General features: G+C 72.0%; 99 protein-coding genes and 1 pseudogene (1 of these 100 running past the window's edge). 61 read left to right on the forward strand and 39 right to left on the reverse strand.

Annotated elements, in window-relative coordinates; all coding sequences use genetic code 11:
• Positions 1-2: 2 nt before the first annotated feature.
• Together ADL15_RS11150 and ADL15_RS11155 are read right to left on the reverse strand one after the other, a co-directional pair.
• Positions 3-473, reverse strand: a complete 471-nt coding sequence (locus tag ADL15_RS11150) for a hypothetical protein (RefSeq protein WP_067688001.1) — start codon at positions 471-473, stop codon at positions 3-5.
• Positions 474-592: 119 nt separating this feature from the next.
• Positions 593-2,110 carry a M28 family metallopeptidase gene (locus ADL15_RS11155; protein ID WP_067688005.1) on the reverse strand — a complete coding sequence of 506 codons (1,518 nt, stop codon included), beginning with the start codon at positions 2,108-2,110 and terminating at the stop codon, positions 593-595.
• A 203-nt stretch (positions 2,111-2,313) separates the two neighbouring features.
• On the opposite strand from ADL15_RS11155, the gene ADL15_RS11160 reads away from it, so the two are divergent.
• Positions 2,314-3,786, forward strand: coding sequence for an ATP-binding protein (locus ADL15_RS11160; protein ID WP_067688008.1), 1,473 nt, complete (start codon positions 2,314-2,316; stop codon positions 3,784-3,786).
• A 6-nt stretch (positions 3,787-3,792) separates the two neighbouring features.
• On the opposite strand, the gene ADL15_RS11165 is transcribed toward ADL15_RS11160, so the two are convergent.
• Entirely contained in the window at positions 3,793-6,021 is a 2,229-nt protein-coding gene (locus tag ADL15_RS11165) for a putative bifunctional diguanylate cyclase/phosphodiesterase (protein WP_232344024.1), read from the reverse strand.
• Positions 6,022-6,069: 48 nt separating this feature from the next.
• Positions 6,070-7,686 carry an acyl-CoA dehydrogenase family protein gene (locus ADL15_RS11170; protein ID WP_067688011.1) on the reverse strand — a complete coding sequence of 539 codons (1,617 nt, stop codon included), beginning with the start codon at positions 7,684-7,686 and terminating at the stop codon, positions 6,070-6,072.
• A gap of 62 nt (positions 7,687-7,748) precedes the next feature.
• Here ADL15_RS11170 and ADL15_RS11175 point away from each other — a divergent pair, with 62 nt between their 5' ends.
• A complete protein-coding gene (locus ADL15_RS11175; RefSeq protein ID WP_067688014.1) occupies positions 7,749-9,473 on the forward strand; it encodes a methyl-accepting chemotaxis protein in 1,725 nt (574 codons plus the stop codon).
• Here ADL15_RS11175 and ADL15_RS11180 read toward each other — a convergent pair.
• Complete coding sequence (locus ADL15_RS11180) at positions 9,461-9,958, reverse strand: MarR family winged helix-turn-helix transcriptional regulator (RefSeq protein ID WP_067688018.1); 498 nt, start codon at positions 9,956-9,958, stop codon at positions 9,461-9,463. The genes ADL15_RS11175 and ADL15_RS11180 overlap by 13 nt on opposite strands.
• Before the next feature lie 142 nt (positions 9,959-10,100).
• Between ADL15_RS11180 and ADL15_RS11185 the strand changes: the two genes are divergently transcribed.
• From ADL15_RS11185 to ADL15_RS11200, 4 genes are all read left to right on the forward strand, one after another.
• On the forward strand, positions 10,101-10,733 hold the full coding sequence (locus ADL15_RS11185) for an FMN-dependent NADH-azoreductase (RefSeq protein ID WP_067688021.1): 633 nt from the start codon (positions 10,101-10,103) through the stop codon (positions 10,731-10,733).
• Positions 10,734-10,798: 65 nt separating this feature from the next.
• Positions 10,799-11,476: a phosphatase PAP2 family protein gene (locus ADL15_RS11190; protein ID WP_083971139.1), complete on the forward strand. Its 678-nt coding sequence runs from the start codon at positions 10,799-10,801 to the stop codon at positions 11,474-11,476.
• Positions 11,477-11,485: 9 nt separating this feature from the next.
• Positions 11,486-12,214, forward strand: a complete 729-nt coding sequence (locus tag ADL15_RS11195) for a phosphatase PAP2 family protein (protein WP_067688024.1) — start codon at positions 11,486-11,488, stop codon at positions 12,212-12,214.
• Entirely contained in the window at positions 12,211-12,537 is a 327-nt protein-coding gene (locus ADL15_RS11200; protein ID WP_232344025.1) for a RidA family protein, read from the forward strand. The genes ADL15_RS11195 and ADL15_RS11200 overlap by 4 nt, the downstream gene beginning before the upstream one ends.
• A gap of 1,042 nt (positions 12,538-13,579) precedes the next feature.
• On the opposite strand, the gene ADL15_RS11205 is transcribed toward ADL15_RS11200, so the two are convergent.
• A complete protein-coding gene (locus tag ADL15_RS11205) occupies positions 13,580-14,467 on the reverse strand; it encodes a hypothetical protein (protein ID WP_157441303.1) in 888 nt (295 codons plus the stop codon).
• Positions 14,468-14,511: 44 nt separating this feature from the next.
• A complete protein-coding gene (locus ADL15_RS52860) occupies positions 14,512-14,820 on the reverse strand; it encodes a hypothetical protein (protein ID WP_157441304.1) in 309 nt (102 codons plus the stop codon).
• 94 nt (positions 14,821-14,914) lie between these two features.
• On the opposite strand from ADL15_RS52860, the gene ADL15_RS11215 reads away from it, so the two are divergent.
• Positions 14,915-15,565 (forward strand): VOC family protein, encoded by a 651-nt coding sequence (locus ADL15_RS11215; RefSeq protein WP_067688036.1) that lies wholly within the window; start codon positions 14,915-14,917, stop codon positions 15,563-15,565.
• A gap of 85 nt (positions 15,566-15,650) precedes the next feature.
• Here ADL15_RS11215 and aceB read toward each other — a convergent pair whose 3' ends face one another.
• Both aceB and aceA read right to left on the reverse strand, forming a co-directional pair.
• Positions 15,651-17,276, reverse strand: coding sequence for a malate synthase A (gene aceB, locus ADL15_RS11220; RefSeq protein WP_067688039.1), 1,626 nt, complete (start codon positions 17,274-17,276; stop codon positions 15,651-15,653).
• 29 nt (positions 17,277-17,305) lie between these two features.
• On the reverse strand, positions 17,306-18,586 hold the full coding sequence (aceA, locus tag ADL15_RS11225; RefSeq protein ID WP_067688042.1) for an isocitrate lyase: 1,281 nt from the start codon (positions 18,584-18,586) through the stop codon (positions 17,306-17,308).
• A 128-nt stretch (positions 18,587-18,714) separates the two neighbouring features.
• Between aceA and ADL15_RS11230 the strand changes: the two genes are divergently transcribed.
• The 4 genes from ADL15_RS11230 to ADL15_RS11245 all read left to right on the forward strand — a co-directional run bounded on the left by ADL15_RS11230 (position 18,715) and on the right by ADL15_RS11245 (position 22,368).
• Positions 18,715-20,166 carry an XRE family transcriptional regulator gene (locus tag ADL15_RS11230; RefSeq protein WP_083971141.1) on the forward strand — a complete coding sequence of 484 codons (1,452 nt, stop codon included), beginning with the start codon at positions 18,715-18,717 and terminating at the stop codon, positions 20,164-20,166.
• Positions 20,167-20,442: 276 nt separating this feature from the next.
• Positions 20,443-21,207, forward strand: coding sequence for a lytic polysaccharide monooxygenase (locus ADL15_RS11235; protein ID WP_067688048.1), 765 nt, complete (start codon positions 20,443-20,445; stop codon positions 21,205-21,207).
• 3 nt (positions 21,208-21,210) lie between these two features.
• Positions 21,211-21,789 carry a DUF305 domain-containing protein gene (locus ADL15_RS11240; protein ID WP_067688051.1) on the forward strand — a complete coding sequence of 193 codons (579 nt, stop codon included), beginning with the start codon at positions 21,211-21,213 and terminating at the stop codon, positions 21,787-21,789.
• A gap of 21 nt (positions 21,790-21,810) precedes the next feature.
• Entirely contained in the window at positions 21,811-22,368 is a 558-nt protein-coding gene (locus tag ADL15_RS11245; protein WP_067688054.1) for a GNAT family N-acetyltransferase, read from the forward strand.
• On the opposite strand, the gene ADL15_RS11250 is transcribed toward ADL15_RS11245, so the two are convergent.
• Complete coding sequence (locus tag ADL15_RS11250; RefSeq protein ID WP_067688057.1) at positions 22,317-23,246, reverse strand: LysR family transcriptional regulator; 930 nt, start codon at positions 23,244-23,246, stop codon at positions 22,317-22,319. The two genes, ADL15_RS11245 and ADL15_RS11250, sit on opposite strands and share 52 nt — an antisense overlap.
• Before the next feature lie 87 nt (positions 23,247-23,333).
• On the opposite strand from ADL15_RS11250, the gene ADL15_RS11255 reads away from it, so the two are divergent.
• Positions 23,334-24,221: a DMT family transporter gene (locus ADL15_RS11255; RefSeq protein ID WP_067688060.1), complete on the forward strand. Its 888-nt coding sequence runs from the start codon at positions 23,334-23,336 to the stop codon at positions 24,219-24,221.
• Between the two features lie 199 nt (positions 24,222-24,420).
• Positions 24,421-25,437 (forward strand): sulfotransferase family protein, encoded by a 1,017-nt coding sequence (locus ADL15_RS11260; RefSeq protein WP_067688300.1) that lies wholly within the window; start codon positions 24,421-24,423, stop codon positions 25,435-25,437.
• Positions 25,438-25,800: 363 nt separating this feature from the next.
• On the opposite strand, the gene ADL15_RS11265 is transcribed toward ADL15_RS11260, so the two are convergent.
• Together ADL15_RS11265 and ADL15_RS11270 are read right to left on the reverse strand one after the other, a co-directional pair.
• Positions 25,801-26,439, reverse strand: coding sequence for a response regulator (locus ADL15_RS11265; protein WP_067688063.1), 639 nt, complete (start codon positions 26,437-26,439; stop codon positions 25,801-25,803).
• Positions 26,440-26,461: 22 nt separating this feature from the next.
• The gene (locus ADL15_RS11270; protein ID WP_083971155.1) at positions 26,462-27,595 is read right to left on the reverse strand and encodes a sensor histidine kinase; all 1,134 of its coding nucleotides are present in this window, start codon (positions 27,593-27,595) and stop codon (positions 26,462-26,464) included.
• Between the two features lie 148 nt (positions 27,596-27,743).
• Here ADL15_RS11270 and ADL15_RS11275 point away from each other — a divergent pair, with 148 nt between their 5' ends.
• The 3 genes from ADL15_RS11275 (at position 27,744) to ADL15_RS11285 (ending at position 33,407) form a co-directional block, all read left to right on the forward strand.
• Positions 27,744-28,511: an ABC transporter ATP-binding protein gene (locus tag ADL15_RS11275; RefSeq protein ID WP_067688065.1), complete on the forward strand. Its 768-nt coding sequence runs from the start codon at positions 27,744-27,746 to the stop codon at positions 28,509-28,511.
• Positions 28,508-31,027: an FtsX-like permease family protein gene (locus tag ADL15_RS11280; protein WP_067688068.1), complete on the forward strand. Its 2,520-nt coding sequence runs from the start codon at positions 28,508-28,510 to the stop codon at positions 31,025-31,027. Before ADL15_RS11275 ends, ADL15_RS11280 begins: the two co-directional genes overlap by 4 nt.
• A 76-nt stretch (positions 31,028-31,103) precedes the next feature.
• Complete coding sequence (locus ADL15_RS11285) at positions 31,104-33,407, forward strand: N-acetylmuramoyl-L-alanine amidase (RefSeq protein ID WP_067688071.1); 2,304 nt, start codon at positions 31,104-31,106, stop codon at positions 33,405-33,407.
• A 4-nt stretch (positions 33,408-33,411) separates the two neighbouring features.
• On the opposite strand, the gene ADL15_RS11290 is transcribed toward ADL15_RS11285, so the two are convergent.
• The 8 genes from ADL15_RS11290 to ADL15_RS11325 all read right to left on the reverse strand — a co-directional run bounded on the left by ADL15_RS11290 (position 33,412) and on the right by ADL15_RS11325 (position 44,064).
• Positions 33,412-35,406, reverse strand: a complete 1,995-nt coding sequence (locus tag ADL15_RS11290; RefSeq protein WP_067688074.1) for a response regulator — start codon at positions 35,404-35,406, stop codon at positions 33,412-33,414.
• Positions 35,403-36,479, reverse strand: a complete 1,077-nt coding sequence (gene cheB, locus ADL15_RS11295) for a chemotaxis-specific protein-glutamate methyltransferase CheB (protein WP_067688077.1) — start codon at positions 36,477-36,479, stop codon at positions 35,403-35,405. The genes ADL15_RS11290 and cheB overlap by 4 nt, the downstream gene beginning before the upstream one ends.
• Positions 36,476-38,548, reverse strand: a complete 2,073-nt coding sequence (locus tag ADL15_RS11300) for a hybrid sensor histidine kinase/response regulator (protein WP_067688080.1) — start codon at positions 38,546-38,548, stop codon at positions 36,476-36,478. Before ADL15_RS11300 ends, cheB begins: the two co-directional genes overlap by 4 nt.
• A gap of 1 nt (position 38,549) precedes the next feature.
• A complete protein-coding gene (locus ADL15_RS11305; protein WP_067688083.1) occupies positions 38,550-40,013 on the reverse strand; it encodes a methyl-accepting chemotaxis protein in 1,464 nt (487 codons plus the stop codon).
• A complete protein-coding gene (locus tag ADL15_RS11310) occupies positions 40,013-40,549 on the reverse strand; it encodes a chemotaxis protein CheW (protein ID WP_067688086.1) in 537 nt (178 codons plus the stop codon). Before ADL15_RS11310 ends, ADL15_RS11305 begins: the two co-directional genes overlap by 1 nt.
• Positions 40,546-41,943: a CheR family methyltransferase gene (locus ADL15_RS11315; protein WP_067688089.1), complete on the reverse strand. Its 1,398-nt coding sequence runs from the start codon at positions 41,941-41,943 to the stop codon at positions 40,546-40,548. The genes ADL15_RS11310 and ADL15_RS11315 overlap by 4 nt, the downstream gene beginning before the upstream one ends.
• On the reverse strand, positions 41,940-42,437 hold the full coding sequence (locus tag ADL15_RS11320) for a chemotaxis protein CheW (protein ID WP_067688092.1): 498 nt from the start codon (positions 42,435-42,437) through the stop codon (positions 41,940-41,942). Before ADL15_RS11320 ends, ADL15_RS11315 begins: the two co-directional genes overlap by 4 nt.
• Before the next feature lie 241 nt (positions 42,438-42,678).
• Complete coding sequence (locus ADL15_RS11325) at positions 42,679-44,064, reverse strand: acyltransferase family protein (RefSeq protein WP_083971143.1); 1,386 nt, start codon at positions 44,062-44,064, stop codon at positions 42,679-42,681.
• Between the two features lie 375 nt (positions 44,065-44,439).
• Between ADL15_RS11325 and ADL15_RS51320 the strand changes: the two genes are divergently transcribed.
• The 7 genes from ADL15_RS51320 to ADL15_RS11360 all read left to right on the forward strand — a co-directional run bounded on the left by ADL15_RS51320 (position 44,440) and on the right by ADL15_RS11360 (position 51,372).
• On the forward strand, positions 44,440-45,165 hold the full coding sequence (locus tag ADL15_RS51320; RefSeq protein WP_198170721.1) for a CAP domain-containing protein: 726 nt from the start codon (positions 44,440-44,442) through the stop codon (positions 45,163-45,165).
• Between the two features lie 160 nt (positions 45,166-45,325).
• Positions 45,326-46,084: a L,D-transpeptidase family protein gene (locus ADL15_RS11335; protein ID WP_067688101.1), complete on the forward strand. Its 759-nt coding sequence runs from the start codon at positions 45,326-45,328 to the stop codon at positions 46,082-46,084.
• 87 nt (positions 46,085-46,171) lie between these two features.
• Complete coding sequence (locus ADL15_RS11340; protein WP_067688104.1) at positions 46,172-47,485, forward strand: efflux RND transporter periplasmic adaptor subunit; 1,314 nt, start codon at positions 46,172-46,174, stop codon at positions 47,483-47,485.
• Entirely contained in the window at positions 47,482-48,168 is a 687-nt protein-coding gene (locus ADL15_RS11345) for an ABC transporter ATP-binding protein (RefSeq protein ID WP_067688107.1), read from the forward strand. Before ADL15_RS11340 ends, ADL15_RS11345 begins: the two co-directional genes overlap by 4 nt.
• Before the next feature lie 25 nt (positions 48,169-48,193).
• Positions 48,194-49,378 carry an ABC transporter permease gene (locus tag ADL15_RS11350; RefSeq protein WP_067688110.1) on the forward strand — a complete coding sequence of 395 codons (1,185 nt, stop codon included), beginning with the start codon at positions 48,194-48,196 and terminating at the stop codon, positions 49,376-49,378.
• Between the two features lie 7 nt (positions 49,379-49,385).
• Complete coding sequence (locus ADL15_RS11355; RefSeq protein ID WP_067688114.1) at positions 49,386-50,258, forward strand: EamA family transporter; 873 nt, start codon at positions 49,386-49,388, stop codon at positions 50,256-50,258.
• A 58-nt stretch (positions 50,259-50,316) separates the two neighbouring features.
• Complete coding sequence (locus ADL15_RS11360; protein ID WP_157441305.1) at positions 50,317-51,372, forward strand: GGDEF domain-containing protein; 1,056 nt, start codon at positions 50,317-50,319, stop codon at positions 51,370-51,372.
• On the opposite strand, the gene ADL15_RS11365 is transcribed toward ADL15_RS11360, so the two are convergent.
• Together ADL15_RS11365 and ADL15_RS11370 are read right to left on the reverse strand one after the other, a co-directional pair.
• Positions 51,359-56,983, reverse strand: a complete 5,625-nt coding sequence (locus tag ADL15_RS11365; RefSeq protein WP_067688117.1) for a hypothetical protein — start codon at positions 56,981-56,983, stop codon at positions 51,359-51,361. The genes ADL15_RS11360 and ADL15_RS11365 overlap by 14 nt on opposite strands.
• A 793-nt stretch (positions 56,984-57,776) precedes the next feature.
• Entirely contained in the window at positions 57,777-58,214 is a 438-nt protein-coding gene (locus tag ADL15_RS11370) for a hypothetical protein (protein WP_067688120.1), read from the reverse strand.
• A gap of 117 nt (positions 58,215-58,331) precedes the next feature.
• On the opposite strand from ADL15_RS11370, the gene ADL15_RS56430 reads away from it, so the two are divergent.
• On the forward strand, positions 58,332-58,907 hold the full coding sequence (locus ADL15_RS56430; RefSeq protein WP_067688123.1) for an ArsR/SmtB family transcription factor: 576 nt from the start codon (positions 58,332-58,334) through the stop codon (positions 58,905-58,907).
• Between the two features lie 2 nt (positions 58,908-58,909).
• The gene (locus ADL15_RS11380; RefSeq protein WP_067688126.1) at positions 58,910-60,460 is read left to right on the forward strand and encodes an MFS transporter; all 1,551 of its coding nucleotides are present in this window, start codon (positions 58,910-58,912) and stop codon (positions 60,458-60,460) included.
• Between the two features lie 348 nt (positions 60,461-60,808).
• Here the strand turns inward: ADL15_RS11380 and ADL15_RS11385 are convergent, their stop codons facing one another.
• Together ADL15_RS11385 and ADL15_RS11390 are read right to left on the reverse strand one after the other, a co-directional pair.
• The gene (locus ADL15_RS11385; protein WP_157441306.1) at positions 60,809-61,219 is read right to left on the reverse strand and encodes a DUF6292 family protein; all 411 of its coding nucleotides are present in this window, start codon (positions 61,217-61,219) and stop codon (positions 60,809-60,811) included.
• Between the two features lie 247 nt (positions 61,220-61,466).
• Entirely contained in the window at positions 61,467-61,997 is a 531-nt protein-coding gene (locus tag ADL15_RS11390) for a hypothetical protein (RefSeq protein ID WP_067688131.1), read from the reverse strand.
• A 621-nt stretch (positions 61,998-62,618) separates the two neighbouring features.
• Here ADL15_RS11390 and ADL15_RS11395 point away from each other — a divergent pair.
• Together ADL15_RS11395 and mptB are read left to right on the forward strand one after the other, a co-directional pair.
• Positions 62,619-63,773 (forward strand): glycosyltransferase family 4 protein, encoded by a 1,155-nt coding sequence (locus ADL15_RS11395; protein ID WP_067688134.1) that lies wholly within the window; start codon positions 62,619-62,621, stop codon positions 63,771-63,773.
• A 283-nt stretch (positions 63,774-64,056) separates the two neighbouring features.
• Complete coding sequence (mptB, locus tag ADL15_RS11400; RefSeq protein WP_338025529.1) at positions 64,057-65,700, forward strand: polyprenol phosphomannose-dependent alpha 1,6 mannosyltransferase MptB; 1,644 nt, start codon at positions 64,057-64,059, stop codon at positions 65,698-65,700.
• Here mptB and ADL15_RS55260 read toward each other — a convergent pair.
• Together ADL15_RS55260 and ADL15_RS11405 are read right to left on the reverse strand one after the other, a co-directional pair.
• A pseudogene (locus ADL15_RS55260) lies at positions 65,625-65,999 on the reverse strand (TIGR03618 family F420-dependent PPOX class oxidoreductase); the annotation flags it as partial. The gene mptB and the pseudogene ADL15_RS55260 sit on opposite strands and share 76 nt — an antisense overlap.
• Positions 66,000-66,051: 52 nt before the next feature.
• Positions 66,052-67,473, reverse strand: coding sequence for a DUF2252 domain-containing protein (locus tag ADL15_RS11405; protein ID WP_157441307.1), 1,422 nt, complete (start codon positions 67,471-67,473; stop codon positions 66,052-66,054).
• Between the two features lie 171 nt (positions 67,474-67,644).
• Between ADL15_RS11405 and ADL15_RS11410 the strand changes: the two genes are divergently transcribed.
• The 5 genes from ADL15_RS11410 (at position 67,645) to mmsB (ending at position 74,461) form a co-directional block, all read left to right on the forward strand.
• Positions 67,645-68,628: a LacI family DNA-binding transcriptional regulator gene (locus ADL15_RS11410; RefSeq protein WP_067688140.1), complete on the forward strand. Its 984-nt coding sequence runs from the start codon at positions 67,645-67,647 to the stop codon at positions 68,626-68,628.
• A gap of 338 nt (positions 68,629-68,966) precedes the next feature.
• Entirely contained in the window at positions 68,967-70,454 is a 1,488-nt protein-coding gene (gene araA / locus ADL15_RS11415) for an L-arabinose isomerase (protein WP_067688143.1), read from the forward strand.
• 27 nt (positions 70,455-70,481) lie between these two features.
• Positions 70,482-71,609: a multiple monosaccharide ABC transporter substrate-binding protein gene (chvE, locus tag ADL15_RS11420; RefSeq protein ID WP_067688145.1), complete on the forward strand. Its 1,128-nt coding sequence runs from the start codon at positions 70,482-70,484 to the stop codon at positions 71,607-71,609.
• 72 nt (positions 71,610-71,681) lie between these two features.
• On the forward strand, positions 71,682-73,217 hold the full coding sequence (gene mmsA / locus ADL15_RS11425; protein ID WP_067688148.1) for a multiple monosaccharide ABC transporter ATP-binding protein: 1,536 nt from the start codon (positions 71,682-71,684) through the stop codon (positions 73,215-73,217).
• Positions 73,214-74,461 (forward strand): multiple monosaccharide ABC transporter permease, encoded by a 1,248-nt coding sequence (gene mmsB / locus ADL15_RS11430; RefSeq protein ID WP_198170723.1) that lies wholly within the window; start codon positions 73,214-73,216, stop codon positions 74,459-74,461. The genes mmsA and mmsB overlap by 4 nt, the downstream gene beginning before the upstream one ends.
• A 56-nt stretch (positions 74,462-74,517) precedes the next feature.
• Here the strand turns inward: mmsB and ADL15_RS11435 are convergent, their stop codons facing one another.
• Together ADL15_RS11435 and ADL15_RS11440 are read right to left on the reverse strand one after the other, a co-directional pair.
• Positions 74,518-75,768, reverse strand: coding sequence for a DUF1501 domain-containing protein (locus ADL15_RS11435; protein WP_067688151.1), 1,251 nt, complete (start codon positions 75,766-75,768; stop codon positions 74,518-74,520).
• A gap of 2 nt (positions 75,769-75,770) precedes the next feature.
• The gene (locus ADL15_RS11440; protein ID WP_232344027.1) at positions 75,771-77,324 is read right to left on the reverse strand and encodes a DUF1800 domain-containing protein; all 1,554 of its coding nucleotides are present in this window, start codon (positions 77,322-77,324) and stop codon (positions 75,771-75,773) included.
• Positions 77,325-77,403: 79 nt separating this feature from the next.
• On the opposite strand from ADL15_RS11440, the gene ADL15_RS11445 reads away from it, so the two are divergent.
• Entirely contained in the window at positions 77,404-78,453 is a 1,050-nt protein-coding gene (locus tag ADL15_RS11445) for an ROK family protein (protein ID WP_067688153.1), read from the forward strand.
• Positions 78,454-78,667: 214 nt separating this feature from the next.
• Here the strand turns inward: ADL15_RS11445 and ADL15_RS11450 are convergent, their stop codons facing one another.
• Positions 78,668-79,003: an STAS domain-containing protein gene (locus tag ADL15_RS11450; protein ID WP_067688156.1), complete on the reverse strand. Its 336-nt coding sequence runs from the start codon at positions 79,001-79,003 to the stop codon at positions 78,668-78,670.
• A 107-nt stretch (positions 79,004-79,110) separates the two neighbouring features.
• On the reverse strand, positions 79,111-80,604 hold the full coding sequence (gene zwf, locus ADL15_RS11455; protein WP_083971149.1) for a glucose-6-phosphate dehydrogenase: 1,494 nt from the start codon (positions 80,602-80,604) through the stop codon (positions 79,111-79,113).
• A gap of 238 nt (positions 80,605-80,842) precedes the next feature.
• Between zwf and ADL15_RS11460 the strand changes: the two genes are divergently transcribed.
• Positions 80,843-81,781 (forward strand): exopolyphosphatase, encoded by a 939-nt coding sequence (locus ADL15_RS11460; RefSeq protein WP_067688161.1) that lies wholly within the window; start codon positions 80,843-80,845, stop codon positions 81,779-81,781.
• Positions 81,782-81,963: 182 nt separating this feature from the next.
• On the opposite strand, the gene ADL15_RS11465 is transcribed toward ADL15_RS11460, so the two are convergent.
• Positions 81,964-82,776 carry a DUF1775 domain-containing protein gene (locus ADL15_RS11465; RefSeq protein WP_198170725.1) on the reverse strand — a complete coding sequence of 271 codons (813 nt, stop codon included), beginning with the start codon at positions 82,774-82,776 and terminating at the stop codon, positions 81,964-81,966.
• Positions 82,777-82,908: 132 nt separating this feature from the next.
• Between ADL15_RS11465 and ADL15_RS11470 the strand changes: the two genes are divergently transcribed.
• From ADL15_RS11470 to ADL15_RS11480, 4 genes are all read left to right on the forward strand, one after another.
• A complete protein-coding gene (locus ADL15_RS11470) occupies positions 82,909-83,118 on the forward strand; it encodes an RNA-binding S4 domain-containing protein (protein ID WP_067688168.1) in 210 nt (69 codons plus the stop codon).
• Between the two features lie 85 nt (positions 83,119-83,203).
• Positions 83,204-84,106: a hypothetical protein gene (locus tag ADL15_RS11475; protein WP_067688171.1), complete on the forward strand. Its 903-nt coding sequence runs from the start codon at positions 83,204-83,206 to the stop codon at positions 84,104-84,106.
• Positions 84,103-84,240 (forward strand): hypothetical protein, encoded by a 138-nt coding sequence (locus ADL15_RS55265; RefSeq protein ID WP_157441308.1) that lies wholly within the window; start codon positions 84,103-84,105, stop codon positions 84,238-84,240. The genes ADL15_RS11475 and ADL15_RS55265 overlap by 4 nt, the downstream gene beginning before the upstream one ends.
• 54 nt (positions 84,241-84,294) lie before the next feature.
• Positions 84,295-84,960 (forward strand): hypothetical protein, encoded by a 666-nt coding sequence (locus tag ADL15_RS11480; protein WP_067688174.1) that lies wholly within the window; start codon positions 84,295-84,297, stop codon positions 84,958-84,960.
• A gap of 4 nt (positions 84,961-84,964) precedes the next feature.
• Here the strand turns inward: ADL15_RS11480 and ADL15_RS11485 are convergent, their stop codons facing one another.
• Positions 84,965-85,333, reverse strand: a complete 369-nt coding sequence (locus ADL15_RS11485; protein WP_067688177.1) for an FKBP-type peptidyl-prolyl cis-trans isomerase — start codon at positions 85,331-85,333, stop codon at positions 84,965-84,967.
• A 111-nt stretch (positions 85,334-85,444) separates the two neighbouring features.
• Here ADL15_RS11485 and ADL15_RS11490 point away from each other — a divergent pair, with 111 nt between their 5' ends.
• The 5 genes from ADL15_RS11490 to ADL15_RS11510 all read left to right on the forward strand — a co-directional run bounded on the left by ADL15_RS11490 (position 85,445) and on the right by ADL15_RS11510 (position 89,613).
• Positions 85,445-86,371 (forward strand): lytic polysaccharide monooxygenase, encoded by a 927-nt coding sequence (locus tag ADL15_RS11490; protein ID WP_232344028.1) that lies wholly within the window; start codon positions 85,445-85,447, stop codon positions 86,369-86,371.
• Between the two features lie 191 nt (positions 86,372-86,562).
• A complete protein-coding gene (locus ADL15_RS11495; protein WP_232344029.1) occupies positions 86,563-86,787 on the forward strand; it encodes a hypothetical protein in 225 nt (74 codons plus the stop codon).
• A 20-nt stretch (positions 86,788-86,807) separates the two neighbouring features.
• The gene (locus ADL15_RS11500; RefSeq protein WP_067688183.1) at positions 86,808-88,202 is read left to right on the forward strand and encodes a DUF4331 domain-containing protein; all 1,395 of its coding nucleotides are present in this window, start codon (positions 86,808-86,810) and stop codon (positions 88,200-88,202) included.
• Complete coding sequence (locus ADL15_RS11505; RefSeq protein ID WP_067688187.1) at positions 88,199-88,582, forward strand: phospholipase; 384 nt, start codon at positions 88,199-88,201, stop codon at positions 88,580-88,582. Before ADL15_RS11500 ends, ADL15_RS11505 begins: the two co-directional genes overlap by 4 nt.
• A 17-nt stretch (positions 88,583-88,599) precedes the next feature.
• A complete protein-coding gene (locus ADL15_RS11510; RefSeq protein ID WP_067688190.1) occupies positions 88,600-89,613 on the forward strand; it encodes an AraC family transcriptional regulator in 1,014 nt (337 codons plus the stop codon).
• Between the two features lie 96 nt (positions 89,614-89,709).
• Here ADL15_RS11510 and glgC read toward each other — a convergent pair whose 3' ends face one another.
• Entirely contained in the window at positions 89,710-90,942 is a 1,233-nt protein-coding gene (glgC, locus tag ADL15_RS11515) for a glucose-1-phosphate adenylyltransferase (RefSeq protein ID WP_067688193.1), read from the reverse strand.
• Positions 90,943-91,000: 58 nt separating this feature from the next.
• Positions 91,001-93,289, reverse strand: coding sequence for a putative bifunctional diguanylate cyclase/phosphodiesterase (locus tag ADL15_RS11520; protein ID WP_067688196.1), 2,289 nt, complete (start codon positions 93,287-93,289; stop codon positions 91,001-91,003).
• 77 nt (positions 93,290-93,366) lie between these two features.
• Between ADL15_RS11520 and glgA the strand changes: the two genes are divergently transcribed.
• Positions 93,367-94,572 carry a glycogen synthase gene (glgA, locus tag ADL15_RS11525; RefSeq protein WP_067688199.1) on the forward strand — a complete coding sequence of 402 codons (1,206 nt, stop codon included), beginning with the start codon at positions 93,367-93,369 and terminating at the stop codon, positions 94,570-94,572.
• Positions 94,569-96,194 carry a glycoside hydrolase family 10 protein gene (locus tag ADL15_RS11530; RefSeq protein WP_067688203.1) on the forward strand — a complete coding sequence of 542 codons (1,626 nt, stop codon included), beginning with the start codon at positions 94,569-94,571 and terminating at the stop codon, positions 96,192-96,194. Before glgA ends, ADL15_RS11530 begins: the two co-directional genes overlap by 4 nt.
• Before the next feature lie 221 nt (positions 96,195-96,415).
• Here the strand turns inward: ADL15_RS11530 and ADL15_RS51330 are convergent, their stop codons facing one another.
• Positions 96,416-96,613 (reverse strand): hypothetical protein, encoded by a 198-nt coding sequence (locus ADL15_RS51330; RefSeq protein ID WP_083971152.1) that lies wholly within the window; start codon positions 96,611-96,613, stop codon positions 96,416-96,418.
• A gap of 442 nt (positions 96,614-97,055) precedes the next feature.
• Positions 97,056-98,690 carry an ABC-F family ATP-binding cassette domain-containing protein gene (locus ADL15_RS11540; protein WP_067688207.1) on the reverse strand — a complete coding sequence of 545 codons (1,635 nt, stop codon included), beginning with the start codon at positions 98,688-98,690 and terminating at the stop codon, positions 97,056-97,058.
• 141 nt (positions 98,691-98,831) lie between these two features.
• On the opposite strand from ADL15_RS11540, the gene ADL15_RS11545 reads away from it, so the two are divergent.
• A complete protein-coding gene (locus ADL15_RS11545) occupies positions 98,832-100,310 on the forward strand; it encodes a GGDEF domain-containing protein (protein ID WP_067688210.1) in 1,479 nt (492 codons plus the stop codon).
• On the opposite strand, the gene ADL15_RS11550 is transcribed toward ADL15_RS11545, so the two are convergent.
• Entirely contained in the window at positions 100,307-101,116 is an 810-nt protein-coding gene (locus ADL15_RS11550; protein WP_067688214.1) for a PhzF family phenazine biosynthesis protein, read from the reverse strand. The two genes, ADL15_RS11545 and ADL15_RS11550, sit on opposite strands and share 4 nt — an antisense overlap.
• Positions 101,117-101,228: 112 nt before the next feature.
• On the opposite strand from ADL15_RS11550, the gene ADL15_RS11555 reads away from it, so the two are divergent.
• The 5 genes from ADL15_RS11555 (at position 101,229) to ADL15_RS11575 (ending at position 106,015) form a co-directional block, all read left to right on the forward strand.
• The gene (locus ADL15_RS11555; RefSeq protein WP_067688217.1) at positions 101,229-102,653 is read left to right on the forward strand and encodes a sigma 54-interacting transcriptional regulator; all 1,425 of its coding nucleotides are present in this window, start codon (positions 101,229-101,231) and stop codon (positions 102,651-102,653) included.
• Positions 102,654-102,655: 2 nt separating this feature from the next.
• On the forward strand, positions 102,656-104,608 hold the full coding sequence (locus tag ADL15_RS11560) for a vWA domain-containing protein (protein ID WP_067688220.1): 1,953 nt from the start codon (positions 102,656-102,658) through the stop codon (positions 104,606-104,608).
• A 113-nt stretch (positions 104,609-104,721) separates the two neighbouring features.
• Positions 104,722-105,156, forward strand: a complete 435-nt coding sequence (locus ADL15_RS11565; RefSeq protein ID WP_067688222.1) for an SRPBCC family protein — start codon at positions 104,722-104,724, stop codon at positions 105,154-105,156.
• On the forward strand, positions 105,153-105,572 hold the full coding sequence (locus tag ADL15_RS11570) for an EVE domain-containing protein (protein ID WP_067688226.1): 420 nt from the start codon (positions 105,153-105,155) through the stop codon (positions 105,570-105,572). Before ADL15_RS11565 ends, ADL15_RS11570 begins: the two co-directional genes overlap by 4 nt.
• The gene (locus tag ADL15_RS11575) at positions 105,569-106,015 is read left to right on the forward strand and encodes a MarR family winged helix-turn-helix transcriptional regulator (protein ID WP_067688229.1); all 447 of its coding nucleotides are present in this window, start codon (positions 105,569-105,571) and stop codon (positions 106,013-106,015) included. Before ADL15_RS11570 ends, ADL15_RS11575 begins: the two co-directional genes overlap by 4 nt.
• A gap of 46 nt (positions 106,016-106,061) precedes the next feature.
• Here the strand turns inward: ADL15_RS11575 and ADL15_RS11580 are convergent, their stop codons facing one another.
• Positions 106,062-107,027, reverse strand: a complete 966-nt coding sequence (locus tag ADL15_RS11580) for an AraC family transcriptional regulator (RefSeq protein WP_067688232.1) — start codon at positions 107,025-107,027, stop codon at positions 106,062-106,064.
• 134 nt (positions 107,028-107,161) lie between these two features.
• Entirely contained in the window at positions 107,162-107,788 is a 627-nt protein-coding gene (locus ADL15_RS11585; protein ID WP_067688235.1) for a maleylpyruvate isomerase family mycothiol-dependent enzyme, read from the reverse strand.
• A 409-nt stretch (positions 107,789-108,197) separates the two neighbouring features.
• Between ADL15_RS11585 and ADL15_RS11590 the strand changes: the two genes are divergently transcribed.
• The 10 genes from ADL15_RS11590 to ADL15_RS11635 all read left to right on the forward strand — a co-directional run.
• Complete coding sequence (locus tag ADL15_RS11590; RefSeq protein ID WP_067688238.1) at positions 108,198-109,157, forward strand: RNA polymerase subunit sigma-70; 960 nt, start codon at positions 108,198-108,200, stop codon at positions 109,155-109,157.
• 181 nt (positions 109,158-109,338) lie between these two features.
• Positions 109,339-109,962, forward strand: a complete 624-nt coding sequence (locus ADL15_RS11595; protein WP_067688241.1) for a CDP-alcohol phosphatidyltransferase family protein — start codon at positions 109,339-109,341, stop codon at positions 109,960-109,962.
• A complete protein-coding gene (locus ADL15_RS11600) occupies positions 109,959-110,888 on the forward strand; it encodes a DUF881 domain-containing protein (protein WP_232344030.1) in 930 nt (309 codons plus the stop codon). The genes ADL15_RS11595 and ADL15_RS11600 overlap by 4 nt, the downstream gene beginning before the upstream one ends.
• Entirely contained in the window at positions 110,888-111,220 is a 333-nt protein-coding gene (locus ADL15_RS11605) for a small basic family protein (protein ID WP_067688244.1), read from the forward strand. Before ADL15_RS11600 ends, ADL15_RS11605 begins: the two co-directional genes overlap by 1 nt.
• 42 nt (positions 111,221-111,262) lie before the next feature.
• Positions 111,263-112,357, forward strand: coding sequence for a DUF881 domain-containing protein (locus ADL15_RS55270; RefSeq protein WP_232344031.1), 1,095 nt, complete (start codon positions 111,263-111,265; stop codon positions 112,355-112,357).
• Positions 112,358-112,371: 14 nt separating this feature from the next.
• On the forward strand, positions 112,372-112,752 hold the full coding sequence (gene gcvH, locus ADL15_RS11615) for a glycine cleavage system protein GcvH (RefSeq protein WP_067688326.1): 381 nt from the start codon (positions 112,372-112,374) through the stop codon (positions 112,750-112,752).
• A 212-nt stretch (positions 112,753-112,964) separates the two neighbouring features.
• Positions 112,965-113,417 (forward strand): oxoglutarate dehydrogenase inhibitor Odhl, encoded by a 453-nt coding sequence (gene odhI, locus ADL15_RS11620; protein WP_067688247.1) that lies wholly within the window; start codon positions 112,965-112,967, stop codon positions 113,415-113,417.
• Between the two features lie 68 nt (positions 113,418-113,485).
• On the forward strand, positions 113,486-114,163 hold the full coding sequence (gene ftsR / locus ADL15_RS11625; RefSeq protein WP_067688250.1) for a transcriptional regulator FtsR: 678 nt from the start codon (positions 113,486-113,488) through the stop codon (positions 114,161-114,163).
• Between the two features lie 128 nt (positions 114,164-114,291).
• Positions 114,292-114,756, forward strand: coding sequence for a bifunctional nuclease family protein (locus ADL15_RS11630; RefSeq protein ID WP_067688253.1), 465 nt, complete (start codon positions 114,292-114,294; stop codon positions 114,754-114,756).
• A gap of 168 nt (positions 114,757-114,924) precedes the next feature.
• Positions 114,925-115,343 carry the 5' portion of a MerR family transcriptional regulator gene (locus ADL15_RS11635; protein WP_067688256.1) on the forward strand. 130 nt of this gene lie beyond the right edge of the window, so 419 of the gene's 549 nt are visible here — the first part of the coding sequence; its start codon is at positions 114,925-114,927; the stop codon falls past the right edge of the window.

Consider the following 115,343-nt stretch of genomic DNA (forward strand, 5'->3'; position numbering starts at 1 on the left):
GGTCAGGCGGGTTGGTGGTGGTTCAGGCGGGCTTCCAGGTCGGCTTCGGCGGCTAGGAGGGTTCGGGGTGGGGTTGCGCCGAACGCGCCTCCGGGGCGGCGGTAGACCGGGCAGGGGATGACTTCGAAGGTTTTCTCGCCGGCGTGGATGCGGAGGAACCAGCGGTGGGCGGCGGCGTCCCGTTCCAGGCCGGTGATCTCGGCGAGCGGGATCCGGTAGGTGCGGGTGATCCAGTGCTGGGTGACCGCCTCGTCGTCGATCACCGTGCGCCAGCGGAAGCTCAGCAGCGGGAACGCGACCACGACCACGTAGAACAGCAGCGCGACCGCGGCCTTGCAGACCGTCGCGACGCTCAGCTCGTGGAGCAGGGTCACCAGGCCTGCGCCGACGGCGCCGGTCAAGGCCGCCACGATCAGCCCGGCGGCGAACAGCCACGGCACGTGCCGGTAGACCCGGGCTTCATTCATCGACATGCGCACATCCTGCCGCAGCCCCGCCGTCGCGGAGCCCCCGCCCGCGCTCGCTGAGGAAAGCCACGCAGGGAAGGGCCCCCGCCCGCTAGGTGAGCGGGCGGGGGCCGGGGAGGAAGGGGTCAGCGGACCAGGTGGTCGCCTCGGTAGGGGAGGGCGGGCCGGGCCGGGGCGCGGAGGCTGCCGTCCGGGTAGAAGCCGGTCTTGGTGCGGGCCAGGGTCAGGACCGCGTGGGCCGCGCCGTCGCCCAACTCGGACAACGCCTTGGCGTTCAGGTTGTTGATGTCGTCGCAGGCCTGGTGGTAGCAGGCGTCGTACGGTGCGCCCGCCGTCCCGCCGTACACCGCGGCCTGCTCCGGGGTCTTGATTCCCTCGGCGCCGCTGAACAGGCCACCGGCCGGGATGCCGGCGTCGATGAACGGGCCGTAGTCGCTGCGGCCGTCGAACGCGGTCGGGTCGGTGGCCAGGCCCTGCGCGGTGAAGTAGGTCGTGAACAGCGACTCGATCTGGTCGGAACCGGTCGGGCCGGACGTCCCGGTGGCCGAGCCGTCGCCGTCGTAGACGAAGCGGACGTAGTTCGGCGAGCCGACCATGTCGAAGTTCAGGTTGGCGAAGATGTGGGTCAGGTCGGTGTCGCTGAGGTTGGCCACGTAGTGGGTGGAACCGAGCAGCCCGCCCTCCTCGGCACCCCAGAACGCGAAGCGCACCTGCTGCCGCGGCGTGATCTTCAGCTTGGCCAGCTGGACGGCGATCTCCAGGATGGTGGCCGAGCCGCTGCCGTTGTCGTTGATGCCCGGTCCGGGCACCACCGAGTCGAGGTGGGCGCCGACCACGAGGACGCGGTCCGGGTTGCCCGCGGGGCTGTCCGCGATGATGTTGCTGGTGGTGGCGTTCGGGTTGACCTCGGTGCTGGTCACCACCCGGAGCGTGACGTCGCCGGCCGACGCGGCGGCGTCGAGCGCGCTGCCGTCGGCGAACGACAGCCCGACCACCGGGATGGCGGCCGGCCCGCCGAGTGTGCCGTGGAACAGCTCGGTCCGGCCCTCCTGGCCCTCGTTGAAGATGATCGCCGCGTCGTACCCGGCGGCCGCCGCGTTCGCGGCCTTCACCGCGAAGTCGCAGCCACCACGCTGGATCAGCGCGATCTCCGGCGCGGTCGCCGACGCCGGGGTGAAGTCGGTCGCCGAGCAGCCGGCGGTGGAGCTGGGCGTGGCGGTCGGCGGCAGCACGTTGTCCAGCGCCGGCACCACCCGGCCGGTGATGTCACCGCTGGCCGAGTAGTCGTACGTGGTCGTCGCGTAGGCGGGTCCGGCCGGCGACACGCGGAGCAGCTGGGCGGGCGCGAGTTCCCGGTAGAACGCGAAGGTGAACTTCTGCTCCTTGACCTTGTACCCGGCGCTCTTCAGCACCCCGGTGACGTACGCGGCGCTGGCCGCGAAGCCCGGCGTGCCGGAGGCCCGGGTCCCGCCGTTCTGGGTGGCGATCCGCTGGAGCACGCGTTCGTGTCCGAGGATGCCGGCGACGGTGACCGCGTCCCGCAACTTCTTGGTGCTGATCTCGTCCACCGCTGACGCCGGCTGCGGAGCCAGCGCCACGATCAGAGCGGCGACAAGGGGAACGGCGAGTGTGCGTGTACGCAACGAACTTCCTCCTCCGTGAGACCGGCGGGCCGGCCAGGACGAGGCGGCGCGCCGGGTGCGACGGCCGTGCGCCGCAGCCGGGGCACCGGCCGCCTGCCCACGACATCGAGGGTGATCAGCGTCCGCAGATTAACCGAGATGAATACGCTCGGGGAAGCATGGTCGTGTCACTCTGGGGAAAGTCGGATAGCGGAGGAAACACCATGTCTGAGGCGAACACCCCGCGTCCGCGCGGCGAGATCTTCGAGTACGCGGGAGCCACCGTCGAGCTCGTCGACGCGAACACCGTCCTGGCCGCGGCCCGGGTCAACCCGGTCGAGCTGACCCGCCGAGGTGACTGGCCGGCCCCGGTGCAGCGCGTCGACGTGACAGTGTCGAGCGTGGACGGAAAAGACGGATCAGCGCACGTGTTCGTCGCGCGGATCCGGGCCGGCGCCGAGGAGATGACCACCGAGCGGATGCGCCGGATGGTGCTCGGCAACGACCCGATCGGCCTGCTGCTGTCCAAGCGGATCGCCGACGGGGACCCGATGGCCACCCGTTTCGTGGATGGCGTGGGGACGGCCGCTGCCGCGGCGTACAAGAAACTGGGTTTTGACCGGACCGCGAACCCGGCGGCGAACCGCGGATCGGGAGTCTTCGCGGACGCCGGGGTGGGTCTGGTGGCCGAGGTGGCCTACGAGGCGGACGGCGACGTGGTCCGGCTGCGGGCCGAGGTGCCGCGCGACGAGGTGACCGCGACCCACCTGCGGGCCTTCGTGACGCTGACCCTGCAGGCGGTGACCGAGCTGGCCGGTCCGGACGCGCTGCGCGGCAGACGGTACGTGTTCAGCCGGGAGGCCACCCCGGCGCCGGCCCCGGTCACCACCCAGCAGGTCACCCTGGACATGGTCGGCGGGCTCGCGGACGTGGTCGGCGAGCTGCGGCAGATCGCGGTGTCGTTCCGGCACCCGGAGGCGATGGCCCGCTGGGGCGCGCGCCGTCCGCAGGGCCTGCTGATGTACGGACCGCCCGGCACCGGCAAGACCATGCTCTCGCGCGCCCTGGCCAACGAGATCGGCGCCGACTTCCGGGAGATCCGCACCCCGGAGATCCTGGACAAGTGGCTCGGCGGCTCGGAGCGCAACATCAAGCAGATCTTCCGGGACGCCCGGCGCTACCGGGTGCCGACGCTGATGCTGTTCGACGAGTTCGACTCGATCGTGAGCTACGCCGGTGGCGGCGGGGACGCGGCCAGCCAGGCACTCAACGCGGTCGCCGGGATCTTCAAGCAGGAGATGAACGACCTGATCGAGGCGAACCCGAACGTGATCGTGGTGGCCACCACGAACTTCCCGGAGCGGGTCGACGAATCACTGATCCGTTCCGGTCGCTTCGACATCAAGATCAGCGTGCCGAGGCCGGACGAGGTGAGCCGCACCGAGATCTTCCGGAAGATGATCCAGGGCCTGGTCGCGGCGCACGAGACCGAGGGGTTCCGGATGTTCGCCGACGATCTCGACCTGCCCGCGCTCGGCGTGGCCAGCACCGGGATGACCGGCGCGGACATCAAGGAGGTGCTGCGCCGGGTGCAGATGACCAAGGCGATGCAGGACGCCCGCACCGGCGGCCAGGCCGACCCGATCACCCAGGCCGAGCTGCTCGGCGCGGTCCGGGCGCTACGCGGCCGAGGATAAATGGCACTACGCGGCAGATGACAGAGCGGCGGGCGCGAACGGGTCGACCACGGGGCGGCCGAAGTGGTAGCCCTGCGCCCGCCGATACCCGAGCCGGTACAGCTCCGCGGCCTGCTCGGGAGTCTCCACCCCTTCGGCCACCGCGATCAGCCCGAGGCCGTCGGTCAGCTGGATCAGCGACGCGGCGATCACCGCGTGCCGGTCCGAAACGGTCACGTTCTCCACGAACGACTTGTCCACCTTGAGGATCTTCACGGGTACGGCCTGCAGGATGCCGAGCGACGAGTGCCCGGTCCCGAAGTCGTCGAGCGCGATCGCGATCCCGAGCGCGTTCAGCTCGTGCACCGCTCGCACCGCGACCCCGCCGCCGAACACCGCGGTCTCGGTGATCTCGACGACCAGGTGGTGCGGGTCCATCCCGGTCTCGGCGAGCACCGCCGCGACCGCGTCGACGAAGCCCGGCTCGGCCAGCTGCCGGGCCGACACGTTCACCCCGATGTGCCCGGGTGCGACGCCCCGGGCCTGCCAGGTGCGGTACTGCTCGCAGGCGGTGCGCAGGATCCACATGCCGAGCTCGATGATCAGGCCGTTGCGTTCGGCGACCGGGATGAACTCGACCGGGCTGACGAACCCGCGTTCCGGGTGCTGCCAGCGGATCAGGCTCTCCACCGCCTGCGGGGCGCCGCCGGGCAACTCGACGATCGGCTGGTAGACCAGGTGGAGCTGGCCGGCATCCATCCCGACCCGCAGGTCGGCGCCGAGCCGGGCCTCCTCGCCGGCCTGGGTGTCCAGCTCGAGGACGTACCAGCGGTGGTGCCGGCCACCGGCCGCCTTGGCGGCGTACATGGCCAGGTCGGCGCGGCGCAGCACCTCGACCGGGTCGATCAGGAAGTCCGCGTCGGCGATCCCGATGCTCGCGCCGACCAGCAGGTCCTGGCCGCCGACGTGGATCGGCAGGCGGATCACCGTGTGCAGGCGTTCGGCCAGTTCGTCGCAGGACTGCGTGGCGCAGCCCGGCAGCAGGACGGCGAACTCGTCGCCGCCCATCCGCGCCACCATGGCGCCGTCCGGCATCGCGTCGGACAGCCGGTGGGCGATCACCATGAGCAGGTCGTCGCCGACCGCGTGCCCGAACCGGTCGTTCACCGACTTGAACCCGTTCAGGTCGAGCAGCAGCACGTGCGGTGAGCCGGCCGCGAGCGCGGTGCTCAGGCTCCGCTCGAACCCGCGCCGGTTGGACAGCCCGGTCAGCTCGTCGTGCATGGCCAGGTCCTCGAGCTTGCCGGCCTGCCGCTGCACCTGCTTCACGAAACCCCAGTTGCGCGCGATCACCAGCAGGAACAGGGTGACCGCGCCGACGCCGATGCCGCCCCAGGCGATGTTGCCCGGGTCCTTGACGCCCTGCAGGAAGAGCAGGCCGGGCGCGAGCAGCGAGCACGCGGCCAGCACGGCGAGCCGGCGGCCGCCGATGCCGTACGGGTCGATCCCGGCGGCGGTCGGGCGCCGGCGCATGCTCGGGTGCAGCGCGGCCGCGCCCCAGCACGCGTACGCGAGAAGAAACCCGGAGTCCACGAACCCGCCGGTGTACTCGGCGGTCGTCGACATCGTGGTGTAGAACAGGTCCCCGGTCAGCATCAGGATCGAGCCGATGCCCAGCAGCCGCAGGCTCGGGGTGCGGTTCTCCGGCCGGGTGAACATCCGGGCCACCGCGGCGGTGAGCATCACGTCGCACATCGGGTACCCGATGGTGACCATCCGCTCCAGGGCCGGGGTGCTGCTCTCGGCGAGGGTCGGCCCGACCACGAAGACCCAGTAGATCAGCCCGATCCCGGTGGAGATGACGGCCGCGTCGATCAGCCCGCCGCGGTCCCGGTCGCCGTTGCCGCGGCTGAGCCGGATCATGCCCGGGACCAGCAGGAACGGGTACGCGCACAGGTAGAGCAGGTCGGCCCAGGACGGGTACGGGTACTCGCCGAGGCGCAGCTCGGTCACGTCGTACGTGACGTCGCCGGAGACCAGCATCGCCATCCCGGCGGCGAACATCAGCCACGGGCCGCGGTGCTCCGGCCGGTTCCGCAGGACCCCGACGACCATCATCAGCACCGACGTGGTGCCGACCGTGTTGACGTAGATCTTGGTCGGCAGGGTGTCGTCGGGCAGCAGCGGGAAACACAGAGCGGCGACGGCCGCCAGCATCAGCCACCCCGCCCAGAGCTGCACCCGTCCGTTACGCACATCCTCCGATCGGCCCGCGCGCCGCCGGGTTGAGGCCGGGCCCGGTTGTCAGGCGGGAGCGGCCCGGTCGACGATCGCCGCGGTGTCCGTTCCGGCGGGCAGGGTGCCGAACGTGTGACCCCAGTCCCCGCCCAGGCGGCTGGCGCAGAACGCGTCCGCGACCGGGGCCGGTGCGTGCCGGACCAGCAGGGAGCCCTGCAGGACCAGGGCCATCCGCTCGACGAGCCGTCTCGCCCGTACCTCCAGATCTTGGTGATCCGCGAGGTGACCGCGCAGCTCGCGCACCGCATGGTCGAGGCGCCGATCGGCGCCCGCCGCGGCGTCGGTCTCGGCGAAGAACGCCGCCAGGCTCTCCGGCGACCGGGCCATCCCGCGCAGCACGTCGAGGGCCTGCACGTTCCCGGAGCCCTCCCAGATCGAGTTGAGCGGGGCGTCGCGGTAGAGCCGGGGCAGGCCGGAGTCCTCGACGTAGCCGTTGCCGCCCAGGCACTCGAGGGCCTCACCGACCACGGCCGGCTGCCGCTTGCACACCCAGAACTTGCCGACCGGGATGGCCAGCCGGCGGAACGCCTGCTCACCCCGGTCGCCGCGGACTGCCCGGTCGAGCGACCCGGCCAGCCGCACGGCCAGCGCGGTCGCCGCCTCCGACTCGATCGCCAGGTCGGCGAGCACGTTGCGCATGGCCGGCTTGCCGATCAGCGGGCCGCCGAACGCGGACCGGTGCTTCGCGTGGTGGATCGCCTGGGACACCGCGGCGCGCATGCCGGACGCCGAACCGATCACGCAGTCCAGCCGGGTCGTCGACACCATCTCGAGGATCGTGCGGACGCCCTGGCCCTCGTCGCCGACCAGCCAGGCGACGGTGCCGTCGAACTCCGGCTCACTGGAGGCGTTGCTGCGGTTGCCGAGCTTGTCCTTGAGCCGCTGGATGCGGAACACGTTGCGGGTGCCGTCCGGGAGGACCCGGGGGACCAGGAAGCAGGACAGGCCGCCCGGGGCCTGGGCGAGGACCAGGAACAGGTCGCACATCGGCGCGCTGGTGAACCACTTGTGGCCGGTGAGGCGCCATTGATTTTCTGTGAAAACCGCGGTCGTGGTGTTCGCCCGGACGTCCGAGCCGCCCTGCTTCTCCGTCATGCCCATGCCCGCGAGCAGGCCGCGCTTCCCCGCCGGGGTGCGAAGACCGGGGTCATAAGCGCGGCTGGTGAGGAGCGGTTCGTAAAATGCCAGATCAGGTGCGTTCCGCAGGGCCGGGATCACCGCGTACGTCATCGAGATCGGGCAGCCGTGCCCGGCCTCCGGCTGGGTCCAGACGTAGAACCCGGCCGCGCGGGCCACGTGCGCGCCCGGCCGCGGGTCGGCCCACGCGGCGCCGGCCAGCCCCTCGGCCACCGCGACGTCCATCAGCCGGTGCCAGGACGGGTGGAACTCGACCTCGTCGACGCGGTGGCCGTACCGGTCGTGGGTGAGCAGGCGGGGCTCGTGCCGGTTCGCCTCGTCACCCCAGCGCCGGGTTTCCTCGCTGCCCGCGCGCAGGCCGAGTTTGTGCAGGTCCGCGGCGTACCAGTCGGCACCCTCGCGGGCCAGCGCCTCGGTGAGGGCGGCGTCGGCGGCGACGTCGTGGCCGACGAGCGGCGGCGGCTGATTGAACACCTCGTGGGTCACGTCCGCACCCTACTACTCGGTAACCGCAAACCTCGGGGGCCGGAATTGCCTACCGTGGTCTCGTGGCACCCTTCCAGCAGTTCGTCGGCTGGTGGCGCGTACCCGGGCGGCTGCCGATGTTCGGGCTGGTGGTGCTGATCCTGGTGTGCACGTACCCGCCGCTCTGGATCATCACGCTGCGGGCGTTCGACAACCTGGAACAGCGGGAGAACATCAGCGAGGCCGAGGAGCTGCGGGTCTCGCTCGGCGCGCAGCTGCAGCGGCTCAGCGACTTCGGGATGACCAACGCGATCTGGACCGGTTCCCGCGACGACATCCGCGCCGGGGACCAGGCGAGCTTCCGGGCGCACCTGCCGGCCGAGGTGCTCGGCCGGAACTACGGGATCACCGCGGTCGCCGGGGTCGATGCCGCGGGCCGGGTCCGGGTGGGTGGCAGCATTTCCGGTACGACCTACCAGCCGCTCCCGGCCGCCCTGTGGGAGCCGGCGACGATGCTCGGGCTGTTCACTGCCGGCGCCGGCCCGGGTGACGCCAAGTGCGGCCTGACCAGCGCCACCGGCACCCCCACCGAATTCTGCGGCTTCGTCTCCTACCCCGACCAGGGCGCCGGCGGCACGTCGGCCGGCGCGCTGCTGCTGTTCCGGGAGCTGGACGCGGCCGGGCTGGCCGAGCTCTCCGCGCAGACCGCCGACGACCTGCGCCTGCGCGCCACGCCGCGCGAGGGCCGGGACCACCCGTCGCTGCCCGGCCGGTGGGGCGAGATCGCGGTGCGCACCGCGGTGGCCGGCGACAAGGTGGCGGTGGACTGCACCATCGTCGGCGTGGACGGCGTGCCGATCACCCTCGAGGTGCTCGTCGACCGGCCGATCCGCGCCCTCGCCGAGCAGACCCTGCTGCTGATCGGGCTGATCCTGGTGTCCGCCATGGTGATCCTCAAACTGGCCGCCGAGTTCACCGTCCGCAACGGGATCGGCGTGCACGTCCGCCCGCTGCAGCGCGCCGTCGAGCGGATCATGAAGTCCCGGGACCTGGAGGTCCGGGTGCCGCCGTCGGAGAACCGGGACATCGGGGCACTCAGCGACTCGATCAACGACATGCTCGCGGCGCTGGAACGCGGGGAGCGTGAGCTGGCCGAGTCACAGGCGCGCCAGGGGCGGGAGCGGGCCGAGCAGCGCGCCGCCCAGGAGCAGGAGCGCGAGGAGACGCTGCGGCAGGCGCAATCCGATGCGGACCAGGTGATCGGGAGTGTGGCGGAGCAGCTCACCACCGCGGTGCGGGAGGTGGCCGCGGTGCGGGCCTCGGTGCACGACATCAACGCCGGGGCGGCGACCGCGTACACCGCCACCGAGCAGATGGCCGAGCACGCCACCCACGCCGACACGGCGGCCGAGGCGCTCAGCGTCAGCCTGCCGGCGACCAGCGAGATGGTGAAGCTGATCGCGTCGATCGCCGGGGAGACCCGGATGCTGGCGCTGAACGCCACGATCGAGGCGGCCCGGGCCGGCGAGGCGGGTCAGGGGTTCGCGGTGGTCGCCGAGGAGGTGCGCAAGCTCGCCGACACCACCGCGGAGAGCACCGAGCGGATCACCGCCACGCTGGGCGCGCTCACCGCGTCGGCCACCGAGGTGTCCCTGGCCGTCGCCACCATGACCGACACGATCGAGAGCGTGCGGTCGGCGATCGGGCAGGTCCGTACGGTCGCCGACGGCCAGCAGCACACCATCAGCGGCCTGGTCGACCAGGTGCAGCACGCGATCGGCCAGATCGAGAACCTTCAGCAGGGCTGATTGTTGTTCACGCCCAGGCACGGGCTGTGCCCGATGGCGTCGTTGACCCGCTCGCTGATCTGCCTCAGTTGCTTGTACTGCGCCTGGGTGAGCGGGTCGATCAGCACCCGGCGGACGTCGGCGACGTGCCCGGGCGCGGTGGCCACCACCTTGTCCCAGCCGGCGTCGGTGAGCACGGCCAGGGTGTAGCGGCCGTCGGTCGGGTCGGGGATGCGGTAGAGCCAGCCCTTGGACTCCAGCCGGCGGGCGGTGTGCGAGAGCCGGGACAGCGAGCACGCGCTGAACTCGGCCAGGTCGCTCATCCTGGTCCGCCGGTCCGGCCGCATCGAGAGGCCGGCGAGCACCTGGTATTCGAAGAAGGAGACGCCGGCCTTGTGCTGCAGGTCGGCGTCGAGCGACGCCTGGAGCCGGGTGATCATCTTGATCATGGCGAGCCAGGTGGCCTGTTCGTCGGCCTCCAGCCAGCGCGGCTCCTCGGTGTTCATGAGGGAAACCTTAGCCTGCGCACCCCACCGGGCCAGTGATCTGAACGACTTGAATCGTCAACCCATCCGACTTGACGCTTCAAGTCATGACGGCCTACCTTGAGTTGACGGTTCAAGTCCGACAGCTACGGGAGCAGTACCGATGAGCATTCTTCGTATCGACGCCAGCATCCTCGGCCCGAACTCCGCGAGCAGCGCGCTCGCCGACATCGCCGAGGCCGCCTGGCTCGAGACCGCGCCGGACGCCAAGTTCGTGCGCCGCCACATCGGCAACGAGCCGGTCCCGGCGACCGCGTGGCAGCTCGCCGTGTCGTCCGGCTACGTCGCCGAGGCCGACCGCCCCGACGCCATGAACGAGGCCGTGGCCCTGGCCCAGTCCCTCGCCGCCGAGCTGCGTGACGCCGACGGCGCCATCCTGGCCCTGCCGTTCTACAACTTCGGTGTCTCCCAGCACGTCAAGGCGTGGTTCGACCTGGCCATCGCCGGTGGCGAGCAGGGCGAGAAGCTGCTCGACGGCAAGCCGGTCATCGTGATCACCACCCGCGGCGGCGCGTACGGCCCGGGCACCCCGCGTGAGGGCTGGGACCACAACACCGACTTCCTGAAGCGCATCGTCGGCGACATCTGGGGCGCCGACCTCGTCGTGATCGAGCGCGAGTTCACCCTGGTCGGGGTCAACCCGGCGCTGGACGCGTTCACCGAGACCGCGACCGCCATGAAGGAGGCCGCGCACACCGCCGCCGCCGAGGCCGGCCGCACGCTCGCCGCTCGCTGACCTTCCTCACGGGTCGCCGGCTCGTACCCACGCATCACGGCGCGATTCGTGGGTATAAGCCGCCGATGCCACGTGAACGCGAGATCGCCCTCGGAGTACGGACGACAGCGGCGGCCGGTGCGGCGGTGGCGCTGCTCGTCCCGTTCGGCGGGCTCGCGGCGCTGGTCGCGGGCCGGGCCGACGAACTGCACGGCCTCGACGCCCGGGTCACCGACCGGCTGCACGACCTGGCGCTGGGTCACCCGGACTGGGTCGACCCGATGGTCTGGTGGAGCCTGATCTTCCACCCGAACACCTGGCGGATCGCGGCCGTGGTGCTCGCCGTCTGGCTGTTCCGCCGCCGGGAGACCGCGCTCGCCTGGTGGGTGGCGGCGAGTGTGGCCGCCGGGGGAGTGCTCGGCGGCGTCCTCAAGCTGCTCTTCGGACGGCACCGGCCCGACCTGCTCGAGCCGGTCGCCCGGGCCGCCGGGTACTCCTTCCCGTCCGGGCACGCGCTCACCAACGCGCTCGGCGCCGCGGTGTTGCTGCTGGTCCTGCTGCCCCGGGTGCGCGGGCGCGGGAAGCGGGCCGCGCTGTGCGTGGCGGCGGCCGGGATCCCGGTGGTCACGGCGTACACCCGGGTGGCGCTCGGGGTGCACTGGACCAGTGACGTGCTGGCCGGGCTGCTGCTCGGGGTGGCGGTGCCGGCGATCACCGTGGCCGTGTTCCAGGGCAGGCGTGTCCCGGAGCGCTCGACGGGGTAGAAAGCGGCCGTGTCCACATTCGTCGTGCAAGCGTTCAAGCGGATCGTGCTGCCGGTCGCGGCGATCCTGGTCCTGATGATCGGGCTGGGACTGCTGCTCACCCACGTACTCCCGCACACCTGGCCGTTCACGGTCGAGGACGGTGTCAACCGGTCGTTCGAGGCCGGCCGGACCCACGTCCGTACCCAGATCTCCGCGGTCTTCAGCGGTGTCGGCAACACCTCGTCGGTGATCGCGATGACCGCGCTGATGGCGCTGGTGTTCCGCCTGACCCTGCACCGCTGGCGGGAATCGATCTTCCTCTGTCTCGCGGTGACCGCGCAGGCGCTGGTCTTCTTCTTCACCACCCTGGCGATCGACCGTCCGCGCCCGGACGTCGAGCGCCTCGACCCGTCCCCGCCGACCTCGAGCTTCCCGTCCGGGCACACCTCGGCGTCGTTCGCGCTCTACGTCGGACTCGCGATCGTGCTGGCCTCCCTCGGCCGCCCGAGCTGGCTGAAAGCCCTGTGCTGGCTGCTCGTGCTGATGCCGGTCGCGGTCGCGACGGCCCGGATGTACCGCGGCATGCACCACCCCAGTGACGTGATCTCCGCGTTCCTGAACGCGTCCCTGTGCCTGCTCGTGATGAGCCGCGCGGTGCTGTCCCCCCGCGAACCCTGGAAGATCTCTAAAGTGTCCTCATGGTCCCCTTCGACTTCCCGGGCGAACCGTCACCCAACGGGTACAGCAACGTCGTGACCATCGGCGCGGGCAGCCGCCTGGTCTGGACGTCAGGCCAGGTGGCAGCGGGCCCGGACGGCACGATCCCGACCGGCTGGGCCGAACAGACCCGCCAGGTGTTCCGCAACCTCGGCACCGCCCTGGAGTCCGCCGGCGCCACCTGGCCGGACGTGGTCAAACTGACCTTCTACGTGGTCGGCACGGACGAGCTCCCCACCGTCCGCGCCGTCCGCGACGAATTCGTCACCGTCACGTCCCCGCCCACCAGCACGCTGATCCGCGTCGCCGGCCTGGCCCGCCCCGAGTTCCTGATCGAGGTCGAGGCGGTCGCCGCTCTCTAACCCCCATTTTGTACGAATACCGAGCGCCCCGCCGCAGGCTACAAGCCACGCCCCGGGCTGATCTCGCGCCACGCCCGCCGCACTCCCGGCCGCCCCGCGCCCCAGCTCGCTGGCTGGTTTCGCGATGCCCGCCGCACTCCCGGCCGTGGCGCGCCCCAGGCTTCGGCTGGTGCTGAGGGGTGCCTCCGCGCCGCGGAGACACCCCTCAGCACCAGCCGGTCTCGCTCGTTCGTTCGCTTCCGGCCGGCGGGCGGCCGGGGTTGGCCGCCCGGCAGGGCGGGCGGCGGGTTGCGGTCCGCCCCGCCGCCAGATGCCGCTGCGGCGCACGACCGTCCCTCAGTCGTCCCGGTGCATTGTCGACCTCCCGCTCGGCGGGTGGATAAGGGCGCTGAGGGCCAGCCGGGTTGGTTCGGCTGGTGCTGGCGGCCCTTATGGCGGGTGGATAGGGGCGGTGGGGGCCAGCCGGGTTGGTTCGGCTGGTGCTGGTGGTCCTTAAGGCGGGTGCATAAGGGCGCTGAGGGCCAGCCGGGTTGGCGACGCGTGCTGCTGCCGGCCCGGGAACGCCGGACATCGCGTGGTCGGCGACCTGCCGCGGATCAGCGGGTCCGGGTGGTTCGTGGCCGGCCAGCTGCCGGGACCTGCCGTCCACCTTGCGAGACGGCTGCGCCCGGCCACGGATCGGGACAGGCGTAACGGGCCGCCGGCCGCAGGGGCCGCCGCCTGGCGAGCACCCCGGCCGTCCGCCGACCGCGACCGGGCACCCCGGCCATCCGGTGACCGCGACCGGCACCCCGGGCCGTCCGGCGACCGCGACCGGGCACCGACCCTGATCCGGCGCGGTGCGGCTGGTGCTGGCGGCTGCCTCCGGGTGGGCGAGGCAGCCGCCAGCGCCAGCCGGGGCCTGGAGTCGCGGACGGTCGGTGGGGGAGGGAGCTGGGGGCGATCTCTTCCCGGCGGGCGCGGGTCGGCGGGCTGTTCGTGGGGTCGGTGGGCCCACGGTTTGCCGCATCGTCTCCTGATGGTGCTTCGGCGCGCGCCGACGCTATCTGTCGGATCGCGGGGAGCGGAGGGCTGTCCCGCGGGCTGGCGGGAAGAGAGCGGTGACCAGGACCGCCAGGGCGAGGAGCAGCAGCGCCGCGGTGAAGGCGGCGGTCTGCCGCTCGGTGTCGACCTTGAGGGTGGAGGGATCCCAGGGCGGTTCCCAGGCTCGGCTCCAGTCCGGCCCCCGGAACGGATCCCAGGACGGCCAGCCGCGGAGCGCAGGCTGATCCGCGGTGCTGGTCGCGGACAGCTCGACCACCAGTTCGTCGCCGGCGGTCTGCGCGGAGAAGGTGCTGGTGGTCTGCGCGGAGACGGCGCTGGTGGTCCGTGTGTAGAGGTCGCCGGGGAACTGTGCGGAGAGGTCGCCGGGGGTCTGCGTGGAGAAGATGACGTAGGCGCGCTCGGCCGCGTCGCTGTAGTAGAGGTCCGAGGAGAGGGCCCGGACCTCCGCCGGTCGGCTGACTGCGGTCATGAACCAGGTGCTCCCCGTGACGACGACGGCGAGCACGGCCGCGCCGGCCAGCAGCCGGCGGGCCGCGCGGGTCGCGCTGAACAGCAGCGCGACGGCCAGCGCGAAACCACCCGCGGTGAGCAGCCAATCCCGTAGTGGGGCGAGCGGCCCGTAGCCGCCCAGGATGTCCGCGGGCCAGCCTCGGCCGCCGCTGTCCGCGTCGACCAGCGAGGCGTCCAGGGTGAGAAGGGCGAGACCGCTGATCGCCCACTGTTGCGGCCGGGTCCAGGTCGTCTGACCGATGGCGTACGCCAGGAGCACCGCCATCGCGAGCGTCCCGCAGTACCGGAACGGCGCCCGCCCGAGCAGCAGCAGCCCGGCGACCAGCACCCCGGTGAGGGCCACCAGCCAGCGCGCCGCCCAGTTCTGTGTCCGCATCCCGGGCATTCTGCCTAAATCGGGCCGGGTGCGGCACCAGCCGATCAGCCGGAAGCGACGGCGAAACTGGCCGTCAGGCTCGGCACACTCGTGGAGGCGGCCGGGCTGACCGACGCCGACGCCGACGCCGAGGGCGAGGGCGACGGGGAGGGCGAGGGGGACGTGGTGAACTGGATCGGGGACATCCCCGGCACCCCGCCCGGAACAGTCGTCGGGCCGGTCGAGACGGCCGCGGGCTCGGTGGTCTCCGGGTCGGGGTCCGGGCCGGTGGCGCGGTGGGCGGTGACCCCGCACCCGGCCGTGGCCAGCACGGCGCCGGCGACGGCGGCCAGGACGATCCGGCGATGTCTCATGCGGTGAGCCTTCCAGCGGGGGACGGCCTGTCAGGTCGGCCGGTGCGCGCCGGGGCTGAGACAACACCCGGGTGCGGTGCGGGAGCATGGACGGATGACGAAGCTGAGTGGGCGGGAGATCGCCGAGCGGGCCCCGGACGGCTGGGTCTTCCTACTGGGCGGGTTGCAGACGCGGCTGCGGACCGGTGACTTCGCGACCGGGCTGGCGCTGGTCACCGCGATCGGCGCGGCCGCCGAGGCGATGGATCACCACCCCGACCTCGACCTGCGGTACGGCCACGTCGACGTCCGCACCTGGAGTCACGACGTGGGGGCGGTGACCGTACGGGATCTGCGCCTCGCCCGTACCATCTCGGATCTGGCGAAAGAAGCCGGAGTGGCAGCGGACCGCACCGGGATCGCCCGCCTGGAGATGGGTCTGGACACACCGGCGGCCGCCGGGATCATCGGGTTCTGGGCGGCCGTGCTCGGTACGGCGCACCGGGACCACGACCGGGCCGACGAGGTGCGCGACCCGGCCGGGCTGGTGCCGGCGATCTGGTTCCAGCAGTCCGGGAGCGAGGAGCCGCGGCAGCGCTGGCACCCGGACCTGTGGGTCGACCCGGCCGAGGTGCAGCCGCGGATCGACGCGGCGCTCGCAGCCGGCGGAACCCTGGTCAGTGACGCGGAGGCGCCGAGTTTCTGGGTGCTCGCCGACCCGGAGGGCAACCGGGTCTGCCTGTGCACCTGGCAGGGACGCGAGTGAGCCGGCGCCCCTGAGGAGGACGCCGGCTCGGTGTGTTGCGGTGAAGCGGGGCAGGTCGGAGGGCTGCCCCGCTTCACCTCACCGCTCAGGCCGCGACAGTGGCCTGAGCGACGACCGGGGTGACCGATCCCGCCGACAGGTGCCGTAGGTATGCCGGCAGGGTCAGGAACTCCGGGCACGTTCTCTCGGTGAGCAGCACCGTGAGCAGCGTCCGGGCCTGGCCGAAGAGCCGGGCGGCGTCCTCGTCCAGGGCGCCGGTCTCGCTGAGCACGGTCAGCTCCTCCCGCAACATCCGGGTGACCAGGGCGGCCGTGACCGGCACGCCGTAGTCGGTGGGGGTGCCCGTCGAGATCCACTGCCAGAGCTGCGCGCGGCAGATCTCGGCGGTGGCGGCGTCCTCCATCAGGCCGCCGAGCGCGACCGCGCCGCGCCCGTCCAGCCAGGAGGCGATGTAGCGGAGCGCGACGCTGACGTTGGTCCGCAGCGCCACCTCGCTCACCGTCACGCCGATCGACTTGATGTCGAGCAGCTCGGCCGCGCCGACCTTCACGTCGTCGCGCTTGCGCACGATCTGGTGCGGCTCGGCGCCGAGCCACTGGTCGAACACCTCACGGCACGTCTCGACCAGGCCCGGGTGCGCCACCCAGGAACCGTCGAAGCCGTCGCCGACCTCACGACGCTTGTCCTGGCGCACCTGGTTGAGGGCCCGCTTCGCGGCGACCGGGTCCCGGCTGGGCACGACCGCGGCCATCCCGCCGATCGCGTGGGCGCCGCGCCGGTGGCACGTCTTGACCAGCAGCTCGGTGTAGGCCCGCATGAACGGCGCGGTCATGGTGACCTGGGACCGCTCGGGCAGGACCACGTCCGGCCGGTTCTTGATCATGCTGAACAGGTAGTCCCAGCGGCCGGCGTTGAGACCCGCCGAGTGCTCGCGCAGCTCGTACAGGATCTCGTCCATCTCGAACGCCGCGTTGATCGTCTCGATCAGGACGGTGGCCCGGATCGTGCCGCGCGGAATGCCGAGCAGGTCCTGGGCGAAGACGAAGACGTCGTTCCAGAGGCGGGCCTCCAGGTGCGACTCCAGCTTCGGCAGGTAGAAGTACGGCCCGCTGCCCCGGTCGATCTGCTTCTGCCCGCAGTGGAACAGGTACAGGCCGAAGTCGAACAGCGACGCGGAGACCGCGCGGCCGCCGATCCGCAGGTGACACTCCGGCAGGTGCCAGCCGCGCGGCCGGACCATGATCGTCGGCAGGTGCGCGCCGACCTGGTAGAGCCGGCCGTCCGGCGCGGTGTAGCTGAGCTGGGAGTCCAGCGCGTCCTTCAGGTTGACCTGGCCGAGGATGACGTTCTCCCAGGTGGGGGACGTCGAGTCCTCGAAGTCGGCCATCCAGACCTTGGCGCCGGAGTTGAGCGCGTTGATGGTCATCTTGCGCTCGGGCGGCCCGGTGATCTCGACGCGCCGGTCGCGCAGGTCGGCGGCCGGCGCCGCGACCTGCCAGGACGTGTCGTCCCGGATGTGCTGAGTCGAGGGCAGGAAGTCCAGGTCGGTGGTGCGGGTGGCCCGGCGGCGCCGGCGGCGCTCCAGCAGCTGCACCCGGCGTGCGCCGAACTCGCGGTCCAGCGCCACCACGAACGCGATCGCCTCGGGGGTCAGAATCTCGGAGTATCGGTCTGCGGTGGTTCCGGTGATGGTGATTTCTTCGGCACCCATGATCAGATCTCCCTGCCCTACTCGTTAGATCAGAACTGTTCGGCCTCGGTGGAACCGGACAGGGCGGTGGTGGACGACTCGGGGTTCAGGGCGGTGGAGACGGCGTCGAAGTAGCCGGTGCCGACCTCGGCCTGGTGCTTGGTCGCGGTGTAGCCGTCGGACTCGGCCGCGAACTCGGCCTCCTGCAGCTTCACGTACGCGGTCATGCCGGTCTGGGCGTAACCGCGGGCCAGCTCGTACATCGAGTGGTTCAGCGCGTGGAAGCCGGCCAGCGTGACGAACTGGAACTTGTAGCCCATCGCGCCGAGCTCCTTCTGGAAGCGCGCGATGGTGTCGTCGTCCAGGTTCTTCTTCCAGTTGAACGACGGCGAGCAGTTGTACGAGAGCAGCTTGCCCGGGTGCTTGGCGTGCACGGCCTCGGCGAACTTGCGGGCGAAGTCGAGGTCCGGCTTCCCGGTCTCGACCCACAGCATGTCGGCGTAGTCGGCGTAGGCCACCCCGCGGGCGATCGCGGCGTCGTCGCCCGGGTTGACCCGGAAGAAGCCCTCGGCGGTGCGCTCACCGGTCAGGAACGGCTGGTCGCGCTCGTCCACGTCGGTGGTGAGCAGGTCCGCCGCGAGGGCGTCGGTGCGGGCGATGACCAGCGTCGGCACGCCGGCCACGTCGGCCGCGAGCCGGGCCGCGTTGAGCGTGCGGATGTGCTGCTGGGTCGGGATGAGCACCTTGCCGCCCAGGTGGCCGCACTTCTTCTCGCTGGCCAGCTGGTCCTCCCAGTGCACACCCGCGGCGCCGGCCGCGATCATGCCCTTCATCAGCTCGAACGCGTTGAGCGGCCCTCCGAAGCCGGCCTCCGCGTCGGCGACGATCGGGGCGAACCAGTCACGCTCGTACTTGCCGTTCGAGGTGTCGATCTGGTCGGCGCGGATCAGCGCGTTGTTGATCCGGCGGACCACCGCGGGCACCGAGTTCGCCGGGTAGAGCGACTGGTCCGGGTAGGTGTGGCCGGACAGGTTCGCGTCCGCCGCGACCTGCCAGCCGGACAGGTAGATCGCCTTCAGGCCGGCGCGCACCATCTGGGTCGCCTGGCCGCCGCTCAGTGCGCCGAGCGCGTTGATGTAGTCCTCGGTGTTGAGCAGCTCCCAGAGCTTCTCGGCGCCCCGCTCGGCGAGCGTGTGCCGCTCCTGGAGGGTTCCCCGCAGCTTCACGACGTCCTGCGCGGTGTAGTCGCGCTTCACGCCGGCCCATCGGGGGTCGCTGGCCCATGCCTGTGTGAGGTCCGCTGCGGTACCGCCGCCGGCAAAGTCAGTCATTGGAAAATCCCTTTCGTGCCCTGTCGCGTTCTTCCTCGTGGAAGAACTTCACTCTCAGGGATCGCACCAGCCCCTCAGAAGGGTTTTGTGAGAAGAAGAAACGCGGAAATTCCGTTAAGGTGAAACACGTGACCGCTTCACCTTCACCTGACTCCTCCGTCGACCTGGTGACCCTGGGCCAGCGTCTCCGGCACCTGCGACGCACCCGGGGCATGACCCTCGACCAGCTCAGTGAGGCGGTGGGCCGCGCGCCGTCGCAGCTCTCGCTGATCGAGAACGGGAAACGGGAGCCGAAACTCTCCGTCCTGCAGGCGATCGCCGCGGCACTGGGCGTACCCATGCAGGATCTTCTGCGACCGGAGGCGCCGAGCCGGCGCGCGGGCCTGGAGATCGAATTGACCCACCTGCAGAAGAACGCCGCTTATGCCGCGCTCGGCCTGCCGGTGGTGAAGGGCGGCCGGCGGCTGCCGCCGGACGCCCTGGAGTCGCTGATCGGCCTGCACCGCGAGCTCAACCGGGTGCTCACCGAGCAGAGCGCCACCCCGGAGGTCGCCCGCCGCGCCAACGCGCAGCTGCGGGTGGAGATGCGGCAGCGCAACAACTACTTCGCCGAGATCGAGAAAGCCGCCAACAAGATCCTTCTTTCGGTACGGCACACCACCGGGCCGCTCTCCCAGCGCGGGATCCTGGACGTCGCCGCGCAGGTCGGGTTCTCCCTGCACTACGTGAACGACCTGCCCAGCTCGACCCGGTCGGTGACCGACCTGAAGAACCGCCGCATCTATCTGCCGCAGGTGGCGAGCGGGAAGGGCCACGACCCGCGGGGGGTGGTGCTGCAGACGCTCGGGCACTTCGTGCTGGGGCACAACGACCCGGCCGACTACGGCGACTTCCTGCGCCAGCGGGTCGAGGTCAACTACTTCGCGGCGGCGCTGCTGATGCCGGAGAAGTTCGCGGTCGACTTCCTCACCGAGGCGAAGGCCGACCGGGCCCTGGCGATCGACGACTTCCGCGACGCGTTCGGGGTGTCCTACGAGACCGCGGCCCACCGGTTCACCAACCTGGCCACCCAGCACTTCGGGATCCCGGTGCACTTCGCGCGGGTGCACGAGAGCGGGATCGTCTACAAGGCGTACGAGAACGACAACGTGCGCTTCCCGTCCGACGTGACCGGGGCGATCGAGGGCCAGCCGGTGTGCCGCAAGTGGGCGTCCCGGACGGTGTTCGAGGCCGAGGACCCGTATTCGTCGTTCTACCAGTTCACCGACACCACGGCCGGGACGTACTGGTGCACGGTGCACGTGGAGTCGACCCGGTCCGGCGAGTTCTCGGTGACGGTGGGGACGCCGTACGAGCACGCGCGGTGGTTCCGGGGTGGGGACACGGCCTCGCGTACCGTCTCGAACTGCCCGGACCCGGACTGCTGCCGGCGCCCGCCGAGCGACCTGGTGAGCCGGTGGTCCGGCAACGCGTGGCCCAGCGCCCGGGTGCACTCGCACCTGCTGGCCGCGCTGCCCCCGGGCACGTTCCCGGGTGTCGACAACCGCGACGTCTACGACTTCCTCGAGCGCCGCGCCTGACCGCCGGCGGGCTTGCGGGAGGCGCGTTGCGGCCGTGCCGATGGGCGGTGTCGCGCTCGCCTCACGGGCGGGACTCGGCTCGTGGCCTACGGACGCGCGCCCGGTATGCGTACCGGAAAATGACGGTCCGAAGTGGTGTCGGCCGGGACCTGGAAGGCGGTTGAGGGATCGGCGTGTGCGGATACCCTAAAGAATCCTTAACACTGTTTACTGTTAAGCGGACTTAATTTACGTTGGTGAACACGTCGTCCCTCACTCTCACCCGAGGAGTACCTGATGAGACGCCGATTCACCCTGCCAGTCCTGACCGTCGGCGCGGTCGCCGGTTCGCTGTTCGTGGCCGCTACCCCGGCGTTCGCGCACGGCTACATCTCCTCCCCGCCCAGCCGTCAGGCCAACTGCGCCAGCGGCGCGGTCTCCGGCTGCGGCGACATCGTCTACGAGCCGCAGAGCGTCGAGGCGCCGAAGGGTTCGACGCAGTGCAACGGCGGCGGCAGCCGTTTCACCGTGCTGAACGACAACGGCAAGAGCTGGCCGGCCGCGACGGTCGGTCAGTCGGTCACCTTCAACTGGGTGCTCACCGCCCGGCACTCGACCTCGACCTGGGAATACTTCATCGGCAACACCCAGCTGGCGTCGTTCAACGACGGCGGCGCGCAGCCCGGGGCGACCAAGTCGCACACGGTCAGCATGAAGGGCTTCACCGGCCGGCAGACCGTGCTGGCCCGGTGGAACATCGCCGACACGGTGAACGCGTTCTACTCCTGTGTGGACGTGAACATCGGCGGCGGCGGGTCGACCCCGACACCCACCCCGACGGTGAGCCCCACGGTGAGCCCCACCCCGACGCCGACCCCGACGGTGACGGCGAGCCCCACGCCGACGCCGACCTCGGGCACCACCACCTGGGCGGCGGGGGTCGCCTACAAGGTGGGCGACAAGGTCACCTACGCCGGTAAGTCGTACCAGTGCCGGCAGCAGCACACCGCGCTCAACGGCTGGGAGCCGCCGAACGTCCCGGCCCTGTGGACCGCGCTGTAAGCGATGTCCGCGACGAAGAGGAAACCGAGCGGCCCGGTTCGCCGGGCCGCCTCGGCCGTGATCATCCTGTTGATGACCGGATGCGGCAGCCCGGAGAGCCCGCCGGCGACGCCGATCAACGACGTCGACGTGATGTTCCTCCAGATGGGTCTGGCGCAGATCGCCGAGGGCGACAAGATCCTCACCCTGGCGGAGCGGCGCGCCGCGAACCCCGCACTCCGCACGATCGCCACCGAGCTGCGCGGCCAGTGGCACAGCGAGAGCGGCACCATGGAACGCTGGCTGCTGGGCTGGTCGAAACCGGTCACTGTCGATCCGTCGGCCGAGACCCACGCCGGTCACGGCGACCTGCACGCGCTGCGGGACGCGGACTTCGATGAGCTGGCCGCGGCGCAGGGCGCCGGCTTCGACCGGACGGCGGTGAGCCTGCTGCTCGGCACCCTGCACAACGGCATGGAGACCCTGCTGATGGAGTCGTCGGGCGGCGCCTACCCACCGGCGAAGGACCTGGCCACCCGGATGACCGTCACCCGGCAGGCCCAGATCCAGCGGCTGCTGAAAATCGCTGCCGCCGGAGGCTGACCGGGCGGTACGGTCCCCGGCATGCCTGAGTTGATCGTGCCCACCGCCCGGCTGCGGGACAGCTGGCTGGAGTCCCGCGACGAGTTCGGAAGGGACACCCACCAGGACGGCACCGGCCTGCGCCTCGGCCCCGACCCGGACACCCCGGCCGGGTTCGCCGCGTGGGTGGACGGCCTGCTCGCCCTGGCGGATCCGGCCCGGCCGGTGCCGGAGGGGTGGGTGCACTGCACGTTCCGCTGGATCGTCGAGGGGGACCGCTACCTCGGGGCGATCGCGCTGCGGCACGAGCTGAACGACTTCCTGCTGGACGCGGGCGGGCACATCGGTTACAGCGTCCGTCCGTCGGCCCGCCGCCGGGGCCTGGCCTCGTGGGCGCTGGGCGAGATGCTCGTCGAGGCGCGGAACCGGGGCCTGGACCGCGTGCTGATCACCTGCAACGTGGCGAACGTGGCGTCGGCGCGGACCATCGAGGGCGGCGGCGGGGTCCTCGAGGACATCCGGGAGACCGAGATCGGCACGATCAAGCGTTACTGGGTACGGGTCAGCGCGTTCTCCGGCAGCGAGCCCAGCGCCTCCTGAAGCGCGCGCACCAGGGCGACCGCGAGCGGGGCCGGACGCCGTCGGGGCAGCGCCACCCCGACGTACCGGCACGGGCCGGGCCCGGCCAGGGGCACCGCGACCAGGCCGGCCGGGTCGGTGGTCAGCGCGACCTCCGGGATCATGCTGACGCCCACCCCGGCCCGCACCAGCGACTGCGCGAACTGGTAGTCCGTGCCCCGGCAGGCGACCCGCACCTCGAAACCGCCGAGGGCCGCGTAGTGGTCGAGCAGGTCGCTCTGCCCGACGCAGCCCTGCACCCAGCGCTCGGCGGCCAGGTCGGCGAGGGCCAGCTCGGACCGCCCGGCGAGCGGGTGACCGGCCGGCAGCACGATCCACATCGGGTCCTCGAGCACCGGGGTCCAGGACAGCCCGGACCGGTCCCCGTCGGCGATCGGCGGCGGGCCGTTGAAGTGGTACGCCAGCGCCAGATCGGCGGCACCCGAGCGGAGCAGCGGCAGACTGTCCTCCGGCTCGCTCTCGATCACGGTCAGCTCGACGGCCGGGTGCGCCGCGGTGAACCGGGTCAGCGCGGCCGGCAACAACCGCTGCCCGCCGCTGGTGAACGTGGCCACGGTGAGCCGCTCGACGCGCACGCTGGCCAGCCGGTCGATCTCGCGCTGCGCGGTGAGCAGCTCGGCGGTGATCGCCTCGGCGGCGTCGATCAGGACCAGGCCGGCCTGGGTCAGCTCGACCCCGCGGGTGCTGCGCCGCACCACCGGGGTGCCGAGGGTGCGTTCCAGCGCGCTGATCTGCTGGGACACCGCGGACGGGGTGAGCCGCAGCTCGGCGGCGGCGCGGTTGAAGCTGCCCTGCCGGGCGACCTCGGCGAGGACCTGGAGCCGCCGGGAATCGATCATCAGCTTGATCCTCTATTAAGAAACGCTTACGACGGCATCAGCAGGTCAGCACTACCGCTTACTACCGTACGCGGGAAGTCTGAGGGGGTGAATCGACGTGCCTGGCTCCTCTTCGTTCTTGTCTCGGTGTTGTGGGGCATCCCGTACTTCCTGATCAAGGTGGCCCTCGTCGACCTGTCGCCGATGGTCGTCGTCGCCGGGCGCTGTGCCATCGCCGCCGCGGTGCTGCTGCCGATCGCCGCGCTGCGCGGTTCCCTGGACACGCTCCGGGGCCGGCTGCGGACGGTGCTGGCGCTCGCCGCGGTGCACGTGATCGGGCCGTTCCTGCTGATCGCGTACGGCGAGACGCACATCAGCTCATCGCTGACCGGCATCCTGATCGCGATCGAGCCGGTGGTCATCGCGCTGCTGATGTCGCGCTCCGAGCCGATCACCGGGCTGCGGACGGTAGGCCTGGTCACCGGGTTCGCCGGGGTGGTGGTGCTGGTCGGGCTGGACGTGTCCGGCGACCGCTGGGGGCTGCTCGGCGCGGCCATGGTGCTGCTCGCGGCGCTCAGTTACGCGTTCGCCACCAAGCTGGTCCAGCAGCATCTCGCGGACGTCCCGCCGGACGCGCTGACCGCCGGCACCACCACGATCAGCACCCTGGTGCTGGTCCCGTTCGCGCTGTTCCGGCTGCCGCCCGTGCCCGGCGACGTCGGCGTGAACGCCTGGCTGGCGCTGGCCGGGCTCGGCCTGCTCTGCACGGCCCTGGCGATGCTGGCGTTCTACCAGCTGATCGCGCTGGCCGGCTCGAACCGGGCCGGTCTGGTCACCTACGCGAACCCGGTGGTCGCGGCGCTGCTCGGGGTGGCGCTGCTGCACGAGTCGATCGGCGCCGGCACGGTCGCCGGCTTCCTGTTGATCGTGGCCGGCTGCTGGCTGTCCACCCGGCCAGTCCGGACAAATGCTGACATTATGGTGAGTACGGGTTAGTATTTCCGCCCTGATCCGACGATGCCCGGTTCCCCGCACAGTGGGGGAGCCGGGCATCGATGCCGTGCCAGGGGTCTTTCACAGGTTCCGCACAGCACGGGTCGACTGTCGTCACAGGATCATTGCGGAATCTTTGCGAAGTCTTCAAGATCACGGGGTGGGGAGAGGAGCGACATGTTGTTGATGTGCGGTGGCCGGCGTGTCCAGTGACCGGCCGATCTTCGTGGTCGGATGTCCGCGCTCCGGCACCACGATGCTGCAGCTCATGCTGCACGCGCATCCACGGATCGCGCTGCCGCCGGAGACCCGGTTCCTGCTCGAGGCGTACACCGAGCGCAGGACGTTCGGCGACCTGAACGACGCCGCGAACCGCCGGGCGCTCGGCGCGTTCATCAGCGAGTCCCACCAGTTCGAGGACCTGGGCCTAGACCGCGAGCAGGCGGTCGAGGCGGTGGTCGCCGCGCCGCCCACGCTGGGCTCGGCGATCGGCACGGTGTTCAAGATGTACTCGGAACGGTTCGGCAAGCCCCGCTGGGGCGACAAGCGCCCGCTCTACCTGCGGCACCTGCCCGCCGTCCTGCGGCTCTTCCCGGACGCGCAGATCATCAACATCATGCGCGACGGCCGGGACTGCGTGGCCTCCCTCAAGGAGACCCCGTGGAGCGGCAACGAGTTCGACAAGCTGATCGGGTACTGGACCCAGTCCGCCGACGCCTCGCTGCTCGCCACCCGCCGCTACCCGAAGGACGTCTATCACCAGGTCCGCTACGAGGACCTGGTCGCCGACCCGGAACCGCACCTGCGCGGCATCTGCGACTTCCTCGAGGAGGACTTCGACCCGGCGATGACCAAGCCGTCCCAGCTGGCCTCGGTCGCCGTCCCGGAGTACAAGACCTGGCACAAGCTGACCCACCAGGACGTCACCACCGAGCGGGTGCAGAGCTGGCGTTCCCGGCTCACCGAGGACGAGGTGCGCCAGTGCGAGGCCGAGTTCGGCGACCGGCTGACCTACTTCGGCTACCAGCCGTCGACGCCGGTTCCGCGCAGCGCCCGGATGCGGATCGGCGCGCGGCTGATCCGGCACCGGCTGCATCCGGCCCGGGCGGCGGCCCGCCAGATCGTCTCGCAGATGCGCCCGGCCGACCCGGAGCCGTCGGTGGCGGCGCTGCTGACCAGCCGCCAGCGGATCGCCTCAAGATCAAATTCAAGAGCTTGATGTCGTGCGTCCGCTGGGGTGCGGACCGTCGCTCCCGCCGGGACCCCTGCGGGCTCCGCTGGCCGCCGGCGCGTCCATAACGCGAAGCCCTCCGGGGCGACGTCCGTGGGTGGTCCCGGAAACCCCCTGCGTGTGAACTTTCGGTGCGCAGCGCACCGAAAGTCCCCACGCAGCGGCCTCAGCGGCCGTGCGTGTGAAGGTGGGGTGCGGAGCGCACCGAAAGTCCCCACGCAGCGGCCTCGGCGGTCGTGTGTGTGAAGGTGGGGTGCGGAGCGCACCGAAAGTCCCCACGCAGCGGCCTCAGCGGTCGTGCGTGTGAAGGTGGGGTGCGGAGCGCGCCGAAAGTTCACACACGACCGGGGGTCAGCTGACCAGGCGGCGTTCCCAGACCCAGGCGGCGATCTCGACCCGGTTCCGGGTGCCGAGCTTGGCGTGCACGCTGCCCAGGTGGGTCTTCACGGTGCCGACCGAGATGAACAGCTCGGCGGCGATCTCCGCGTTGGTCCGTCCCCGCGCGATCAGCCGCACCACGTCCAGCTCGCGCGGGGAGAGCCCGCCGTCGTCGCCCTGCGGCACCGGGTGCGACAGGTGCTCCAGCAGCCGCACGGTGATCGACGGGCTGATCAGCGCGTCACCGGACATCGCCGCCCGCACCGCCTCGACCAGCAGCGCCGGCCCGGAGTCCTTGAGCAGGAACCCGGCCGCGCCGTTGCGCAGCGCCTGGTGCACGTACTCGTCCAGGTCGAAGGTGGTGACCATGACGACCTTGATCGGGTCGGCCACGCCCGGCCCGGCGAGCAGCCGCAGCGCCTGCAGGCCGTCCATCCGCGGCATCCGGATGTCGAAGAGCGCCACGTCCGGCCGCAGCCGCCGGGCCATCTCGACCGCCTCGACGCCGTCGGCCGCCTCGCCGACCACCTCCATGTCCGGCTGCGCGCCGATGATCATGCCGAATCCGGTCCGGACCAGCGCTTGATCATCAGCGACGAGTACGCGTATCAACGATCACTCCAGGAAGTGGGGCTCACAGGGGGAACACCGCGTCGACGACCCAGCCGCCGTCGACGCCCGGCCCGGACACGATCTGCCCGCCCGCCGCGCGGACCCGCTCGGTCAGGCCGACCAGACCGTACCCCGGCCGGTCGAGGGAGGGGCGTGGCGCCGGGCCGTCGTTCGCCACCCGGATCAGCAGCTGGTCGGTGGCCCGCCGCACCCAGACGTCCACCGCGTTCGCCTGCGGCGCGTGCTGCCGCACGTTGGTCAGCGCCTCCATCACCACCCGGTACGCCGACGTGGACACCTCGACCGGCAGCCCGTACGGGTCGCCCTCCAGGTGCAGCCGGGCCGGCGGGCCACCGGCCGCGGTGAACTGCTCGGCGAGCGGGGCCAGCTCGGGCACCCCGGCGACCGGGGCGAGCGGCGCGTCCGGTTTCGACTCCGGGTCGCGCAGCACACCCACCATCCGGCGCATCGAGGCCATCGTCTCGGTGCCGGCCTGTTCGATCTGTTCGAGGGCGAGCATCACCCGCTGCGGGTCCTGCTCGGCGATGAACCGGGCGCCCTGTGCCTGCACCACGATGCCGGTGACGTGGTGGGCGATGAAGTCGTGCAGGTCGCGGGCGAACTCGGCGCGCTGCTCCGACCGTACCGAATCCAGGGCCCGCTGCCGGTTGCCGGCCATCGTCCGCAAGGCGACGCCGACCCCGATGGCGCAGGCCGCGCCGAGCGCCTGGATCAGGCAGAACGTGGCGTAGATGGCGCTGTCACCGGCCCGCAGCGGCATCACGCTGACCGCCGCACCGGTGATCACCAGCGCGAGCACGGCCGGGCCGGTCCGGACGTGGCGGGTCACCACGGCGAGCACCACCAGCAGCGCGGCCGACTCGGCCAGCCCCCACAGCCCCTCGTACGGGTCGGCGACCCAGATCAGCGCGGTGACGAGCAGCGAGGCGGTGGAGACCACGATCGCGGCGGCCGGCAGCAACCGCGACCCGGGCCGGTAGTGCGGCAGCCAGACCGCGGCGGCCGCCATCGCGAGCAGCACCTGGACGCCGAGGAGCGGGCTCTGTGCCATGCCGGCGCTGACGTCGATCAGGCCGAGCAACGCCATCGCGCCCAGCCCGGCGACCTGCAGAGCGCCTACGAGAATGCGGTTCATCGTCACCCAGAGTAGGTGGCCGGGAGGGGTGGACCATCGGCCGAAAGGCAGATCCGCGGCCGCCGGGACCCTGCCCGCGAGCCGATGTGCGCCCGGACGGGATCGATCAGGATCGTCCCGTCCGGTTCACAGCTTTCTTGGAGCATTCATGCAGACGCATTCCGCACCCCCGACCGGCCGGGACGCCCTGGCGGCGGTCGCGGCCGTCGACCTGGTGAAGGTGTACGGCGCCGGCGACACCGCGGTCCGCGCCCTGGACGGGGTGACGGTCGGCTTCGAGCGCGCCCGGTTCACCGCCATCATGGGCCCGTCCGGGTCCGGCAAGTCCACCCTGATGCACTGCCTGGCCGGGCTGGACACCGCGACCTCCGGTCAGGTGCTGCTCGGCGGCAGCGACCTGACCAAGCAGTCCGACAAGGTGCTCACCAAGGTGCGCCGGGAGCGGATCGGCTTCGTCTTCCAGTCGTTCAACCTGCTCCCGCAGCTCACCGCGGAACGCAACATCACCCTGCCGCTCGACCTCGGCGGCCGCAAGCCGGACGCCGAGCTGCTGGACCGGCTGGTCACCACGCTCGGGCTGGGCGGCCGGCTCGGCCACCTGCCCAGCGAGCTCTCCGGCGGCCAGCAGCAGCGGGTCGCGCTGGCCCGGGCCCTGGTGTCGCGGCCCGAGGTGCTCTTCGCCGACGAGCCGACCGGCAACCTGGACTCCCGGTCCGGCGCCGAGGTGCTCGGCCTGCTGCGCACCTCGGCCCGGGAGCTGGGCCAGACCGTGGTGATGGTGACCCACGACGCCGGCGCGGCCGCGTACGCCGACCGGGTCGTGCTGCTCGCCGACGGGCAGCTGGCCGGCGAGATCCACCAGCCGACCATCGCCTCGGTGACCGACGCCCTGCAGTCGCTGGCGGCCGCCCGGTGAACACGGTCCTGCGTACCCAGCTCGCCGGCGTCTCCCGGCGCCCGGCCCGGATGCTGCTGACCGGCCTGGCCGTCCTGGTCGCCTCGTTCGTCGTCTACGCCACCGTGCTGGCCCAGCAGATCACCGAGCGCAGTGTGCTCGACGGGCTCAGCGGCACCCCGGAGGCCGTCGACCTGGTGGTCCGCGAGGGGACCATCACCACCAAGGACCTCGCCGCGGTCACCGCGGTGCCGGGCGTCTCCCGCACCTCGGCCCTGGCCCAGATCGGCGTCCAGTACGGCGGGCAGTACCTGAACGTCACCGCGGATCCGGGCAGCGGGCCACTCTCGCTGGTCACGGTCACGTCGGGGCGGTACCCGAGCGCGGCCGACGAGATCGCGGTGACCCCGCGGACCGTGCAGCTGCTCGGCCTGAACGTCGGCTCCACCGCCGCGGTCGACCCGGGGAGCGAGACCGGGAAGCCCGGGAAGAAGGTCACCCTCAAGGTGGTCGGTGTGGTCGCGCCGCCGCAGGACTTCGGCTACGACACGTACGCGCCGAGCGCCACCGTCTTCGCGCTCAGCGGTCAGCCGTACATCCAGCAGATCGACATCGACCTGGACGCCGGCGCGGACGGTGACCAGGCACGGACCCGGATCGACCAGATCTTCGCGCCGGTGAAGGCCGACGAGCGCCCGCACGTGGCCACGGGGGCCGACGTACGGCTCGAGGAGGCGCGGTCCTCCGCCGACCAGATCGACCAGGTGTTCGCCGTGGTCGCGATGTTCGTCGCGATCGCCGTCGCGGCGGCCGGCCTGATCGCCGCCAGCACGTTCCGGATCGTCTTCGCCCAGCGGATGCGCCAACTGGCCCTGCTCCGCGCGGTCGGCGCCGGCCGGGGTGCGATGTTCCGCGCGCTGGCCACCGAGGGCGCGCTGACCGGTCTGGTCACCGGCACGGTCGGGGTGCTCGCCGCCCTCGCCGCCGGGCAGCTAGTCCCGCTGGCGCTGCGCGGGCTCGGCTGGAAGGTGCTGTCGCCGGGCGTGCCGGTGCTCCCGGCGCTCGGCACCGTCCTGCTGGCCGTGGTGATGACCGTGCTGTCGGTGCTCGCCCCGGCGGTCTCCGCGTCCCGGGTCGCACCCCTGGAGGCGTTGCGGGCCGCGGCCGGCACCGGCGCGCGGACCGGGATCGGCGCGCTGCGCTGGGTCGCCGGGCTGCTGCCGCTGGCCGCCGCGCTGCTGCTGGCCGGGTACGTCTACACCAACCTGCCCGGCCCGGACGAGCAGAACTACGACGCGCAGACGATGCTGCTGGCCGTGGTCGCCTCCGGCGCGCTGGCGTTCGTCGCCCTGATCGCGCTCGGCCCGGTGCTGGTCCGGCCGGTCCTGGCGGTCTTCGGCTGGCCGCTGCGCCGGCTCGGCCCGGTCGGCCGGCTGGCGATCGGCGGGGTGGGCGGCAGTGCCCGCCGGGCCGCGGCGGTGTCGGTGGTGGTCGCGCTGGGTGTGACGCTGGTGGCCGGTGTGCTGGTCGGCGGCGCCTCGATCCGGGTGCTCGGCGACCGGGAGCTGGCCGCGTCCGCCCCGGCCGACTTCGAGCTGACCGGCGGCCAGGGCAGCACCCTGCCGGCCGGCTTCCTGGACCGGGCGAAGGCCGCGAAGGAGCTGACCCGGGTCACGCCGTACCGGCGGATCGAGGCGAAGATCCCGGACTTCGACGGGGTGCCGGTGACCGATCTGGACATGGCCGCCCTGCCCCGGCTGGTCGATCTGGACTTCCGGACCGGCTCGCTGGCCGACCTCGGCCCGGGCAAGGTGGTGGTCGCCGGCTGGATCTCGGAGACGGCCGGCCTCGGCGTCGGTGACACCGTCCAGGTGGACAACAAGGGCAAGAAGGTCACGCTCACCGTGGCCGCGGTGCTCGGCGACGACGGGCCGCTGCACAGCGGGTTGCTGGTCACCCCGGCCGACCTGACCGCGCTGGGGGCCGGCACCACGTACTCCGGTCTGCTCGCCGACGCGGCGACCGACGGGGACACCGGGCGTACCGAGGGGCTGCGGGCGATGCGCGCGGTCGGTGGCGGGCAGTCCGACTACACCGTGGACGTGCTGGCCGACCAGCGTGACCAGGTCGCCTCGGCGCTGACCGCGCTGCTCGGCATCGCGCTCGGGCTGATCGGCCTGACCGTGCTGATCGCCGTGGTCGGGGTGGGCGCCACCACCGCCCTGTCGGTGGTCGAGCGGGTCCGCGAGTCGGGGCTGCTCCGGGCGATCGGGATGTCCCGCGGCGGCCTGCGCGCCATGCTCACCGCCGAGTCCGCCCTGTACGGCGTGATCGGCGCGGTGCTCGGCCTGCTGCTCGGCGTCCCGTACGCCTGGTTGGCCCTGCAGGCGATCGGCGTGAACGCGCCGCTCGCGGTGCCGGTGTGGCAGCTGGCCGCGGCGTTCCTGATCCTGGTCGGACTGACCGCCCTGGCCGGTGTGCTGCCGGCCCGGCGGGCGGCCCGGGTCAGCCCGGTGACGGCACTGGGCACCGAGTGACAAACCCGGACCCCGCCGCGCGGCGGGGTCCGGTACATTCACCGCCGCAAGATTCTTTGAACATGCGGGGGCGTGGATGAAACGGCGTGCAACGATCGGGATCGGCGCGGCGGTGGCCGTCCTCGCCGCCGGTGGTGGGGTCGCGGTGCTCACCTGGCCGTCCGGGCCCGGTTCCGGTGGCAGCACGGTGGCCGCGGGGGTCACCGTGCTGCCACCCGAACCGAATGCCGAACCGCCACGGATCACGACCGCGCTGCACACCCTCGACGTGGCCTCGCCGGCCGGCGTGCCGCAGCGGGACACCGACCGGTTCAGCCTGCTCGGCGTCACCTGGGCCGACCCGGCCGACAAACCGTCCGGCACCGTCCAGGTCCGCACCCGCGGCGTGGCCACCGGCAGGTGGTCCGGCTGGCAGTCGCTGTCGATCGGCGACACCGCCCCGGACGGCGCGGAGGCCGCCGCACCCGGGCGGCGCGGCGCCACCGATCCGCTCTGGGTGGGCGACTCGGACGGCGTGGCCACCCGGATCCAGGGGCAGGCCGGCGGGCTGCCCGCGGGCCTGCGCCTCGACCTGATCGACCCGGGCCGCGAGCCGGGTGGCAGTGGTGGCGGCATGGTCCTCGAGGAGGACCCGACCGGCGCACCGTCGGCGTCCACGTCGGTCAGCCCGTCCGCGTCGCCGTCGAGCGAGGGAACGCCGAGCGAGAGCCCCTCCACCGGTGTCCCGTCCAGCAGCGCCCCGTCCAGCCTGCCGCCGGCCACCCTGCCCTCGTCGAGTGTGCCGTCGCCCAGCCGGACCACCGCCGCCGCGACCACCGCCACGACCACGCCGCCGGCCACCGCCAGCACCCCGGCACCGGTTCCCACCTCGACCGTCCCGGTCAAGGCGCAGTTCCCGGCGTACGTCTCCCGCAAGCAGTGGAGCGCTGACGAGACGATCGTCGGGCCGGTCAGCGTGGCCCCCGAGGTCAAGGCGCTCTGGGTGCACCACACCGTGCACACCGCGAACAGCAACGACTACAGCTGTGCCGACTCGGCCGCGATCGTGCGCAGCATCCAGATCTACGACGTGAAGAGCAACGGCTGGTCCGATCTGGGCTACAACTACATGCTCGACAAGTGCGGCACCCTCTTCGAGGGCCGCCGGGGCGGCGTGGAGACCCCGGTGGTCGGCGCCCACACGGTGGGCTTCAACACCGGCTACGCGGCGGTCGCGGTGCTCGGCGACTACCGCAGCGCGCCCTCCAACGACGCGATCGAGACGACGATCGCGCAGCTCGCCGCGGCCCGCCTGGGCAAGTACGGCTACAACCCGACGAGCAGCGTCACGGTCGTGGCCGGCGTGACCAACGGCAAGTGGAAGCAGGGTGACAAGGTCACCGTGCCGCGCCTGGCCGGGCACAGCGACATGGACGCCACCCTCTGCCCCGGCGCCAACCTGTACACCCGGCTGCCCGCCATCCGGGCCAAGTCGCAGCTGATGGTGACCGGTTTGACGCTCAAGTCGGTGACCGGCGGCTACGCCGGCGGCGCCTGGTACGTCCGCAACACCGCCACCCTCACCTGGACGATGGCGACCGCCGCGGCCGAGGTGGCCCGCATCGAGGTGCAGGTGGACGGCCGGAAGGTCAGCACGCTGGCCGGCACGGCCCGCAGCGCGAGTCCGGCGATCACGCCCGGCCGGCACACCGTGACCGTGCTGGCCGTGCACACCTCCGGCAGCACCGCCCGGGTCGGTGCCACGGTCTACGGCGACCCGACGGCGCCGACCCTGACCACGCCGGCGGTGAACCTGCGCACCGGCGCCTACAGCACCGCGTCGGTGCCGGTCGCCGTCGGGTTCACCGCGCGCGACAACCTCACGGTCGCCTCGATCACGGTCAGCAAACCGCGGGCGGCCGTGCTGGCCGGCACGGTGAGCGGCTGGGCCACCACCGTCAAGCCGGGCGGCCGGCTGACCTACACGGTCACCGCGCGCGACGTGGCCGGCAACACCCGGACCGCGTCGGCGAACCGGGCCGTGGTCCTGCTCGCCGAGACCAAGGCCAAGAAGACCGGCACCTGGACGAACCGGTCGGCCGCTTCCTACGTGGGTGGCAGAGCGCTGACGGCGAACAAGAAGAACGCCAAGCTGACCTACACCTTCACCGGCCGGTCGGCGGCGCTGCTGTTCGCGCGCGGGCCGAGGACCGGTAAGGCGTACGTCTACCTGGACGGCAAGAAGGTGGCCACCCTCGACACGAAGTCCGGCTCGACGACGTACCGGCAGGCGCTGTGGGTGAAGGCGCTGACCGCCAAGAAGCACACGGTCATGATCGTGGTGGCCGGCACCGGCGGGCGCCCGGCCGTGGTCTCCGACGGCCTGGCGTACGTGAGCTGAGCGCTCACCCGGAGCGGCGCGCGGCGTCGCGTCGCTCCGGTCCCTTGTGCGTCTCGGCCGGTGGCAGGCTGAACCAGAACGTGGCGCCCTGACCCTCCTCGCCCTCGGCCCGGATCTCGCCGCCGTGCCGTTCCACCGCCCGGTGCACGGTGGTCAGCCCGATCCCGGTGCCCGGGAAGTCCCGGGCGTCGTGCAGCCGGGCGAACGGCCGGAACAGCTCGCCGGCCTTGCCCGCCGGGAATCCGGCGCCGTTGTCGCGCACGAAGAAGCCGCCGTTCTCCCGGCCCACCCGGATCACCGGCTTCTCGACCTTGCGGGTGAACTTCACCGCGTTGTTGATCAGGTTCTCCAGGATCACCCGGACCAGGCCCTCGTCGGCGTCCGCGAACAGGCCGTCCTGCACCACGAACTCGACCCGGTGCGCCGGGTCCCGGGCGGCCACCTCGGCACACACCTGGTGGATCGTCTCGGTCAGGTCGAAGGTGCTGCGGCGCAGCTCACCACGGCTGGCCTGGGCCAGGATCAGCAGTGACTCGACCAGGTCGGCCATCCGCAGCGCGGCCGCGTGGATCCGGGTCAGCCGGTGCCGGGTCTGGCCGCCGAGCGGCTCGTCGTCGGACTCCTCCAGCATGTGCTCGGCGAAACTGCTGATCACCTGCAGCGGGCCGCGCAGGTCGTGCGAGACCGAGCCGGAGAACGCCTCCAGCTCCCGGTTGCGCCACTCCAGCTCCTCGACCATCGCGGCCCGGGTCTCGGCCAGCTGGCGGGCCGCCCGTTCCCCGGCGGCGTCCAGCTCACGGCGCATCAGCTCCTCGCGGATCCGGCGCGCCTCGTCGTGCGACTGCTTGCGGCGGATCTGGGCGCGTACGTGCACCCGCAGGCCGTCGGTGATGTCGGCCTGGCGCACGTAGTCGTCCGCGCCGGCCGCCAGGCAGGCGACCATGGCGTCCTCGCCACCGGCCATGATCAGGGGGAGGTCGCCGATCACCGGCACCTCCCGGATCCGCTGGCAGGCGTCCTTGGCCCGGTCCAGGTCGCTGTCGACACCCAGCACGATGCAGTCGGCGGTCTGCTCGGCGAGCAGGTCCAGGGCGTCCTCGACGCCGGTGCAGGCGATCACGTCGTACCCCTCGGCGCGCAGCGCCTCGGCCCAGTCGTCCAGGTCGTCGCGGTCCGGGCTGACGGTCAGCACCTTGCCGGGCCCGTGCAGGCTGCCGATCGCCTCGATCGGGAGCTGCTCGGCGGCCTGCCGCAGCACCGCGGCCAGCTTCGCCAGCACCACCGCCAGGTCCTGCTGCTTGCGGACGAACGCGTCGGCGCCGGCGTCCAGCATCTGCATCTCGGTGGCGTAGTCGTCGGCGGCGGTCATCAGCAGGCACGGGGTGTCGCGCAGGGCCGGGTCGAGCCGGATCCGGCGGATCACGGTGGCGCCGTCGATGCCCGGCATCACCCCGTCGACGATCACCGCGTTCGGGCGGCGGTCGGCGGCCATCCGCAGGCCCTCCTCGCCGCTGTTCGCGGTCAGCACCGCGTACCCCTCCGGTTCGAGCAGCTCGCGCAGCTTCTCCCGGAACGTCATGCTGTCGTCGATGACCAGCACGATCGGTATCCCGTCGGCGGTGCGCACCGGCGCCTCGCCGAGCAGCTGCCGGGTGCGGGCGACCACGTAGCCGACGTCGTACGGCTTGCCGACGTACTCGTCCGCCCCGATCCGCAGCCCGGCCAGCCGGTCGGTGACCTCGCTCTCCACCGAGAGCAGCATCGTCACCACCTCGGCGTGCGCCGGGGAGCCGCGCAGCTCGGTGAGCAGCTCCAGGCCGTCCGCGTCGGGCAGCAGCACGTCCAGCACCGCGGCGTCGAACTGCGCACCGGCGAACGCGTCCCGGGCCTCGGCCCCGGTGGCACACAGGATGGTGACGAAGCCGTCGTCGGAGAACGCGTCGTGCAGGTCCATCCGTACGGTCAGGCTGTCGTCGACGATCAGCACGGTCGGTGTCATCGGCGGTTCGCCGCCGGGTGCAGCTCGGCCAGCCGAGCCGAGATCCGGGCCGGGGGCAGGATGTGCACGGCCGCGCCGAGCAGGGCGGCTTCCCGGGGCATGCCGTAGACCGTGCAGCTCATCTCGTCCTGGGCGAACGTGATCGCGCCCCGGTTGCGCATCGCCAGCAGCCCGGCCGCGCCGTCCCGGCCCATCCCGGTCAGCAGGCAGCCGGCCGCCGCCTGGCCGTACTCGGTGGCCACCGACTCGAAGAGCACGTCGACCGACGGCCGGCAGGAGTGCCGCGGCGGGCCGTCGGAGAGGTGCAGCACATGGTCACGGACGTAGAGGTGCCGGTCCGGCGGGGCGAGCAGGATCTGGTTGGTGAGCGCGCGCACCGGTTCGCCGTCCTGGGCGTACCGGACCCGGCGGCCGGTCTGCCCGGCCAGCCAGTCGGAGAACGCCACCGCGAACTGCTCGCTGGCCGCGATGTGCTGCACGCACAGCACCGGGGTACGGAAGTCGGCCGGCAGCCCCCGGATCAGCTCGGTGAGCGCACCCGGCCCGCCGGTCGACGCGCCGACCGCGACCAGCGACAGCGAGCCCGCCAGGGGACGGGTGGCGGCGGCCACCGCGGGGACGGGCGGCGGCACCGGCGCCGCGTCGACCCGGCCGTCCAGCCGGGCCCGCGGATGGGTGATCACCCGGATCCGGGACACCACCCGCAGGGTACGGCGCAGCCGCGGCGACCAGTCCCCGTCCGACTCGTCGCCGCGCGGCTTCTCCAGCACGTCCACCGCGCCCGCGGCGAGCGCGTTGTACGTGCTGAACAGCTCCCGCCGATCGGCCGAGGACACCACCAGGATCGGGGTGGGGTGCTCGGCCATGATGTGCTCGGTCGCCTGCAGCCCGCTGATCCCGGGCAGCATCATGTCCATCGTGATCACGTCGGGGCGCAGCCGGCCGGTCATCTCGACGGCCTGCTCGCCGGTCGACGCCTCGCCGACCACCTGGATCTCCGGGTCCTCGGCCAGGGCTTCGCGCAGGTGATGGCGCATGGTCAGGGAATCCTCGACGACCAGCACCCGGATCACGCGCGCACCACCAGGCGGCGGATGTGTGCGAGCAGCTCCTCCTGGTCGAACTCGCCCTTGACCACGTAGGCGCTGGCACCGGCCCGCATGCCGCGGTCCCGGTCCTCGGCGCTGGCCCGGGAACTCACCAGGATGGCCGGTACCCCGGCCAGCTCCGGATCGGCGCGGGTGCGTTCGACGAAGGTGAACCCGTCGATGCCGGGCATGTCGATGTCGGTGAGGAACAGGCCGTACTGCCGGGAGCGGGCCTGGTCCAGGCCCTCCTCGCCGGAGGCGGCCAGGTCGACCTGGTACCCGGCCGACTCGAGGATGCTGCGTTCCAGCATCCGGGTGGTCAGCGAGTCGTCGACCACCAGGATCGGCAGCGGGGGAGCGGAGGTCACGGTCGCCGTGCGGTGGCCGCCGCCGTCGCCGCGCAGCATCTCGGCGGCCAGCCCCAGCGGGTCGAGGACCAGCCGGGGGTTACCGTCGGCGTCGACCGAGACGCTGCCGACCACCGCGGTGGACGGGGCCAGGTCCGGCAGCGGGCGGGCGACCAGCGCGTGGGTGCCGCAGAGCCGGTCCACGCCGATCGCCGCGGTGCCCTCGCCGGCGTGCACCAGGACGGCGACGCCCGGCCCGGCCGCGTCCGGCACCGCCCGCCCGGTGTAGAGCGCCTCGACCAGCGGCCGGAACGGCGCCGCGGTGCCCTGGTAGACCAGTTTGCCGGTGGCCGCGGCGGTGGCCGCCTCCATCGCCGACAGCCGTACGCAGGCGCGGACCGCGTCCAGCGGCAGCGACGCCATCGTGCCGCCGGCCTCGACCAGCAGCCCGGTCATGCTCAGCAGCGCGAGCGGCACGACCAGCTCGACGGTGGCGCCGACACCGGGCTTGCTGCGGATCTTCACGTCGCCGTGCAGCTGCGCCGCGGTGTCGCGCAGCACGTCCATCCCGATCGCCCGCCCGGACACCTCGGTCACCGCCGCGGAGGTGCTGATCCCGCCGTGCATCACCAGCTCGAGCACCTCGCTCTCGCCGGCGCCGCCGCCGGTGAGAAGGCCCCGGGCCTGTGCCTTCTGCCGCAACGCGGTCACGTCGAACCCCCGCCCGTCGTCGACGCAGCGGAACGCCGCGAACCGGCCCCGCCGCTCCACCTCGAAGGTCACCGTCCCGTCGGCGGGTTTGCCGGCCGCCACCCGCTCGGCCGGCGGTTCCAGGCCGTGCACCACGGCGTTGCGCACCACGTGCAGGAACGCCGCGTTGATCGGGCCGAGCAGGTGCGAGCCCATCTTCACCTCGGCGCCGTGCGCGACGAACCGCACCCGCTTGTCCTCGCCGTCGGCCGCGTCCCGGACCGCCCGGCGCAGCGCGGTGAAGATGCTGCCGGCCGGCACCAGCCGCAGCGCCTCGGCTTTGGCCCGGACGTCGTCGAGTTCCCGTTCCACCTGGTCGACCGCGTCGATCAGCCGGCGCCCGGCGCTGCCCAGCTCGGCGGCCAGCCGCTGTGCCGAGGTCCGGGTCAGGCTGGTCGAGGCCCGGCCACCGCGCAGCTGATCGAGCAGCGTCTCGGCGGTCCGGTGCAGTGTGTCCAGGGTGTGGCAGCCGGCCCGCAGCGGCGCCATCCGCGAGTTGGTCTCCCCGATCGCGTCCAGCAGCTCGTCCAGGTCCTCGGTGGAGGCCCGGGACGCGACGAACTCCTCCTCGGCGACGTCGGCGGTGCCCTCCGCCACCTCCAGCGGTGTCGCCGTGGCCGGTGCATCCACCGGAGCGGCGGGGTGGGAGAGCGCCGCCACCTGCGCGCTGATCTCGTCGTTGAGCCGCAGCAGCTCGCGCATGTCGGCCACCGCCAGCCCGGCCGGGTCGTCCCGGTACGGGACCAGGATCTCCTCGAACTCGTGCGTCCGGTCGGCGATCTCCTTCTGTTTCACCACCCGGGCGGCGCCCTTGAGGGTGTGCGCCACCCGCAGCAGCTTGGCCACCGGTTCCGGACCGGGCCGCTGGTCCAGGTCGAGCACGCCGGAGCTGATCTGCTCGACCAGTTCCTGCGCCTCGATCCGGAAATAGCGCAGCGGATCCCGGTTCTCCGGCATCTCAGTGGCCCCGGTTCCCGACCAGTTCCAGCAGGTCGCCGGAGAGCGTGCTCAGGTGCGCGGCGGTCTGCTTGGTCTGCACCGCGCTGGACTCGGTCTCCCGCGACACCCGGGCGGTGTCCGAGGCGGCCACGTTCACCTGCTCGACGGCGGTGGTCTGCTGCTTGGTGGAGAGCTCGATCTCCCGGGTGGCGTCGTTGGTGGTGGACACGAGCTGGGCGATGTCCCGGAACGCGTTCGTGGCGTCGTCGAACTGCCGGGAGCCGGCGTCGACCGCCTTGGCGCCGATCTCGGTGGCCATCACCGTGGTGTTCACCGCGCCGCGGACGTCCTCGATCATCGTCCGGATCTCCTTGGCCGAGGCCGCGGTCCGGTCGGCGAGCTTGCGGATCTCCTCGGCCACCACGGCGAACCGGCGGCCCCACTCGCCGGCCCCGCTCGCCTCGATGGTGGCGTTGATCGCCAGGATGTTGGTCTGCTCGGCCAGCTCCGAGACCAGGTCGACGACGCCGCCGATCTGCTGCGACTTCTCGCCGAGCGCCAGCATGTGCTGGACGATCTGGTCGACCTGGGTACGGATCGCGGTGATCGAGGCGCGGGTCTGCGCGATGGTCTGGTCGCCGGTGCGGGCTGCGGTCTCGGTGTCCTCGGCGATCTTGGAGACCCGCTGGGCGCTGTCGGCGATCTGCCGGGACGTGATCAGCAGTTCGTTGATCGTGGTGGTGATCTCGTTCATCGCGCTGGCCTGGTCCCGGCCGCCGTTGGCCTGTTGCGCGGCCGCCGCCTCCAGCTGCGCCGAGGAGCTCTGGATGTGCCCGACCGCGGCGCCCACCTCGCGGCGCAGGTCCCGGCTCAGCCGCCAGGCCACCACGATCGAGCACGCCGCGGTGATCGCCCCCAGCGACAGGATCACCACGATCGCGATGGTGGCCTGCCGTGACGAGCGGGTGCGGTCGTCGGTGACGTCCGCCCGGACCCGGGTGATCATCTCGCCCAGGGCGGCCAGCACCTCCTTGCGCAGCGGCACCGCGGTGTTGGTGTTGAGCGTGGAGGCGACCAGCGGGCTGTCCGACTTGGCCCGCAGGGCGATCACGACGTCGATCGCCGCGGCGTGCTTCTCCTCGGCGTCGGAGATCCGGTCGAGCAGCGCCTTGACCGTCGGGTCGGCACTGCTCGCCAGCGCGGTGAGCTGACTCCGGAAGTCGATGCGGTCCTGCGCCGCGGCGTTCAGGAACTCGTCGGTCTTGTAGAGCAGGTAGGCCCGGTAGTCGCCGAGCCGTTTCTCCATCAGCCGGCCGAGGTTCTCCGCGCCGGCCAGCTCGTTGGTGGCCGCGGTGATCACCTTGTCCTTGGCCTGTGTCACGAAGAGCAGGCAGCCCGCGGCCAGCATCACCGAGAAGAGGGTCAGCACGCCGGTGATCCCGACTCCGACGGCCAGCTTGCGGCCGAATGTGCGTCCGGACATCACGAAGAAGCCTCCGAGTGCTCATGCCCGGCCATCCGATGGACCAGGTCGCGGGTGGCCGCCATGTCGATGATCGGCCGGTTGCCGTCCGGCAGCTGGACCATGCCGCGCAGGCAGCCCCGGGCGGCCGCGGCCGCCCCGGACCCGTCGACGACGGCGGTGGCCGGCACCCGGACGTGGTGATCGAGCTGCTGGAAGGCGAGTGCGAGGGGCGGGCCGCCGGCGGCCAGCACCAGCCAGCGCGGGTCCTCCGGGATCGGGTGGCCGAGCAGGGCGGCCAGGTCGTAGACCGGGATCACCACGCCGGCGAAACCGGCCAGCCCGCGCAGCGCCGGCACCGAGCTGGGCAGCGGCACGACCGGGCGGTCCGGGTGCAGACCGGAGGTCTGCGAGAGGCGCAACGCGTACGGCCGTCCGCCCACCCCCACCGCCAGCAGCTCCACCGCCTCGTCGTCGAGGGTGCGGGCCGGCACCGCGAACGAATGGTCGAAGTCGGCGCGCAGCCGCTCCACCCGGCCGTGGATCTGCTGGGTCACCGCCGGTTCGCCCCTCGGGTGGTGGCCGCGTCCAGCTCGGTACGGCACAGCGCGCTCAGCGTCAGCCGTCCGAACCCGCCGCCGAACAGGGTGATCCGCTCCTCGGTCTCCCGGGGCAGCAGCTCCAGCGCGGCGGACAGGTCGACGCTCGCGGTCGGCCCGTCGTTGCGCCGCCGGGCCAGCAGTCCGAGCCGCAGCCGGGGCATGGCGAAGCCCGGGTCGAGGAACGCCGCGAGCCGGTACTGCCCGGCCGCCTGGTCCGGCTCGTCCACCTCGTGGCAGAAGCCGAGCAGCTGGTGCGCGTCCGGATGGGTGCCGCCCGAGTCGATCAGGTGCCGCGCGGCGTCCCGGGCCTCGGCGAGCCGCCCGCGCTGTGCCAGCAGCACGCCGTGCAGCAGCAGCTCGCGCGGCCGCCGCCGGGGCAGCACCGTGGTGATCACGTCGAATGCCTCGACGAACCGCTCGTCCCGGAGCAGTTCCAGGGCCTTGGCGTACGCGTCGATCTCGACCGGCGCGGCGGTGGGCGGGGCTTCCACCGGAGCTCGGGGGCGGGTGGGTTCGGCGGCCCGGGGCGAGTCGCGCCGGTAGAACACCGTGTCGCCGAAGTGCTCCACGGTGAAGCCGTGCGGATCGCTGCCGAGCGAGTCGGTGTGCCCGAGGAAGAGCGCGCCGCCGGGCGCGAGCGAGTCGGTCATCCGCCCGATCAGCCCGGTCACGGTGGCCTTGGTCAGATACATCAGCAGGTTGCGGCAGAAGATCACGTCGTACCGGCCGGTCTGCCAGATCCGGGGCTCGGCCGGTTCGGCGACGTTGTGCTCGACGAACTGCACCGACCGGACGACCTCGGGGTCGACCGCGAACCCGCCCTCGGTCTGCTGGAACCACCGGCCCCGGACGTCGCGCGGGGTCTCCCGCAGCGCCCACTCCGAGTACACCGCCCGCCCGGCCCGCCGCAGCATCTCCGGGTTCGCGTCGGCGCCGACCACCGACACGATCCAGTCCCGGCCGGGCCGCGCGCCGAGCGCCGCGATCGCCAGCGAGTAAGGCTCCTCGCCGGACGAGCACCCCACCGACAGCAGGCGCAGCACCCGCTGCCCGGCCCGGGTCCGGAGCCGTTCCGGCAGCACCCGTTCGGTGAGCGCGCGGAACTGGTCGCCGTGCCGGAAGAAGTAGGTCTCGGTGATGCTGAGCCGCTCGGCGAGCAGCGCGGTCTCCTCCGGCCAGAGCTGCGCTACCAGCCGGTCCAGATAGGCACTCTCGGACAGGCGGTGGGCGGCGGCCCGTTCGGCCAGGACCGGCAGGATCGGCACCGCCTCGGTGTCGGCGGTGGTCCAGCCGAGCCGTCGCTCGAGGATGCCCCGGAAGCGGATCAGGGGCGCGTCGGTGGTCGTCACGCCGGGACTCCGGTGGTGTGCTCGCGGGCGGCGGCTTCCCAGACCTCGTCCGGGACGGTACGGATGCTGCGCAGCACGAGCAGCGGCTCGGTGCCGAGGGTGCCGACCGCCGCGACCAGGGAGCGGGACGCGCCGGTGAACAGGGTGCTCGGTCCCTCCGGCGGGCTGGCCCGGACGGTGCGCACGCCGAGCACCGGCCCGGTCGCGCAGGCCACCGGCCCGCGTCCGGCGCGGACCGCCACGTACCGATCGATTTCGGACGTCACGCCGGTCAGCAGCCGGGTCACGTCGATCACCGGGGACGGCTCGCCGCGCAGGATCGTCAGACCTCTGACGTACGGCGGGGTGCCGGCCAGCGGCCGGGTCGGCAGTGGCCGCATCGTCTCGATCACCTCGTCGAGCGGCAACGCGCAGAAAAACGGGCCGGCCTGGAAGACCAGGGCGACCAATCCGGCGTCCAGCGCCGGAGCCAGCGCCTCACCTAGCTGCCCCACGGCCCCAGGCTAGCGAGGATTTGGTGCGATTTACGAGCTTCGCTCGCATTGCCGCGAGCCCGCGAGCGACCCCCGGTCCAAGCCGCGAGCGACCCCCGTCCCAAGCCGCGAGCGGTCCCGGTCCAGGCCGGCAGCGGCCCCGGCCCAGGCCGCGAGCGACCCCCGGCCCGCAGCGGAACCCGGGCCGGGGCCGGCTCCGGGAGCGCGGCCCACCCGCCGCACCTCCCGGAGCCGGTCCGGATCACTCCTTCGGCGCCCACCACGTGGGGATCAGGTTGTTCTCGTCGCGCTTGCGCTCCTGCCGGGTCTTCTGCCGGCCGGTCAGCGGCGTGGCCGGCTTCGACTCGTCAAGGGTCGCGGCCGCCGCGCCGGTCGGCGGCCGGCCGGCGTACGGCTGCTCGTCCCGTCCCACCTCGGCCCAGCCGGCGTGCGGCGTGCCGTCCGGATCCGTCTCGGGCCACCCGGCCGGTGTCGGCCCGGGCGACGGCATCGGCCCGGCCGCCGCCGGCACGAGCGCGGCAGCGGGCGACTCCGGCGACGACGAGGCCGGGGAAGGAGCGGCAGCCCGCACCGGTGGCGGGGTGTCGATGTCCGGCCACAGCCGCGGCTTGCGCTGCGCGGCCACGTCCTCCACCCAGCCGAAGGCCAGCACCGCCACCGCGGTCAGCGCGAACGTCATGCCCAGCGTGACCGGCTTCTCGAAGTGCCCCAGCTCGTCGAAGGTGATGAACGTGAGCACCGGCCAGATCGCCGCGATGGCCAGGTTGTGCCACAGGTAGACGGTGACCGCCCGGGTGTTGAGCAGCGTGACCGCCCGGTCCAGCGGCCGGACCTTGGCGAGCCAGTCCATGTTCGGCTGCCAGCGCAGGGCCAGCAGCACGAACGCCAGGGAGTAGAGCGACTGGCTCTCCGAGACGTCGTTCAGGTCCCAGGCGTCCTCGCCCTGGTGGCCGTTCTGGTAGTACAGCGCGGCGCCGCCGAGCACGAAGACCAGCATCACCACGGTGGCCGGGCTCAGCCTGCGCAGCCGCCCGTCCCGATGCGCGAAGCCCATGATCCAGCACGCGGCGTAGGTGACGAAGTCCCACATCACCACGTCGGCGGTCTCCGGCAGCCCGAAGCCGGTCTTGTCCAGCGCCACGATCGCCACGATCGGCGCGAACACCAGCAGCCAGCAGGCCGGTCCGAGCTTCTTCCAGACGAACCAGAGCACCGGCGAGAGCAGGATGAACCAGACGTACGCGCGGATGTACCAGAGCGGCTCCCACGAGTCGATGCCCAGTTCGCTGCCGGGCGGGTCACCCAGCGGCAGAATCCAGAAGGCGAGTTTCCACGGCTTGAAGGGGTGTTCGCCGTCCTCCTCCTGCGCCCAGCCCAGGTAGATCATCACCGGTACGGCGATGACACCGAGCAACCACAGCGGCGGGAGCAGCCGGCGCAGCCGGGACGTCACGACCTGACCGGCCGGGCGTCTCTCCAGTGACGCCGCGGTCAGCGATCCCGCCAGCGCGAACATGACACCCATGGCGGGCATCACGATCGACAGCCAGGACCAGCCGAAGAGGTGGTAGACGATCACCCGGACGATTGCTGCGGCACGAAGCAGATCCAGATATCGGTTACGCACCGGGGAACCGTAGCCACGCCACCCCACGTTCCGCGCCAGCCGGGCGGTTGGCAGAACTGCCGTACCGGATTACCCCGATAGCGGGAACTCTGTCGGAATCCAGTGCGATTGTGCGACGCGTGTGCATTGGGGTGATCTTCCTTCGCCCTGCTCAGGTCGTACACATCAATGGTTGTCTAAACAGCGGTGACCCACCGCGGGTCCGGCGGCGAAGTGACCGCCCCGCGTCTGTGACGTTGGTCAACTCTGTGAGCGCTCCGGAGAAGGCCGGGGCGCACCGAGGTGGGGATCGACGACGTTATGCGTAAGCCTCTGGTTGTGCTCGGTGTGGCTGTCACCGCCTTGATCGCGGGTGGGGTCGTCACCACACGCGCCATGGCGCAGGAGCCGCCGGGCGAGGTGCCGGGCGTCGCGGTTGCCGGGACGCCGCCGGTGCCCGCGGAAGATCAAGATCCTGATGGGTACGCCGGGGAAGCGCCCGAGGGGCCGGAGGTGTTCGACGAGTCCACGCCACCTGTCGCGCCGCCGGTCAGATCCCCGAGAGCGAGCCCTTCCCACGAGCCGGACCCGCCGGCGGAGAGCCCCGCGGAACACCGCACACCGGCCCGCGAGCAGCCCGTGATCACGCAGGACCTCGCTCGCGCCGCGGCCGACCCGATCGCCGCCTCCCGCACCGCGGTCACCGCGGAGAGCGTCTCGGCCAGCCCGCTCTCCCCGGTCCAGCAGCAGATCCTGGCGCTGGTCAACCAGCAGCGGGTGAAGGCCGGCTGCGGCGCGGTCACCCTGGACCGGCGGCTGATCGAGGCGGCCAACCGGCACGCCGCCGACATGGCCAAGCGCGCCTACTTCGACCACGCGTCGCCGAACGGTCAGAAGGCCGGCGACCGGGTGGAGAACTCCGGATACCACTGGCGCTTCTACGGCGAGAACATCGCCAAGGGCCAGGACAGCCCGTGGGCGGCGATGGTCGCCTGGATGGACAGCCCCGGTCACCGGGAGAACATCCTCGACTGCAAGCTCGACCAGATGGGCATCGGCCTGGCCCTCGGCCACGACAAGACTCCCTACTGGGTGCAGGACTTCGCCACACCCCAGAAGTAACCGTTTCGCCACTCCCCGCGAGCGGAGTTCGCCTCAAGCAGACATGCCGGGATGCCGATGGCATCCCGGTTTCATGTCACGTCCCTTCCCGTGATCGTTTCGGTGGGGTGGTTGTGCTTCGATGTGCGGACAACACTCCTGGGGAGGATGTGATTTGGCAGTGAAACGTGTTACCGCACGTCTCGCCACCGCGGTCCTGGCCGCCGTGGTGGGCGGCGGATTCGGTGCGGCCGTGATGTCGCCGGCCAGTGCCGGCGCCGCCGTGCGGACCGCACCGGTCACCGCCACGGTGGCCACCACGGTGGTCACGAAGGCCGCGGCGGCGTCCTGCGCGACCGGCAAGTACCAGAAGCAGGTCGAGTACTGGCTGAAGAGGATCGGCGGATACGGCGCCGTCACGGTCGACGGCAAGCAGTCCGCCGCCGACTGCGCCGCGATCGTGAAGTTCCAGAAGCGGTTCGGCATCTCGCCGGCCAAGGGCCTCGCGGGCCCGACCACCTGGGATGTCGCCAAGCGGCTCGGGATGACGTCGACGGCGGCGTGCAAGGCCAAGAAGAAGGGCATCACCTTCTGCGTCGATCTGACCCACCAGACGACCTGGGTGATGAAGAACGGGAAGGTGTACCTCAAGCCGACCGTCACCCGCACCGGCATGAACAACTACGAGACGCCGGCCGGGACCTTCACCATCAACAAGCGGACGAAGAAGGAATGGTCCGACCCGTACGAGGTGTGGCTGCCGTACTGGCAGCGGTTCATCGGCGGGCGCGGGTTCCACCAGACCACCACGTACATCCACGACAAGTGGCGTGGTTCGCACGGTTGCGTCAACCTGCTCGAGCAGGACGCCAAGAAGTACTACAGCATCGGCAAGATCGGCATGACGGTGAAGGTCGTCGGGCGTCGCCCGGGCACCTGATCGTTTTCCGCCAGCAACGGGCCGTCCCTCTCGGGGCGGCCCGTTCGCGTTTCCCGACATAGAGTGGCCTCTGTGTCCAGAACCGCGATGCTCGCCGCAGGATCCGTGGTACTGCTCCTGCTGACCGCCGCCTCCTGCGGTGACGACGACACGGGTGTCCGCGTGGGCAGCGCCGCCGTCGGCACCGTTGACGAGATCGTCGAGGCGCCCGGGTCGGTCACCGCCCGGACCGCCGCCACCCTGACCGCGCCCGCCGCCGGCACCGTCACCGACCTGCTCGCCCAGCCCGGCGACCGGGTGAAGAAGGGCGCCATCCTGGCCGTGATCCGCTCACCCGAGCTGGAGCGCCGCCGCGCCGCCGCCAAGCGGGCTCTGGAGCAGTCGCCGTCCGGGTCCGCGCCGTCCGCCGGCACCGCCGGGTTCACCCAGGTCCGGCTGCGCACCGACAAGCAGGCCCAGAAGGCGTTCGAGGAGGCCCGCGCGGCCGCCGACAAGATCACCGATCCGACCCTGCGCGCCGCGTTGCTGCAGCAGGTCGCGTCGGCCCGCGATCAGTACGCGGCGTCGTCGGAGGCGGCCGGGGCCGCGCTGCGTGCGGTGCAACGCGGCGTCTCCTCGCTCGGGGAGGCGGTCGGCTCGCTGTCCGCGGCGCAACGGCTTCAGGCCCAGCAGGCGTACGACCTGGCCGACGCCGCCGTCGACGCCCTGACCCTGCGCGCCCCGGTCTCCGGGGTGGTGCAGCTGGGCGGCCCGGCCCAGGCCCCGGCCACCGACCTGTCCTCGCTGCTGGCGGGCGGTGGCGCCGGCACCGGCGCCGGGGTCACCTCGACGAGCTCCGAGGGGGTGGACTCGGCGGTCGCCGAGGGCTCCTACGTGACCGCCGGGACCCCGATGCTGACCGTCGTCGACATGAGCCGGCTCGGCCTGGCCGCCTCGGTCGACGAGACCGACGTGCTGCTGGTGCGGGCCGGGGTGGCCGCGGACGTGGAGCTGGACGCGGCGACCGGCGCCACGTACACCGCGACGGTCCGCTCGGTCGACCTGCTGCCCACCACCTCGGCCCGCGGCGGCGTCTCCTACCGGGTGCGCCTGGACCTGGGCAAGGGCACGTACACCGACGGGAGCGGCGCCGCACCGGCCCCGCGGCCCGGGATGAGCGCGGTGATCCGGCTGAAGGTCCGCCAGGTCCAGCAGGCCGTGACCGTGCCCGCCTCCGCCGTGGTGAGCACGGACGGGCGGGACACCGTCTGGTCCGTCCAGGACGGGCACTACCAGCCCGTCCCGGTCCGCCTCGGCGTGCAGGGCGAGGACACCGTCCAGGTGGTGTCCGGGGTGACCGCGGGCGAGCGGATCGTCGTCTCCGGTGCCGACCGGGTGAAGTCCGGCGACGAGGCCCCGTGACACCGGCCGTCGTCGCCACCGAGGTCACCCGCACCTACCAGCTCGACGGTTTCACCGTGCCGGCGCTGCGCGGCGTCTCGCTGACCGTCGAGCCCGGCGACTACCTGGCCATCGTCGGCACCTCCGGCTCCGGCAAGTCGACGCTGATGCACCTGCTCGGCGGGCTGGACCGGCCGACCAGCGGCACCCTGCTGATCGGCGGCCGGGACGTCGGCGCGCTCACCCCGAACGAGCTCGCCGACCTGCGCAACAGCACGATCGGTTTCGTCTTCCAGTCGTTCCACCTGCTCGCCCGCACCACCGCACAGGACAACGTGGGCCTGCCGCTGGTCTACCGCGGCATCGGCCGCCGGGAGCGCCGGGCCCGGGCCGCCACCATGCTGGAACGGGTCGGGCTCGCGCACCGGATCGCCCACCGGCCCAACCAGCTCTCCGGCGGCGAGCAGCAGCGGGTGGCGATCGCCCGCGCCCTGGTCACCGGCCCGTCGCTGCTGCTGGCCGACGAGCCGACCGGCAACCTGGACTCGGCCACCGGGCAGTCCATCCTCACGCTGCTGGAGTCGCTGAACGCCGAGGGGGTCGCGGTCGTGCTGGTCACCCACGACCGGGAGGTGGCCGCGCGGGCGAACCGGCAGATCCTGATGAAGGACGGCCTGATCGTCGCTCCGTCGGACGCCTCGTGAGGGCCGCTTTGGTGAGGGCCGCCTCGTGAGGGTCGCGGAGGCCTGGCGGGTCGCGCTCGACGCGCTGCGGGCGAACCGGCTGCGCAGCCTGCTCACCATGCTCGGCGTGGTGATCGGGGTGGCCGCCGTGGTCGCGCTGGTCGCCATCGGGACCGGCACCAAACAGCTGATCGAACGCCAGGTGGAGGGGCTCGGCTCGAACCTGCTGATCGTCGTACCCGGAAAACTCACCGCCGGCGCCGCACCGACCAGCTCACCGATGACCCTCGAGGACGCCGACGCGGTCAGCCGGGTGGTCGGCGACCGCTCCCGGGTGGCCGTGACGATCGCGTCCGGCGAGACCGTCCGGGCCGGATCGCGGTCCGCGTTCGCCAGCATGCAGGGCGTCCTGGAGACCACCCCGTCGGTCTTCGTCCGCACACTCGCCCGCGGCGCCTACCTGACCCGGGCCGACGTCAGCACCGGCCGCCGGGTGGCGGTGCTCGGCGCCGGCGTGGCCCGCACGCTCTTCGGCGACCGGGACCCGATCGGCCGGCAGATGACCATCGGCGGGGTGCGGTTCCGGGTGATCGGCGTCTTCGAGCAGCTCGGGCAGAGCCTCGGCGTGGACCGCGACGGCGAGGTGCACGTGCCGGTGACCGCCGCGCAACGGCTGCTCGGCACCGACCGGATCGACGGCCTCGCCATCCGCGCCCCGGACCGCGACCGGATCGACCAGCTCGGCGCCGACGTGGTCGCCACCCTGACCGACCGGCACCCGGACACCGACTTCAGCGCGGTCACCCAGGAACAGATCCTCGGCGTGCTCGGCGACATCCTCGGCGTGCTGACCGGGGTGCTGGCCGCGATCGCCGGGATCAGCCTGCTCGTCGGCGGCGTCGGCGTCTCCAACATCATGCTGGTCTCGGTCCGGGAACGCACCAAGGAGATCGGCCTGCGCAAGGCGGTCGGCGCCCGGCCCCGCGACATCGGGACCCAGTTCCTGCTCGAGGCGGTGCTGCTGACCACCACCGGGGGAGTGCTCGGCATGTTGCTCGGCGCGGCGACGGCCCTGATCGTCGACGGGCTCAGCCCGGTCCCGGCCGCGCTCACCTGGTGGTCGATGGCCCTGGCGTTCGGGGTGTCCGCGGCGGTCGGCATCATCTTCGGTGTGGTCCCCGCCCAGCGGGCCGGGAAACTCGACCCGGTGGTGGCCCTGCGAACGGAGTGAGACACAGGTGAAGCGGGTTCCGGCACCGATCCTCGTCCTGGCCGCGATCGCCTCGGTCCAGTTCGGCAGCGCGATCGCCCGGACCCTCTTCGACGACCTCGGCGCGGCCGGGGTCACGTTCCTGCGGCTCGCCGTCGCCGCCCTGATCATCGGCGCGTTCACCCGGCCCCGCGTCCGGGACTGGTCGTTCGCGGCCTGGCGCGCCGCCGCGCTGCTCGGCCTGTTCATGGCCGGGATGAACCTGGTGTTCTACCTGGCCATCCGGACCGTCCCGCTGGGCACCGCGGTCACCGTCGAGTTCGTCGGCCCGCTGCTGCTCGCCCTGGTGCAGACCCGGCGGCTGGCCGACCTGGGCTGGGCGCTGCTGGCCGGCGCCGGCGTGGCGCTGCTCGGCCTGCACTCCGGCGGCGCGGCGCCCCTCGGTGGTCTGGCCCTCGCGTTGATCGCCGGGCTGTGCTGGGCCGGGTACATCGTGTTCAGCGCCCGGGTCGGCGCGTTGATCCCGGGCACCGGCGGGCTGGCCGTCTCGCTCGCGGTCGGCGCGCTGCTGGTCGCGCCGTTCGGCCTGTCCGGGGCGGGCGCCGTGCTCGACCACCCGCACCTGCTGCTCGGCGCCGCCGCGGTCGCGCTGCTCTCCTCGGTCATCTCGTACGGTCTGGAACTCACCGCCCTGCGCCGCATCCCGACCCGGGTCTTCGGCATCCTGATGAGCCTGGAACCGGCCGCCGCCGCGCTGGCCGGCCTGCTCGTGCTCGGCCAGCGGCTCGGCCCGGTCGAGGTGGCCGCGCTGCTGCTGGTCACCGGCGCCAGCGTCGGCGTCACGCTGGGCCGCCGCTCGTCCGATCGATCCGCCGCACAGCCGGCGGCAGCCCCGATCTGAACGCTCAGGTCCCGTCCCGCCGCGCCGAATGTTGATGCGGACACCGAGGGAGACGACTGTGCGGCAACGGGTACGCGACATGCACGGGGCAACCCGGGCCGTCGCCTATCTGATGCTGGTCGGTGGCCCCTACAACCTGGTCACCGGTGTCCTGATGAAGCTCGGTCAGCCGCTCGCCGAGCTGATCGCGCTCGGCGTCACCTCACTCGGCCTGGTGATCATGGGGGTCATCTGCTGGTGGCGCCCGAAAGCCCTGCCGCGCCAGTTCTGGTCGGCGGTCTCCTTCCTGGCCACCGCCGTGGTGACCGGCCTGAACCTGGCCACCGAGGACGCCACCACCGGCGCGCAGCTGTTCTACCTGTGGCCGCTGCTCTACGCCGCGTCGTTCCTCAGCCGCCGCAACACCGTCGTCACGGTGCTGGCCATCTCCGCCGGGAACGCCCTGGTCACGTTCAAATACCTGGACGTCACCCGGGCAGTGAACGACTGGGCCGCGATGACCGTCGCGATGGCGATGACCGCCTGGGTGGTGCTCAACCTCAACCACCGCAACGACAAGCTCCGCACCGTCCTGCAGGAGCAGGCCACCTCGGACGCGCTGACCGGCGTCGCCAACCGGCGGGCCTTCGACCAGGCGCTGCAGCCGGCGGTCCGCTCGGCGGCGGACGGCGACGACCCGGCCAGCCTCGTGGTGGTCGACGTGGACCACTTCAAACTGATTAACGACACCTGGGGTCACGCCGCCGGAGACCGGGCGTTGCGCGCGGTCGCCGACGCGCTGCGGTCCGCCGCGACCGGCACCGATCATCTGGTGGCGAGGCTGGGCGGCGACGAGTTCGCGGTGCTGCTGCGGTCCGGGCCGAAAGACGCTCTCCGGTACGCCGAGCGGGCCCGGTCCGCGCTCGCCGCGACCGAGGGCCTGCCCGGCGGCCCGCCGAAGCTCAGCATCGGGATCGGCGCCACCCCGCACCACGCGACCGGCGCCGAGGAGTTGCAGCGGGTCGCCGACGCGGCCCTCTACCAGGCCAAGGACGGCGGCCGGGGCCGGACCGCGGTCGCCGGCACCCCGCCGCCGCAGACCGTCGACCAGGTGCCGGTGCCTACCGCTTCCTGACGATCGGCTGCTCGTCGGTCGGCTCGTCGAAGGCGTCCGGTTCGGCCGGCTGCGGTTTCGCCGCCTTGACCTTCTCCTTCGGCTCCTCCGCGCTCCGCCCGCCGAGCGGCGCCAGGATCTCCTCGGGCCGCCGCGGGTAGGGGCCCCACCCGTCGCGCAGCACGTGGATGTAGACCGCCTCGAGGCAGACCCCGATCCGCTCCACCAGATCACTGTCGTCCGAGGCGCCGAGCCGGATCGCCCGGGCGAAGTGGTCGAGGGCTTCCATCAGCCGTCCCTGGTCGAACGAGCTGCGCCCGGCGTTCTCGTGCACCACACTGCGCACCGCCGCGGACACGTCCGAGTCGACCGCCCGCTGGAACAGCCGGTCGGCCTCCATCCAGTCCCCGCGCAGCCGCAACACGTGCGCCAGCTCGGCCTGCGCGATCACCATCGACTGCTCGTCCTGTGCGGACTCGGCGTGCGCCAGCGCCAGCCGGCTCGCCGCGGCCGCCATGCCCAGCTCACCGAGCAGGCGATAGACCTCGGCGCGGACGCTCAGCAACCCCGCCTTGACGACGTTGTCGGCCTCGTCGGCGAGCGGCCCGTCCAGGCGTTCGCCCAGCTCACGAAGCGCCTCCCGGTCGTCGACGACCTCACGGAGGGTGCCACCGTCCAGCCGCCACCGGATCGCGTCCAGCTCGGCCGCCGACAGCGGCAGGTGCCCCCCAAGATCATGTGCGCTGGGCGCGAGGTCCGCGGTCCGCTCCCGCGCCGCTTCTTTTTCTTCGGTACGCCCATAGCCGCCGGGTCCGGCCCCCGCCGCGTCCGGCCCCGACTCCGTGCCGCTCGCCGCCCCGCCGTCCGCGGACGTCCCACCATCCGTGCCCTCGGCACCGACGCTGTCCGTCCCCGACCCGGCCGCGCCGGCCTCGCCCGGCCCGGTGGCCTTGCCCGGCCCCGCTGCCTCGCCCGGACCGCCGGTCTCGCCCGCCTTGCCGGTGCCAACGGCCTCGCTCAGCCCGGCTGTGTCGCCCGAGCCGCCCTCGGCCGCCACCGTGCCCGCGCCGGCGTCCACCTTGGCCGGCCCGCCCTCGGCGGCGGCCTTGTTGACGAACCAGCCGCTGCCGAACGCCTTGTCCGTGTACCGCCGCGGCTCGGTGTCCGGCCCGGACACCGCGAGTCGAGCGATCGGCTTCAGGTTGTGCCAGGTCCCGTCCGGATCCATGTAAGGCGCCGGCTCTCCGTCACCCGTGGAGCCACCACCCGGCGACTGCGGCGCGACCCCGCCTGCCGGTGCCTGCTGCGCGCTCCCACCGGCGGGCGACTGCGGCGCGATCCCGTGGCTCGGGGATTGCGCCGCGATCCCACTGGCCGGCGATTGCGGCGCGAGTCCGTGGGCCGGGGACTGGGGCGCGATTCCTCCGGCGGGGGACTGCGGTGCCGGTCCGCCGGCCGGTGCGTGGCCACTGCCTGGCGCCTGCGGGGCGAACCCGCCGGTCGACGGCCGCTGCGTGGCACCTTCCACGGTGGGCCGCTGCGCGGGAATCGCGATGCTGCCCGCGCCGACGCCACTGACCGGCGCGGACGGGATACCGTCCTGCGACCGGCCGCCACCGGCCGCAGGAGCATGAGCGTCCGGCGGGGTGGCCGCGCCCGGCCGAGGAGCCGGCAACCACGCCTGCCCGGGCGCGGGCGAAACCGGCCGATGTCCGGCCCGAGGCCCCCACCCGTCATCATCCGAGTCCGTCACCTGCGGCAACTCGCCGGTCGGCAGGTCACCCTCCGGGAACCCGGCCTGCGGCACCTGGCCGCGACCGCCACCCGGCCGTTCACCGGCCACCACAGATCCGGCCCCACCGGCGTGCCCCGCCGCGTGCTGCCCGACCCGCGGCGCCCAGCCACCATCGCCCACCGGCCGCTCAACCGGGAACCCGCCCTGCGCCGGGGCCCCCGCTTGCGCCGGGTATCCGGCCTGGGCCTGGTGCCCGGCCTGAGCTTCGTGCCCGCCCTGGGCCTGGTATTCGGCCTGCGGTGCGTGGGCGTGCTGCGCGGCGTGCGGTGCGTGACCGGGCTGCGCCTGCGGACCGCCCGGGGTGCCTCCCGGAGCCTGCCCCGCGCCGACCGGCCGAGCGCCGTCCACCGGCGGTTGCTGCGTTCCGGGACGCCCGGCGGGCGGAACCGGCATGTTCCGCGGCATGGCCCCGCCGTCGAACTCGCCGTGCTGCCCCGGTGCGTACTGCGCCGGCGACGACACCGGACGTGCGGCACCGGGCGCCTGCCCTTGCCCGGGCCGACCCGCGGCCCACGGACCCGCTGCCGTCTCCGGCTGCGCCGGCTGCTCGGGTCGCGCCGGCTGCTGCGGCGCCCACTGCCCCGCCGGGGAGACCGGCCGGGCCTCGGCGGCAGCCTGCGGCCCGGTCGGCATCTGCGGTGCTGCGCCGGTCGGCGTCTGCGGTGCTGCGCCGGTCGGCGTCTGCGGTGCTGCGCCGGGCCGGTCCTGTGCCCACTGCGGTGCGGGCGAGACCTGCGGCACCCCGGACTCGTGCCGGTGCGCGGAAACCGCCTGCTCCGGCTGCTGCTGAGCAGCGGGGGAGACCGGCCGAACCTCGAGCCCCGCCCCACCGTGAACCGGAACGCCCGCCTGACCAGGACCCTGCTGAAGGGGTGCCCACTGAGCGGCCGGAGAGACCGGCCGCGCGTTCGGAACGTCCCCTGCCACCGGCGCCGGCGCGACCGGCTGACCCGGCGCCCACCGCGGTGTGGCCGACTCCGGCTGCCCACCCTGAGCGGACGGCATACCCGGCTGGGCGGCGTTCGGCCCACCGGCTCGCTGACCCGAACCAGGAGCCCCCGGTCCGGCCTGCGGCGCGACCGGCTGACCCTGCTGCGCTGCGCCCGGTCCGGCCTGCGCCGCGACCGGCTGACCCTGCTGCGCTGCGCCCCGATCGGAAGGCCGGTTCGGCCCGACCGGCGGCGCCATCGGGCGTCCCCGGTCGAACGCCTCCAAACTGGAAGGCCGCCCCGCCCCAGTGGGCGGCACACCCGGCTGACCCGGGACCGGCACACCCGGCTGACCCGGGACGAATCCGGCCGGCGGCGCGATCGGCTGACCGGCGCGCGGCGAAGCCGGGCCCTGCGGCATGGCCTGGCCCTGCTGCATGGCGGGGCCCTGCTGCATGGCGGGGCCCTGCGGCATGGCCGGGCCGCCGTGCGGTGCGTTCGGCTGGCCGGGCTGGGCCGCGACGAATCCGGCCGGCGGTGCCACCGGCTGCCCGGCGCGGGTCACGGCCGGTCCGCGCGGCGGCTGGCCCGGGTTGGGCACGGTCGGCGCGTCCTGCGGCACGATCGGCTGGCCGGGCTGAGCCCCGACGAATCCGGGCGGCGGCGCGACGGTCCGCCCCGGTGCGGGCGGCGTCGAACCACCGGGCGGCGCGACCGCCGGAGGCACGACAACCGGAGGCATGACGACGGGCGGCACCGGCGGCTGACCGGAACCGGGAGCGGGCACATTCGGCCGCGCAGCAGGCATCGGAGCCCGGGCCGGCGCACCCTGCCGCCCCGCGTGGTGCGTCGGCATCGGCGGCGCCTCGTCCGGCACGATCGCCCACGGCCCGTCCCCCTCGGAGAGGAAGACGTGCGCGGTACGCGGGCTACGCCCGGCACGCTGCTGAGGCACGCCCGGCCCGGGAACCCCGGGCCGCCCCATCGGCTCACCGCCCTGACGCGGATCGCCCACCCCACGGCCACCCTGCCGCGGATCAACACCCTGCCCCGCCCAGCCGTCAACCGCAGGCTGACCAGGCACACCACCCTGCCGCGGATCGACGGGCTGTCCAGGCACCCCGCCCTGCCGGGCGTCAATCGGTTGTCCAGGCATCCCGGCCTGGCGCGGATCGATCGGTTGTCCAGCCATCCCGGCCTGGCGCGGGTCGACCGGTTGTCCAGGCACCCCGGCCTGGCGCGGATCGACCGGCTGGCCGGGCACCCCGCTCGCCGCGACAGGCGCAGGCGCCGGAGCCGGAGCACGCTCCGACTCGGCCGGGCGAACCACCCAGCCGCCCTCCGTGCCGGGACCGCGAGACTCCGGCCTGCCCGCCGGCTCCGGCGCGCCGTTCTCGGGGCGGGACCCGCTCCGGTGCGCTGTGGACGTACCAGAATCGGTTGAAACCGGAACCTGCGGACGAACCGCAACCGACGCATCCGAGGAGTCGGAAGGTCCGGTGGAAGCCGGCGCCGCGGCGGCCGGCGTGACCGGGACCTGCGACGCGGCCGCGCCCGTCACCCGCGCGGGCGCCGTCGGCTGCGGCGCCGCGACAACCCGCGGCGCGACCGGCGGCTCGCTCTTGACGACGCGCGGCACGGGCGGCGGCGTGGCCCGGCTGACCACCTTCGGGAGTACGGGCGGATCGGCCCGCCGCACCACCCGCGGCTTGCGCTCGTCGTCGCGCGGCTGCGGTTCGACCGGCTCGCCCGGCGTCTCGTAGTACTCGCCGTCCAGCACGACCGGCTCGCTCCGGGCGACCGAACGGTCGTCGGTCGTCCAGTCCTCCTCGTCGCCGTCCCACTTCTGGGCGCGCAGGTCGAGCGGCTCGTCGTCGCGTCCACGGGCCGGTTCGCGGGCGGCGACCAGGGGCGGGTCGGCGTCCGGGTACCGGCGGGACAGGTCGGCGTCCTGCGGGCGGGCGCGGCCGTCGTACCGATCGTTGTCGTTGCCGACCGGCATCGGTGCCCGGCCGGGGGTCGCCGGCCGGTCGGTGTGCCGCGCCGGACCGCGCCGGAGGTCCTCTTCCTCGTCACGCCGGGTACGCCGGCCGCCCGGGGGCCGGATCGGACCGAAGTCCTCGTCCGCCCAGGGCTGTGCGGCGGGACCGCGGCCACGCTCGTCCTCGAACCCGCGACGGGCCGCGGGCCGTTCGACGCCGTGCCGGTCGTCCCGGTCCTCGGGCCGGGGCTCCGGCGCCCGGCGGCGCGGTGCGGCCTCGTCCCGGCGCTCGTCCTCGCGCCGTACGCCTCGCCGGTCGTCGTCCCAGCGCTCGTCGCGGCGTTCGGCGGCGGGCCGCTGGCGGGTGCCGCCCCAGCGCTCGTCCGTCTCGCGCCGGTCGTCCCGGCCGCGGCCACGGTCGTCCGCGTAGTCGGCGATGTCCCGGCGGTCGTCCTCACGCCGGCGTCCGCGCTCGTCCTCGGGACGGCGCGTTCCGTACCGTTCGGCCGGTCGTGCGCCGCGCCCGTCGTTCTGCGGGCGGCGCCGGCGTTCCGGGTTCTGCAGGGCGGCCGGGTCCACGATCGGGAAGTCCGGCTTGTCGAAGTCCACGCCCAGCTCGGGGCGGTTGAAGTCGATGTCGTCGAAGTCGTCGCCGGAGAGGTTCTCGACCGACGTGTCGATCGGGACGAAGTCCGGGTCGTTCAGCCAGCTGGGGCGCTTGTCGTCGAACGGCGCGGCCGGCTCACCGGCGCGCTGCGTACGGCGCGGCGCGTTACCGTCACTCTCCGTGTTCGGCCGGCGAGTGGGAATGACATCGTCGGGAGACGTCCGCTTCTCGAAGTGACGTTGCTGCACCACAGCGTATTTGGGCATCATCGAGTACTCGTTGTACTCGTCGTCCCAATACTCGTCGTCCTCGAAGCTCATGACGCGACTCCGCTACGGCTCGGGAATGTCCCACCGCCCCGTCGCCGCATATGTGCCACCGTCCTCACCCTGGACCACCTCCGCGCCCCCCGGTGCCCGCCCCTCGCGTACCCGGATCAACCGCCGCCACGTGGTGGATGTGGAAGGTTAATCACGGATTTGCGTAGCGCGCTACCGCTCTGCGGTTCCCCCGAACCGGGCTCGCGAGGGCACCGCGGCCGGTGACCGACCCGGCGCCGCAGCCCGCCGGGAGTACTCGGTCGACTCTTCATACGTCCGCCGGGTGCCCCCGGTTCAATGTTGTGAGCAGTGACTATGCCGGATTTTCGCGAGTGCGGCGGACGACGCGCCCCGATCAACGACGGTGACTGTCCGCCGGGTGCGGGAACGTGATCGAATTAAGCACTTCTTAAGCTCCTTTTCAGGAAAGCTACGAACTGCCGGGCGACCCTGATCAGGTGACGGAACGTGTCCAACGCCACCGTCGCGTTCTGCGGATCATGGGGGTCCGGCCTGGCACGGTTGTGGTGCGGCCCGGTCCACGAAGGACACGGCCCGCCCGCTGCGGCCGACGATGTCCACGGCGGCCCACAGCTCCCCGGCCGAGCGGCCGCCGCCCCCCAGTTTTGGCGGCTGCTTTCTGCGCCCTTGAACGACCCGCCCGGGAGACCGCCCCCGACTCCCCGGGCGCTTGGCGGCTCAGGGCGTACCAGGCCGGGACGAGAGGCGGCGGCGGGATCTGATCCCGCCGCCGTTCTTGGGCTTCGGGTCCGCAACGGCGCCGGTCCGGTTCTCAGAGACGGCCGTCCGGGGTGAACGGGCAGGCGCGGGCCGGGAGGACCAGTCCGGCGCCGGCGAGGTCGGTGAGCAAGGCCGAGATCTCGGTACGGGTGAGCAGCCCCGCCCGGTCCGGCCCCGGGTGCGGAACGCCGAGCGCCCCGGCCGCCTCGATCGCCCTGGCCCCGATCGCGGCCTCCACCGCCCACACCCGGTGCGCACACAGTGCCGACTGGGCCGACGCGGTCAGTTCCCCGTGCAGCCGGAGCAGCCGGCGCAGGTCGGCGGCGAGCTTCTCGATCGGCAGCCCGTACGGTTGCGGTTCGATCGGCGCCCGCTCCCGCACCCGTTCGGCGAACGCGTGCCAGCAGCGCGGCACGTGCCGCGCGGTGGCGATGATCAGCGGCGGCGCGGCGATCATCAGGGCGATGCGACTGGCGTCGAGAAGGTTCACGGTTCACTCCGTCGTCTTCCCCCGACCTTCCGCCCGGACGCCACCGCAGTCAACAGCACTTTGTGCGACCCGTGCCGATCGATAGCCAAGAACTCTTGGCCAAGATATGTTGGCTAAATGGAAGCCCGTCGGATCACCGATCCCCGCGCCCTGCGCGCCCTCGCCCACCCGGCCCGGATCCAGCTGCTGGAGCTGCTCACCGTCGACGGCCCGGCCACCGGCCGCCAGCTCGCCGACCGCACCGGCGAGTCCACCGCCTCGGTCAGCTATCACGTCGCCCAGCTGGTCAAATGGGACCTGGTCGAGCCGGCCACCGAGCTGGCCCGCGGCCGCGAACGCCCCTGGCGCGCCACCGGCCGGGGGATCACCTGGGCCGGCACCGGCTCACCGGAGTTCGTCGCCGCCGCCCGCGCCCTGCGTGACCAGATGGTCGCCCGCCACCTGGACGAACTCGACGAGTACCGCCGCGCCGAGGACACCCTCGACCCGGTCTGGCGGGAGGCCGCCTGGATCGGCTACGACGTCGGCTACCTGACCGCCGACGAGGTCGCCGAGGCGACCACCAGAATCAAGGCGGTCATCGCCGAGTACACCGGTTCGCCGCGCCCGCGCCAGACCGAGGCCCGCAAAATCAACTTCTTCGGGTACGCCCTGCCGGCCCGCGACGCAGCCCCCGTCTCGCCGGAGGTCTGACCGTGCCGCTGGCAGCGCTCTTCACCGCGAAGCTCATCTCCACGTTCGGCTCCTGGCTGACGGTCCTGGCGCTGCCATGGTTCGTGCTGGTCACCTCGGGTTCCCCGACCCGGATGTCCGCGGTCCTGACCGTCGAGTTCCTGGGTGTCGTCCTGGTCGGCATCCCCAGCGGCCGCCTGGTCCAGCGCCTGGGCGCCCGCCGCACCATGCTCCTCGGCGACGCCGCCCGGGCCCCGCTGATGGCCCTGGTCCCGCTGCTCCACGCGGCCGGCTTGCTGAGCTTCCCGGCCCTGCTGGCGATCTCCTTCGGCCTGGGCCTGTTCACCGCCCCCTACATCGCCTCCCAGCGCCTGATCCTCCCCGACCTGCTCGCCGCGGCTCCCACCCGCGAACCGCGCTCGGCACTCTCCCGGATCGGCCGGCAGCGCGTCCGTGCCCGTCGCGTGATCGGGGAGGACGATGCCCCTGCGGGCGAGGGGCGTCTGGCCCGGGCGAACAGCCTGATCGACGCGGCCACCCGGATCGGCGCCCTGGCCGGCCCGGCCCTCGGCGGCGTCCTGATCGGACGATCAGGAACGAGACGGCGTAGCTGGCCGCGTCGAGCCACAGGACCTCGGCCGCGCCCATCGTGGCTGCTCTTCGTCCACGTCCCGCCCCGCGCCCCGCACCCCACCGACCCCCGTCCCGGCAGTCCAGATCTGGCAGACCTCGCTGACCGGCCACGCTCCACTGGCGCCCGCCCAGGCAGTCCAGATCTCGCTGACCTCGCTGACCTCGCTGACCGCCCGGGCCGCCCAGACTCCGCAAGCCAGCCGGGCATCACGGACCATCCGCCCACAGCGGATAGCTCCGAATTAGCGGATGAATCTGATAGGTCGGGCAAATCTGCCGCCCCGGACCTCCTGGCCGGGCTGCGCCACGTGGTCCGGCACCGATCGCTCCGGCTGTTCCTGGCCGCGCTGCTCCTGATCGCCCTGGCCACCCCGGCCATCTTCGCCTGCCTGCCGGTCCTGGTCCTGCACGACCTCGGCGGTGATCCTCGAGTGCTCGGCCTGCTCACCGCTTCGAACGGCGCGGGCCTCGCCGCCGGCGGCATCCTCGCCCTGCTGGTCATCGCCCGCCTGCGAGACACCGCGCTGGCCCTGGCCGCCGTCGTCCTCGCACTCCCGCTCTGGCTGCTGCTGACCTCTCGGATCTCCCTGCTGGCGGTGGCCCTGTTCCTCTCCGGCCTGGCCACCCCGCTCTGTGCGGCCACCCTCAACACCCGCTTCACGCTCCGCACACCCACCCCGATCCGCCCGCAGGTACTGACCGCCGTGACCACCGCGGAGAACCTCGCCGCTTTCCTGGCCTTCGCCGCCGCCGGCCCGGTCCTCCAGGCTGCCGGCTTGAAGCCGGTCTTCACCGCGATCGCCACCCTGGCCACTCTCGGCGCCGTCACCTACTGCGCCGCTCTCCGCGCCGACACCCGCACCCCACCCGCAGCCCCCGCCCCGGCATCCCGCCGGACCAAACCCCACGACCCCGTCCCCTCGCAGGCCCCATCCCGATAGCCCCTCCACCGGCGACCCCCATCGCCCGGCCGCCCGACTCCGATCCCGCCCATCACACAGCGCGCCCTCAGCCCCGCCGACCACACCAGTTCCCGGCTGGCCCTCAGCGGTGTGTCCGCAGCCCGCAGGCACCGCCGACACCCAGCCGGCGCCGACCGGCTGGTCGTGAGGGGTGTCTCGATAGCCGGGAGGCACCGCTGGCGCCCAGCCGGGGACGGTCGGCTGGGCGTGGGGGGTGTGTCGGTGGCCGGGAGGCACCGCTGGCGCCCAGCTGCGGATGGCCGGCTGGTCTTGAGCGGTGTGTCGGTGGCCGGGAGGCACCGCTGGCGGCCAGCCGGGGCCGGGTGGTCAGGCGTAGCGGGACAGGGCGTGTTCGAACTCCGGCGTTCCCGGCGGCCCGTCGAAATCCATGCTGGTAGGGGAGTCGCCGGGCTGGAGAATGTGGCCTGCCTGGTCAGCGACCGCCCGGACCAGCGAGAACGGCGCTGCCACGAGGGGCACCGCCAACCGCACCGCCGTCCGCCGGCCCGGTGTGTTGATCAGAAGCAGACTCCAGCCGTCGACCTCCGACCAGCTGAGGCCGGCCTGGTCGTGTTCCCAGGTCACCACGGACGGCCGACCACGGTCGAACGGGATCCAGCCGTCCCGGGGCACTCCCGGATCGGCCCGCCAGTCGGCCACCGGCAACCCGGCCGCCTCGAGCGCCTCGGCGACCGCCCGCAGATAACCCCAGTGCCCCGCCACCTCAGCCGGTCTCATCCCGACGGACTCCCCGCTCTCGAACGGCCACCCCAGCAGACGATCTCGGCCCGCTGCCCCACGGACGCGCTCGCCTCTGACGAGTTCGCCGGAATGATCCCAGCACCACGCTCATCGCTGCCATCTCGAATGTGGGGACTTCAGGTGCGGCCCGCGCCATAACTTCACACGGCCGGGCGCGCACCCGAGGCATGGGGACCCCGGTTTCGAACCGGGTCGAGCGGCGATCCGCCGTCGCCATGGGCGATCAGATGACGACGCGGCGGGCGATGTCGAAGAGGCCGCGCCGGTCGCCGAACGTGCGGCGCACCGCGGCGCCCATCGTCTCGAACACCGCGTCGCCGCCGAAGTCGCATCCGCCGGCGGATTCCGGATCCACCTCGCCGAGCAGCAGGTGCACGGCGAGCTCGTCCGCCAGGCCGCCGGGCTGATGTCCCTCACCGGGCAGGTCGGTGGCGAAGACCCGCTTGCCGAGTGCCGCGTCCCCGGCCGGGGAGTCCGGTTCCGGGGCGTGCAGATAGAGCAGGGCCGCGGTTCGCGGGCGCAGGATCCGCTGAAAGACGCAGGGTTCCAGATCGGGTACGTCGGCGAGCGCCCCACCCCAGAAGTGCTCACCCACGGTGAAACCGCCGGCCGACAGCGCCTTGGCTGCCGTCCACCCGCACGGCCCATCGTCCCAGGTCACGGTCGGCGGGTAGGAGTTGTCGGCGCGCGGCAGCAACCCGTCCACAGCACCCAGCGTGTCCATCAAGCGCAGGATCCCGGGCGTCGGCGTCACCGGCTGATCATGACGATCGACGGATCCGCAAGTAAAGCCGCCAGATTTCTGCACACCCGATTCACAGAATCTTCCCGACAATCCCCGCAAACGCCACCTCCCCCCAGCCCGCACACATCACCACCCGCCAATACCCCCTCACTCTCCGCACCAGGACACCGCTCCCACGCACCCCGGCCCGCCCGCACCCGGCAAAGTCAGATCCCGGGAACCCGCAGCCCCCACCAGCCGGCCCCACACAGTTGGCGCTGGCGGCCGCCTCACCCGCCGTGAGGCGACCGTGAGCGCCAGCCGTGCCCGGCCCGGCTGGTGCTGGCGGTCGTCAAAACTGGCGTGAGAGGACCGTGAGCGCCAGCCGGGGACCGCCACGCGCGCCGCTACGCCCCGCACGGCCAGCCCGGCCAGCCCGGCCCGAGCCGCCGGCCACCCGCAGGCCCGGCCGGCCGGCCCCGTCGGCCCCGTCGGCCCCGCTAGGCCCACCGGCCCCGCCGGGCCCGCCGCGGCGAAGTGGTGGCGACACGTGAGCGACGCAGAGACGAACATCAGTGATGTCAGCAATCGTTCAGCCGCGCATCACGAGGGTGTCGCCGCGCGGACCCGGCCCGCCCGTCCCCTGTACGCATGCGCATCGCGCTGGTCACAGAGTCCTTCCTGCCGGATGTCAACGGCGTCGCCCACTCGGTGGTCCGTACCGCGGAGCACCTCGTCCGCACCGGCCACGAACCGATCGTGATCGCCCCGGAGCCCGCCCCCGGCCCGGCGCCGATCACCATGCCCTACCCGGTGGTCCGGGTCCCCTCGGTGCCGCTGCCCGGCTATCCGCAGATCCGGCTCGGCCTGCCCGTCCCCGCGCTGCGTTCCGCGATCCGCTCGCACGGCGCCGAGGTCGTCCACCTGGCCAGCCCGTTCGTGCTCGGCGCGTGGGCGCGGACCGCGGCCGCGTCGCTGGGCCTGCCCACGGTCGCGATCTATCAGACCGACGTCGCGGCCTACGCCCGGGCCCGCCAGCTGGGCGTCTGCGAGCAGTTGTCCTGGCGCTGGATCCGGCGGCTGCACAACGGCGCCTCCCGCACGCTGGCCCCGTCCACCGAGTCGATGACCGCGCTGCGCGAGCACGGCGTCGAGCGCGTGCACCTGTGGCGCCGGGGCGTCGACGATGTGCGTTTTCAGCCAAGCCGGCGCAGTGCCGGGGTGCGCCGGGCGCTCTGCCGAGATGGTGAGGTGCTCGTCGGCTTCGTCGGGCGACTGGCCGTCGAGAAGGAGGTCGACCTGCTGGCCGGCGTCGCGGCGCTGCCCGGGGTGCGACTGGTGGTGATCGGTGACGGGCCGGCCCGCGGGATGCTCCGCCGGGCGTTGCCCACCGCCACGTTCCTCGGCGCGCGGCACGGCAGCCAGCTCGCCCGGATCTACGCGAGCCTGGACGTCTTCGCGCACACCGGCCCGTTCGAGACGTTCGGCCAGACCGTGCAGGAGGCGATGGCCAGCGGCGTACCGGTCGTCGCCCCGGCCAAGGGCGGCCCGTGTGACCTGGTCCGCGACGGGCTGACCGGCTTCCTGGTGCCGCCGCACGAGGCGGCCGGGTTCACCCGCGCGGTGGCCCGGCTGGCCGCCGACCCGATGTTGCGGCGCGCGATGGGCCAGGCGGGCCGGTCCGCGATCGCGGGGCGCAGCTGGGCCGCGGTCGGCGATCAGCTGCTCGGCCACTACGCGGAGGTGCTCGGCGGGGCGTTCCCCGCCGTACCGGAAATGTCGCGGCCGCAAGCCGCCGCGGCCTGATCGAAAACGGACTCAAGGATCAGGGAAACGGCGGCGTGGGCCTCGGTCCACGCCGCTTCGATCTTTTCGGTACGGATCAGCGCGCCGGCCGGCGCCCGGGGGGACGGTCAGGGTGGCGGCGAGCGTGACGCTTGCCAGGGTGGCCGAGAATGCCATGGTTGGTTGCCTCCATTCCTCGACCTCGATAAGAACGGACCCGGGTGAACATTCACCGAACCGGATGGCCGTCTGGCGTTCGTCCAGGCCTGGCCTTCCGCTCATCCAGCATCGCGACGATCTGACGGTGGTGAGCTCGCGGATGCTGCGCTGGACCGGCTTCGGCGGTGCGGTGCTGCTCGCGGTCGCCGCCGGGATCGGTGGGCACGGCCCGGCGGTGCTGTGCTGCTGGCTGGTGGGCACCGCGATCCAGGGGTACGCCTGGTGGAGCGGCCGGGACCGGACGTTCACGCCGCGCTGGGTGCTGGGCACCGTCGCGCTGTGGTCGGCGCCGTTCCTGCTGGCGCCGCCGTACGGGAGCCGGGACGTGTACTCCTACGCCTGCCAGGGCGAGCTGTACCGGCACGGGCTGAGCCCGTACACGCACACCGCGACGGCGCTGCCCTGCACGTGGCTGGACGACGTGGCGCCGCTGTGGCGGGACACGCTGACGCCGTACGGGCCGCTGTTCGTGCTGGCCGCGGCCGGGGTGCTGTGGCTCGCCGACACGCTGCCGGTCGACGCCGGGATGACCGTGCCGCTGCTGCTGTTCCGGCTGCTCGCGCTGGCCGGGATGGCCGGCGTCGCGGCGGGCCTGCCGGCGCTGGCCCGCCGCTGCGGGGTGCCGCCGGCCCGGGCGCTGTGGGTGGCCCTGGCCGGCCCGTTGATCGGCGCGCACCTGCTCGGCGGCCCGCACAACGACGCGCTGATGCTCGGCTTCCTGATCGGCGGGCTCGCCCTGGTGGCCCGCTTCCCCCGGCACCCGGCCGCGGTGCTCGGCGCCGGCGCGCTGCTGGGCTGTGCGGTAGCGGTCAAAGCCACCGCCGTGGTCGCCATCCCGTTCGCGATCCTGCTGGTCACCGCCGCGCTCCGCGACAACCGGAAAGCCGCCCCGGCCCGCCAGGCCCCGGCTGGCTCTCAGGGGTGTCTCGGGGACTCCGAGACACCCCTGAGGACCAGCTGGGATCTGGGGCGCGGGCTGGTCGTCGGGGGAGTGGGGGTCGGTGGGGCGGCGGTGGCGACGTTCGCCGGGATCACCGCGGCCGGTGGGCTGGGTTACGGCTGGATCGCCGGGCTGCGGGAGAGCGAGATCCTGGTCCAGTTCTCCTCGCTGCCGACCGCGGTCGGGATGACGCTGACCTATCTCGGCCGGCCGTTCGACGCCGGTTTCAACGCGGTCCCGGCGGCCCGGGCGGCCGCCCTGGCCGTCCTCGCCGTCGCGCTGGTCGCGATCTGGGTCCGGGCGCTGCGGTACCGGGCCGACCCGGGCCGGGCCGCGCTCCACGGCGCGGCCCTCGCGCTGGTCGCCACGGTGGCGCTGGCCCCGGTGGTGCTCTCCTGGTATGCGCTGTGGCCGCTGATCCTGCTGGCCGCCACCACCGTGCGGACCCGGGCGGTGATGGCGGTGGCGATCGTCGCGGCGTTCGCCGTGCTGCCGGACGGTGAGGGGCTCGCGCACATGGTGAAGTTCCCCGGCGCGATCATGGTGACCACCGGGCTGATCGTGCTGGCCGTGGTGGCGCTGCGCCGATGGCGGCGTCAGCGCGGAGCAGCGGCCGGCGGAACCGGGACCGGCGCCGAAGCGGCCGGCGCGGAAGCGGCCGGCGCCGAGGCGGCGGGAGCCGAAGCGGGCGGGGACGAGGCCGACGGGAGCAGTGAGGCCGAGCCGAGCACCCGGGTCACCGACACCTCGATCACCACCCGGGCCGGGTTCGGCCGCGGGATCCGGTAGCGCGCGGCGTACCGGCGTTCCGCGTCGGCGACCGTCTCCGGGTCGTCGCGGATCACCGCGATCCCCTCGACGGTGCTCCAGCGCGGCCCGTCGAGCTGGCAGATCGCCACCCGCTGCTGGCCGTTGCGGACGTGCCGGACCTTCGCCGAGCCACCGGACGCGATCACCCGGGCGATCCCGGTGACCGGGTCGAGGGTGGCGCCGACCGCGACCACGTGCGGCGACCCGTCGGCCCGCAGCGTGGTCAGCGTGCACAGGTGCCGCTCGACCCAGAACTCCCGCAGCGCCGGCGATTCCATCGGCACGGTCCCGCTCACGCTTGCTCTCCTCTGGTCGTACCCAAAACGGTTGTCATGCGGTCTCGGCCGCCAGCTGGCCGCGCCGGACAGCGGCGACCAGCGCGGTGTGGTCGCGCTCCACCTGGTCGGCGTAGGTGCGGGCGAAACGGGCCAGCGACTCGTCCATCTTGTCGCTGCCACCGACATACCCGGCGATCATCGACGCCCCGCTGGTCCGGGCGTGCGACTTGGCCAGCAGGTAGCCGCAGATCCCGGCGTAGTCGGCGAGCGCGCCGGCGTTGATGTCCTCGACGAGGATGGCGCCCTTCATGTCACGGAACTGCCGCACGTAGTACTGGTGCTCGCCCACGGTGGTCCAGCCGAGCAGTGGGTCGCTGACGGTCTGCAGCGCCTGCTGGTATTCCACCACCCGCTGGCCCTGGTGCCGGTGCCAGGCCAGCGCGCCGTGCTGATGTTTCGCGATGACCGACCGGCGGGCCTGCTTGAGCTGCAGGAACACCACGTCCTCGGGGTCGCTGCCCTCGCACAGCGCGACGTAGGCCCGCAGCCCCACCGACCCCACGCCGACCACCTTGTGCGCGACGTCGACGATCCGGTACCCGCCGAGGATCCGCGCCCAGTGCGGCTTGAGCGTGTTCAGGTACCCGTCCAGGGCCTCCTCGACCAGCTCCCGGTCACCGTCCGGCGGCCGGGTGATCACCGGCGGCTCGGTGACCAGCCGCCGGGTGCCGTCGCGGCGCTCGGTGAACCGGGGCAGCGCGCGGTCGCTGGTGCGCCGGCGGGCCCGGCGGGCGGCCCGCTCGATCTCGTCGCGGAAGCTGGCCTTGCTCGCCGCCGACCGCATCGCGTCCACGTTGAGCTGGTCGAACGACCGGGCCAGCAGCGGACGGCCGGACAGGTCGGAGATCTGCTCGCGGTACTCCTCGACGCAGTGCTGCACGGCGTCGGCGCACTCGTGCTCGCGGAAGCCGTTGACCCGGCCGGCCACGTAGACGCTGACCACCAGGCGGCGCAGGTCCCACTCCCAGGGGCCGGGGTGCGCCTCGTCGAAGTCGTTGAGGTCGAAGACCAGCTCGCGCTCCGGTGAGGCGTAGAACCCGAAGTTGCCGAGGTGGGCGTCGCCGCAGATGACCGGGGTGATGCCGGTGTGCGGCAGGGTGGCGAAGTCGTCGGCCATCAGCCCGGCGGTGCCGCGCAGGAACGCGTACGGGTTGGCGATCATGCGGCCCACCCGGACCGGGACGAGCCAGGGCAACCGGCCCTCGTGCGAGTCGGCCACCTGGGCCACCGGGTCGGGCCGGGAGGCGCCCGGACGCCACTGCGCCATGTCCGACCGGGGGGACCGCTCGCGCAACGAGCGGCCCATCTCGTATCGTTCGGCGCGCGGCCGTGCGGGCCGGCGCAGGGAGGTGAATCCCTCGTCGCCCGCGGAGCCGGGCTCGACGTGGCTGCTGATCATGGGTTTCCCGTCCATCGCAGCCGAGAGTACGGGGCTGTGCACAGCCTGCCGCGACGGGCTCGCGGACCGAGCATTGTTATCGATAACATTTCCCACATCGGGAGACGCGCGGCTCGCCGTACGCTCCATCAGATCCGGACCTGGCGAGGTGCGCAAGTGGAGACCAAGGGATCCCGTTCCCCGGCGATGACGGACGTGGCGCGGCTGGCCGGGGTCTCCCACCAGACCGTCTCCCGCGTCCTCAACGACCATCCCAACGTCAAGGAGCAGACCCGCCTGCGGGTGCGCGCCGCCATCGCCGAGCTCGGCTACCGCCCCAACCGGGCGGCCCGGGCCCTGGTCACCGGCCGTTCCCAGCTGATCGGCGTGGTCGCCCGCAACAGCATGCTGTACGGCCCGGCCTCGATGCTGACCGAGTTCGAGCAGGCCGCCGCGGACGCCGGTTTCGCGGTGAGCGTGGGCAGCGTCCGCGAGCTGGACCGCGACTCGATCTCCGCGGTGGTGGACCGACATCTGGACCAGCGGGTCGCCGGCCTGGTGGTGATCGCCCAGGTCGCGTCGGCCACCGAGGCCCTGGCGGAGATCCCGGCCGACGTGCCGGTGGTGTTCATCGACGGCGACCCGGCGGCCGGCCGTCCGCTGGTCACGGTGGATCAGGTGGCCGGCGCCCGGGCCGCGGTGCGGCACCTCCTGGAGGCCGGCCACGAGACGGTCTGGCACGTCTCCGGGCCGACCGAGTGGTTCGACTCGGCCGGCCGGATCCACGGCTGGCGGCAGACGCTGCAGGAGGCCGGCCGTGAGGTGCCGCCGCTGCTGAGCGCGGACTGGTCGGCCGCCGAGGGGTACCGCGCCGGGCAGATGCTGGCCCGGATGCCCGAGGTCACCGCGGTCTTCGCGGCCAACGACCACCTGGCCATGGGTGTGCTGCGGGCGTTGCACGAGCGTGGCCGCCGGGTGCCGCACGACGTCAGCGTGATCGGTTTCGACGACGTGCCCGAGGCGGCGTACTTCATCCCGCCGCTGACCACCGTGCGGCAGTCCTTCGGCGACGTGGCCCGGGCCGCGCTCACCCTGCTGCTGGGTCAGATGAAAGAAGCGCCGGTGCCCGCCGATACCGTGATCGTTCCGGCACAATTGGTAGTGCGTGAGAGCGTGGCGCCGCCCGCCTGAGCGGCCTGCACGGGCGGGTTAAGCGGCCGTTACCTCGTTGTTGCGAAGAGCCGTTGACACGAGTTTTGTTAGCGATAACACTGGGTTCTCCCGCCGAGGTGTGGCCGCCGCCACCCTACCGGCTCCCGCCGTGGAGGTATTCCCGATGTCCGCTGAGCCGACCCGTGTCCCGGGTGCCGACCGCGGCCGTCCGGCGTACTCGGAAGCAGTCAAGATCTACAACGAGCTCTTCACCGAGTGCTCGGTACTGCACGATGAACGTCGTGTACGTCATGCGCCAGTGGCGAACGGGTGACCGAGCCCGGTAACAGCACCACCGTCGAACCGAAGGAAAACCGATGAAACCGCAGATCTGGTTTCTGACCGGCAGCCAGCACCTGTACGGTCCGGAGACGCTGCAGCAGGTCGCCGACCAGTCCGCTGAGATCCAGCGGACCCTGGCGGCCGGCGTGGGCGCCGAGATCGTCGCCCAGCCGGTGCTCACCGACTCGGGCGCGATCAAGCGGGTGATGCTGGAGGCGAACGCGCATCCGGACGTGATCGGTGTGATCGCCTGGATGCACACGTTCTCGCCGGCCAAGATGTGGATCTCCGGTCTGGACGCGCTGCGCAAGCCGCTGCTGCACCTGCACACGCAGCACAACATCTCGCTGCCGTGGGAGTCCATCGACATGGACTTCATGAACCTCAACCAGGCCGCGCACGGCGACCGGGAGTTCGGTTTCATCCAGTCCCGTCTCGGCGTTCCGCGCAAGACGGTGGCCGGGCACGTCAGCGACCCGGTGGTGTCCGCCCGGATCGACGGCTGGGCGAAGGCCGCGGCCGGCCTGCAGCGGATGCGCACGCTGCGCCTGGCCCGCTTCGGTGACAACATGCGCGACGTCGCGGTCACCGAGGGCGACAAGGTCGAGGCCGAGCTGCGCTTCGGCGTCTCGGTCAACACGTACGGCGTGAACGACCTGGTCGAGGTCGTCGACGCGGTCGACGAGAAGGCGATCGACGACCTGGTCGCCGAGTACGCCGAGCTCTTCGACCTGGCGCCGGAGCTGGCCAAGGGCGGCGACCGGCACGACTCGCTGCGCTACGGCGCCCGGATCGAGGCGGGCCTGCGCCAGTTCCTCACCGAGGGCGGTTTCGGCGCCTTCACCACCAACTTCGAGGACCTCGGCGGCCTGCGCCAGCTGCCCGGCCTGGCCGTCCAGCGGCTGATGGCCGACGGGTACGGGTTCGGCGGCGAGGGTGACTGGAAGACCTCCGCCCTGCTGGCCACCGTGAAGGCGATGGGTGCCGGCAGCGACATGGGCACCTCGTTCATGGAGGACTACACGTACCACTTCGGTCCGGGCGAGCCGAAGATCCTCGGGGCACATATGCTCGAGGTCTGCCCGACCATCGCGTCCTCGAAGCCCCGCGTGGAGATCCACCCGCTGGGGATCGGCGGCCGCGAGGACCCGGTCCGGCTGGTCTTCGACGCCGCGCCCGGCCCGGGTGTCGTCGTCGGCCTGGCCGACCTGGGTGACCGGTTCCGCCTGGTGGCGAACGTGATCGAGGTCGTGCCGCCGGACGAGCCGCTGCCCCACCTGCCCGTTGCCCGCGCGGTGTGGAAGCCCGCCCCGACGCTCTCGACGTCGGCGGAGTGCTGGCTCACCGCCGGAGGACCGCACCACACGGTTCTCACCCAGGCCGTCGGAGCCGAGGTCCTCCGGGACTTCGCGACGATGGCCCAGACCGAGCTTCTGCTCATCGATGACCGCACCACGAGCGACGACTTCGCCGACCGGGTGCGGTGGAATCAGGCGTACCACCGCCTGGCCCGCCCCCTGTAACACCGCTCTCAAAGAGGAGAATCCACCGTGAAATACACCCGGCTTGCGGCCGCTTTCGCCGCTGCCTCGCTGGTGGCCACGATGGCCGCTTGTGGTGACGCCGAGAAGACCTCGGACAAGGCGACGACCGGTGGCGACACCGCCGGCGCGCTGATCGGCATCACCATGCCGACGAAGTCCTCGGAGCGCTGGATCCACGACGGCGACAACCTGAAGTCGCAGCTCGAGGGTCTGGGCTACAAGGTCGACCTGCAGTACGCGGAGAACGACATCCCGACGCAGACCCAGCAGCTGGACAGCCAGATCACCAAGGGCGCCAAGCTTCTGATCATCGCGTCGATCGACGGCACCGCGCTGTCGAGCCAGCTGGACAACGCGAAGGCCGCGAACATCCCGGTCATCTCGTACGACCGGCTGATCCGTGGCAACGCGAACGTCGACTACTACACGACGTTCGACAACTTCAAGGTCGGCGTGCAGCAGGCCACCTCGCTGCTGACCGGCCTGGGCGTGCTCAAGGCGGACGGCAGCAAGGGCGACGCGAAGGGCCCGTTCAACATCGAGCTGTTCGCCGGCTCGCCGGACGACAACAACGCGACGTTCTTCTTCAACGGCGCGAAGAGCATCCTCGACCCGTACATCAAGGACGGCACGCTGGTCGTGAAGTCCGGCCAGGTCGACTTCAAGACCGTCGCGACCCTGCGCTGGGACCCGGAGACGGCCCAGAAGCGCATGGAGAACATCCTGACCTCGACCTACAAGGGCTCGGTCAAGATCAACGGCGTGCTCTCGCCCTACGACGGCATCTCGATCGGTATCCTGTCCGCCCTGAAGTCGGGTGGCTACGGCACCGCCGCGCAGAAGTACCCGACCGTCACCGGTCAGGACGCCGAGCTGGCGTCGGTCAAGTCGATCATCGCGGGTGAGCAGTACTCGACCATCTACAAGGACACCCGCCAGCTGGCCAAGGTGACCGGTGAGATGGCCGACGCGATCCTCAAGGGTCAGACCCCGACCACGAACAACACCACGGACTACGACAACGGCAAGAAGGTCGTCCCGGCCCAGCTGCTCGAGTCGGTCATCGTCGACAAGGACAACTACCAGAAGGTCATCATCGACGGCGGCTACTACACGGCCGACCAGCTGAAGTGATCTGAACCCCCGCGCCCCGCCCGCCCCCAGCGGGCGGGGCGCGGGGCTTCACCGGCCCATAGGAGGGTCTTCATGACCGACACGATCCTGCGGATGAGCGGCATCACCAAGACGTTCCCGGGCGTCAAGGCGCTGCAGGATGTCAACCTGGAAGTGCGCAGGGGCGAGATCCTCGCGGTCTGCGGCGAGAACGGGGCCGGCAAGTCGACCCTGATGAAGGTGCTGTCCGGGGTCTACCCGCACGGCACCTACGAGGGTGACATCGAGTTCGAGGGCGAACCCTGCAGCTTCGCCGGTATCCGCGACAGCGAGCACCGGGGCATCGTCATCATCCACCAGGAGCTGGCGCTCGCCTCGAACCTCTCGATCGCCGAGAACATCTTCCTCGGCAACGAGCGGAGCAAGCGCGGCTGGATCAACTGGAACGAGACCAACCAGGCGGCGGACGAACTGCTGCGCCGTGTCGGTCTGGACGAGAAGGCCGTCACCCCGGTGATCCAGCTGGGTGTCGGCAAGCAGCAGCTCGTGGAGATCGCCAAGGCGCTCTCCAAGGACGTCAAGCTGCTGATCCTCGACGAGCCCACCGCGGCGCTCAACGACGACGACTCCGAGCACCTGCTGAACCTGCTGCGCGGACTGCGTGACCAGGGCATCACCTGCGTCATCATCTCGCACAAGCTCAACGAGGTGATGGGCATTTCGGATCGCGTCACCATTCTGCGTGACGGCAAGACGATCTGGACCGAGGACATCGACAACCTCAGCGAAGAAAAGATCATCGCGGGCATGGTCGGCCGGAGCCTCGAGAACCGGTACCCGGAGCACGAGTCGACGATCGGCGAGGAGGTGCTGCGGATCGAGGACTGGACCGTGCACAGCCCGACGCAGCCGGATCGGGCACTGGTCCGCAAGGCGAACCTGACGTTGCGGCGCGGGGAGATCGTCGGACTGGCCGGGTTGATGGGCGCGGGACGCACCGAGCTCGCGATGAGCGTCTTCGGCCGTTCGTACGGGGTGAACATCTCCGGCCGCCTGATCAAGGACGGTAAGGAGATCCAGGCCCGCAACGTCCGTGAGGCGATCAACCACGGCATCGCGTACGCGACCGAGGACCGCAAGCGGTACGGCCTGAACCTGATCGAGGACATCAAGCGCAACGTCTCGGCCGCCGGCCTGTCCAAGCTCGCCAAGGGCGGCTGGGTGGACGGCAACGAGGAGCGCAAGGTCGCCGACGAGTTCCGGGCCAGCATGAACATCAAGGCGCCGAGTGTCGAGTCGGTGGTCGGCAAGCTCTCCGGCGGTAATCAGCAGAAGGTCGTGCTGTCCAAGTGGATCTTCACTGACCCGGACGTGCTGATCCTCGACGAGCCGACCCGCGGGATCGACGTCGGCGCGAAGTACGAGATCTATACGATCATCAACCGGCTCGCCGACGAGGGGAAGGCCATCCTGGTCATCTCCTCCGAGCTGCCCGAGCTGCTCGGGATCTGCGACCGTATCTACACCCTCTCGGCGGGCCGGATCACCGGTGAGGTGGACCGCGCCGGGGCCACGCAGGAGAGCCTCATGACGCTCATGACGAAGGAAGAACAGGAGGTGGCGCCGTGACCGTCGCACCTACCAACGCTGACATGTCGATCAGCAAGGGCCCGGCCGGTGCCCCGGACAAGGCACCCCGGAAGGTCAACTTCGACCTGAAGCAGAGCGGCATCTACATCGCGCTCGCGCTGACGATCGTGATCTTCACCGCGTTGACCGGTGGTGACCTGCTCGCGCCGCAGAACCTCAGCAACATCATCGTGCAGTACTCGTACATCCTGGTGCTCGCGATCGGCATGGTGCTGATCATCATCGCCGGGCACATCGACCTCTCGGTCGGCTCGGTGGTGGCGGCCTCCGGCGCGTTCGCCGCGGTGATGATGGTCGACTGGCACGTGGCCTGGCCGATCGCGGTCGTCGCGACGCTGGTCTTCGGCGCGCTGGTCGGCGCGTGGCAGGGCTACTGGGTGGCGTACTTCGGTATCCCCGCCTTCATCGTGACCCTGGCCGGCATGCTGCTGTTCCGCGCGGTCACCTACCGCATCCTGGGCAACCAGGGCATCGGCCCGTTCCCGGACGACATCCGGACCCTGGCCAACGGCTTCACCCCCGGTTTCCTGAAGAACATCCCGCTCGGCCCGCTGGGCGGCGCGGACGCGTTCAGCATCATCGTCGGCCTGCTGGTCGTGGTCGGCATGGTCGTGATGCAGTGGCGGGCCCGCGCCGGCCGGGTGAAGTTCTCCCAGGCCGTCGACCCGCTGTGGCTGTTCCTGACCAAGGCGATCCTGCCGGCCATCCTGGTGATGTTCCTGGTCGTGCAGCTCGCCCGGTTCCGCAACCTGCCCTGGGTCCTGGTGCTGCTCGCGGTGCTGGTGTTCGTGTACACGCTGGTCACCAACCGGGCCGTGTTCGGCCGGCAGATCTACGCGGTCGGTGGCAACCTGCAGGCCGCGACGCTCTCCGGCGTCAAGGTCAAGTCGGTGGTGTTCTGGCTGTTCGTCAACATGGGCGTGCTGTCCGCGGTGGCCGGCATCATCTTCGCCGGACGGCTGAACCTGGCCGGCCCGACCGCCGGCAACAGCTTCGAGCTGGACGCCATCGCGGCCGCGTTCATCGGCGGCGCCGCCGTCCAGGGTGGTGTCGGCAAGGTGGTCGGCGCGATCACCGGTGGTCTGATCATGGGTGTCATCAACAACGGCGCCGGCCTGCTCGGCTGGCAGACCGAGACGGTCATGTTCGTCAAGGGCGCGGTGCTGCTCGCCGCGGTCGCCTTCGACGTGTGGAGCAAGCGCCGCACGGCCGGCGGCAAGTAGGACGCACAACCCCTCGAGATACGGGGCCGCCACACACTCGTGGCGGTCCCGTATTTTTATGTCCGGGCCGCGGCCAGCCCGAACGCCGACGGCTTGACCCCGGGGAAGACGCCGTCGAGAGCGCCGAACCCGCAGCGCTTCTGCAGCACCTCGCCGATCACCGCGCGATAGTCGGTGGTCGCCGCCAGGTCACCGGCGACCAGCGCGCCGGGGGACAGCCCCGGCCAGCTCGTGTAGACCTTGCCGCCGCGGATGCCCCCGCCGAGCAGCAGCATCGCGTTGCCGTGCCCGTGGTCGGTGCCCCGCGACGCGTTCTCCTGCACCCGGCGGCCGAACTCGCTGATCGTCAGCACCGTCACGTTCCTCATGCCGTCCACGCCGAGATCCGTGGTGAACGCGGCCAGAGCCTGGGCCAGATCGGTCAGGTTGTCGTGCATCCGCTGACCCTTGACGGCCGTGCCGAGGCCCTCGTGCATGTCCCAGTCGCCGCAGTCCACCGCCGCCGTGACCAGGCCGGCCTTCGCCTTGATCAGCCGGGCCACGTCCCGCAGCGCCCCGCCCAGCTCGGTGGCCGGGTACTTGGCGCCGCCGCTCACCGCGTACGGAACAGTTTTGATCGTGGAAACCGCGGACAGTGCGCGGTCGGCGGACCTGGCGGGCGCGGCGAGGGTGGCCGGCGCGTCGGCGTACATCGCGCGCAGCGCCGCGGCCATCGGCCGCTTGTCGTTCCCGGACAGGAGGAACTCGTCGATTCCGGTCATCGCGACGTCGCCGGCCGGGCCGAGCAGGATCCGGGCCGGCATGCTGTGGCCCAGCGACACCCCGGCCAGCGGCGCGCTCGCCCCGGTCAGGCCGAGCATCCGGTCCAGCCAGCCGCTGCGGATCGAGGTGCCCGGCGCGGCGTTCTCCATCGCGTCCATCGCGGCGAAGTGCGAACGGGTCGGATTCGGCTGGCCGACCGCGTGCACCGCCGCCAGACCGCCGCTCTTCCAGAGCGGCAGCAGCGGCGCGAGTGCCGGGTGCAGACCGAAGGTCCCGTCACCGGCGATCACCAGATTTTTCGGTACGCCGATGGCCGGCCGCGCCGCGTAGTACGCCGGGTCGCCGATCGGCACGACCGCGGACAGCCCGTCGAAGCCACCCCGCAGCGACAGCACCACCAGGGTGTCGCCGGAGTAGGCGCCGGCCGCGAACGCCATCTTCGTGCTCAGCGTGGCACCGGCGAGCCCGGCCAGTCCGGCGGCCAGCACCCCGCGACGGGTGGGCCGGGCCGTGCGGTTCTCGTCGCAGCACAGTTCGGTCTTCATGATCACCTCAGCTGGAAGGGCGGTGCGTCGAGGACCAGCGCGATCAGGTAGGGCGCGTGGCCGGCGAGGGACTTGTCGACTCCACTGGTCGGCGACTTCCCGGCAACACTGAGCACGGCCGCGGTGTGCGCGGCCGGCAGCGGTGCGCCGATCAGCCGGGTGGCGAGCGCGTCGACAAGCCCGCCGTAGGTCGCCGGCATCGCCGGGACCAGGGACGTCAGCAGGTCGGCGGGCCGGCCCAGCTGCTTCGGGTACCAGCCGGTGGCCAGGTTCAGGTGCAGGTTGCAGCGCATCAGGAACACCGACGGCGACGCCCAGATCGCCGCGACGTCCGGGAACCCGTTCGGCGGAGCCCAGCGGAACGGCGCGTTGCCGGCCGCGACCAGCACGTTGTAGAGCGCGTCCAGGGCCTTCACCCCGCTCGCCTCCGGTGCCAGCCCGAGCGTCCGGACCGTGGCGACCAGGTCCTCGAACGGGGTGCGGACCTTCTGGCCGATCGCGGCGGCGAACTCGGCCGAGGTGAACAGGGCACGCAGCACCGGGACGATCGCGGTGTCGTGGTCCAGGTACACCTTCGCCAGGCGGGTGACCAGCGCGGCCGGCGGCTCGTCGGCGACGAACCGGGCACACAGCTTGCGGGCCAGCCGCTCGGCGGTCGCCGGGAGCTTCGCCAGGTGGTCGAGGAAGGCCAGCGCGGTGCGCTCCCCGTCGGCCGCGGTATTCGCGTGCCGGAAGCCGAGGATGTCGACCGGACCGGTGGCGTGCCTGGCGGCGTCGTACACGTAGCCGCCGGCCTTGCTCACGGTCAGGCCGGTGAGCAGGCGGGCGGCGTCCTGGACGTCCGACTCGTCGTAGCCGAGCCCGGTGGTGTGCAGCTCCATCAGCTCGCGGGCGTAGTTCTCGTTCGGGTGCGCCTTGGTCGAGAACCGCTGGTCCAGGTAGGTGAGCATGGCCGGGTGCCGGGCCGAGGCGGCCAGCATGTCGGCGAACCGGCCGAACGCGTGCTTGCGGATCACCTGGGCGTCGTAGTCGCCGCGGGTGTCCCAGACACCGCTGGACGGGGCGGCGACGTGCAGGTGGTTCGCCCAGAAACCGGCGACGACCTCGAACAGCTGACGCTCGCTCCACGCGGCCCGGGCGATCACCGCGCGGCCGAGCTGGCCGAAGCCCTCGTAGGAGTGCTCCGGCAGCGCGGCGCGGACCGCGGCCGGGGTGGCGTGCGCCAGCGGCAGGCGCTTCAGCAGGGCCGCGCAGGCCGCGTCGTCGATCCGCTGCGGGTCGAGCTGCCGGTCCAGCCACGCGGTCACGCCGAGCTTGCGCGCCTCGGCCAGCGACCGCGGGGTGGCGCCGAAGGTGGCCCGGCGCAGCAGGTGCGCGATCGGGTCGCCGCCGAGCAGCGCCGCCGGGGACGTCGCCGCGGGCGCGGCCTGCGCCGGCGCGGCACCGATGACGATCCCGGAGGTCACGGCCGCCGCCGCGGCGGTTCCGGCGAGCAGCGTACGGCGCGTCGTCGTCATCATGCCGGACGCTTCGGCCCGTTCCCCGGGACGGCGCACGGCGGCAACCGTGACTAACGGAGCCGCAATCCAGGCGCACCCGTGGCCGGACACCGGTGACGGCCGTAGCATCATCCCTGTGGATCAGGCTGAAACGGTACGTACCCCGTCGTCCTGGGTGGTTGTCGGTCTCGACAACGGCGGCACCTGCAACAACGCCACCGTGCTCGACGCGACCGGCCAGTTCCTGGTGAACAATCTGGTGGAGAACCCGAGCCGGGTGCTCGACGGGCCGGAGTCGGCGGTCGAGTCGCTCGCCCAGGCGTTCACCAGCATCCTGCAACTGACCAGCACCCCGCGGTCACTGGTCCGCGCGGTCGGCCTGGACACGCCCGGCCCGGCCAGCGCGCACGGGGTGATCTCGTCCAAGGGCGCGACGAACTTCAACCAGGTGTCCTGGCACGGCTTCGACATCCGGGGCGCGCTCGAGACCCGCCTCGGCCTGCCGGTGATCTACAACAACGACGCGAACGCCGCCGCCCTCTACGCCCACCACCGGCACTTCGGCGCGGCCGCGGCGGAGCACTCGTCGGTCGCCGCGATCGTCGGCACCGGCCTCGGCGGGGGAGTGGTGCAGGACGGCAAGGTGATCCGGGGCGCCGCCGGGATGGCCGGCGAGCTCGGCCACGTGCAGATCCCGCTGCACGGCGTGCTGGACGACGGCCAGCCGGTGCCGAAGTGCAACTGCGGCTTCGAGGGCGACGTGGAGTCGATCGCGTCGCTGACCGGCATCAAGAACAACCTGCTGCCGTACTGGCTGACCCGCTTCCCGGACCACCCGCTCGCCGGCGAGCCGCTCGGCAAGGCCGCCAAACTGCTGCGCGGTCTGGGCGAGAAGGAGGACCCGCTGGCGATGGCGGTCTTCACCCAGCAGGCGAAGGCGATCGGCAAGCTGTTCACCATCGCGGCCAACTTCACCGACCCGGCCGCCTACTTCCTCGGCGGCGGCGTGGTCGAGGCCGCCCCGCACTTCCGGCAGTGGTTCCTCAACACCGTCCGGGAGAGCACCGAGCTCCGCGACGAGCAGGCCAAGGCCGCCACCTTCGCCCTGGTGGCGGATCTCGACATGGCCGGCGCCCGCGGCGCCGCCGTGGCCGCCCTCGACGCCGTGGTCACCGCCGCCCGCTAGCGCCCGATCCCGGCTGGTCCTCGGGGGTGTCTCAGGGGTGCGGAAGCACCCCTGAGAGCCAGCCAGGAGCCGGTGGCGCGCCGCGGTCCGGTGCGGGCGCGGTCTCGCGCGAGACCATCAGTGAGCGTGGCTCGTAGCCTACGGACGGGCGCTCGGTATCCGTACCGTATGGGCGCGGTCGGAAGCGGCAGCCACCCGGAGCCGAGCAGCGGTCTCAGTCGTCCTTGATGGCGGTGGCGACGTCGGCGAACATCGGCAGATAGTCGCTGAGGCCGAGAGTGGCGAACAGGCGGCGCAGGAAGCCCGACGGGGCGGCGAGGCGGACCCAGCCGCCGCGCTCCATGGCCCGGCCGTGCGCGGTGACCAGCACCCCGACGCCCATCGAGTCGCAGAAGTCGAGACCGGAGACGTCCACGATGACGCGCGGAGCGGGGCGTTCGACGAGGCGGCCGAGGTTGGCCTTCAATGCGGGCGCGGTGTCGATGTCGAGCGAACCGCGCAGGACGAGGACGGCCGTGTTCGGTGGGTGGTGCGCGACCGATACCTGCATCTTCGTGTGATCTTTCGGGTCGGGGGGCTCGCATAGGGGGATCGAACTTCCTGACCACCCTATGCGAGCCCGCCCGGCGCCGCAGTCTTGCCGGTGCTCCGGGCGCGTCAGGCCGAGTTGCGCCACTTGCGGCCGTTGCGGCCGATCAGCCGGTCCGCGTCGGTCGGCCCCCAGGACGCGGCCTCGTACGTCGGGATCGGCGACCTGTCGTTCGCCCAGTGCTCGATGATCGGGTCGACGATCCGCCAGCTGTGCTCGACCTCGTCACTGCGGATGAACAGCGACGCGTCACCGATCAGCGCGTCCAGCAGCAGACGCTCGTACGCCTCCGGCGACTCCTCGACGAAAGTCTGGTCGTACGAGAACTCCATGCTGGCCGTGCGCACCCGGAACGTGTGACCGGGGACCTTCGCGCCGAAGCGCAGCGAGATGCCCTCGTTCGGCTGGATCCGCAGGATCAGCGCGTCCGCGTCCAGCTCGGTGAGCTGGTTGGTCGGGATCGGCAGGTGCGGCGGGCGCTGGAACTGCAGCGCGACCTCGGTGACCCGGGCCGGCAGCCGCTTGCCGGTACGCACGTAGAACGGCACCCCGGCCCAGCGCCAGTTGTCCACGTTCAGCCGCAGCGCCGCGTACGTCTCGGTCCGCGACAGCGGGTCGACGCCGATCTCCTCGCGGTACCCGGCCATCAGCTCCTCGCGGGTGCCGCCCCGGGTGTACTGCCCGCGCACGGCGGCGTCGGCGATGTCCCGGTCGGTGGGCAGCCGGATCGCCTGCAGCAGCTTCACCTTCTCGCTGCGCAGACCCTCACCGCCGAACGAGGCCGGCGGCTCCATCAGCGAGAGCGCGAGCACCTGCAGCACGTGGTTCTGCACGATGTCGCGCATCGCGCCGGCCGACTCGTAGAAGCCGCCGCGGGTGCCGACACCGAGCGTCTCGGCGACCGTGATCTGCACGTGGTCGACCCAGGACCGGTCCCAGATCGGCTGGAAGATCGAGTTGGCGAAGCGCAGCGCCAGCACGTTCTGGACGGTGTCCTTGCCCAGGTAGTGGTCGATCCGGAAGACGCTCGACTCCTCGAACGCGGCGTGCACGACCCCGTCGAGCTCGTGTGCGGTGGCGACATCCCGCCCGTACGGCTTCTCGATCACCAGGCGGGCGAACGAGCCCTCGTTCGCGTGGTTCAGCCCGGCGCCGGCCAGGCCGCAGATGACCGGCTCGAACGCGTTCGCCGGGGTGGACAGGTAGAACAGCCGGTTGCCCGACGTGCCGCGCTGGGCGTCGAGCTCGTCGAGAGTCTCGGCGAGGCGCTTGTAGGTCTCCGGGTCGTCGTACCCGCCGGAGACGTAGCGGATGCCGCCGGCCAGCTGACGCTTCTCCGACAGGCTCCGGCCGCCCAGCGCGCTGTCCGCGAACTGCTCGTCGGACATCGGCGTGCGGGCGACGCCGACCAGCGCGAACTGGTCGGGCAGGCGGTTGTGGCGGGCCAGGCTCTCGATCGCCGGCAGCAGCTTGCGCCGGGTGAGGTCACCGGAGGCGCCGAAGATGACGAGAGTGGCCGGTGGCGCGCTGCGCTCCTGGATGATGAGCTGAGGTTGATCCATCGTCTCCGTGTCCTCCGACCGGGTTGTAACCGTCCGTTCGACCTTACGCAGCGCTCCCCTCCCATGGTTCATCGCGATGTGTGCCGGCGGGCACAAGTGGCGGTAAACACTGCGCAACGATGACGCTTCGTGATCGGCTTCATCACAAGTGGTTCACCGCTTCCCTCGATGCGGTGAAGACCTAACCGATATAAGTGGCAAAATGGGCGCATAAGGTCTGGCAACCGAGGGGGACCCCGTGAAGTACCGGCTCGTGACCCGCAGCGACTTCGACGGCCTGGTATGCGCCGTGTTGCTGCGTCACCTGGACATGATCGACGACATCATGTTCGTGCACCCCAAGGACGTGCAGGACGGTGTCGTCGAGGTGACGGACCGGGACATCCTGACCAACCTTCCGTACGACGCCCGGGCATACCAGGTCTACGACCACCACCACTCCGAGACGCTGCGCAACGAGGGCGACCGGAGCAACCACATCATCGACGCCGACGCGCCGTCCGCGGCCCGGGTGATCTTCGACCACTTCGGCGGCAAGCAGCGCTTCCCGCAGGTCTCCAACGACCTGATGCTCGCCGTCGACCAGGCGGACTCGGCGGACTACTCGCTCACCGACATCCTCAGCCCGACCGGCTGGACGCTGCTCAACTTCCTGATGGACAGCCGCACCGGGCTCGGCCGGTTCCGCAACTTCCGGATCTCCAACTACCAGCTGATGATGCAGCTCATCGACGCCTGCATCGAGCACACCGACGTGCACGACATCCTGGCCCTGCCGGACGTGGCCGAGCGGGCCGAGCTGTTCCACGACTGCACGGCACGGTTCGTCGAGCAGCTGCACCGGGTCTGCCACCTCGAGGGCGACGTGGTCGTGGTGGACCTGCGCGACGAGGAGGTGATCGAGGCGGGCAACCGGTTCATGGTCTACGCGCTGTTCCCCGAGTCCCGCGTCTCGATGCACGTGATCTGGGGCCGGCAGAAGCTGAACACGGTGTTCGCCTGCGGCAAGTCGATCCTGGACCGCACCTCGCCGGTGGACATCGGTGAGGTGATGCTCCGCTACGGCGGCGGCGGGCACATCGCGGCCGGCACCTGCCAGGTCCTGCACGACGACTCGGCCCGGGTCGAGCGCGAGATCATCGACGCCCTGCGTACCGAGCGCGTCGTCCCGGTCTGAGAATCCACAGGGCGGGCAGGGAGTGCCCTCCCTACCCGCCCAGCGCGCGGATCACGGGCCTTGCCCGGGGCCCCACCCGCCTGTCATGGTCGGCGCCCCACGCGCATGACCACGACTGCCTCACGCCCACCCGCGTGAGGTATCCCGCTGCAGGACCCTGCCTGCGGGGGAGTCTGTTCGTCTCAGCCGCGGAAACTCCAGCGGCCGGCCTCGACCGGTTCCTTGTCGCTCTCGTCGTCGTCCTCGGGAGCGGCCTCGGCCTCCGGGCCGGGAACCTCGTCCGGCTCCTCCGGCTCGTCCGAGGACCGGTGCCGGTTGCGCAGCACCACCCAGCCCGCGCCGAGCAGGGCCAGCGCGGCCACCACCCAGCCGGCCATCCCGAGCACCGAGGCGCCCCGGTCGTTCTGTTCCGCGTCCGCGATCGCCTGCTCGAAGAACTGGTCCTCGTCCTCGGTCGTGGTGGCGCCGCCGCCGGTCGCGGCGTGGTGCGCGGCCGCCGCGGCGCCGTCCGGGTCCGGGGTGAGCGCCATGGTCGCGGTCATCGGCGCCGCGGCCTTGCCGTCCGCGTACGTACCGACCAGCGTGAACGAGACCGTGCTGAGGGTGGGCAGCGGGCCGACCGCCACACCCAGGTCGGCCGAGCCGCCGGGCGCGATGGCCTTGCCGGCGACCGCGATCCAGGTGATCGACAGTGGCACCTGGGTGACCGGGGTGCCGTTGTGGATCGTCTTCAGCGGCGTGTTCAGGTCCTGCCACTCGATCTTCGGGGCCCAGTCGTCCGTCGAGAGCGGATAGACCTCGGCGATCGGGGTGTCCTTCGGGATCTCCAGGGTGACCTTGGCGATCGGCTGGGTGCCCTCATTGGTGTAGTGGTAGTAGGCGTTCTGTCCACTGCCCTGCGGCGCGCTGGTCGGGCTGACCGTGACGTCGGCGAACGCCGGACCGGCGACACCGAGGATGCCGGTGGTCGCCACCACCGTGAGCGCTGTTCCCAAATACCTCACGGGAGTTAGTTCGGATCACGGCCCCCGATGGTTCAACCGGTGCGGGAAAGTTTTCCGGCTCTTTTCGCCGTCATCACCTGCCCTGGCTGCGGCGGTCGCCGGACGGTGCCGGATGATGTCCCGATGCGCGACGTGCCGATCGACGGCGACATGATCCGGCTGGGGCAGTTCCTCAAGCTGGCCGACCTCATCGAGACCGGTGGCGAGGCCAAGGTCCTGATCGCCTCCGGCGACGTCACGGTGAACGGCGAGGTGGACACCCGGCGAGGCCGGCAGCTGCACGCCGGCGACGTGGTGGCGGTGCTCGGGCGCACCGCCCGGGTCGTGCCCTGACCCCCGGAAAATAAAGATCCACCCTTTCGGCGGGAATCTGCCGTCCGCGCGGAACCGGGAGGCGGGGCGCCTCGTCGTACCGGACATGACCCGAACCCGCGGCCTGCTGACCGCCGCCGCCGTCCCCCTGATCCTGATGGCCGGGTGTGCCCGGCCGGACACCGCAGGCGAGGCCGGCTCGGCCTCCGTCGCGACCGAACCGATCACCGAGAGCGCCTCGGCGCCGGCCGGCGACCCGGCCGTGCTGATCCGGATCGCCCAGGAGGGCGGTTTCGTCCCGGCCCAGTTCGTCTACAGCCGGATCCCGCAGCTGACCGTCTACGCCGACGGCCGGGTGATCACCGAGGGGCCGGTGCCGGCCATCGCCCCCGGGCCGGCGCTGCCCAACCTGCAGGTGCTCAAGCTGACCCCGGCACGGGCGCAGCAATGGGCCGACGACGCGCTCAAGGCCGGCGTGAAGACCGGCGCCGATCTGGGCCAGCCCGGCGTCGCCGACATCCCGGACACGGTGATCACCGCCACGTCCGGCGGCAAGACCGAGACCGTACGGGTGATGGCCCTCGACCACGCGCAGGCGACCGACCCGAACCTGTCCGCGGCGCAGCAGGCGGCCCGGGCGAAGCTGCGCGCCTACGTCGAGGAGCTGAACAAGCTCACCGTCGAGACCGGCTCGCCGGCCTCGGAGTCGTACCGGCCGGCCGAGCTGGCCGCGCTGGCCTGGCCGTACGTGGCCGGCGACGACGGGCTGAACCAGCCGGCGCAGGCGTGGCCCGGCCCGGCGCTGCCCGGCGAGGAGCTGCCGCCGGCCGGCACCGGCCTGACCTGCGTCGCGGTCTCCGGCGACGCGGCCGGCACGGTGTGGGCGGCCGCCGAGAAGGCGAACCAGCGCACCCCGTGGACGTCCGGTGGCAAGCAGTACAGCGTCACCTTCCGCCCGCTGCTCCCGGACGAGACCGGTGGCTGCGCGGCCCTGAAGGAGGCCAAGTGATCCCTCTCGACTCACCGTGGGAGCCGGGGGAGGAACCGGCCGGCGTGGAGCCCGCACCGGCGCGCCCGGACGACCGCCCGCGCAACGTGATCCCGCTGTCCCGGGCACGCGGCCGGCGCGGTTCGCGCCGATAACTGGCGATACCCCCGATGTGCGGCTGATTCACATTCCTACTAGCGTCGGATGACGTGAGTGGAACGGGGATCGAGGCAGCGCAGATCCTGGTGGGGCTGTTGCTCTTCGCCGTGCTGGCACTCGGGGGCATGGCCGTCGTGGCCGGCCGGCGCAGGCCGGCCGCCCGGCCGCCGTCGGTCGACGAGGTGGCGCCGCAGGTGGTGGAGCTGGAGACCGGAGCCGACGAGGTGCGGACAGCGGCGCAGCGCGCGGTGCAGGCCGCCGACGCGGCCCGGGACCGGGTCACCGAGGCGGCCGGGGTGCGCGAGCAGGCCGAGCAGCAGTACCAGCAGGCGCGATGGGACGCGTGGACCGGGCCCAAGGACGAGGCCCGCAAGCTCGTGGAGCGGGCGGCGCTGGAGGCGTACCAGCGCGGTGACCTCTCGGTCGACCAGCTGAACCGGATCTGGGAGCACACCCGGCCCGGCGAGGACGCGGTCGAGCGGATGGACGAGGAGGTCGCGCTGGCCAAGCAGCGCTACGAGGAGGCCCTCGAGGAGGGCGTCGAGGTGCGGCGGGCCGCGCACGTGGCCGAGGTGGCCGCCGAGGTGCTCGCCGAGGAGGCCAGGCTCGCCGAGGACGAGGCGTGGATCGCCCGGCTGGAGGCCGAGCAGGCGGCCGGGCTGTCCGGGTTGCTGCAAGGGCCCGGAGATTCCCCCGGGCCCTCGGCACAGCACTAGAAGATCAGTGGACCTCGACGAGGTCCACCACGAAGATCAGGGTCTCGTTCGGCTTGATCACGCCACCGGCGCCGGACGCGCCGTAACCCAGGTGCGGCGGGATGGTGAGCTTGCGGCGGCCGCCCACCTTCATGCCGGCGACACCCTGGTCCCAGCCGGCGATGACCTGCTGGCCACCGACCCGGAAGCCGAGGGCCTCGCCCCGGTTGTAGGAGGCGTCGAACTCCTTGCCGGTCGAGTGCGCCACGCCCACGTAGTGGACGCTGACGTACGCGCCGGACTTGGCCTCCTGGCCGGTGCCCTCCACGATGTCCTCGACGAGCAGGTCGCTGGGGGCTTCCGCGGGGATGGGGCCGACGTCAGGCTTGTTCATGAATACTCCCGTTTGGTGTGACCGGACTCGGTCATGCAATCACAGCCGGGCGGTCACTGAACGAGCGGTGCCGGATCTCCGTATCCACGGGTGACCGGGAGCGTCCCGGTCGTGGTAACCCGCCTGGGGGATTCCGTGCACGTCCGCCGCCTCTGCGCCGTCGCTCTGCTGAGCGCGGCCGCCACGTTCGCCGTACCGGTCACGTCCGCGTCCGCGCACGGCGCGCCGATCACGCCGATCAGCCGGTCGGCTGCCTGCGCCGGCAACGGCATCAAGACCGGGGCCACGGCGTGCAAGGCGGCGAAGGCGGCCACCGGCGGGTTCATCGGGGCGTACGACAACCTGCGGATCGCGAACGTCAAGGACGACCGGACGTCGGTGCCGGACGGCAAGCTGTGCAGCGGCGGGCTCGACGCGTACCGGGGGCTCGACCTGGCCCGGGACGACTTCCCGTCGACCGAGGTGAGGTCCGGGCAGAAGCTGGCGATCGAGTACCGCGGGACCATCCCGCACCAGGGCGAGTTCCGGATCTACCTGAGCAAACCGGGGTACGACCCGGCGAACAAGCTGACCTGGGACGACCTGGGCAGCAAGCCCCTGGCGGCGTTCACCGACCCGCCGCTGACCGACGGGGCGTACCGGATGAGGGTCAGCCTGCCGGAGCGCACCGGGCGGCAGATGCTCTACGTGGTGTGGGAGACCTCGAGCACGCCGGACACGTATTACTCGTGCTCGGATCTGGACTTCCCGGCCGCCGCGGTGGTGAAGAAGACGACGCCCGCCCCGACGAAGGCCGCTACCAAGAAGGCGGCCGCGCCCGTCGCGACGACGGCCACGCCGTCCGAGGAGCCGGCCGCAGAGGCGGCGGAGACGACCGCCCCGGCGACCGCCGATCCGGTGCTCGCCGCGGCCACGAGTGCGGGCGACGACGACACCACGGTGGGTCACTATCTGATCGCCGGAGCCCTCGGCGTGGCCGTCCTGGCCGCCGGGATCGCCCTTCTGGGCCGGGTTCGCCGGCGTCGAGAAGGCCTCTGAGCAGCACATTCGGGCAACCTGTGAAAAGCCGTAGAAGTATCTCCAAAAAACCTTTGAACCCCTGGTTCGTGGATCACGTAATCATCGGCGTCGACAATGCAACGCCCGTCCGGCCCCCAACAGACGAAAGGCCCAGCATGAGTCGTAGTCGCTACCGTGCCCAGGCGTTCCCGCGGTTCAATCGTCGGCGGATGCTGGCGCTCACCGCCGCCGGCGTCGGGGTCTCGGCCGCTTCGGTTGCCGGGCTCAGCCTCGCTGGTGAGAACGACAAGTCCGCGTCGTCGGACAACTCGCCGCTCATCATTTCCGTACGGGACGCCAAGAAGGGCGTCATCGACCTCTTCTCCGGCGAATCCAAGAAGACCGTCACCGATAAGAAACTCGCCGCCCAGCTGCTCAAAGCTGCCGGTCGCTGACCCGGAGGATCACAGACAAAATGTCTTCTCACCGCGAAGCCCCGGAAATCAGCAAGGACCCGGTCGCCGACAGTTCTGACCTGTACGCGTTCGTCAGTCCCGACGATCCGGATACGGTCACCATCATCGCGAACTACGTCCCGTTGCAGATTCCGGCGAGTGGCCCGAACTTCTTCGAGTTCGGCGATGACGTGCTCTACGAGGTGCACATCGACGCGAACGGCGATGCGCGCCCGGACATCACGTACCAGTTCCGGTTCGTCACCGAGCTGCGCAATGACCGGACGTTCCTTTACAACACCGGTCCGATCGAGTCGCTGGACAGTGAGAACTGGAACCGCCGGCAGTTCTTCTCGGTGACCAAGGTCGACCGCCACGGCAAGAGCACGGTGCTGGCCAAGAAGCTGCCCTGCCCGCCGTGCAACGTCGGCAAGGTCTCGATCGCGGACTACGAGGGTCTCGCCGCCGACGCGGTGCACAAGCTGAAGAGCGGCGAGAAGGTCTTCGCCGGCCAGCGCGCCGACGCGTTCTTCGTCGACCTCGGCTCGATCTTCGACCTGGGCACGCTGCGCCCGTTCCAGGACAAGCACCTGGTCGGCCAGAAGCTGTTCAACTACGCCGGCAAGGCGGTCAACGCGACCGACCAGACCAACGTGCACAGCATCGCGGTGCAGATCCCGCTGCACATGGTGCGCCGGGACGGCAAGAAGCGCGTCAAGGCCGACGACGCCGCCGCCGTGATCGGCGTGTGGACCTCGGCCAGCCGCCGCCAGGTGCAGGTCCGCAACGGCGAGGGCAGCAGCGCCGACGTGTACGTCGGACCGCAGGTCCAGGTGTCCCGCCTCGGCAACCCGCTGTTCAACGAGGTCATCGTCCCGATGGCGCAGAAGGACAAGTGGAACAGCCTGCCGCCGAGCGAGGACAAGAAGTTCGCCGAGTTCGTCGCGACGCCCGAGCTCGGCACCCTGCTGCCGGTGCTCTACCCGGGCCTGTTCGACAAGCTGGCCACGCTCAACAAGGCCAAGAAGGACCGCGCCGACCTGCTCGCCATCCTGCTCACCGGCATCCCCAGCGGGCTGATCGACGGCTTCCAGAACAACACCGGCGCGGTGCAGGCCGACATGCTGCGGCTGAACACCGCGATCGCGCCGGCCGCCAAGCCGAACAAGTTCGGTGTGGTCGGCGGTGACGTGGCCGGCTTCCCCAACGGCCGCCGGATCGCCGACGACGTGGTCTCCATCTCGCTGCGGGCCATCGCCGGCGTGACCGTGCCGCTGGTCGACAAGACCTTCGTGCCGGACGCCGCGGCCGCCCTGGTCGAGCAGGGCCTGAGCATCAAGGACGCCAGCGCCCCGCTGCTCAAGAAGTTCCCGTACCTGGGTACTCCCTTCGACGGATTCTCGGTGCCGTCATGAGCCACGGACACGACCACGGGCACGGCCACGCGCATCACCACCACACCCTGGCCCCGTCCGGGCAGGGCACCGTGATGCTGAACATCGGTGGCGGGATCGGCGCGCTGATCATCCACACCGCGGCGCGGTTCCACGGCCACGAGATCGAGATCAGTCCCGCGGGTGAGCCGGAGAACCGGCAGCACGCCGCGGTCCGGGCCCGGTACGTGCGCGGCGGGGTCACCTACTGCGTCGTCATCGACGCCCTGGCCGAGGGCCGGTACGCGATCTGGGCCGACGGCCCGGAACCGCTGACCGAGGTGGACGTCCGCGGCGGCTTCGTCGCCGAGTTCGAGTGGCCGGAAACCGCGGTCCCCGGGCGGACCCTGCTGACGGTTTAACGCCTAGTGTGGGGGTCATGACAGGCGGTTCTGTTCGTGGCCCCGGCACGCCGGGTGCGGACGTGCCCGTCCACGTCGAACTGCGCACCACCGACGTGGAGGAGGCCCGCGCCTTCTGTCGCAAGCTGTACTACGACCCACTGCGGATTGAACCGGTCGGTGACCCCGGCCGGTTCGATTTCCGCGCGGACGTCGTCGAGCTCGGGCCGATCACGGTCGGCGAGGTCGGCTACGGCACCGACATCAGGATCTCCTCCGGTGGTCTGGAGACGGCCTACCACGTGCTGGCGCCGCTGACCGGGATGCTGCGGTCCCGGCACCGGGGCACGGTGGTGCTCGCCGATCCGACCCGGGCCGTGGTCTACCGGCCGACCGGTGACATCGAGCTGGAGTGGCCCGGCACCTGCCGGCTGCTCAGCGTCAAGGTGGAACGCACCGCCCTGGAACGGGAACTCGACGCCGCCCTGGATCAGCGGGTGGTCTCGCCGTTGCCGCTGGGCGCCAGCTTCGACGTGGCCGACGGCCCGGGCCGGACCTGGGTGGCGCTGGTCCGGTTGCTGCTCGCCGAGCTGCGCGGGCCGGACGGGCTGGCCAGCCAGCCACGGATGGCGGCGCGCTGGCGGGACATGGTGGTGAGCGGGCTGGCGCTGACCGTCGAGCATCCGTACGGCGAGGAGCCGGCCGGGCTGCAGGGGCCGTACCGGCCGCGGACGGTGAAGCGGGCGCTGGACGTGATGCACGCCGAGCCGTGGCGGTCGTACACGACACGGGACCTGGCCAGCGTCGCCGGAGTCGGGATCCGGGTGCTGCAGGACGGGTTCCGGCAGCACGTCGGGATGTCGCCGATGACGTATCTGCGGCGGTTGCGCCTGGACGGGGTGCACGCCGAGCTGTCCCGGACCGACCCGGGCGGTGTCAGCGTGAGCGAGGTGGCGTACCGGTGGGGGTTCACCCATCTGGGGCGCTTCGCCGGCGCCTATCGCGAGCGGTTCGGCGTCCCGCCGTCCGCGACGCTGCGCGGCCGGGCCTGACCGGCGGCTGGCCCGCAGGGGTGTCTCCGGGCACCGGAGACACCCCTGCGGGCCAGCCAGGACCCGGCGGCGCGCCGTGGCCCGGGGTGGTCGGGTCTAGAGTTCGACCTTCTGGCCCTTGCCGATGACGACCACGCCGCTGTCGCTCACCGTGTAGAGCTTGCGGTCGCGGTCCAGGTCGACGCCGATCTGGGCGCCCTCCGGGATGATCACGTTCTTGTCGATGATGGCGTTGCGGATCACCGAGCGGCGGCCGACCGAGACGCCCTCCATCAGGACCGAGCCCTCGACGTGCGCCCAGGAGTTCACCCGGACGTTCGGCGAGATGATCGAGCGTTCGACCAGGGCGCCGGAGACCACCACGCCGGGGGAGATCATCGACTCGATGGCGCGGCCCTGGCGGTCGTCGTAGCCGTGGACGAACTTCGCCGGCGGCCACGAACCGTAGTTGGTGAAGATCGGCCACTCGTGGTTGTAGAGGTTGAAGATCGGCAGGGTGGCGATCAGGTCCATGTGGGCCTCGTAGAACGAGTCCAGCGTCCCCACGTCCCGCCAGTAGCCGAGGTCGCGCTCGGTGCTGCCGGGGACGTCGTTGTCGCGGAAGTCGTAGACGTTCGCCTCGCCGCGCTCGACCAGCATCGGGATGATGTTGCCGCCCATGTCGTGCTTGCTGTCCGGGTTCTGCGCGTCGGCGGTGACCGCCTCGCAGAGCGCCCGGGCGGTGAACACGTAGTTGCCCATCGAGGCGTAGACCTCGTCCGGGGAGTCGGGCAGGCCCTGCGCGTCGCGGGGCTTCTCCCGGAAGGCGCTGATCTTCTTGCCGTCCGCGCCGACGTCGATCACGCCGAACTGGTCGGCCATGCTCAGCGGCTGGCGGATGCCGGCCACGGTGACCGCGGCGCCCGAGGCGATGTGGTCGTTGACCATCTGCTTCGGGTCCATGCGGTAGATGTGGTCGGCGCCGAAGACGATGACGTAGTCCGGCGACTCGTCATTGATCAGGTTGAGGCTCTGGTAGATGGCGTCGGCCGAGCCGGCGAACCAGCGCGGGCCGAGCCGCTGCTGCGCCGGTACCGGGGTGACGTAGTTGCCCAGCAGCGTGGACATCCGCCAGGTCTTGGAGATGTGCCGGTCCAGTGAGTGCGACTTGTACTGGGTCAGCACGACGATCTTGAGGTAGCCCGCGTTCGCGAGATTGGACAGGACGAAATCGATCATGCGGTAGATACCACCGAACGGAACACCGGGTTTGGCCCGGTCCGCCGTGAGGGGCATCAGGCGCTTGCCTTCTCCACCAGCCAGAACGATCGCAAGCACCTTGACAGCCATGGCAAGGACGCTAATATCCCGGCCTGCCGTTCGCCACCCAAAGGGTCACGAACTTTGGTCAAGCTGCCGTGGCGCTGCTCTCCCGGAGCAGGTTTTCGATCACCTCAGGGGCCGCCGGACGCCCGAAATGATAGCCCTGCACGAGGTCGCAGCGGAGCTCCCGCAGCAGCCTGGCCTGCGCTTCCGTCTCCACACCCTCGGCAACGGTGACCAGGTCCCGGCTGTGCGCCAGGTCGAGGATGGCCCGGGTGAAACTGATTTCCCGCGGCGACGGCGGATCTTGGTGCCGGCTGATGAACGAACGGTCGATCTTGAGAATGTCCACCGGCAGCTCGTGCAGATAGGCCAGCGAGGAGTAGCCGGTCCCGAAGTCGTCGATCGCGATCCGGACACCGTGCTCGCGCAACCGGCCGAGCACCGGGGTGTCCGCGGCGTCGATCAGCACCGACTCGGTGATCTCCAGGACCAGCCCGGCCGGCGGCATCCCGGTCTCGGCCAGGATGCCCAGCACGGTGTCGGCGAAGTCCGGGTCGCGCAGCTGGTAGGTGGAGACGTTCACGGTCACGTAGACGCCGTCCCGGCGGTACCAGCCGGCCGCCCGGGCGCAGGCCTCGCGCAGCGCCAGGACGCCGAGCTGCCCGATCAGGCCGGTCTGCTCGGCGACCGGGATGAACACCACCGGCGGGATCAGCTCACCGTCGTGCCGCCAGCGCATCAGCGCCTCGGCACCGGTCATCCGGCCGGTCATCGGGTCCACCACCGGCTGGTAGTGCAGGAACAGCGAGCCGTCGGCGAGGGCCTGGCGCAGCCCGGCGGCGATCCGGGCCCGCTCGTTCTGCTCGGCGCGCAGCGTCTCGTCGAACCGCGCCAGGCAGGCTCCGCCCGCCTGTTTGGCCGCCCGCAGCGCGAGGTCCGCGTCACCGAGCACGGCCGTGGGCAGATTTCCCGGTACGGCCTCGGCCAGGCCGGCGCTGGCGGTCAGGTGGATCCGGCGGTCGTCCACGGTGACCGGCACGCCCGCGATGGTCTCCAGCACCCGCGCGGCAAGCTCGGCGCCCTGACCCGGATCGGTCAGCAGCAGGCCGAATTCGTCCCCGCCCAGCCGCGCCACCAGCACCGCCTCCGGCGCGAACAGCAGCAGCCGGCCGGCCAGCTGACGCAGCACCTCGTCGCCGACCGGATGCCCGTACGCGTCGTTGACCTCCTTGAAGCCGTCCAGCGAGCAGAGCAGCAGGCTGTGCGGCCGGTCCCGGACGGCCGGGTGGGCCAGCTGCTCGAAGAACAGGTCCCGGTTCGCCAGCCCGGTCAGCGCGTCGTGCCCGGCCCGGTACTGCAAGCGCCGCTGCAGCGCGGCCTGCTCGTCGATCGCGGTCCGCAGGTCGGCGGCGCGGTCGTCGGAGCTGCGCGCGTGCCGCTGGGCGATCCGGGCCAGCAGCGAGATCCGGACCAGCAGCAGCCCGCACAGCGCCGAGACGAGCAGCGCCGGCACGATCGTCGCCGCGGCCGGCCCGTCCCGGCTGATCAGGCCGCCGGCGATCGGCAGCAGCGGGCAGAGCACCGCGGTGGCGACGATCCCGGCCAGCTTGCCCCGGCTGAGCGGGCGGCCGGTGGTGGTCTCGACGGCGCCGAGGGTTGCCGCGCCGGGGTGCAGTGCGGCCGCGGTGGCCAGCACCCCGGCGAACTGGATGAACAGGTAGGAGCCGCCGCCGGGCAGGAACGGGGCGGTGCCGGTGCCGTTGGTGGCCGCGTACAGCAGGTGGCCGCCGAGCAGGCTCGCGCCGGACGCGCCGAGCAGCCGGGCCGAGGTGCGCCGGGTGGTCAGGCTCCGCAGCGTGGTGGCCAGCAGGATCATGTCGAGCAGGCCGTAGAACGCCGCCATGACCTTGTCGACCTGCTGGTAGCCGGGGTCGCCGAGGTACGGCAGCACGACGAAGGACCAGGCCACCATGCCCAGCCCGACGACCACCGAGCCGGCCTCGACGCCGAACTCGGCGAGGCTGCCGGAGCGGCGGCGGCGGTTCAGCAGCAGCGCCGCGGCGGCGGCGAAGACGTACAGCGGCACCAGCGACATCCCGGACGGGGTGGTGGCCGGCGCGATCGGGCCGAGCGTCCAGAACGCCGCCGCCAGCACCCCGGCGGCGCGCGAGGCGGTGAGCAGCCACCAGCCGAGCCGGGCGCCGGGTGCCGAGCGGGTCAGCGCCCGCAGGGTGACCGCGATCCCGGCGATCTGGATGGCGAAGAAGACCGGTCCGCCGGCGGTGCCCGCGGTGAGCTGGGTGGCCGTGACGGCCAGTGCGCCGAGCACCAGGGCGTACTGCCACGTCGCGATCCTGCTCCGGTTCTGCACCGCTCCATCACAGCCGGGAGCGGTTGCGGCCGGGTAGCAGAGGGCGCTCGCCCGGGTTGCGGGCTATCCTGCGTGGCGTGGCCGACGCTTCGAGTCTCCGTGTGGACCTGCTCACCCGTGAATACCCGCCGGAGGTGTACGGCGGCGCCGGGGTGCACCTGGAATACCTCGCCAGGGATCTGCGACGGCTCACCGACGTGCGGGTGCACTGCTTCGGCGCGCCGCGCACCGAGGAGGGCGTGACGGCGTACCCGGAACCGGCCGAGCTGGCCGGGGGGAACGCCGCGCTGCGCACCATGGGGGTGAACCTGGCGATGGCGTCCGGCTGCGAGGGCGCGAGCGTGGTGCACAGCCACACCTGGTACGCGAACTTCGCCGGGCACACCGCGAAACTGCTGCACGGCGTGCCGCACGTGGTGACCACGCACAGCCTGGAGCCGTTGCGGCCGTGGAAGGCCGAGCAGCTCGGCGGCGGGTACGCGCTGTCGTCGTTCTGCGAGCGGACCGCGATCGAGCACGCCGACGCGATCATCGCGGTCTCCGGCGGGATGCGGCGCGACGTGCTCAAGGCGTACCCGTCGGTGCACCCGGACCGGATCCACGTGGTCTACAACGGCATCGACACGGCGTTGTACGCCCCTGATCACGGGACGGATGTCGTCGACCGGCTCGGCATCGACCGCAACCGGCCCAGCGTGGTCTTCGTCGGGCGGATCACCCGGCAGAAGGGCCTGCCGTACCTGATGCGGGCCTGCCACGACCTGCCCGCCGACACCCAGATCATCCTGCTGGCCGGCGCGCCGGACACCCCGGAGATCGCCGCCGAGGTCGCCGCGCTCGCCGACGACCTGCGCGCCGCCCGGGACCCGGACGGCGTCGTCTGGGTCTCCGAGATGCTGCCCAAGCACGAGGTCATCCAGGTGCTCACGCACGCCACGGTGTTCGTCTGCCCGTCCGTCTACGAGCCGATGGGCATCGTCAACCTGGAGGCGATGGCCTGCGAGACCGCTGTCGTGGCCACCGCCACCGGCGGCATCCCCGAGGTGGTCGCGGACGGCGAGACCGGCCTGCTGGTCCCGATCGAGCAGGTCGAGGACGGCACCGGCACCCCGGTGCACCCGGAGAAGTTCGTCGCCGACCTGGCCGCCACCCTCACCAAGGTCCTGCGCGACCCGCAGCTCGCCGAGCAGATGGGCAAGGCCGGGCGTCGCCGGGCGGTGGAACACTTCAGCTGGGCGCGGATCGCCGAGGACACCCTGAACGTGTACCGGTCGGTGCTGTGACGGCCGCTCAACGGCTGCGTCTGGGACTCCTGCTCTCGGTGGTGCTGGTCGCCGCGCTGGCGGTCGGCGCGGGGCTGGTGCGTGCCGCGTTCTACACCGAGCCCGCCGCCGGCGCGGCGGGTACGGCGCCGCAGGCCGCCGGCCAGGTCATCCCGGCCGGCACCACCGGGCAGTGCGCCGGGCAGCCGGCCACCGCCACCCGGGAGCTGCGCGGGATGTGGCTGACCACGGTCTACAACATCGACTTCCCCAGCAAGCAGGGGCTCGGCGAGGCCCAGGTCAAGGCGGAGTACCTGAAGTGGCTCGACCTCGCGGTCGCGCAGAACCACAACGCGATCTTCGTGCACGTGCGGCCGAGCGGTGACGCGTTCTGGCCGTCGGCGTACGCGCCGTGGTCGAACTGGCTCACCGGCCGGCTCGACGGGAAGTCACCCGGCTGGGACCCGATGGCGTTCATGGTCGCCGAGGCGCACGCCCGCGGGCTGGAGTTCCACGCGTGGTTCAACCCGTACCGGGGCACCCAGCCGGCGCCCAGCGGCGCGGGAACCGACCTGACGAAGCTCGCGCCGAACCACCCGCTGCGGCTGCACCCGGAGTGGCGGATCGCCTACCCGGCCAAGAGCAAGCAGGGCCGGCTCTACTTCGACCCGGGCATCCCGGCGGCGCGCAAGTTCGTCGAGGACTCGATGCTGGAGGCGGTGCAGAAGTACGACGTCGACGGCGTGCACTTCGACGACTTCTTCTACCCGTACCCGGAGGAGGGCCAGGACTTCCCGGACAAGGCCAGCTTCGCCAAGTACGGCGCCGGCAAGTCGAAGGGCGACTGGCGCCGCGACAACGTGAACGTGCTGGTCCGGGAGATGCACGAGCGGTTGCAGGCGCTGAAGCCGTGGGTGAGCTTCGGGATCAGCCCGTTCGGGATCTGGCGCAACAAGTCCTCGGACGCCGGCGGGTCGGCGACCAACGGGCTGGAGAGCTACGACGCCATCTACGCCGACACCCGGACCTGGGTGCGGGAGGGCTGGCTGGACTACATCGTGCCGCAGCTGTACTGGACGATCGGCTTCGCCAAGGCCGACTACGCCAAGGCGCTGCCGTGGTGGGTGCAGACGGTCAAGGGCACCAAGGTGCAGCTCTACATCGGCATGGGTGACTACCGGGTGGGTGAGAAGGGTGACTGGAGCGATCCGGCCGCGCTCGACCGGCAGATGGCCCTGAACCGGAAGTACGGCGTGCAGGGTGAGGTGCACTTCAGCGCGGCGTCGGTGCGGGACGACAAGCGCGGGGCGATCAGCCGGTACCGCAAGGCGTACTACGCGTCGCCGGCGCTGCCGCCCCGGATGGACCGGCGGGTGGCGCCCGCTCCGCCCACGCCGCAGCTCACCGCGGGGTTGCGGGGCACGTCCGGTCAGCTGGTGCTGACCGCGGCCGGGCTCGCGTCGACGAACTGGGCGCTGTACCGGACCACCGGCGGTCCGGCGACGCTGGTGTCCACCGGGCGGACCGGCGCGGAGATCACCGATCCGCATCCGGCGGCGAACGCCACGTACTGCCTGAGCGCGGTGGACCGGTCCGGGAACGAGAGCCCGCTCAGCGCCGGCTACGCCGCCCCCACGGCCTGAAACCTGTCTGGTACGCCTACGGAGCGCACGTCCGTAGGCTACGAGCCACGTCCCGTGGTGGTCCCGCGCGACACCGCGCTCCCTCCGGCCGCCCCGCGCCTCCCGGCCCGGCCGGCAACTGACCGGAAATACCATCTGATGTGGGTGTTTCGGGTGTGGCCCCACCGCTCGCCCGCCTGGCAGCCGGGCCTGGGCAGCTCGGGGCACCAGCCCGGGTCGGTTCAGGCGACCTCGCAGTAGACCGGCGTGCCGGGCCTGGCCAGCGCGGCGACCTCGGTGAGCATCTCCTCGGCCAGCTCGGGGTCGATGTCCTCAGCATCCGCGGCCCGCAGCGCGAGCCAGCGCTCGGCCAGATCGGCGAGCGCGGCGGGATCCGCGCCGGCGAGGGCGGCGGTCAGCTCCGCCGAGAGGCGGAGCACGATCGGGCCGTCCTCGTCGCCGAGGTCCTCTGCCCCGGCGACCGCGTCGAGGTCGCTGCCGAGCAGCAGCCCCTCCCACTCCTCGAGCGACGCGAAGATGTCGAAGTTGCCGTACTCGAGGGCGTCGTCGCCGGGGCCCGAGGGCCGCGGCCGCGTCGTCCGCGGCGCCGTAGAAGCTGATGATCGTGCTCACCGTGCCAACCTAGGCCGCGACCCGGCTCGGCGCAGGCGGTCCGCTTCCGGCCAACCCTTTTCCGGTACGGACACGGAGCGGCCGGTCACCGCAGGGGCCACCGGCTGGTGCTGAGGGTTGCCTCGACCGGCCGGAGGCAGCCCTCAGCGCCAGCCGGGGTCGGGACCGGGGCGCGGCCCGGGCCCCGGGCTGGTTGTCAGGGGTGTCTCGAGGGAGGTGAGGCACCCCTGAGAGCCAGCCGGTAGCGGGTCAGCTGGTGACTGTGCCGGCGGTGAGGTTGAAGTGGCGGGTGGTGGTGACGGCCTCGAGCATGCGGCGGTCGTGGGTGACCAGCAGCAGGGTGCCGGTGTAGGTGGACAGGGCCGACTCCAGCTGCTCGATCGCCGCCAGGTCCAGGTGGTTGGTGGGCTCGTCGAGGACCAGCAGGTTCACGCCGCGGGCCTGGAGCAGTGCCAGGGCCGCGCGGGTGCGTTCGCCGGGGGACAGGGTGGCGGCCGGGCGGATCACGTGGGCCGAGCGGAGACCGAACTTGGCCAGCAGGGTGCGGACGTCGGCGTCGCTGAGGTCGGGGACCGCGGCCCCGAACGCGAGCGACAGCGGCTCGTCGCCGAGGAACAACCCGCGGGCCTGGTCGACCTCGCCGACCACGACGCCGGAGCCGAGAGCGGCCGCGCCGGAGGTCAGCGGGAGCCGGCCGAGCAGGGCCGCCAGCAGCGTGGACTTGCCGGAGCCGTTCGCGCCGGTGATCGCGACCCGGTCGGCCCAGTCGATCTGCAGGGTGACCGGGCCGAGGGTGAACCCGCCGCGCTCGACGACGGCGTCGCGCAGGGTCGCCACCACCGCGCCGGCCCGGGGCGCCGTGGCGATCTCCATCCGCAGCTCCCACTCCTTGCGGGGCTCCTCGACCACGTCCAGCCGTTCGATCATCTTCTCGGTCTGCCGGGCCTTGGCGGCCTGCTTCTCGCTGGTCTCGCCGCGCAGGTTCCGGCCGATCTTGTCGTTGTCGGTGGACTTGCGGCGGGCGTTGCGCACGCCCTTCTCCATCCAGCCGCGCTGCATCCGGGCGCGTTCGAGCAGGTCGTCCTTCTTGCCGGCGTACTCCTCGAACTCCTCGCGGGCGTGCGTGCGGGCCCGCTCGCGCTCCTCGAGATAGGCCGCGTAGCCGCCGCCGAAGAGCTGGATCCGCTGCTGGTGCAGGTCCAGCTCTAGGATCTTGGTGACCGTGCGGGTGAGGAACTCGCGGTCGTGGCTGACCACCACCACACCGGCGCGCAGTCCGCCGACGAAGCGCTCCAGCCGGGCCAGGCCGTCCAGGTCGAGGTCGTTCGTCGGCTCGTCGAGCAGGTAGATGTCGTAGCGGCTGAGCAGCAGCGACGCCATGCCGGCCCGAGCCGCCTGGCCGCCGGAGAGCGCGGTCATCGGGTGTTCGAGGGCGACCGTCAGGCCGAGTTCGGCGGCGGTGGCCTCGGCGCGCTCGTCCAGGTCGGCGCCGCCGAGGTCGAGCCAGCGTTCGAGGGCCACGGCGTACCGGTCGTCGGCGCCGGCCGCGTCGGTGGCCAGGTCCTCGGCGGCGGTGTCCATGGCCTGCTGGGCGGCGGCGACGCCGGTGCGCCGGGCCAGGAAGTCCCGCACGGACTCCCCGGCGCGGCGTTCGCGCTCCTGCGGGAGGTAGCCGACGTTGGCGGTGGGCGGGCTGAGCGCGACACCGCCGCTCTCCGCGGGCAGCAGGCCGCCCAGCGTACGCAAGAGGGTGGTCTTGCCCGCCCCGTTGACACCGACCAGCCCGATCACGTCACCGGGGGCGACCACCAGGTCGAGTCCGGTGAAAAGGCTGCGGTCGCCGTGCCCAGCGGCGAGTTCCCGGGCGATCAGTGTGGCGCTCATCAGTCAGCCATCCTATGCAGTGCGCCGCTAAACCTTCAGAACGGGCGTCCACCGGTCGATGCACCTCCCGTGACGAGGCAGGGACGCAGGGTAAGACCAGATCGTTCGGTACGCCGAGCGGCGCTCCGCCGTGACCCGCTCATGCTCACCGCGATCGCGTGGACCGCGCTCGGCGCCGTCCTGCTGTTCACCTTCGGCGGCGAGCCGAACTCCCAGGTCCGGGTCTTCTGGCTGTTCCAGCCCCCGCTGGACCTGCTGCTCGTCTACTCGTCCTGGCGGGTGTACCGGATCGCGACCGGGCCGATCCGCCGCTACTGGCGCCTGCAGACCATCGGCGCCTCGCTGTTCTTCTGCGGTGACGTGGTGCAGACCGGGTTCGCGCTGTTCCGGCGGGACCAGTGGTCCACGGCCGGCGGCGACATCCAGTCCACCTGCTTCGCGGTCGGCCTCGGCCTGATCATCGTGGGCATGCTGATCCACCCGCTGCCCGGGCGCACCGCCCGGGAGTCGCTGGCGTTCTGGCTGGACTCGGCGACCGTGATGGTCGGAGGAGCGGTGGTCGCCTGGTGCTTCGCGGTCACCCCGGACCAGCAGGACAAGAACGCCAGCCTGATCGGGTCCCTGGCGGCCGGCGCCGTCGTGCTGACCTCCGCGTTCGCCGCGGTGAAACTGATCCTCAGCGGGAACGCGCCGATGCACAAGGCGGCCGCCACCCCGATGATCGTCGCGGCGGTGGTCAACGCCGTCGGGCTGTTCGTGGCCCCGCCCGGCGCGCACGACTCGTTCCCGCCGCACGTCTACGTGATCCGGCTGCTGCCGTCGCTGCTGATCGCGATGGGACCGCGCAACCAGGAGATCCTCGCGCGGTTCGACGAGACCGCGTTCGGCTCGCGGCGGCGGCGGCCCTACAGCCTGCTTCCGTACGGATCGATCCTGGTGGTCTTCGTGACCATGCTGGTGGTGTTGCCGAACGGGCTCGACACCCGGCTGTGGGGCGTGGTCACCGGTCTCGGGATCATCGTGGCGCTGGTGGTGGCCCGGCAGCTGGCCGCGTTCCACGACAACACCAGCCTCATCGACCAGTTGCGCGAGCACCAGGAACGGCTGAGCCACCAGGCGCTCTACGACGAGCTGACCGGCCTGGCGAACCGCGCGCACTTCCGCGAGGAGACCACCACGGCGCTGGACGGCGCCGCCCCCGGCACCGTCGCGCTGCTGCTCGTCGACCTGGACGGGTTCAAGGCGGTGAACGACACGCACGGCCACGGTGCCGGTGACCTGCTGCTCGCCGGGGTGGCCGAGAAGCTGCGCCAGTCGGTGCGCTCCGGTGACCTGGTCGCGCGGCTGGGCGGCGACGAGTTCGCGGTGCTGCTGCGCGACTGCACGGTCCGCGACGCCGAGCAGACCGCGCAGCGGATCCTGCGGTCGATGGGCGACCCGATCGAGGTGGGGGAGACGGCGGTGCGGGCCAACGCCAGCATCGGCATCGCCTGCGTGGGTGAGGGTGACGACGACGTCCGGTCGCTGCTGCACGACGCGGACATCGCCATGTACACCTCGAAGCACCAGGGCAAGGGCACCTGGAACCGCTACGAAGCGGGAATGGTGCTCAGCCACTAGACGATCGGCACGGCCGTTCCGCTGACCCGGACACCGGGCTCGCCCGGGACCAGCCGCACGGTGATCCGGCTCGGGCGGCCCAGGTCGTCGCCCTGGCGCAGGTCCAGGGTCGCGTCGTCGCCGACGAGGCCCAGCTCCCGCAGGTACCCGCCGAACGCCGCGGCTGCCGCGCCGGTCGCCGGGTCCTCGTAGACCCCGCCGATCGGGAACGGGTCGCGGACGTCGAAGGACGCCTCGCCGGCGCGGAACACCAGCTGGATCGTGGTCCAGCCGCGCTCGGTCATCAGCGCCGTCAGGGCCGGCACGTCGTAGTCCAGGTCGGCGAGGCGGGCCCGGCTGGTCACCGCGATGATCGGGTGGTGCGCGCCGGCGTACGCGACCCGCGGCGGCAGGGCCGGGTCGAGGTCGGCGGCCGGCCAGCGCAGCGTGCCGAGCAGCGCGGCCAGATCCGCGTCGGCCAGCGGCGCGACCCGGGTGGCGACGCTGGTCAGCGTGGCGACCCCGGTGGTGTCGACGGTCACCGGCACGTCGCCCACGTTCGTCACGAACACGTGGTCGCCGGGGCCGAGCGCTACCGCGGTGGCCACCGTCGCGTGGCCGCAGAACGGGATCTCGGTGAGCGGGCTGAAGTACCGCACCCGGTACCGGTCACCGGCCTGCTCGGTGATGAACGCGGTCTCGGAATAGCCCAGCTCAGCGGCGATCTCCAGCATCCGGGAGTCGTCGAGGGCGGAGGCGTCCAGGACCACGCCGGCCGGGTTGCCGCCGGCCGGGTCTTCGGTGAATGCCGCGTACCGATCAATCATGGGGAAATCCTGCGCCGCGGCCGCCGCCGTGGCACAGAGCCAATCTCGCGGCCCTGGCCGCGTTGCCGATCACAGTCGTCGTTGTCCGGTCTGGCGGAGTAGCGTTCCTGCGGTGACTGAGGGGCTGACCACGACCACTTCTGAACCTCCCGCCGACCTGCCGCGCACGCTGGGCGAGCTGCGTGCCACCGGGCACGAGTTCCGCACCGTCAAGGAAGAGCTGCGCGACAACCTGCTCCACCGGCTCCGCTCCGGCGAGCCGCGTTTCCCCGGCATCGTCGGTTATGACGACACCGTGCTCCCCGAGGTCGAGCGGGCGCTGCTCGCCGGCCACGACATGGTCCTGCTCGGCGAACGGGGCCAGGGCAAGACCCGCCTGATCCGGGCCCTGGCCGGGCTGCTGGACGAGTGGACGCCCGTCATCACCGGCTCCGAGCTGCACGAACACCCGTATCATCCGCTCACCCCGGCCAGTCGCCGGCTGGCCGCCGAGGCCGGTGACCTGCTGCCGATCTCCTGGCTGCACCGCTCCGAGCGGTACGGCGAGAAGCTGGCCACCCCGGACACCAGCGTCGGCGACCTGATCGGCGACGTCGACCCGATCAAGGTGGCCGAGGGCCGGGCCCTGGGTGACCCGGACACCATCCACTTCGGTCTGGTGCCGCGCACCAACCGGGGCATCTTCGCGGTCAACGAGCTGCCCGACCTGGCCGAGCGCATCCAGGTGTCGCTGCTCAACGTGCTCGAGGAGCGCGACATCCAGGTCCGCGGCTACAAGCTGCGGCTGCCGCTCGACCTGCTGCTGGTCGCGTCGGCCAACCCGGAGGACTACACCAACCGGGGCCGGATCATCACCCCGCTCAAGGACCGGTTCGGCGCGGAGATCCGCACCCACTACCCGGTCGACCTGGAGCTGGAGACCGCGCTGATCCGGCAGGAGGCGGCACTGGTCGCGTCCGTTCCGGATCACCTGATCGACGTGCTGGCCCGGTACACCCGGGCGGTCCGCGAGTCGTCGTCGGTGGACGCCCGCTCCGGCGTCTCGGCCCGGTTCTCGATCGCCGCGGCGGAGACCGTGGCGGCGTCCGCGCTGCGCCGGTCCGGGCTGCGCGGCGAGCGCGAGGCGGTGGCCCGGATCTGCGACACCGTGTCGGTGACCTCGACGCTGCGCGGCAAGGTCGAGTTCGAGAGCGGTGAGGAGGGCCGGGAGACCGAGATCCTCGGTCACCTGCTGCGGGTGGCCACCGCGGAGACGTTCCGGGACCGGCTGGCCGGCCTCGACCTGTCCGGGTTCACCGACCTGGTCGCCGAGGGCGCGATCATCCAGACCGGTGACCTGGTCAGCGCGGCCGACCTGCTGGCGCAGATCCCGACCGTGCCGGGCCTGGCCAAGGTGCTCGACCGGCTGGGGCTCGGTGACGCGCCGAGCCCGGGGCAGGCGGCGTCCGGGATCGAGTTCGTCCTGGAGGGGCTGCACCTGACCCGGCGGCTGGCCAAGGAAATGACCGACGACGGCCGCACCCTGTACGGGAGCTGACCGTGGCCGGCAATGTTTTCCGCTACGGCGCGTGGCGGGACGGGCCCGATCCGCTCGCCCCGCCGTACGACGTGCGCGCCGCGGTCGACGAGATGGGCGAGCGGGTCCTGCGGGGTGACAACCTGCGCGACGCGCTGCGCGACCTGATCCGGCGCGGCCCCCGCGAGGGCCGTGGCCTTGACGAGCTGCGCGACCGGGCCCGGCGGATGCGGCGTGACGCGCTGCGCCGGGGCAACCTGGACGGCGCGGTCACCCGGGCCCGGCAGATGCTCGACCAGGCCCTGGCCACGGAGCGGGACACGCTGCGCGCCCGGGACGACATGGACGCCCGCTTCAACGAGGCGGTTCTGGACAACCTGCCCCGGTCCACCTCGCAGGCGGTCTCGGAACTGTCCGAGTACCAGTGGGCGTCACCCGAGGCGAAGGCGATCTACCAGCAGATCCTCGACGGACTGCGACAGGAGATCGTCGAGCAGCGGTTCGCCGGGATGCGCCAGGCCCTGCAGAACGGCGACTTCGCGGACGTCTCGGCGATGGTGGGTGACCTCAACGACCTGCTCGCCAAGCACGCCCGTGGCGAGGACACCACCGACGCGTTCCGCGAGTTCATGGCGAAGCACGGCCAGTTCTTCCCGGACGACCCGCAGAACGTCGACGAGCTGATCGACTCCCTCGCCCGGCAGGCCGCCGCGGCCGAGCGGCTGATGCGCTCGCTCAGCCCGCAGCAGCGCGAGGAGCTGCAGAGCCTGATGGACCAGGCGCTCGGCGACGGGCCGCTGCGCGGTCAGCTCGCCGAGATGTCCGACAACCTGCGGGCGCTGCGACCCGGCCTGAACTGGGGCCGCGGTGAGCGGATGCGGGGGAGCGAGGACCTGGGCTACGGCGACGCCGCCGCCGCGCTGGGCGAGATCGCCGACCTGGACGAGCTGCTCGACCAGCTCGGTCAGGAGCACCCGGGCGCGACCCTGGACGACGTCGACGTCGACGCGGTGGAGCGCCAGCTCGGCCGGGCCGCCGCCGACGACGTGCGGCGGCTGCGGGAGCTGGAGCGCGAGCTGCGCAAGCAGGGCTGGGTGGAACGCGACGGCGACGGGCTCACCCTGTCGCCGAAGGCGCTGCGCCGGCTCGGCCAGACCGCGCTGTCGAAGATCTTCCAGGACGTCGGTGGCAAACGCGGCGAGCACGACATGCGGGACGCCGGCGCGGCCGGTGACCTGATCGGCTCGTCGCGGCGCTGGGAGTTCGGCGACGACCAGCCGCTCGACGTGGTGCGCACGATCGGGAACGCGGTCCGGCGCCGGGCCGCCTCCCGCGACGTCGCGACGCTTCCGGTACGCCTGGAGCCGGACGACTTCGAGGTCGCCGAGACCGAGCGCCGGTCCTCGGCGGTGGTCGCGCTCTGCGTCGACCTGTCCTACTCGATGTACGCCGACGGCCGCTGGGGCCCGATGAAACAGACCGCCCTGGCCCTGTCCCAGCTGGTCGCCACGAAGTACCCGCAGGACGCCCTGCAGATCATCGGCTTCGGCAAGTACGCCGTGTCGCTGTCCCAGGGCGAGCTGGCCGGGACCGAGCCGACCATGGAGAAGGGCACGAACCTGCAGCACGCCCTGAAACTGGCCGGCCGGCACCTGCGGCGGCACCCGGGCGCCGAGCCGGTGGTGCTGGTGGTCACCGACGGCGAGCCGACCGCGCACCTGGAGGACGACGGCGAGGCGGTGTTCTGGTGGCCACCGCTGCCGGAGACCGTCGAGGCCACCGTGCACGAGGTGGACCAGCTCACCCGGTACGGCGCGACGCTCAACGTGTTCATGCTCGGCGACGACCCGGGCCTGCAGCGGTTCGTGGGCGGGGTGGCGCGGCGCAACGGCGGCCGGGTGTTCAGCCCGGACGCCGACGAGCTGGGCCGCTACGTGATCGACGACTACGTGCGGGCGAGGCGCGGCCGGCGCTGAGCTCGAGGGAAGCCGGGGAGATCACTCCCCGGCTTCCTGCTTTTTCCGGGCCGGCTTGACGGGCTTTTCCGGGCCGGCTTGACGGGCAGATGCTAAGCGCGCATACTAATTGCATGAAGACGATCGCCACCGCAGAGATCACCACCGACGTCCCCGCCGCCGCGTTCTTCGAGCGCTGGGCCGACATGGCCACCTGGCCGGAGTGGAACCTCGACACCGACTGGGTCCGCCTCGACGGCCCGTTCCAGACCGGTGCGACCGGCGTGCTCAAGCCCAAGGGCGGTCCGAAGACCCGGTTCGTCGTCGCGTCCCTGATCCCCGGCCGGGAGTTCGTCGACGTCTCCCTGCTCGCCGGCGCCCGGCTGACCTTCCACCACGAGACCGGCGCGGCGCCCGGCGGGCGCACCACGGTCACGGTCCGGGTCACCCTCGAGGGCCCGCTCGCCTTCTTCTGGAACCTGGTGCTCGGCAAGGACATCGCCGCCGGGCTGGCCGGCGACCTCGCCCGGCTGGAGCAGGCCGCCCGCACGGCGGGGGTGGCGGCGTGAACCACTGGCTCGGTGTGGTGTGCCGCGACCACGTCCGGCGGGCCACGGAGCGGGGGATCGCCCAGCTCGGCCACGGCAAACGCCCCAACCTGGCCCGGCTCGCCGCCGGTGACTGGCTGGTCTACTACTCGCCGCGGACCAGCCTGCACGACGGCGAGCCGCTGCAGGCGTGCACCGCGATCGGCCGGGTCGCCGACGACGAAATCTGGCAGGCCGACGAGGGTGACTTCCACCCGTGGCGGCGCCGGGTCGACTACCTGCCCGGCGCGATCGAGACGCCGATCAAGAGTCTGCGGCTCGACCTCACCGGCGAGCCGAACTGGGGTTATCAGCTGCGCCGGGGCCTGGTCCCGCTGACCGGGCAGGACTTCGACGTGATCCGCTCGGCCATGCAGGCCCCGCGCGTCCCGGCATGAGCCTGGCCACCCGGCACGACGGCGCCGACGACAGCACGGGTCTGCTGATGTGGCAGGTCACCAACCGGTGGCAGGCCGCGCAGCGGACCGCGCTCAAGCCGTTCGACATCACCCACGTCCAGTTCGTCCTGCTGGCCACGCTGACCTATCTCGGTCATGCCGGGCCGGTCACCCAGAAGACGCTGGCCGGGATGGCCGCCACCGACCCGATGATGACCTCCCAGGTGCTGCGGGCGCTGGAGGGCCGGGGTCTGGTGCACCGGCCCCCGCACCCCGACGACGGGCGGGCCCGGGCAGTGGCCGTCACGGAGGACGGCCGGGCGCTGGCCAACCGGGCCGTGGTCGCGGTGGAGGCGTGTGATCAGGCGTTCTTCGCCGGTCTCGGCGCGGCGCTGCCGGCCTTCACCGCCGCGCTGCGCACCGTCCGCGAGACCGCGCCGTAAAGACCGCGCCGCTCGACCTGCGCACCGTCCGCGAGACCGCGCCGCTCTACTTGCGCAGCGTCTCCGAGGGGGAGATGGCATAACGCTCCCGGTACGCGGCGGCGAACCGGCCCAGGTGGGTGAACCCGTAGCGGTACGCCACCTGAGCCACCGTCGTCTCACCCGGGTCGGCGGCGCGCAGCCCGTCGTGGACCAGCGCGAGCCGGAGCTGCCGGAGGTAGGTCATCGGGGGCATCCCGACGTACCTGGCGAAGCTCTGCTGCAGTGCCCTGGCACCCACCCCGGCGATACCGGCGAGATCAGCCACCGTGAACGGGCGGCCCGGCTGCGCCCGCATCGCCTCGACCACCCGCCGGATCGCGCCCGGCGCGGCCAGCGCCGGCGTGTGCCGGTCCAGCGAACCCCGGTGCCGATGGTCGGTGGCCAGCAGCAGGCCGGTGACCAGCGCCTCCCGCATCCGGGCGCCGATCACCGGGTGCGCGGTGAGTCCGTCCGGGTGGACCGCGTCACCGGTGACCAGCCGGACCAGCCGGGCCCAGCTCGCGCCCGGCCCGCTGCTGACGTCCAGCATCGGGCCGAGGTCGATCGGGCCGCGCACCGGCCGGTCCAGCATCGCCTCCAGCTGGGTCTCCAGCTCGGCCCGCCCGATCTTGACGGCCAGGAGCCGGCAGTCGCCGTCCCACTGGTCGACCACGGTGTCGCCGACCGGCTGGTACACCGCCGCGGTCTTCCCGGCCAGCGCCTGCTGCGGCTCGTCGCGGCCCTGATGCCAGTGCATGGCGCCGGTCAGCGGCAGGTTGACGTGGTACGCGCCCAGCTCGCCGGCCCGGATCCGGACGTCCACCCCGAACTCCAGGTCGCCGAGAGTGACCGTGTCGGTGCCGCCCACCGCGAACCGGGCCGCCCAGCCCGGCGCCGGCCGGAGCACCTCCACATCGAGCGCGTAGAAGTGTCGTTTCAGGATCGCCCGTGCCTCGTCGACGTCGGTGATCTGGAGTGTTGTCGCCCGCACGCTATACAGCCTGACCGGTGAACTGACACACCGCCAATCAGTGTAATTCGCGCCTCACCGCACCGTGTGGGCGGTTTGTGCGCTTTTACTGGTATACCGCTCGCGCTTTTTCGGTGCGGACCGCGTTCGTTCCATCACAGTCCGGTGCTGAACCGGGCCGCCGGCTCGCCGGTGAGCAGCCCGGCCGGCAGCCGCCGCCCGCAAACGACCATGAGAAGGTCCTGGCCACGCCCGTGCAGCGGCGCGCCCTCGCCGAACGTCCAGTCCTGGTCGGTGGCGACCAGCCGCACCCCGGACAGGTCGGTGCCGAAGTAACCGACACTCCGCGGCGTCATTCCCCCCAGAACCAGCGCCATCCGCGTGATCGGCACGGTCCGCCCGGGGTCGAGGGCGAGGCTGATGTCCAGGCCGTGGATCACGTCGTGCGACAGCGCCCCGGCCGGCCCGCCACCCGGCGGCGACCACGGGTGCTCCGCGTTGTCCCGGATCGCGGCGAGCAGTTGCGCGGAACTCATCGCGGCGGCGTCGCGGCGCGCGGCGCGATCCAGCATCCGGTCGTAGTTGCCGCCGGACCGCGCGAAGTCCAGCAGGAACCGCAGCGTCGACGTGCGGAACGGCAGCGTCATGTGCGCCACCACCTCCCGGACCCGCCAGCCGGCGCAGAGCGTGCCCGCGTCCCACTGCTCCGGCGTCAGCCCGGCCAGCAACCCGGCCACCTCGGTGCGCTGCGCGGCGATCTCGGTGCGTACCTGGGTCTGCATCTCGTCTCCCTCCGGGCACGCCCGCGGCGCGCTCCGCAAGGACATACGACCGCGCGGCGCCGGATTAATCGGTCCGAGTTCTTCCGGTACGACTACGGAGCGCGCGTCCGCAGGCTACGAGCCGAGCCCCGCCCGTGAGGCCGCCGCGACACCGCTGCCACGCCAGGCCGCGGCGCGCCTCCCGACCCCGGCTGGCGCTGGCGGCTGTCTCCCGGCCGTCGAGGCAGCCGCCAGCGCCAGCCGGGGCCCCTCGCCGCGGCACGGCCCGGGCAACCGATCGCGGCGCGGGTTCCGGCGCCGGCTGGTTTGCAGGGGTGTCTCCGTACCCCTGAGGCACCCCTGAGGGCCAGCCGGAGCCTGGGGCGCGCAGCGGCCGGGAGGGGTGGCGGTGTCGCGTTAGGGTCGGTGCGTGGAGGAGGCGCTGGCGGAGCTGCGGACCGAGCTGACCGGGTACTGCTATCGGATGCTCGGCTCGGGGCACGAGGCCGAGGACGCCGTGCAGGAGACGTTCGAGAAGGTCTGGCGGGCGGCCGGCCGGTTCGACGCCGAGCGCGCCTCCCTGCGGACCTGGGTCTACCGGATCGCCACCAACGTCTGCGTCGACCTGCTGCGCGGCGCGGCCCGGCGGGCGCTCCCGATCGACCTGAGCCCGGCGAGCCGGGCCGGGGAGCCGTTCGGGACGCTGCTGGCGGCCGGGGCCGAGGTGCGGCCGGTGCCGGACCGGCTGGTGCTCTCTCCGGATCCGGCGACGCTGGTGGTGCAGCGGGAGAGCGTACGGCTGGCGTTCGTGGCGGCGCTGCAGCACCTGCCGGCCCGGCAGCGGTCGGTGCTGATCCTGCGGGACGTGCTGTGCTGGCCGGCCGCCGACGTGGCGGAGCTGCTGGCGACGTCGGCGGCGTCGGTGACCAGCGCGCTGCAGCGGGCCCGGGCCACCCTGCGCGAGGTCGCGCCGCGGCCGGGCGACGTGTTCCGCCCCGCCGACGCCGGGCAGCAGGATCTACTGAAGCGGTACTGCACCGCCTTCGAGAGCCACGACGTGGCCGGGCTGGTGGCGCTGCTGCACGAGGACGCGACCACGTCGATGCCGCCGTTCGCCTGGTGCCTGCGCGGCCGGGACCAGATCGGGCTGGCGATGGCGGCGCCGGAGGCGGCCTGCGTGGGGCACCGGCTGGTGCCGGTGGTGGCGTCCGGGCAGCCGGCGTTCTGGCAGATGCGGCCGGCCGGGGACGGGTTCGCGCCGTTCGCGCTGCTGACGCTGGACATCGTGGACGGCCGGGTGGTGAACACCACCACCTGGCTGGAGACGACCGGGTGGGCGCTGCCGGTGCCGGTGGCCCCGTCACTGTGGACCTTGTTCGGGCCGGCCTGACGGCCGTCGGCCGCCGGGCATGGTCAGATGCCTAGCTTCCTAGGATGTCTTAGGGGGTGTGGCGGCCGTGACTGCACGTCGGCAACCGGTAGGCAGGTGGTTATAGTGGCTCGGCGAGCGGGCCGGACCACCACGTCCGGGTCCGCGTGTCAATACTGGCGGGGGAGAGGAAGGCCCGGCGATGTCGCAGCAGCCTGCGCCGTCCATCGAGACCTCCAACCGGATCTTCACGATTCCGAATGTGATCAGCTTCTTCCGGCTGCTCGGGGTCCCGCTCTTCCTCTATCTGCTGCTCGGCCCGCACCACGACGTCGCCGCCGTGATCGTGCTGATGGTCGGCGGCACCACCGACTGGGTCGACGGCTACGTGGCCCGCCGGATGAACTCGGTGTCCCGGCTCGGTGAGCTGCTCGACCCGTTCGCCGACCGGCTCTACATCCTGGCCACCCTGGTCGGTTTCACCATCCGCGACGTGGTGCCGTGGTGGTTCACCATCGCGCTGCTGTCGCGCGAGGCGGTCGTCGGGGTGGCACTGCTGGTCCTGCGCCGGCACGGCTACGGCCCGCCGCCGGTCCACTACGTCGGCAAGACCGGCACGTTCATGCTGCTCGGCGCGTTCCCGATGATCCTGCTGGCGTTCGCGGTGCCGTCCGTGGCGGGCTGGGCCGGGCCGTTCGGCTGGGCGATGGCCTGGTGGGCGCTCGGGCTGTACTGGTGCGCCGGCGCGCTCTACCTCTTCCAGACCGCGCAGTTGGTGCGCGCCGACCGGGACGGACCGGGCGCGGCGCCGGCGGTCGCGCCGTGACCCGGCCGGTGGCCGGCACGCCGGACCCGGACGGCCCCTCGAGCGGCAAGCGGACGTACGGTCCGGACTTCCTCACCGCCCTGTTCCAGAACCCGCTCGACCCGGGGTACGCCGACGCGGCCGCCCGCCGCGCCGAGGGTTTCCGGCGCACCGGTACCCGCAGGCGCGTGACGAACGCCGTGGCCATGGTGACGCTGGCCGCGGTCGGTTTCCTGCTGGTGGTCGGCTATCAGCAGACGATCGACGACGCGCCGGGCCGGACCAAGACCCGGGACGCGCTGATCGACCAGGTGCAGAGCCGCCGGGAGCAGGCCGAGACCCTGCAGGCCCGGGCCGACCTGCTCGCCGATCAGGTCGCCGCGCTGCGCAAGCGCGAGCTGGGTGGCGCGGCGGTGGCCGGGATCCGCGCGCTGGAGGCGGCCACCGGGCTGGCCGCGGTGCGCGGCTCGGGCGCGAAGATCGTGCTGGCCGACGGGCCGACGTCGGTGGACGCGGTGACCGGTGAGCGGCACACCGAGGGCCAGGTGAAGGACACCGACCTGCAGCTGGCGGCGAACGCGCTGTGGTCGGCCGGGGCCGAGGCGATCGCGGTCAACGGGTACCGGCTGACCGCGACGTCGACGATCCGGCAGGCCGGTGAGGCGATCCTGGTCGATACCCGGCCGGTGACCACGCCGTACCAGGTGGTGGCGATCGGTCCGGCCGATCTGTCCACCGACTTCCGCAACGGGTATGCCGGGAAGTTCTTCCAGACGTTGTCGACCCAGTACGGCCTGTCGTTCGACACCGCCAAGGTCCGTAACGTCACCCTGAACGCGGCGCCGGAGCTGAAGCTGCGGTCGGCGTCGCCGAGTACCGCTCCACCCGCTCCGTCGGGTTCCTCGTCCGCGCCGGCACCGTCCGGTTCACCGTCGGAAGGCGGCTGATGATCGCCGTACTGGCCCTGCTCGTGGGTGTCCTGCTGGGCATCGTGTTCCATCCCTCGGTGCCGCAGGAGCTGGTGCCGTACCTGCCGATCGCGGTGGTGGCGGCGCTGGACGCGGTGTTCGGCGGGTTGCGCGCCAAGTTGGACGGGATCTTCGACGACAAGCAGTTCGTCATCTCGTTCATCTCGAACGTGCTGGTCTCCGGCCTGATCGTGTACCTGGGCGACCAGCTCGGGGTGGGTCCGCAGCTGTCCACCGGCGTCGTGGTCGTGCTCGGCGTCCGGATCTTCGGTAACGTCGCGGCGATCCGCCGGCACCTCTTCCGGGCGTAGTGACCCGGGTGCGGACGCCGGGCTGAGCAACGTGGGGACTCGATGACCGACCGCGACGACAACGGGCGCGACCAGACGACGCCGGGCTTCGGCCTGCCCACGGCGGGACGCCAGCCGCCCGCCGCGGAGGGTGCTGCGCCCAGCGGGGCGGCCGTGGAGGAGGAGACGGCGTATCTGGTGCCGCCGGGCGGGGCGGCCGAGGAGGCGACGGCTCACCTCGTACCGGAGGAAAAACCCGCGGATCCGGCGGCGGACGTCGATCTCGCGCCGGAGCCGACGGTCGAGGTGCGGGCCCGGAGCACTCGGGAGAGTGAGCCGGTCGCCGAGGAGATATCGCCCACGTCACCCGATTCGCCGATGTCCGACACGCCCGAGCCTGCTACCCGCGAAAGTGATCTTGATCGCGGGGCGGCGCCCGCCGCACCGGACGCCGCCGAGAAGAGGGCGGGGCTCAAGCGTCCGGCGCCGGCCGGGACGCTGATCTGGGTGCTGCTGGCGCTGTTCGGATTCACCCTGGTGGTGCAGCTGCGCAGCAACGACGCCGACAGTGGCCTGTCCACCATGCGCCAGGAGGACCTGGTGCAGATCCTGAGCGACCTGGAGGCCCGGGACAGCCGCCTGAACAGCGACATCGAGGCCCTGGAGCGCAGCCGTCAGCAGCTCACCTCGGGTGTCGCGGGCCGCGAGGCGGCGCTCGAGGAGGCCAACAAGCGCAGCCAGGAGCTGGGCCTGCTGGCCGGGACGATCGCCGGTCGCGGGCCGGGCCTGGAGATCGTGCTGGCCAAGGTGAAGGCGTCCGACGTGCTGAACACGGTGCAGGAGCTGCGCGGGTCCGGCGGCGAGGTGATGCAGATCGGCGGCGCCGAGGGGACCGCGGTGCGGATCGTGGCGTCCACCTACTTCGTCGATGCGGCCGGTGGTGGAATCATCGCTGACGGTGAACGTCTGACGGGTCCGTTCCGGATTCTGGTGGTCGGTTCGCCGGACACCATGCGGCCGGCGCTGCAGATCCCGGGCGGGGTGGTGGCGTCAGTGAAGAGCGACGGCGGTAGCGTGACCATGGACTCGCGCTCCATGGTCGAGGTGACCGCGGTGCGTAAGGCGACAGCCTTGCAGTACGCGCGTCCGGTTTCTTGACTACGGAGGAAGTGTTGATTCCTGAGGATCTGCGGTACACCGCGGAGCACGAGTGGGTCGCCGGCGACGGCAGTGGCCCCGTGCGGGTGGGGATCACCCACTTCGCGCAGGATGCGCTCGGTGACATCGTCTACGTGCAGCTGCCCGACGAGGGCACGGTCGTGCAGGCCGGTGATTCGCTGGGCGAGGTCGAGTCGACCAAGAGCGTCTCGGAGATCTACGCACCGATCGCCGGCACCATCGTGGCCAAGAACGACACGCTGGGCGACGAGCCGGAGCTGATCAACGCCGAGCCGTACGCGGCCGGTTGGCTGGTCGAGATCGCACCGGCGGATCCGTCGGTTCTCGAGGGGCTGCTGGACGCTGCGGCGTACCAGGCGCTCACCGAGAGCTGAGAGACTGCTGGGCATCGACTGAGATCTTCCGGCCCGCCCGTGTGTCCGGTTGCCCTGCGATATTGGCGCTGACTAGGCTCGCGGAACGTAATAACAACCGTTATCCCTTTGAAACCGATAGTCGTGCGTCGGGCCTTGATGGCCTCGGCGAGGTCGTTACATCACGACCTTGCCGGTCGAGGCGACGACCAACTGATCCGTGAGGTGGTCCGATGACGCGCCCAGACGACGAGTTCCCCCCGCTCGACGTCACGTCCACGCTGAACCTTGGCGCCCTCGACGAGGTGCTCGAGGGTCCGGAGACAGACGTGGTGCCCAGCCGGATGTCCGGCTCGCTGCCGCCCGGGATGGCGCTGCTGGTGGTTCGGCGCGGGCCGAACGCCGGCGCCCGCTTCCTGCTCGATCACGACGTGACGACCAGCGGACGGCACCCGGACAGTGACATCTTCCTGGATGACGTGACGGTTTCCCGCCGCCACGCCGAGTTCCACCGTGACGGGGGCGTGTTCACCGTCCGCGACGTCGGTTCCCTCAACGGCACGTACGTGAACCGCGAGCGGGTCGAGGCGGCGACGCTGAGCAACGGCGACGAGGTCCAGGTCGGCAAGTTCCGTCTGGTGTTCATCGCCGGCCCGCGGCCGGAGGGCGAGGGCGGCCGGGCGTGAACCCGTCGGGGGCGGCGGCACGCGACCCGGGGGCCTCGCGCCCCCAGGGCGGGCGCGAGACTGCGCTGATGAGCATCGGGGAGGTGCTGGCCCATCTGCGTTCCGAGTTCCCCGACACCACGATCTCGAAGTTGCGGTTCCTGGAGGCGGAGGGTCTTGTCGACCCGCAACGCACCGCCTCCGGGTACCGCAAGTACTCCTGGAACGACGTGGCCCGGCTGCGGTTCGTGCTGACCGCGCAGCGGGATCAGTACCTGCCGCTGCGGGTGATCCGGGAGCAGCTGGACCGGATGGAGCAGGAGCAGCAGGAGCCGGTGGTGCCGCAGCGCCCGACGCTGGTGGCGGTCGGCACCCAGCGGGCCGCCGACCCGGCCGACGCCCGGATCCCCAAGGACGACCTGGTCGAGCGGACCGGGGTCGACGAGGGGCTGCTGGCCGAGCTGGAGCAGATGGGCCTGGTGGTGGCCCGCCCGCCGGGGTGGTACGACGCCGACGCGGTGATCATCGTGCAGGCCGTGGTCGGGCTGACCGAGTACGGCCTGGAGGCCCGCCACCTGCGGGCGTTCCGCAACTCGGCCGACCGTGAGGTGGGCCTGTTCACCCAGTTGCTGGCGCCGATGGTGCGTCAGCAGGACCCGGCTGCCCGGGCCCGGGCCGCCGAGACGGCGCGTGACCTGCAGGCGTTGTCGCAGCGGCTGCACGCGGCGCTGGTTCGCACCGGCCTGCGCGGCGAACTGGGTCGCTGAGCCGGTTCCGGCCTACCCTGGGCGGGAGCGTCCCGCGTGGGGCGGATCCACACCGTGTGCGTGTACGGTGCAGAGTAAGGGGCGGCCGTCTCGGGGCGGCGGAAATACAACGAACACGGAGGCGGGCGGTGCGCGAGCTGAGCGTGGTCGGGGTCCGGGTGGAGCTGCCCAGCAACCAGCCGATCGTGTTGCTGCGAGAGGTCGATGGCGACCGGTATCTGCCGATCTGGATCGGTGCGGTGGAGGCGACGGCGATCGCCTATGAGCAGCAGGGTGTGAAGCCGGCTCGGCCGCTGACGCACGACCTGCTGCGAGACATCCTGACGGCGTTGAAGGCGCCGTTGAAGGCTGTCGAGATCACCGAGTTGAAGGACAACGTCTTCTACGCCGATCTGCTGATCGGTGACGACGTGCGGGTGTCCGCGCGGCCGAGTGACTCGATCGCCCTGGCGTTGCGGGTGGGTGCGCCGATCCGGTGCGCCGATCAGGTGCTGACCGAGGCCGGCATCGTGATCCCGGACGAGCAGGAGGACGAGGTCGAGAAGTTCCGCGAGTTCCTCGACCAAGTGCGTCCTGAAGATTTTGCCGGTTAAGTCCGAAACGCCGATGAGGTAACGGCCCTTCGGCGTGTCGTTCCTCCGAACGCGGCGTGTCGTGCCGTTACCTCCATGTTTCACCCGTGACTGAGATATACGCTCGTGAAGTCCAGGTGAACCGGCACCGCCCACATCACAATTGGTGGGCAGCGGGGAGGTAGTCGCGTGCACGAGCAGCCTGTTGAAGGCCCACTCGTCGGCGAGGACGGCTCGGTCGGCTATCGGGGAGTGACGGCCTGCCAGGCGGTGGGCATCAGCTACCGCCAACTCGACTACTGGGCGCGCACCACGCTGGTGGTGCCGAGCGTCCGGGATGCGTCCGGGTCCGGCACGTCGCGGCTCTACTCGTTCCGCGACCTGGTGGTGCTCAAGGTCGTGAAGCGGCTGCTGGACGCCGGGGTGTCGCTGCAGAACATCCGCCGGGCGATCGACACGCTGCGCTCGCACGGCGTCGAGGACCTGGCCGGGATCACGCTGATCTCGGACGGGACCACGGTGTACGAGTGCCGTTCCCCGGAGGAGGTCGTCGACCTGCTGCAGGGTGGCCAGGGCGTGTTCGGCATCGCGATCGGCGGTGCGTTCAA

The organism is Actinoplanes awajinensis subsp. mycoplanecinus (assembly GCF_001509495.1).
Classification (GTDB): Bacteria; Actinomycetota; Actinomycetes; order Mycobacteriales; family Micromonosporaceae; genus Actinoplanes; species Actinoplanes palleronii.

Coding starts and splice junctions, on each gene's coding strand:
- ADL15_RS11215 (WP_067688036.1), top strand. CDS start 14,915: ATGACGAAGCTGAGTGGGCGGGAGATCGCCGAGCGGGCCCCGGACGGC.
- zwf (WP_083971149.1), bottom strand. CDS start 80,604: ATGGATCAACCTCAGCTCATCATCCAGGAGCGCAGCGCGCCACCGGCC.
- ADL15_RS11435 (WP_067688151.1), bottom strand. CDS start 75,768: ATGAAGACCGAACTGTGCTGCGACGAGAACCGCACGGCCCGGCCCACC.
- ADL15_RS11270 (WP_083971155.1), bottom strand. CDS start 27,595: ATGAACCGCATTCTCGTAGGCGCTCTGCAGGTCGCCGGGCTGGGCGCG.
- ADL15_RS11300 (WP_067688080.1), bottom strand. CDS start 38,548: ATGCCGGAGAACCGGGATCCGCTGCGCTATTTCCGGATCGAGGCGCAG.
- ADL15_RS11485 (WP_067688177.1), bottom strand. CDS start 85,333: ATGAACAAGCCTGACGTCGGCCCCATCCCCGCGGAAGCCCCCAGCGAC.
- ADL15_RS11205 (WP_157441303.1), bottom strand. CDS start 14,467: ATGCGGACACAGAACTGGGCGGCGCGCTGGCTGGTGGCCCTCACCGGG.
- ADL15_RS11150 (WP_067688001.1), bottom strand. CDS start 473: ATGTCGATGAATGAAGCCCGGGTCTACCGGCACGTGCCGTGGCTGTTC.
- ADL15_RS11595 (WP_067688241.1), top strand. CDS start 109,339: ATGTCGCAGCAGCCTGCGCCGTCCATCGAGACCTCCAACCGGATCTTC.
- ADL15_RS11385 (WP_157441306.1), bottom strand. CDS start 61,219: ATGAGACCGGCTGAGGTGGCGGGGCACTGGGGTTATCTGCGGGCGGTC.
- ADL15_RS11545 (WP_067688210.1), top strand. CDS start 98,832: ATGCTCACCGCGATCGCGTGGACCGCGCTCGGCGCCGTCCTGCTGTTC.
- ADL15_RS11340 (WP_067688104.1), top strand. CDS start 46,172: ATGCTCGCCGCAGGATCCGTGGTACTGCTCCTGCTGACCGCCGCCTCC.
- mmsA (WP_067688148.1), top strand. CDS start 71,682: ATGACCGACACGATCCTGCGGATGAGCGGCATCACCAAGACGTTCCCG.
- ADL15_RS11605 (WP_067688244.1), top strand. CDS start 110,888: ATGATCGCCGTACTGGCCCTGCTCGTGGGTGTCCTGCTGGGCATCGTG.
- ADL15_RS11510 (WP_067688190.1), top strand. CDS start 88,600: ATGACAGGCGGTTCTGTTCGTGGCCCCGGCACGCCGGGTGCGGACGTG.
- aceB (WP_067688039.1), bottom strand. CDS start 17,276: ATGGGTGCCGAAGAAATCACCATCACCGGAACCACCGCAGACCGATAC.
- ADL15_RS11585 (WP_067688235.1), bottom strand. CDS start 107,788: ATGCAGACCCAGGTACGCACCGAGATCGCCGCGCAGCGCACCGAGGTG.
- ADL15_RS11240 (WP_067688051.1), top strand. CDS start 21,211: ATGTCCGCGACGAAGAGGAAACCGAGCGGCCCGGTTCGCCGGGCCGCC.
- ADL15_RS11450 (WP_067688156.1), bottom strand. CDS start 79,003: ATGCAGGTATCGGTCGCGCACCACCCACCGAACACGGCCGTCCTCGTC.
- ADL15_RS11495 (WP_232344029.1), top strand. CDS start 86,563: ATGCTGGCGCTCACCGCCGCCGGCGTCGGGGTCTCGGCCGCTTCGGTT.
- ADL15_RS11285 (WP_067688071.1), top strand. CDS start 31,104: ATGAAACGGCGTGCAACGATCGGGATCGGCGCGGCGGTGGCCGTCCTC.
- ADL15_RS11505 (WP_067688187.1), top strand. CDS start 88,199: ATGAGCCACGGACACGACCACGGGCACGGCCACGCGCATCACCACCAC.
- ADL15_RS51320 (WP_198170721.1), top strand. CDS start 44,440: ATGGCGCAGGAGCCGCCGGGCGAGGTGCCGGGCGTCGCGGTTGCCGGG.
- ADL15_RS11550 (WP_067688214.1), bottom strand. CDS start 101,116: ATGATTGATCGGTACGCGGCATTCACCGAAGACCCGGCCGGCGGCAAC.
- ADL15_RS11185 (WP_067688021.1), top strand. CDS start 10,101: ATGAGCATTCTTCGTATCGACGCCAGCATCCTCGGCCCGAACTCCGCG.
- ADL15_RS11250 (WP_067688057.1), bottom strand. CDS start 23,246: ATGATCGATTCCCGGCGGCTCCAGGTCCTCGCCGAGGTCGCCCGGCAG.
- ADL15_RS11180 (WP_067688018.1), bottom strand. CDS start 9,958: ATGAACACCGAGGAGCCGCGCTGGCTGGAGGCCGACGAACAGGCCACC.
- odhI (WP_067688247.1), top strand. CDS start 112,965: ATGACGCGCCCAGACGACGAGTTCCCCCCGCTCGACGTCACGTCCACG.
- ADL15_RS11540 (WP_067688207.1), bottom strand. CDS start 98,690: ATGAGCGCCACACTGATCGCCCGGGAACTCGCCGCTGGGCACGGCGAC.
- ADL15_RS55270 (WP_232344031.1), top strand. CDS start 111,263: ATGACCGACCGCGACGACAACGGGCGCGACCAGACGACGCCGGGCTTC.
- glgC (WP_067688193.1), bottom strand. CDS start 90,942: ATGGCTGTCAAGGTGCTTGCGATCGTTCTGGCTGGTGGAGAAGGCAAG.
- ADL15_RS11235 (WP_067688048.1), top strand. CDS start 20,443: ATGAGACGCCGATTCACCCTGCCAGTCCTGACCGTCGGCGCGGTCGCC.
- ADL15_RS11190 (WP_083971139.1), top strand. CDS start 10,799: ATGCCACGTGAACGCGAGATCGCCCTCGGAGTACGGACGACAGCGGCG.
- ADL15_RS11575 (WP_067688229.1), top strand. CDS start 105,569: ATGAGCCTGGCCACCCGGCACGACGGCGCCGACGACAGCACGGGTCTG.
- ADL15_RS11405 (WP_157441307.1), bottom strand. CDS start 67,473: ATGGACGGGAAACCCATGATCAGCAGCCACGTCGAGCCCGGCTCCGCG.
- ADL15_RS11475 (WP_067688171.1), top strand. CDS start 83,204: ATGACCCGAACCCGCGGCCTGCTGACCGCCGCCGCCGTCCCCCTGATC.
- ADL15_RS11565 (WP_067688222.1), top strand. CDS start 104,722: ATGAAGACGATCGCCACCGCAGAGATCACCACCGACGTCCCCGCCGCC.
- ADL15_RS52860 (WP_157441304.1), bottom strand. CDS start 14,820: ATGAGACATCGCCGGATCGTCCTGGCCGCCGTCGCCGGCGCCGTGCTG.
- aceA (WP_067688042.1), bottom strand. CDS start 18,586: ATGACTGACTTTGCCGGCGGCGGTACCGCAGCGGACCTCACACAGGCA.
- ADL15_RS11160 (WP_067688008.1), top strand. CDS start 2,314: ATGTCTGAGGCGAACACCCCGCGTCCGCGCGGCGAGATCTTCGAGTAC.
- ADL15_RS11365 (WP_067688117.1), bottom strand. CDS start 56,983: ATGAGCTTCGAGGACGACGAGTATTGGGACGACGAGTACAACGAGTAC.
- ADL15_RS11395 (WP_067688134.1), top strand. CDS start 62,619: ATGCGCATCGCGCTGGTCACAGAGTCCTTCCTGCCGGATGTCAACGGC.
- araA (WP_067688143.1), top strand. CDS start 68,967: ATGAAACCGCAGATCTGGTTTCTGACCGGCAGCCAGCACCTGTACGGT.
- ADL15_RS11275 (WP_067688065.1), top strand. CDS start 27,744: ATGCAGACGCATTCCGCACCCCCGACCGGCCGGGACGCCCTGGCGGCG.
- ftsR (WP_067688250.1), top strand. CDS start 113,486: ATGAGCATCGGGGAGGTGCTGGCCCATCTGCGTTCCGAGTTCCCCGAC.
- ADL15_RS56430 (WP_067688123.1), top strand. CDS start 58,332: ATGGAAGCCCGTCGGATCACCGATCCCCGCGCCCTGCGCGCCCTCGCC.
- ADL15_RS11410 (WP_067688140.1), top strand. CDS start 67,645: ATGACGGACGTGGCGCGGCTGGCCGGGGTCTCCCACCAGACCGTCTCC.
- ADL15_RS11305 (WP_067688083.1), bottom strand. CDS start 40,013: ATGTCCGGACGCACATTCGGCCGCAAGCTGGCCGTCGGAGTCGGGATC.
- ADL15_RS11290 (WP_067688074.1), bottom strand. CDS start 35,406: ATGACACCGACCGTGCTGATCGTCGACGACAGCCTGACCGTACGGATG.
- ADL15_RS11500 (WP_067688183.1), top strand. CDS start 86,808: ATGTCTTCTCACCGCGAAGCCCCGGAAATCAGCAAGGACCCGGTCGCC.
- ADL15_RS11470 (WP_067688168.1), top strand. CDS start 82,909: ATGCGCGACGTGCCGATCGACGGCGACATGATCCGGCTGGGGCAGTTC.
- ADL15_RS11245 (WP_067688054.1), top strand. CDS start 21,811: ATGCCTGAGTTGATCGTGCCCACCGCCCGGCTGCGGGACAGCTGGCTG.